This window comes from Citrobacter sp. CK180 (assembly GCF_030333655.1).
GTDB lineage: Bacteria > Pseudomonadota > Gammaproteobacteria > Enterobacterales > Enterobacteriaceae > Citrobacter_B > Citrobacter_B koseri.
The window spans coordinates 1-115343 of the sequence record NZ_JAOWFM010000048.1; the positions used below are offsets into that span (position 1 = coordinate 1).

At 53.3% G+C, this 115343-nt stretch carries 101 protein-coding genes and 1 tRNA gene (1 of these 102 running past the window's edge); 62 read left to right on the forward strand and 40 right to left on the reverse strand.

Annotated features, from left to right (window positions below; genetic code table 11):
- Positions 1–34 precede the first annotated feature (34 nt).
- Together dmsB and OGV50_RS11070 are read left to right on the forward strand one after the other, a co-directional pair.
- Positions 35–652: a dimethylsulfoxide reductase iron-sulfur subunit DmsB gene (gene dmsB, locus OGV50_RS11065; RefSeq protein ID WP_012132456.1), complete on the forward strand. Its 618-nt coding sequence runs from the start codon at positions 35–37 to the stop codon at positions 650–652.
- 1 nt (position 653) lies between these two features.
- A complete protein-coding gene (locus OGV50_RS11070; RefSeq protein ID WP_047457784.1) occupies positions 654–1517 on the forward strand; it encodes a dimethyl sulfoxide reductase anchor subunit family protein in 864 nt (287 codons plus the stop codon).
- A gap of 97 nt (positions 1518–1614) precedes the next feature.
- Here the strand turns inward: OGV50_RS11070 and ycaC are convergent, their stop codons facing one another.
- On the reverse strand, positions 1615–2241 hold the full coding sequence (gene ycaC, locus OGV50_RS11075) for an isochorismate family cysteine hydrolase YcaC (protein WP_071258295.1): 627 nt from the start codon (positions 2239–2241) through the stop codon (positions 1615–1617).
- Positions 2242–2554: 313 nt separating this feature from the next.
- Between ycaC and OGV50_RS11080 the strand changes: the two genes are divergently transcribed.
- Positions 2555–3703, forward strand: a complete 1149-nt coding sequence (locus tag OGV50_RS11080; RefSeq protein ID WP_012133025.1) for an MFS transporter — start codon at positions 2555–2557, stop codon at positions 3701–3703.
- A gap of 40 nt (positions 3704–3743) precedes the next feature.
- On the opposite strand, the gene OGV50_RS11085 is transcribed toward OGV50_RS11080, so the two are convergent.
- Genes OGV50_RS11085 through OGV50_RS11105 form a run of 5 tightly spaced genes read right to left on the reverse strand, consistent with a single transcriptional unit; the run spans position 3744 to position 7508 of the window.
- Positions 3744–4178: a PTS sugar transporter subunit IIA gene (locus tag OGV50_RS11085; protein ID WP_058668958.1), complete on the reverse strand. Its 435-nt coding sequence runs from the start codon at positions 4176–4178 to the stop codon at positions 3744–3746.
- A 50-nt stretch (positions 4179–4228) separates the two neighbouring features.
- Positions 4229–5140, reverse strand: coding sequence for a transketolase family protein (locus OGV50_RS11090; protein ID WP_058668959.1), 912 nt, complete (start codon positions 5138–5140; stop codon positions 4229–4231).
- Complete coding sequence (locus OGV50_RS11095) at positions 5140–5937, reverse strand: transketolase (RefSeq protein ID WP_058668960.1); 798 nt, start codon at positions 5935–5937, stop codon at positions 5140–5142. The genes OGV50_RS11090 and OGV50_RS11095 overlap by 1 nt, the downstream gene beginning before the upstream one ends.
- Positions 5938–5949: 12 nt before the next feature.
- On the reverse strand, positions 5950–7215 hold the full coding sequence (ulaA, locus tag OGV50_RS11100) for a PTS ascorbate transporter subunit IIC (RefSeq protein ID WP_058668961.1): 1266 nt from the start codon (positions 7213–7215) through the stop codon (positions 5950–5952).
- Between the two features lie 17 nt (positions 7216–7232).
- Positions 7233–7508, reverse strand: coding sequence for a PTS sugar transporter subunit IIB (locus OGV50_RS11105; RefSeq protein WP_058668962.1), 276 nt, complete (start codon positions 7506–7508; stop codon positions 7233–7235).
- A 121-nt stretch (positions 7509–7629) separates the two neighbouring features.
- On the opposite strand from OGV50_RS11105, the gene OGV50_RS11110 reads away from it, so the two are divergent.
- Positions 7630–8478, forward strand: a complete 849-nt coding sequence (locus OGV50_RS11110) for a MurR/RpiR family transcriptional regulator (protein WP_058668963.1) — start codon at positions 7630–7632, stop codon at positions 8476–8478.
- 94 nt (positions 8479–8572) lie between these two features.
- Here OGV50_RS11110 and pflA read toward each other — a convergent pair whose 3' ends face one another.
- The 4 genes from pflA to ycaO all read right to left on the reverse strand — a co-directional run bounded on the left by pflA (position 8573) and on the right by ycaO (position 14865).
- The gene (gene pflA / locus OGV50_RS11115) at positions 8573–9313 is read right to left on the reverse strand and encodes a pyruvate formate lyase 1-activating protein (RefSeq protein ID WP_024130479.1); all 741 of its coding nucleotides are present in this window, start codon (positions 9311–9313) and stop codon (positions 8573–8575) included.
- Between the two features lie 191 nt (positions 9314–9504).
- Complete coding sequence (pflB, locus tag OGV50_RS11120) at positions 9505–11787, reverse strand: formate C-acetyltransferase (protein ID WP_012133023.1); 2283 nt, start codon at positions 11785–11787, stop codon at positions 9505–9507.
- 51 nt (positions 11788–11838) lie between these two features.
- Positions 11839–12699, reverse strand: a complete 861-nt coding sequence (gene focA, locus OGV50_RS11125) for a formate transporter FocA (protein ID WP_024130478.1) — start codon at positions 12697–12699, stop codon at positions 11839–11841.
- A 405-nt stretch (positions 12700–13104) separates the two neighbouring features.
- Complete coding sequence (gene ycaO / locus OGV50_RS11130) at positions 13105–14865, reverse strand: 30S ribosomal protein S12 methylthiotransferase accessory factor YcaO (protein WP_024130477.1); 1761 nt, start codon at positions 14863–14865, stop codon at positions 13105–13107.
- A gap of 409 nt (positions 14866–15274) precedes the next feature.
- Between ycaO and serC the strand changes: the two genes are divergently transcribed.
- The 12 genes from serC to OGV50_RS11190 all read left to right on the forward strand — a co-directional run bounded on the left by serC (position 15275) and on the right by OGV50_RS11190 (position 29818).
- Complete coding sequence (gene serC, locus OGV50_RS11135; RefSeq protein ID WP_012133020.1) at positions 15275–16363, forward strand: 3-phosphoserine/phosphohydroxythreonine transaminase; 1089 nt, start codon at positions 15275–15277, stop codon at positions 16361–16363.
- Between the two features lie 70 nt (positions 16364–16433).
- Positions 16434–17717 (forward strand): 3-phosphoshikimate 1-carboxyvinyltransferase, encoded by a 1284-nt coding sequence (gene aroA / locus OGV50_RS11140; RefSeq protein WP_110494422.1) that lies wholly within the window; start codon positions 16434–16436, stop codon positions 17715–17717.
- A gap of 181 nt (positions 17718–17898) precedes the next feature.
- Complete coding sequence (gene cmk / locus OGV50_RS11145) at positions 17899–18582, forward strand: (d)CMP kinase (RefSeq protein WP_012133018.1); 684 nt, start codon at positions 17899–17901, stop codon at positions 18580–18582.
- A gap of 113 nt (positions 18583–18695) precedes the next feature.
- Positions 18696–20369, forward strand: coding sequence for a 30S ribosomal protein S1 (rpsA, locus tag OGV50_RS11150; RefSeq protein WP_012133016.1), 1674 nt, complete (start codon positions 18696–18698; stop codon positions 20367–20369).
- A 157-nt stretch (positions 20370–20526) separates the two neighbouring features.
- Positions 20527–20811, forward strand: a complete 285-nt coding sequence (gene ihfB / locus OGV50_RS11155) for an integration host factor subunit beta (protein WP_000167332.1) — start codon at positions 20527–20529, stop codon at positions 20809–20811.
- 682 nt (positions 20812–21493) lie between these two features.
- Positions 21494–23758, forward strand: coding sequence for a ComEC family protein (locus OGV50_RS11160; RefSeq protein WP_200092362.1), 2265 nt, complete (start codon positions 21494–21496; stop codon positions 23756–23758).
- Between the two features lie 36 nt (positions 23759–23794).
- Positions 23795–25543 (forward strand): lipid A ABC transporter ATP-binding protein/permease MsbA, encoded by a 1749-nt coding sequence (gene msbA / locus OGV50_RS11165; protein ID WP_200075422.1) that lies wholly within the window; start codon positions 23795–23797, stop codon positions 25541–25543.
- Positions 25540–26517: a tetraacyldisaccharide 4'-kinase gene (gene lpxK / locus OGV50_RS11170; RefSeq protein ID WP_200092374.1), complete on the forward strand. Its 978-nt coding sequence runs from the start codon at positions 25540–25542 to the stop codon at positions 26515–26517. The genes msbA and lpxK overlap by 4 nt, the downstream gene beginning before the upstream one ends.
- A gap of 43 nt (positions 26518–26560) precedes the next feature.
- Positions 26561–27793, forward strand: a complete 1233-nt coding sequence (locus OGV50_RS11175; RefSeq protein WP_200028589.1) for a winged helix-turn-helix domain-containing protein — start codon at positions 26561–26563, stop codon at positions 27791–27793.
- A gap of 51 nt (positions 27794–27844) precedes the next feature.
- Entirely contained in the window at positions 27845–28027 is a 183-nt protein-coding gene (gene ycaR, locus OGV50_RS11180) for a protein YcaR (protein WP_012133009.1), read from the forward strand.
- Positions 28024–28770: a 3-deoxy-manno-octulosonate cytidylyltransferase gene (kdsB, locus tag OGV50_RS11185; protein ID WP_012133008.1), complete on the forward strand. Its 747-nt coding sequence runs from the start codon at positions 28024–28026 to the stop codon at positions 28768–28770. The genes ycaR and kdsB overlap by 4 nt, the downstream gene beginning before the upstream one ends.
- A gap of 154 nt (positions 28771–28924) precedes the next feature.
- Positions 28925–29818, forward strand: a complete 894-nt coding sequence (locus OGV50_RS11190; protein ID WP_012133006.1) for a YcbJ family phosphotransferase — start codon at positions 28925–28927, stop codon at positions 29816–29818.
- On the opposite strand, the gene elyC is transcribed toward OGV50_RS11190, so the two are convergent.
- Entirely contained in the window at positions 29795–30574 is a 780-nt protein-coding gene (gene elyC / locus OGV50_RS11195; RefSeq protein ID WP_286488540.1) for an envelope biogenesis factor ElyC, read from the reverse strand. The genes OGV50_RS11190 and elyC overlap by 24 nt on opposite strands.
- A 135-nt stretch (positions 30575–30709) precedes the next feature.
- On the opposite strand from elyC, the gene cmoM reads away from it, so the two are divergent.
- From cmoM to OGV50_RS11230, 7 genes are all read left to right on the forward strand, one after another.
- Positions 30710–31489, forward strand: coding sequence for a tRNA uridine 5-oxyacetic acid(34) methyltransferase CmoM (gene cmoM / locus OGV50_RS11200; RefSeq protein WP_200092387.1), 780 nt, complete (start codon positions 30710–30712; stop codon positions 31487–31489).
- A gap of 3 nt (positions 31490–31492) precedes the next feature.
- On the forward strand, positions 31493–32815 hold the full coding sequence (gene mukF, locus OGV50_RS11205) for a chromosome partition protein MukF (RefSeq protein ID WP_058668967.1): 1323 nt from the start codon (positions 31493–31495) through the stop codon (positions 32813–32815).
- On the forward strand, positions 32796–33500 hold the full coding sequence (mukE, locus tag OGV50_RS11210; RefSeq protein ID WP_024130476.1) for a chromosome partition protein MukE: 705 nt from the start codon (positions 32796–32798) through the stop codon (positions 33498–33500). The genes mukF and mukE overlap by 20 nt, the downstream gene beginning before the upstream one ends.
- Positions 33500–37969: a chromosome partition protein MukB gene (gene mukB / locus OGV50_RS11215; protein ID WP_286488541.1), complete on the forward strand. Its 4470-nt coding sequence runs from the start codon at positions 33500–33502 to the stop codon at positions 37967–37969. The genes mukE and mukB overlap by 1 nt, the downstream gene beginning before the upstream one ends.
- A gap of 272 nt (positions 37970–38241) precedes the next feature.
- Complete coding sequence (ldtD, locus tag OGV50_RS11220; RefSeq protein WP_200092390.1) at positions 38242–40104, forward strand: L,D-transpeptidase; 1863 nt, start codon at positions 38242–38244, stop codon at positions 40102–40104.
- Positions 40105–40284: 180 nt separating this feature from the next.
- The gene (gene mepK, locus OGV50_RS11225; protein WP_012132998.1) at positions 40285–40833 is read left to right on the forward strand and encodes a peptidoglycan L,D-endopeptidase MepK; all 549 of its coding nucleotides are present in this window, start codon (positions 40285–40287) and stop codon (positions 40831–40833) included.
- Positions 40834–40861: 28 nt separating this feature from the next.
- Entirely contained in the window at positions 40862–41509 is a 648-nt protein-coding gene (locus tag OGV50_RS11230; protein WP_012132997.1) for an MBL fold metallo-hydrolase, read from the forward strand.
- 72 nt (positions 41510–41581) lie between these two features.
- On the opposite strand, the gene aspC is transcribed toward OGV50_RS11230, so the two are convergent.
- The 4 genes from aspC to pncB form a co-directional block, all read right to left on the reverse strand.
- Positions 41582–42772 (reverse strand): aspartate transaminase, encoded by a 1191-nt coding sequence (gene aspC / locus OGV50_RS11235; RefSeq protein ID WP_104868835.1) that lies wholly within the window; start codon positions 42770–42772, stop codon positions 41582–41584.
- A gap of 184 nt (positions 42773–42956) precedes the next feature.
- On the reverse strand, positions 42957–44075 hold the full coding sequence (ompF, locus tag OGV50_RS11240) for a porin OmpF (RefSeq protein ID WP_047457749.1): 1119 nt from the start codon (positions 44073–44075) through the stop codon (positions 42957–42959).
- Positions 44076–44670: 595 nt separating this feature from the next.
- Positions 44671–46071: an asparagine--tRNA ligase gene (gene asnS, locus OGV50_RS11245; protein WP_200092393.1), complete on the reverse strand. Its 1401-nt coding sequence runs from the start codon at positions 46069–46071 to the stop codon at positions 44671–44673.
- A gap of 214 nt (positions 46072–46285) precedes the next feature.
- Positions 46286–47488 (reverse strand): nicotinate phosphoribosyltransferase, encoded by a 1203-nt coding sequence (gene pncB / locus OGV50_RS11250; protein ID WP_071258278.1) that lies wholly within the window; start codon positions 47486–47488, stop codon positions 46286–46288.
- Positions 47489–48173: 685 nt separating this feature from the next.
- On the opposite strand from pncB, the gene OGV50_RS11255 reads away from it, so the two are divergent.
- Positions 48174–49181 carry a stealth family protein gene (locus OGV50_RS11255; protein WP_012132987.1) on the forward strand — a complete coding sequence of 336 codons (1008 nt, stop codon included), beginning with the start codon at positions 48174–48176 and terminating at the stop codon, positions 49179–49181.
- A gap of 214 nt (positions 49182–49395) precedes the next feature.
- Positions 49396–52008: an aminopeptidase N gene (gene pepN / locus OGV50_RS11260; protein WP_058668969.1), complete on the forward strand. Its 2613-nt coding sequence runs from the start codon at positions 49396–49398 to the stop codon at positions 52006–52008.
- 72 nt (positions 52009–52080) lie between these two features.
- Here pepN and ssuB read toward each other — a convergent pair whose 3' ends face one another.
- Genes ssuB through ssuE form a run of 5 tightly spaced genes read right to left on the reverse strand, consistent with a single transcriptional unit; the run spans position 52081 to position 56332 of the window.
- Positions 52081–52848: an aliphatic sulfonates ABC transporter ATP-binding protein gene (ssuB, locus tag OGV50_RS11265; protein WP_200092396.1), complete on the reverse strand. Its 768-nt coding sequence runs from the start codon at positions 52846–52848 to the stop codon at positions 52081–52083.
- Entirely contained in the window at positions 52845–53636 is a 792-nt protein-coding gene (gene ssuC, locus OGV50_RS11270; RefSeq protein WP_012132983.1) for an aliphatic sulfonate ABC transporter permease SsuC, read from the reverse strand. Before ssuC ends, ssuB begins: the two co-directional genes overlap by 4 nt.
- Before the next feature lie 11 nt (positions 53637–53647).
- The gene (gene ssuD, locus OGV50_RS11275) at positions 53648–54793 is read right to left on the reverse strand and encodes an FMNH2-dependent alkanesulfonate monooxygenase (protein WP_286488542.1); all 1146 of its coding nucleotides are present in this window, start codon (positions 54791–54793) and stop codon (positions 53648–53650) included.
- Complete coding sequence (locus OGV50_RS11280; RefSeq protein WP_286488543.1) at positions 54790–55764, reverse strand: sulfonate ABC transporter substrate-binding protein; 975 nt, start codon at positions 55762–55764, stop codon at positions 54790–54792. The genes ssuD and OGV50_RS11280 overlap by 4 nt, the downstream gene beginning before the upstream one ends.
- A complete protein-coding gene (gene ssuE / locus OGV50_RS11285) occupies positions 55757–56332 on the reverse strand; it encodes an NADPH-dependent FMN reductase (protein ID WP_012132980.1) in 576 nt (191 codons plus the stop codon). Before ssuE ends, OGV50_RS11280 begins: the two co-directional genes overlap by 8 nt.
- A gap of 243 nt (positions 56333–56575) precedes the next feature.
- Here ssuE and pyrD point away from each other — a divergent pair, with 243 nt between their 5' ends.
- Positions 56576–57586 (forward strand): quinone-dependent dihydroorotate dehydrogenase, encoded by a 1011-nt coding sequence (gene pyrD / locus OGV50_RS11290; RefSeq protein ID WP_049009865.1) that lies wholly within the window; start codon positions 56576–56578, stop codon positions 57584–57586.
- Between the two features lie 170 nt (positions 57587–57756).
- Positions 57757–58299, forward strand: a complete 543-nt coding sequence (gene zapC, locus OGV50_RS11295; protein WP_024130474.1) for a cell division protein ZapC — start codon at positions 57757–57759, stop codon at positions 58297–58299.
- On the opposite strand, the gene OGV50_RS11300 is transcribed toward zapC, so the two are convergent.
- Complete coding sequence (locus OGV50_RS11300) at positions 58296–59405, reverse strand: YcbX family protein (protein WP_200092410.1); 1110 nt, start codon at positions 59403–59405, stop codon at positions 58296–58298. The two genes, zapC and OGV50_RS11300, sit on opposite strands and share 4 nt — an antisense overlap.
- Before the next feature lie 153 nt (positions 59406–59558).
- Between OGV50_RS11300 and rlmKL the strand changes: the two genes are divergently transcribed.
- The 6 genes from rlmKL (at position 59559) to rmf (ending at position 67484) form a co-directional block, all read left to right on the forward strand.
- Positions 59559–61667: a bifunctional 23S rRNA (guanine(2069)-N(7))-methyltransferase RlmK/23S rRNA (guanine(2445)-N(2))-methyltransferase RlmL gene (gene rlmKL / locus OGV50_RS11305; protein ID WP_200092425.1), complete on the forward strand. Its 2109-nt coding sequence runs from the start codon at positions 59559–59561 to the stop codon at positions 61665–61667.
- A gap of 12 nt (positions 61668–61679) precedes the next feature.
- Positions 61680–63587, forward strand: coding sequence for an ABC transporter ATP-binding protein (locus OGV50_RS11310; RefSeq protein ID WP_024130472.1), 1908 nt, complete (start codon positions 61680–61682; stop codon positions 63585–63587).
- A gap of 14 nt (positions 63588–63601) precedes the next feature.
- A complete protein-coding gene (pqiA, locus tag OGV50_RS11315) occupies positions 63602–64855 on the forward strand; it encodes a membrane integrity-associated transporter subunit PqiA (RefSeq protein WP_024130471.1) in 1254 nt (417 codons plus the stop codon).
- Positions 64856–64859: 4 nt separating this feature from the next.
- Positions 64860–66500 (forward strand): intermembrane transport protein PqiB, encoded by a 1641-nt coding sequence (gene pqiB, locus OGV50_RS11320; RefSeq protein WP_286488544.1) that lies wholly within the window; start codon positions 64860–64862, stop codon positions 66498–66500.
- Positions 66497–67060 (forward strand): membrane integrity-associated transporter subunit PqiC, encoded by a 564-nt coding sequence (gene pqiC / locus OGV50_RS11325; RefSeq protein ID WP_115609413.1) that lies wholly within the window; start codon positions 66497–66499, stop codon positions 67058–67060. Before pqiB ends, pqiC begins: the two co-directional genes overlap by 4 nt.
- A gap of 256 nt (positions 67061–67316) precedes the next feature.
- Positions 67317–67484, forward strand: coding sequence for a ribosome modulation factor (rmf, locus tag OGV50_RS11330; RefSeq protein WP_012905338.1), 168 nt, complete (start codon positions 67317–67319; stop codon positions 67482–67484).
- Positions 67485–67626: 142 nt separating this feature from the next.
- On the opposite strand, the gene fabA is transcribed toward rmf, so the two are convergent.
- Together fabA and OGV50_RS11340 are read right to left on the reverse strand one after the other, a co-directional pair.
- A complete protein-coding gene (fabA, locus tag OGV50_RS11335; protein ID WP_012132970.1) occupies positions 67627–68145 on the reverse strand; it encodes a bifunctional 3-hydroxydecanoyl-ACP dehydratase/trans-2-decenoyl-ACP isomerase in 519 nt (172 codons plus the stop codon).
- A gap of 68 nt (positions 68146–68213) precedes the next feature.
- A complete protein-coding gene (locus OGV50_RS11340) occupies positions 68214–69974 on the reverse strand; it encodes an AAA family ATPase (protein ID WP_104868827.1) in 1761 nt (586 codons plus the stop codon).
- 185 nt (positions 69975–70159) lie between these two features.
- On the opposite strand from OGV50_RS11340, the gene matP reads away from it, so the two are divergent.
- Positions 70160–70612: a macrodomain Ter protein MatP gene (matP, locus tag OGV50_RS11345; protein ID WP_012132968.1), complete on the forward strand. Its 453-nt coding sequence runs from the start codon at positions 70160–70162 to the stop codon at positions 70610–70612.
- A 74-nt stretch (positions 70613–70686) separates the two neighbouring features.
- Here the strand turns inward: matP and ompA are convergent, their stop codons facing one another.
- Together ompA and sulA are read right to left on the reverse strand one after the other, a co-directional pair.
- On the reverse strand, positions 70687–71733 hold the full coding sequence (gene ompA, locus OGV50_RS11350) for a porin OmpA (RefSeq protein ID WP_047463714.1): 1047 nt from the start codon (positions 71731–71733) through the stop codon (positions 70687–70689).
- Between the two features lie 355 nt (positions 71734–72088).
- A complete protein-coding gene (sulA, locus tag OGV50_RS11355) occupies positions 72089–72598 on the reverse strand; it encodes an SOS-induced cell division inhibitor SulA (RefSeq protein WP_012132966.1) in 510 nt (169 codons plus the stop codon).
- A gap of 216 nt (positions 72599–72814) precedes the next feature.
- On the opposite strand from sulA, the gene OGV50_RS11360 reads away from it, so the two are divergent.
- Entirely contained in the window at positions 72815–73438 is a 624-nt protein-coding gene (locus tag OGV50_RS11360; RefSeq protein WP_200092428.1) for a TfoX/Sxy family DNA transformation protein, read from the forward strand.
- On the opposite strand, the gene yccS is transcribed toward OGV50_RS11360, so the two are convergent.
- Positions 73407–75554, reverse strand: a complete 2148-nt coding sequence (gene yccS, locus OGV50_RS11365; RefSeq protein ID WP_024130467.1) for a YccS family putative transporter — start codon at positions 75552–75554, stop codon at positions 73407–73409. The two genes, OGV50_RS11360 and yccS, sit on opposite strands and share 32 nt — an antisense overlap.
- An 18-nt stretch (positions 75555–75572) precedes the next feature.
- Positions 75573–76019, reverse strand: coding sequence for a YccF domain-containing protein (locus OGV50_RS11370; protein WP_012132963.1), 447 nt, complete (start codon positions 76017–76019; stop codon positions 75573–75575).
- A gap of 123 nt (positions 76020–76142) precedes the next feature.
- Between OGV50_RS11370 and helD the strand changes: the two genes are divergently transcribed.
- Positions 76143–78197, forward strand: a complete 2055-nt coding sequence (gene helD / locus OGV50_RS11375; protein ID WP_200092430.1) for a DNA helicase IV — start codon at positions 76143–76145, stop codon at positions 78195–78197.
- 31 nt (positions 78198–78228) lie between these two features.
- On the opposite strand, the gene mgsA is transcribed toward helD, so the two are convergent.
- Positions 78229–78687: a methylglyoxal synthase gene (gene mgsA, locus OGV50_RS11380; RefSeq protein ID WP_012132960.1), complete on the reverse strand. Its 459-nt coding sequence runs from the start codon at positions 78685–78687 to the stop codon at positions 78229–78231.
- 115 nt (positions 78688–78802) lie between these two features.
- On the reverse strand, positions 78803–79465 hold the full coding sequence (gene csgI, locus OGV50_RS11385; protein ID WP_153258381.1) for a curli synthesis inhibitor: 663 nt from the start codon (positions 79463–79465) through the stop codon (positions 78803–78805).
- Between the two features lie 194 nt (positions 79466–79659).
- Between csgI and OGV50_RS11390 the strand changes: the two genes are divergently transcribed.
- On the forward strand, positions 79660–80073 hold the full coding sequence (locus OGV50_RS11390) for a CoA-binding protein (protein WP_047457710.1): 414 nt from the start codon (positions 79660–79662) through the stop codon (positions 80071–80073).
- A 60-nt stretch (positions 80074–80133) separates the two neighbouring features.
- On the opposite strand, the gene hspQ is transcribed toward OGV50_RS11390, so the two are convergent.
- Together hspQ and rlmI are read right to left on the reverse strand one after the other, a co-directional pair.
- Positions 80134–80451: a heat shock protein HspQ gene (gene hspQ / locus OGV50_RS11395; protein WP_012132956.1), complete on the reverse strand. Its 318-nt coding sequence runs from the start codon at positions 80449–80451 to the stop codon at positions 80134–80136.
- Between the two features lie 57 nt (positions 80452–80508).
- Entirely contained in the window at positions 80509–81699 is a 1191-nt protein-coding gene (rlmI, locus tag OGV50_RS11400) for a 23S rRNA (cytosine(1962)-C(5))-methyltransferase RlmI (protein ID WP_286488545.1), read from the reverse strand.
- A gap of 94 nt (positions 81700–81793) precedes the next feature.
- Between rlmI and yccX the strand changes: the two genes are divergently transcribed.
- Positions 81794–82075, forward strand: a complete 282-nt coding sequence (gene yccX / locus OGV50_RS11405) for an acylphosphatase (protein WP_012132954.1) — start codon at positions 81794–81796, stop codon at positions 82073–82075.
- Here yccX and tusE read toward each other — a convergent pair.
- Both tusE and yccA read right to left on the reverse strand, forming a co-directional pair.
- Positions 82072–82401, reverse strand: coding sequence for a sulfurtransferase TusE (gene tusE / locus OGV50_RS11410; RefSeq protein WP_012132953.1), 330 nt, complete (start codon positions 82399–82401; stop codon positions 82072–82074). The two genes, yccX and tusE, sit on opposite strands and share 4 nt — an antisense overlap.
- 90 nt (positions 82402–82491) lie before the next feature.
- The gene (gene yccA, locus OGV50_RS11415; protein ID WP_012132952.1) at positions 82492–83151 is read right to left on the reverse strand and encodes an FtsH protease modulator YccA; all 660 of its coding nucleotides are present in this window, start codon (positions 83149–83151) and stop codon (positions 82492–82494) included.
- Positions 83152–83521: 370 nt separating this feature from the next.
- On the opposite strand from yccA, the gene OGV50_RS11420 reads away from it, so the two are divergent.
- A tRNA-Ser gene (locus OGV50_RS11420) sits at positions 83522–83609 on the forward strand.
- Positions 83610–83744: 135 nt separating this feature from the next.
- Here the strand turns inward: OGV50_RS11420 and pgtP are convergent.
- Positions 83745–85136, reverse strand: coding sequence for a phosphoglycerate transporter PgtP (gene pgtP / locus OGV50_RS11425; RefSeq protein WP_024130464.1), 1392 nt, complete (start codon positions 85134–85136; stop codon positions 83745–83747).
- A gap of 394 nt (positions 85137–85530) precedes the next feature.
- On the opposite strand from pgtP, the gene pgtC reads away from it, so the two are divergent.
- The 7 genes from pgtC to OGV50_RS11460 all read left to right on the forward strand — a co-directional run bounded on the left by pgtC (position 85531) and on the right by OGV50_RS11460 (position 94654).
- Positions 85531–86763, forward strand: coding sequence for a phosphoglycerate transport regulator PgtC (pgtC, locus tag OGV50_RS11430; protein WP_286488561.1), 1233 nt, complete (start codon positions 85531–85533; stop codon positions 86761–86763).
- 11 nt (positions 86764–86774) lie between these two features.
- Entirely contained in the window at positions 86775–88769 is a 1995-nt protein-coding gene (gene pgtB / locus OGV50_RS11435; protein WP_370906227.1) for a two-component system sensor histidine kinase PgtB, read from the forward strand.
- Entirely contained in the window at positions 88759–90006 is a 1248-nt protein-coding gene (gene pgtA / locus OGV50_RS11440; RefSeq protein WP_049008883.1) for a two-component system response regulator PgtA, read from the forward strand. Before pgtB ends, pgtA begins: the two co-directional genes overlap by 11 nt.
- Positions 90007–90131: 125 nt before the next feature.
- Positions 90132–90572: a DUF2946 domain-containing protein gene (locus OGV50_RS11445; RefSeq protein WP_075203725.1), complete on the forward strand. Its 441-nt coding sequence runs from the start codon at positions 90132–90134 to the stop codon at positions 90570–90572.
- Between the two features lie 84 nt (positions 90573–90656).
- The gene (locus OGV50_RS11450) at positions 90657–92711 is read left to right on the forward strand and encodes a TonB-dependent copper receptor (protein WP_200092436.1); all 2055 of its coding nucleotides are present in this window, start codon (positions 90657–90659) and stop codon (positions 92709–92711) included.
- A gap of 164 nt (positions 92712–92875) precedes the next feature.
- Positions 92876–93454 (forward strand): PhoP regulatory network YrbL family protein, encoded by a 579-nt coding sequence (locus tag OGV50_RS11455; protein WP_012132942.1) that lies wholly within the window; start codon positions 92876–92878, stop codon positions 93452–93454.
- 93 nt (positions 93455–93547) lie between these two features.
- Entirely contained in the window at positions 93548–94654 is a 1107-nt protein-coding gene (locus OGV50_RS11460; RefSeq protein ID WP_012132941.1) for an acyltransferase family protein, read from the forward strand.
- Between the two features lie 55 nt (positions 94655–94709).
- On the opposite strand, the gene OGV50_RS11465 is transcribed toward OGV50_RS11460, so the two are convergent.
- The 3 genes from OGV50_RS11465 to OGV50_RS11475 are packed head-to-tail and all read right to left on the reverse strand — an operon-like array spanning position 94710 to position 97419.
- Positions 94710–95576: an ABC transporter permease gene (locus OGV50_RS11465; RefSeq protein ID WP_012132940.1), complete on the reverse strand. Its 867-nt coding sequence runs from the start codon at positions 95574–95576 to the stop codon at positions 94710–94712.
- The gene (locus OGV50_RS11470) at positions 95548–96390 is read right to left on the reverse strand and encodes an ABC transporter ATP-binding protein (protein ID WP_012132939.1); all 843 of its coding nucleotides are present in this window, start codon (positions 96388–96390) and stop codon (positions 95548–95550) included. The genes OGV50_RS11465 and OGV50_RS11470 overlap by 29 nt, the downstream gene beginning before the upstream one ends.
- A gap of 21 nt (positions 96391–96411) precedes the next feature.
- Complete coding sequence (locus OGV50_RS11475; protein ID WP_012132938.1) at positions 96412–97419, reverse strand: ABC transporter substrate-binding protein; 1008 nt, start codon at positions 97417–97419, stop codon at positions 96412–96414.
- 242 nt (positions 97420–97661) lie between these two features.
- On the opposite strand from OGV50_RS11475, the gene OGV50_RS11480 reads away from it, so the two are divergent.
- The 6 genes from OGV50_RS11480 to OGV50_RS11505 all read left to right on the forward strand — a co-directional run bounded on the left by OGV50_RS11480 (position 97662) and on the right by OGV50_RS11505 (position 103246).
- A complete protein-coding gene (locus tag OGV50_RS11480) occupies positions 97662–98684 on the forward strand; it encodes a malate/lactate/ureidoglycolate dehydrogenase (RefSeq protein ID WP_286488546.1) in 1023 nt (340 codons plus the stop codon).
- A gap of 253 nt (positions 98685–98937) precedes the next feature.
- On the forward strand, positions 98938–99951 hold the full coding sequence (gene cuyA, locus OGV50_RS11485; RefSeq protein ID WP_199977566.1) for a D-cysteate sulfo-lyase: 1014 nt from the start codon (positions 98938–98940) through the stop codon (positions 99949–99951).
- Positions 99948–100667 (forward strand): cysteate racemase, encoded by a 720-nt coding sequence (gene cuyB, locus OGV50_RS11490; protein WP_110494362.1) that lies wholly within the window; start codon positions 99948–99950, stop codon positions 100665–100667. Before cuyA ends, cuyB begins: the two co-directional genes overlap by 4 nt.
- Before the next feature lie 28 nt (positions 100668–100695).
- Positions 100696–101703 carry a taurine ABC transporter substrate-binding protein gene (locus OGV50_RS11495; protein WP_200030980.1) on the forward strand — a complete coding sequence of 336 codons (1008 nt, stop codon included), beginning with the start codon at positions 100696–100698 and terminating at the stop codon, positions 101701–101703.
- The gene (locus OGV50_RS11500) at positions 101700–102470 is read left to right on the forward strand and encodes an ABC transporter permease (protein WP_058668982.1); all 771 of its coding nucleotides are present in this window, start codon (positions 101700–101702) and stop codon (positions 102468–102470) included. Before OGV50_RS11495 ends, OGV50_RS11500 begins: the two co-directional genes overlap by 4 nt.
- Entirely contained in the window at positions 102470–103246 is a 777-nt protein-coding gene (locus OGV50_RS11505) for an ABC transporter ATP-binding protein (protein ID WP_012132930.1), read from the forward strand. The genes OGV50_RS11500 and OGV50_RS11505 overlap by 1 nt, the downstream gene beginning before the upstream one ends.
- Before the next feature lie 33 nt (positions 103247–103279).
- Here OGV50_RS11505 and OGV50_RS11510 read toward each other — a convergent pair whose 3' ends face one another.
- Positions 103280–104386, reverse strand: a complete 1107-nt coding sequence (locus tag OGV50_RS11510) for a 4Fe-4S binding protein (RefSeq protein ID WP_112002286.1) — start codon at positions 104384–104386, stop codon at positions 103280–103282.
- A 228-nt stretch (positions 104387–104614) separates the two neighbouring features.
- Between OGV50_RS11510 and OGV50_RS11515 the strand changes: the two genes are divergently transcribed.
- Together OGV50_RS11515 and OGV50_RS11520 are read left to right on the forward strand one after the other, a co-directional pair.
- Positions 104615–104920, forward strand: coding sequence for a type II toxin-antitoxin system RelE/ParE family toxin (locus tag OGV50_RS11515; protein WP_012132927.1), 306 nt, complete (start codon positions 104615–104617; stop codon positions 104918–104920).
- 87 nt (positions 104921–105007) lie between these two features.
- The gene (locus OGV50_RS11520) at positions 105008–105349 is read left to right on the forward strand and encodes a HigA family addiction module antitoxin (RefSeq protein WP_012132926.1); all 342 of its coding nucleotides are present in this window, start codon (positions 105008–105010) and stop codon (positions 105347–105349) included.
- A gap of 139 nt (positions 105350–105488) precedes the next feature.
- On the opposite strand, the gene cbpM is transcribed toward OGV50_RS11520, so the two are convergent.
- Together cbpM and cbpA are read right to left on the reverse strand one after the other, a co-directional pair.
- A complete protein-coding gene (gene cbpM / locus OGV50_RS11525) occupies positions 105489–105794 on the reverse strand; it encodes a chaperone modulator CbpM (RefSeq protein ID WP_047457663.1) in 306 nt (101 codons plus the stop codon).
- On the reverse strand, positions 105794–106714 hold the full coding sequence (gene cbpA / locus OGV50_RS11530; protein WP_047457661.1) for a curved DNA-binding protein: 921 nt from the start codon (positions 106712–106714) through the stop codon (positions 105794–105796). Before cbpA ends, cbpM begins: the two co-directional genes overlap by 1 nt.
- 229 nt (positions 106715–106943) lie before the next feature.
- On the opposite strand from cbpA, the gene OGV50_RS11535 reads away from it, so the two are divergent.
- The 8 genes from OGV50_RS11535 to OGV50_RS11570 all read left to right on the forward strand — a co-directional run.
- The gene (locus tag OGV50_RS11535; protein ID WP_047457658.1) at positions 106944–107309 is read left to right on the forward strand and encodes a hypothetical protein; all 366 of its coding nucleotides are present in this window, start codon (positions 106944–106946) and stop codon (positions 107307–107309) included.
- Positions 107310–107357: 48 nt separating this feature from the next.
- Positions 107358–109244 (forward strand): cytochrome c biogenesis protein CcdA, encoded by a 1887-nt coding sequence (locus OGV50_RS11540; RefSeq protein ID WP_286488547.1) that lies wholly within the window; start codon positions 107358–107360, stop codon positions 109242–109244.
- Positions 109241–109864 carry a DsbA family protein gene (locus OGV50_RS11545; protein WP_200092439.1) on the forward strand — a complete coding sequence of 208 codons (624 nt, stop codon included), beginning with the start codon at positions 109241–109243 and terminating at the stop codon, positions 109862–109864. Before OGV50_RS11540 ends, OGV50_RS11545 begins: the two co-directional genes overlap by 4 nt.
- Positions 109854–110360 (forward strand): protein disulfide oxidoreductase, encoded by a 507-nt coding sequence (locus tag OGV50_RS11550; RefSeq protein ID WP_200092443.1) that lies wholly within the window; start codon positions 109854–109856, stop codon positions 110358–110360. The genes OGV50_RS11545 and OGV50_RS11550 overlap by 11 nt, the downstream gene beginning before the upstream one ends.
- 181 nt (positions 110361–110541) lie before the next feature.
- Positions 110542–111357, forward strand: coding sequence for a Na(+)-translocating NADH-quinone reductase subunit C (locus tag OGV50_RS11555; RefSeq protein ID WP_200092446.1), 816 nt, complete (start codon positions 110542–110544; stop codon positions 111355–111357).
- A 349-nt stretch (positions 111358–111706) separates the two neighbouring features.
- Positions 111707–113593, forward strand: a complete 1887-nt coding sequence (locus tag OGV50_RS11560) for an FTR1 family iron permease (RefSeq protein ID WP_286488549.1) — start codon at positions 111707–111709, stop codon at positions 113591–113593.
- A gap of 40 nt (positions 113594–113633) precedes the next feature.
- On the forward strand, positions 113634–114161 hold the full coding sequence (locus tag OGV50_RS11565) for an iron transporter (RefSeq protein WP_012132914.1): 528 nt from the start codon (positions 113634–113636) through the stop codon (positions 114159–114161).
- 103 nt (positions 114162–114264) lie between these two features.
- On the forward strand, positions 114265–115343 hold the 5' portion of the coding sequence (locus OGV50_RS11570; RefSeq protein ID WP_000119836.1) for a Fe-S-containing protein. The gene runs 301 nt beyond the window's last position; only the first 1079 of its 1380 coding nucleotides appear in the window; its start codon is at positions 114265–114267; its stop codon lies off the right edge, out of view.

A 115343-nucleotide genomic window follows, 5' to 3' on the forward strand; every position in this document is an offset into this window, starting at 1 on the left:
CTCGTTCAGGTTGAGAAGGTATAAGGAGTAACCGATGACAACCCAATATGGATTTTTTATTGACTCCAGTCGTTGCACCGGTTGCAAAACCTGCGAACTGGCCTGCAAAGACTACAAAGATTTAACCCCGGACGTCAGCTTCCGTCGCATCTATGAATATGCGGGCGGCGACTGGCAGGAGGATAACGGTGTCTGGCACCAGAACGTCTTTGCCTACTATCTCTCCATCTCCTGCAACCACTGCGAAGACCCGGCCTGCACGAAAGTGTGCCCGAGCGGCGCAATGCACAAACGCGAGGACGGTTTTGTGGTAGTGGATGAGGACGTCTGCATCGGCTGTCGCTACTGCCATATGGCCTGCCCGTACGGTGCGCCACAGTACAACGCCGCCAAAGGCCACATGACCAAATGCGACGGCTGTCATGACCGCGTTGCCGACGGCAAAAAACCGATCTGCGTCGAGTCCTGCCCGCTGCGCGCGCTGGACTTTGGCCCGATAGAAGAGCTGCGGAAGAAACATGGCACGCTGGCGGCCGTTGCACCGCTGCCGGGCGCGCACTTCACCAGACCGAACATTGTGATTAAACCCAACGCCAACAGCCGCCCGACCGGGGATACCACGGGTTATCTGGCAAATCCGAAGGAGGTGTAAGATGGGAAGTGGATGGCATGAATGGCCGCTGATGATCTTCACGGTTTTTGGTCAGTGCGTGGTCGGCGGTTTTATCGTTCTGGCTCTGGCGCTGATGAAAGGCGAGTTGCGTACCGAATCTCAACAGCGTGTACTGACCTGCATGTTTGCTCTGTGGGTGCTAATGGGAATTGGCTTCATCGCGTCTATGCTGCATCTGGGGTCGCCAATGCGCGCCTTCAATTCGCTGAACCGCGTAGGCTCGTCGGCATTGAGTAATGAAATTGCCAGCGGCTCGCTCTTTTTTGCCGTCGGCGGGATCGGCTGGTTACTGGCGGTGCTGAAAAAGCTCTCTCCGGCGCTGCGTAATCTCTGGCTGGTTGTGACGATCGTGCTGGGTGTTATCTTTGTCTGGATGATGGTGCGCGTGTATAACAGCATTGATACCATACCGACCTGGTACAGCATCTGGACGCCGCTGGGCTTCTTCCTGACGCTGTTTATGGGGGGGCCGTTGCTGGGTTATCTGCTGCTGCGTATTGCGGGCGTCGATGGCTGGGCAATGCGTCTGCTGCCCGTAATTTCTGTTCTCGCACTGGTGGTCAGCGCCATTATGTCAGTGATGCAGGGAGCGGAGCTGGCGACGATTCATAGCTCCATCCAGCAGGCTTCTGCGCTCGTACCGGATTATGGTTCGCTGATGGCCTGGCGTATTGTGGTGCTGGTCGTGGCACTGTGCTGCTGGATTGTGCCGCAGTTGAAAGGTTATCAACCTGCGGTTCCGCTGCTGTCGGTGGCGTTTATCCTGCTGCTGGTAGGGGAACTGATTGGTCGCGGCGTATTCTACGGGCTCCATATGACCGTGGGAATGGCGGTGGCGAGTTAATCCATAATATGCCGGATGGCGGCTCGCGCCTTATCAGGCCTACGGATCGTGTAGGCCTGATAAGCGAAGCGCCATCAGGCAATATGTCCCTGGTTTTTTACTCCTGCTTAGTTAACGTGTCGTAGCTGGTCATCAGATTGCGATAATCAGGAATGTGATTAGAGAACAGCGTCGCCAGACCTTCGATATCATTACGCCAGTCGCGGTGTAACTCACACGCCACGCCAAACCATGTCATTAATTGCGCGCCAGCCTGCGACATGCGATCCCAGGCGGAGTGACGGGTAATTTCATTAAAGGTGCCTGACGCATCGGTCACGACAAACACATCGAACCCTTCTTCAATCGCAGAGAGGGCGGGGAAGGCCACGCACACTTCCGTGACAACCCCCGCAATGATGAGCTGCTTCTTACCTGTCGCCTTAACGGCTTTCACGAAATCTTCATTGTCCCACGCGTTGATGTTTCCGGGGCGTGCAATGTAGGGGGCATCGGGGAACTGTGCTTTCAATTCCGGCACCAACGGCCCGTTTGGCCCCGTTTCGAAACTGGTGGTAAGGATGGTGGGGAGGTTGAAGTATTTGGCTAAATCGCCAAGTGCGAGAACGTTATTTTTGAATTTGTCAGGATCGATGTCTCGTACAAGAGACAGCAGCCCCGCCTGGTGATCAACTAAAAGAACCGCGGCATCATTTTTATCGAGACGAACGTAAGGCTTAGTCATTATCTTCTCCTGATGAGAGTTAGCGTTACATCAAAAGCCATTCCGGTATGTTGTCTTCCCCAAAAGCATAGACCGGAAAAATGATGTTGCAGGAACCATGAAATTTTTCGACTGAACGAAACGCGGCAGTTTTGTTTTAGGTCAATTAAAACAATAACATGATGTTTATCGGACGCTGCTCTTTCATGCCATGAATCAGTATTTCAAATCGAAGGGCGGGAAAGCGCGTAATGCCGCGATTCGGGTAGATTGACAATGTTTTTGTTGGTGGCATGATGCGCATGAAATTTGAACTTCCTCACGGTTTTTATCCATGTCCATCTATACCCGGCCCGTCATGCTTTTGCTGTGCGGCCTGCTTTTGTTGACCCTGGCGATCGCAGTATTAAACACGCTCGTCCCCTTGTGGCTTGCCCAGGAAAGCCTGGCAACCTGGCAGGTCGGTATGGTCAGTTCGTCCTACTTTACCGGGAATCTGGTTGGGACGTTGCTTACCGGGTATTTAATCAAGCGCCTGGGCTTTAACCGCAGTTACTATATTGCCTCGCTCATTTTTGCGGCGGGTTGCGTAGGGCTGGGCATGATGATTGGTTTCTGGAGCTGGCTGGCCTGGCGCTTTGTTGCCGGCGTGGGCTGCGCCATGATTTGGGTCGTGGTGGAAAGCGCTTTGATGTGCAGCGGAACATCCCGTAATCGTGGGCGGTTACTGGCTGCGTACATGATGGTCTATTACGTGGGAACGTTTTTGGGGCAACTGCTGGTCAGTAAAGTTCCGACAGAATTAATGAGCGTTCTGCCGTGGGTAACCGGCATGATTCTGGCGGGCATTTTGCCGCTGCTCTTTACCCGTATCCTGAACCAGCAGTCGGAAGAACACGATACGACGCCGATTACGTCAATGCTGAGACTGCGTCAGGCGCGGTTAGGTGTAAACGGATGCATTATTTCCGGGATTGTACTGGGATCGCTGTATGGCCTGATGCCGCTGTACCTTAATCATCAGGGGATTAGCAATGCGAGCATCGGTTTCTGGATGGCCGTGCTGGTGAGCGCCGGTATTTTAGGCCAATGGCCGATTGGTCGTCTGGCCGATAAGTTTGGTCGTCTTCTGGTGCTGCGTGTACAGGTCTTCGTGGTGATCCTCGGCAGTATTGCCATGCTGACTCAGGCTGCGATGGCGCCCGCCTTATTCATTCTGGGGGCGGCAGGCTTTACGCTCTATCCCGTCGCGATGGCCTGGGCTTGTGAAAAGGTAGAACGTCATCAGCTTGTGGCGATGAACCAGGCGTTGCTGCTCAGCTATACCGTAGGCAGCCTGCTGGGGCCGTCATTTACCGCGATGCTGATGCAGAATTACTCTGATAATCTGTTGTTTATTATGATTGCCAGCGTCTCGTTTGTTTATTTGCTTATGCTGCTGCGCAACGCAGGACATACGCCGACTCCTGTGGCGCACGTTTAATTTATGTGACTCGTCTGGCTAAGCTGGCTGGTCGAAACGCTCAGGTATGAAGAGCGGAATGAAGCTGCGCCAGACGGGTAATACTGGTCAACCGTTGTAAACGCTCCGCTTCATCCAGCCAGCACATCAGTTGTTGAATCCTTTCTATATGTTGCGTGCTGTCGGCGGCGGCAAGGACGATCACCAGCCGTACATTCGGGTGATCCTGGAAGTGTACCGCGTCTTTCAGAGACAAAAGCGACAGATGTGTTCTGGTACTGGCAACGCCTTCTTCCGGGCGGGCATGCGGTAATGCAAACTCAGGGCTTAATATATACCATGGGCCATGTTGTTCTGTTTCGCGGATTATCGCCTGCGCATATTCAGTTGTTATCACCCCTTGTTCTTCCAGTGGTAAGCAGGCCAGTTTTACGGCCTCTTGCCATGTGTCGCATCGTTCATGAAACTGGCTGGCAGAAAATAGTGCATGTACCATTGTTTTCTCCTTTCTCAGAAGGCAGACCGCATCGCGGTCTGCCAGACTGACTATCTGAGTGCGTCGCAGAGTGCCGACGCTGAAATTCCATATTTCTCTTTTAGCTGGCGGCTGTTACCCGATTCTGTAAATGTGTCATGCGTCCCGAGACGAGTCAGGCGTATACCTGACGCTTCCTCTGCCAGCACTTCCGCAACTTGCCCGCCCAGCCCGCCGTTTATCGTATGATTTTCAATTGTTGCGATATGGGGACAATCCGCGATTAACGCCAGGAATCGCTGGCGGTTAAATGGCTTCAGCGTGGCGACATGAATCAGTTTTCCCCGCTTACCCTCGGAACATAACTGCTCATAACCCGCGCTCGCCTGTTCCAGTACGGTGCCTTCGTAGAGAATAGCGAAATCATTACCGGAATCGGCAACGGCTGCGATGTCTGTTACTCGCGGAACGACCGATTTATCGCGAACGGGCATTGGTTCCCGTGCAACGCGGATATAGACGGGGCCATGAATGTTTACTGCCTGTTCAAATGCGGCTTCAACTTCTTCTGCATCGGCAGGCGTCAGAATCGTGATCCCCGGTAGCACGCGCGTTAAGGCCAGATCTTCCAGCGCATGGTGTGATGCGCCGTCCGGACCGTCATCCATGCCAGGATGACTGCCTACTAATTTAATATTCGCTTTTGCATAGCATGCCTGGCGAAGCTGTGTCCATGCGGTGCCGGTAACGAACATCGCGAAGTTAACATAGAACGGAATATTGCCCTCCAGTGCTTGGCCTGTGGCAAAACTCATGGCGGAACCTTCGGCAATGCCCATTTCAAAGAATGCATCAGGCCAGACCTTCTGAAATTGATCCGTGCGGGTGGAACTGGCCAGATCGCTGTCGATCACGACAATCGGATAACCTTTCGCTTTTAGGGTAAGCAGCGCATTACCAATTTCATCGCGTGGTGCTTTCATTACTGTAATTCCTCCATTGCCTGCTGGTATTGCTCTGTATCTGGGGTTTTTGAATGCCAGTCTCCGTTATTTTCCATATAGCTGACGCCACTGCCTTTGGTTGTGTGGGCAATAATCGCCACCGGCTTGCCTTTCAGATGGCGTGATAGCATCAGCGTGTCGGCAACCTGATGCATATCGTTGCCATTTTGCAACTCAAGGACATGCCAGCCAAAATTGCGGATTTTATCGGCCAGCGGTTCAAGGTTGATTACCTCGTTAACAGGATCGTGCGAGGAGAAACCGTTGTAGTCGACGATCGCGACCAGGTTATCCATTCGCATGTGTCCCGCTTGCTGCAATGACTCCCAAATCTGACCTTCGTGCATTTCTCCGTCGCCAATGATGGCGAAGACGCGGTGGGGATCCTGAGCGTGCTTTTTCGCGGCGGCCATACCTAATGCGACCGAGAGCCCCTGGCCTAACAGCCCGGTGGTTGCGTCAACTTCAGGTAGTGATTTCACACTGGGATGACCCTGCAGACGTGAGTTGATCTGACGGAACGAGTTGAATTCGCTGCGGTCAATTTTTCCTTTCTGGAACAACAGAGCGTACTGTGCGGCGACGGCATGGCCTTTGCTCATTACCACCCGAGCGCGAGGAGACTCATCAAGATCAATTTCCTGATGATAAATCCAGGTCAGGATATCAATAATCGAGAGCGCTCCACCCGGGTGCCCAATGCCGGATTCATAAATCATGGTCACAATATCGCGGCGAGCTGCCAGCGCGTGAGACTTCAGTTTATCAATGTTCATGTTCACTCCTTATCAGGGCAGCATTTTGCCGATGTAATACACCACCAGCCCAAGAGCAACGAAATCGGTTTCCGGGAAGCTGGTGCCAGAAAGGCCTACGGATTCCATAATGGGGTAGATCAGCGCGGGGCCGATGCCGATGAGAATGCCGGTAATAAAGCTGCCCGCCACGGCACCTTTCCATCCCCCGGAGGCGTTACCAAAAACGGCTGCCGTTGCCCCAATAAAGAAATAAGGAATGGCGACGGGGATGATGACCGTCTGACCAATCAACGCGAGTATGCCCATTACCACCAACCCACCAACAAATGAGGAGATAAAGCCGAGGACGGTAGCGGTTGGTGCATAGGGGAATACCACCGGACAGTCGAGTGCTGGTTTGGCGTTTGGAATGAACTTCTCTGAGATCCCCAGAAACGCCGGGACGATCTCAGACAGTAACAGTCGCACCCCGGTAATGATGATGTAGAGTGAAGCGGTAAAAGTCAGGGATTGAAATAACGGATAGACCAGCCAATGCATTCCGCCTGCTACGGCCGTCACGGCGGTTTTCCCGGCAGCCAGCGCGGCGATGTAGTAGAAAATGCTGACCGAAATGGATACGGAGACAATGTAGTCTTTAAAGATCCCCAGCCATCCGGGCAGATTCAACTTTTCCGTTGACTCTTTAGGGTCGCCGACTTTCGAGCCAATCCATCCCGAAGCGGCGTAGGCCAGCGTGACGTAGTGGCCCATAGCGATTTCATCATTGCCGGTGATCTTGCGCATCCACGGTTGGGCGATGGCCGGATAGATGCAGGCAGCCAGCCCTAACAGTACAGAACCCACAATAATCGTCGTACCATCACTGTAACCCAGAGCTTTTAGCGTTACAGTAAGCAGAGCGGAGAGGTACAGATTATGCTGACCGGTTAAAAAGATATATTTAAATGGTGTAAAACGGGCAAAAAACAGATTCCAGCCAAAACCGATAACCATAATCAGTGAAACACACATGGCGAATTTTGTTTGTGCTAATCCGGTTAGTGCTTCAGCCAGCGGCATCACACCCTTAAGCCCAAATCCGTCGCTGAACAGCGTCTGGAAATTTCCCAGAGAGGTGACGGCCAGTCCGGCACCACCGGCAAAGACCAGAAAGCCGACAATGGTTTTGAACGTGCCGGATAATACTTTCTCAATCGGCTTACGTTGAATTAACAGGCCGATTAATGCAATAAATCCAACTAAAAGTGGGGTTACACCCAGAATGTCGAATACAATAAACCTGAGGAGATCCATATTGCCTCCGGAAGAGGTTAGTTGTCCTGAATTACGCTGGTGAGCGCGGTTTCCATTTCTTCGCTATTCATCAAGTCGGTTATACCGATAGCTCTGAATCCGGCAGCTTCAATTTCATCGGTGAGGTCGCGCATGGTGATAACAAAGTCAATTCCTTGCCAGGTGGCAAGCCCGGACAAGACGTCGTGTTCGAGCTCAATATCCCAGCCATGCTTATCGATGATTTTTTGCGCTTTGATTTTGAGCATCAAGGAACTGCCCATGCCGGTACGACAGACAATAAGACCTTTCATTTGCTTTCTCCTGTTTTGTAAAAATAATTATTTTCCATTGCGTGTAATGTGAAAAAAATTATTATCTTAAGCTAAGCAGAAAGATGTGATTGTGTTTGCATTTTGAGCAAAAAGGCGAAAAATGAGCCAAATTAATACTAATTTACTGATAAATATTAGAAATGAAGCTGCCGGGCTCAGTCCGATCCTGGAGAAAGTGGGCCGTTTTGTGACGGAAAATCCTGACTTTGTGATGCGGCACACTATTACTGAGTTGGCCGATTCTATTGAAACCAGTGAAGGAAGTATTACGCGCTTTTGTCGCGCGTTTGGCTTTAAAGGCTTTTCTGATTTCAGAACTGCACTGGCGCTGGAGCAGGGGGCCGCGCGCCCTGAAGAACAAGGTAATGAGGAGATATCCTCTGTGATGGCGAGTATCCGCGACAGTCATGCCATTATTAATACTCAGGAGCTACAGGCTGCGGCTGCGTGGCTTAACCAGGTCAATAATGTGGCGATTTACGCTGTCGGTACGGCGGTACCTGTCGCGCTGTTTTTGCAGATGAACCTGATCAAAATGGGCAAAGCTGCGAGTTTTGTCGATCGTTTTTATCTCACAACCTCATCCATGATGGTTGAACCGCAGAGCCAGGGAATTATTGTGGTGCACACCGAGCAGACGTCGGCAGATATGATGCAGGCTCTGGCATTGGCAAAACAACATAGCGCGCGGATTCTTTCGCTGACGCGGGGCACTTTTGCGCCGCTTAGCCGTCTTTCTGACTGGAACTTACAAGCCGCCGTGGCGCTGAAAGGGGAAGGTGAGTATGGTTTTGCCGAGATTGCCGGTGCGATGATGGTCGCAGATAAATTGCTTAATGCGCTGGAAGAACAGGATGAACGCTATGCGGAATGTCGCAAAGCGCATCAGAAGAGTATTTTCTCGATTGAGAGCGTAGCGAACAAGCTATCGGAATATTTTATGTCGTAGTTCGCTTCTTGAATAATGACGGAGATCTGGCCTGTCGTCTGTAGGCCGGATAAGACGTTTTCGCGTCACCATCCGGCGATACCGACAAAATAACTCAGTACATCACTTTATGACCGTACTGCTCAAGAATACCTTTTACGCGCTCCATGGTTTCTTTCTTCGGCGGTTTAACGCCATCAAGCTTGTATTCTTCGCCCATTGCGACCCATTTGTGTTTGCCTAACTCGTGATAGGGCAGCAGTTCGATTTTTTCAACGTTGCCCATATCGCGGGTGAATTCGCCCAGACGGTGTGCTGAGTCGTCATCGTCAGACCAGCCCGGCACCACAACGTAGCGAATCCAGGTCTTAATGCCTTTTGCGGAGATGTATTTGGCGAACTCCAGCGTGCGATGGTTGGATACGCCAACCAGATTCTGATGAATCTCGTCATTCATCTGCTTCAGGTCAAGCATCACCAGGTCGGTGACTTCCAGCAGTTCATCGATGACCGGATCGTAGCGGCGAACAAAGCCGTTGGTATCAAGACAGGTATGGATGCTTTCTTTCTTACAGGCACGGAACCAGTCGCGAACAAACTCAGCCTGTAAGATCGCTTCGCCGCCGGAAGCCGTTACGCCGCCACCGGATGCGTTCATAAAGTGGCGGTAGGTGACGACCTCTTTCATCAGATCTTCAACGGTAACTTCTTTGCCGCCATGCGTATCCCAGGTGTCGCGGTTATGGCAATACAGGCAGCGCATCAGACAGCCCTGGAAGAACGTAATAAAGCGGATGCCCGGGCCGTCAACGGTGCCACAGGATTCAAAGGAGTGAATGCGACCAATAACTGACATTGCGGTGTTTCTCCAGATGTGGCCCATCCGGGGCCGTGTTAGTGCACAGTTATTAACTGTGTCGAGTCTGTTTTGGCAGTCATCCATTGAGTATAGATAGCTGGCGAAAGAGACTTAGTTGTTAAAAAGGCCCCACTTACGTGGAGCCTTTATTGTACGCTTTTTACAGTACGATTTCAGTCAAAACCCAATTACATGGTCTGAGTGAAGGTACGAGTAATAACGTCCTGCTGTTGTTCTTTAGTCAGGGAGTTAAAACGTACTGCGTAACCTGATACACGGATGGTCAGCTGCGGATATTTTTCCGGGTGTTCCATCGCGTCCAGCAGCATTTCACGGTTCATCACGTTCACGTTCAGGTGCTGACCACCTTCGATGGACGCTTCGTGGTGGAAGTAACCATCCATCAGACCCGCCAGGTTGGTTTTACGTACTTCGTCGTCTTTACCCAGTGCGTTCGGAACGATAGAGAAGGTGTAAGAGATGCCATCTTTAGCGTAAGCAAACGGCAGTTTTGCAACGGAGGTCAGAGAGGCAACAGCACCTTTCTGGTCACGACCGTGCATTGGGTTAGCACCCGGTCCGAACGGCGCGCCAGCACGACGACCGTCTGGGGTGTTACCGGTTTTCTTACCATACACAACGTTAGAAGTGATGGTCAGAACAGACTGAGTCGGGATAGCGCCACGGTAAGTGGTCAGTTTCTGAATTTTCTTCATGAAACGTTCTACCAGGTCAACCGCCATGTCATCAACGCGAGAGTCGTTGTTACCAAACTGCGGGTATTCGCCTTCGATTTCGAAGTCTACAGCCAGGCCGTCTTCGTCACGAATCGGTTTAACTTTCGCATATTTGATTGCAGACAGGGAGTCAGCAGCAACGGACAGACCTGCGATACCACACGCCATGGTGCGGATAACGTCACGGTCGTGCAGTGCCATCAGAGAGGCTTCGTAGCTGTACTTGTCGTGCATGTAGTGGATCACGTTCAGCGCGGTGACATACTGTTTAGCCAGCCAGTCCATGAAGTGATCCATGCGGTCCATCACTTCGTCGAAGTTCAGAACGTCGCCTTTGATCGGTTCAGATTTAGGACCAACCTGCATTTTCAGTTTTTCATCAACGCCGCCGTTGATTGCGTACAGCATGGTTTTCGCCAGGTTTGCACGCGCACCGAAGAACTGCATTTGTTTACCAACAACCATCGGGCTTACGCAGCAAGCGATAGCGTAGTCATCGTTGTTGAAGTCTGGGCGCATCAGGTCATCGTTCTCGTATTGCAGAGAAGAGGTGTCGATGGACACTTTAGCGGCGAATTTCTTGAAGTTCAGCGGCAGTTTTTCAGACCACAGAACGGTGATGTTCGGCTCAGGAGACGGACCCATGGTGTACAGGGTGTTCAGGAAGCGGAAGCTGTTTTTGGTAACCAGAGTACGGCCGTCAACGCCCATACCGCCGATAGATTCAGTTGCCCAAATCGGGTCGCCAGAGAACAGTTCATCGTATTCCGGCGTACGCAGGAAGCGAACCATACGCAGTTTCATGACCAGGTGGTCAATCATTTCCTGTGCGTCTTGTTCGGTGATTTTGCCTGCTTTGATATCACGTTCGATGTACGCATCCAGGAAGGTGGATACGCGACCGAAGGACATTGCTGCGCCGTTCTGAGACTTAACAGCGGCCAGGTAGCCGAAGTAGGTCCACTGGATAGCTTCCTGAGCGTTGGTAGCCGGACCAGAGATATCGCAGCCGTATTTAGCCGCCATCTCTTTGATCTGACCCAGCGCGCGGTGCTGTTCAGCAATTTCTTCACGCAGACGGATAGTCGCTTCCAGGTTTACGCCGTTTTCCAGGTCAGACTGCAAAGAGACGAACTGGGCGTATTTGTCTTTCATCAGGAAGTCGATACCGTACAGCGCAACGCGACGGTAGTCACCGATGATACGGCCACGGCCATACGCATCCGGCAGACCAGTCAGAACACCGGATTTACGGCAGTTCAGAATGTCTTTGGTATAAACATCGAATACGCCCTGGTTGTGGGTTTTGCGGTATTCGGTGAAGATTTTTTTCAGCATCGGGTCCAGCTCGCGATTGTACGCTTTGCAGGAACCTTCAACCATTTTGATACCACCGAACGGGATGATCGCACGTTTCAGCGGAGCTTCAGTTTGCAGACCAACGATTTTCTCAAGCGCTTTATTGATGTAGCCAGCGTCGTGAGAAGTGATGGTAGAAGCAACGGAGGTGTCAAAGTCAACAGGCGCGTGAGTGCGGTTTTCCTGTTTAACGCCTTCCATTACGCTGTCCCACAGTGCAGTGGTCGCATTCGTCGCGCCAGCCAGGAAGGACTCATCACCCTCGTACGGAGTGTAGTTTTTCTGAATGAAGTCACGGACGTTTACTTCATTCTGCCAGTCACCTTTGGTAAAACCTTCCCAGGCTGTGGCTAACTTTTCATTAAGCTCGGACATGTAACACCTACCTTCTTAAGTGGATTTTTTATTTACTGCGTATAACGCTCATCAGCAATGATGATCGTCGCCACGCAGGTAAATGACCCAGTATGTCAACCCGACCAATAAACCGCCGCCGATAATGTTACCGATTGTGACCGGAATCAGGTTATCGGTGATGAAATTCATCACGGTCAGGTGAGAAAAACTTTCCGGACTGGAGCCCACTGCGGCCCAGAATTCCGGTGTGGCGAAGTCACGGATTACAATCCCCATCGGAATCATAAACATGTTTGCGATGCTGTGCTCAAAACCGCTGGCAACAAACATGGCGACGGGCAATACCATGATAAACGCTTTGTCCATCAGGCTACGACCCGAGTAGCTCATCCACACGGCCAGGCAAACCATCAGGTTAGCCAGGATACCCAGGCAGACAGCTTCAATAAAAGTATGATGCATCTTGTGGTCGGCGGTTTGCAGGACGTTAAGCCCCCATCCGCCGTTGGCGGTCATATACTCGCCGGAAAGCCACATCAACAACACAAAGAGCAGACAACCGATCAGGTTACCAAAATAAACGTTGAGCCAGTTTTTTGCCAGTTGGCCCCATGTGATTCGGCCGCTCGCTTTCGCGACAACAATCAGCACTGTTGATGTGAAAAGATCTGCGCCGCAGATAACACAGAGAATCAGCCCCAGCGAGAAGCAGATGCCTCCAACCAGTTTCGCCATACCAAAAGGCATTGTGCCTGTACCGGTTGTGGCGGTGATATAGAAAACAAAGGCAATGGAAATGAACACACCCGCGGTAATCGCCAGATAGAAAGTCTTCAGCGGATGTTTCGTTGCTTTATAGACACCTGCCTCTTCGGCCACTTTGGCCATTGCAGCAGGGAGTAATAGATCAAAAGGGTTGTCAGCTTTCACACTAACTCTCTCTTTATTAAGTCGGCGACGAGATACTAACAAAGCATTATAGATGAGAATTTGATATAGATCATATCTCGCCTGGCTTATAGGCCCGCAAGATGCGTGGTTTTTACGCGATTGCGGTGTAAATATTTGATTATCCAAATAAAAATAAATTTTAAAAATTATAAAGTGAGTTGAATTTTTTCGCTGAGCCTCCCCGATGGCAGTTAATTAAAATGGAGTAATTGGCAAATAAAGTAACACCAGCACATTAATATCTGTAATATCAACTACCAATATTTAACCTTGTTATTACATTTATTTTCGTTTGCCAAAAAAATAAAAAAACAGGGCGCATAAAGCGCCCCGTAATATAGCTCAGTCGATTGTTTAAACCTACCTACAGTAGGTTATTCGCTTCTATTTTGACCAGTGAGCGGCCTTGGCGCGCTGCAATTTCTCATAGGCTTTCAGCAGAGACTGATGTGAGGCGAAAGCATGCAGATCGCTATCAACCGCTTGCAGCCCATAAAATGCCGCTTCGCCACTCAGTGCCGCGCTGGCCGCTTCAACAGCTTCGGCGCCATACATCCGAACGAAAGCATTCAGGTATTGCAGCGGTTCGCGGTCTTCTTCCTGCGCCAGAAGCAGCAGCGTTTGCAGACAGCGGTAGTAGTTCGCACGTTCAGCGCTAAAGATGGAGGCGTTGAATTCCATCGTCCACTCTGTCCAGATCAGCGCCTGCTCCAGATCGCCGCCAGCCAGCGCCAGCATTGCTTTAAGCTCACCGATGCGCAGGGTATACCAGCCATTATCCGGGCCTGTCGCCAGACCAAGTAACTCGCGCACGCGGGTAAAGTCATCAAAGCCTTCTTCATCTAATTGTTCAATCAGATTGAGGTAAGCCTCTTTCTCCCATGCGCTGCCCGGCAGGGCAAGGAGGGTTTCGCGCAGATGGCTGCCCATGCTGTTGTTGGCGAGCCACAGATCTTCTGCCGGATAAATATCAGACATGCCCGGCACAATAATGCGGCAGGCATAAACGCCGAGGTGCTCATAGTCGGCAATATAGACCTCTTTATCTTCCGCATTGAAGATTGCCATCAGCGTGGCGAACTCTTCTTCCGTGGTGCCGGAGAAACTCCAGTCAGCAAACGGATAGTCGGCATCCTGCTTGAACAGATCCCAGGAGATCAAACCGCTGGAGTCAATGAAGTGCGTCTCAAGGTTAGTATGTTCAGCCACTTCTTCGTCGTCGAACGTTGGCGGGGTAAAGACATCAAGATCTTTCAGCCCACGGCCCTGCAACAGCTCGGTGACGGTACGCTCCAGCGCAACGCCGAAATCAGGATGCGCGCCGAAGGAGGCGAAGCAGGTGCCGTTGGCCGGGTTGAACAGGACGACGCAGATAACCGGATACTGACCGCCCAGCGAGCCGTCATAAGCGAAGATTGGGAAACCTTCCGCCTCCAGCTTAGCGATGGCCTCTACCACTGCCGGGTAGCGTGCCAGCACATCGGCTGGAATTTCCGGCAGGCTAATGCTTTCGGCGATGATGCGGTTTTTAACATGACGTTCGAACACTTCAGACAAACCCTGCACACGCGCTTCGTTGCGGGTGTTACCGGCCGACATTCCGTTGGAAACGTACAGGTTGCCGATAATGTTCATCGGAATATACACGGTGTGATTATCAGACTGGCGGGTAAACGGCAGGCCGCAGATACCGCGATCTTCGTTACCGGATTGCAGATCGATAAGCATGCTTCCGGCCAGCTCGTTTTCCGGGTCGTAGAACGCGCGCAGACGGTCATCCAGTAACCCTTCCGGCAGGGCGTCGTCATCGGTTAGCGGGAACCATTTTTCATTCGGATAATGCACGAACGGGCCATTGGCGATGGTTTCACCCAGCCAGAAATCGGCGAAGAAATAGTTGGTGGACAGACGCTCAAAATATTCACCCAGCGCGGAAGCCAGCGCGGCTTTTTTGGTTGCGCCTTTGCCGTTGGTAAAGCACAACGCGCACTCTTTGTCGCGAATATGCACCGACCAGACGTTAGGCACCGGATTCAGCCAGGAGGCCTCTTCAATATGAAAACCGAGGTCGAGCAGTTTTTGCTGGAAGCGAGCGATGGAATCTTCCAGGGCGGCGTCTTTGCCGGGGATAAATGTTTGCGTCATGAAAATCACTTTTGTCGTACGGAAAGCGCGCAATGATACGGGTTTTATGTTGACGGCGCTATCGCCGCCGCCCCGGCAGCGTAAATAAAAGTGCGTAGTAGCGTCGTTCCTGTGAATGCCGGGGATCGTCAATGACGCCCGCGAGGCGCAAATCCAGAATGGTCGAAGGCCAGCCGGGTAAAACGGGCTACCTGACAGCGAATCTATCGGTTTTATGTCGTCAATCCGATAGATTCTGTTGTGTGACGTAGCGCGCATTTTTGGCCTGATGAGTTTTACCCATTGCGGCGCGTGTCACTGAATGATAAAACCGATATCCACAGGAATAACTTATACCCAATATCCGTCGTCCTGCCTTGCGCAGACGTTCGGGTGTTGAGGCGATAATAACGCAACGTGGTGAGGGGAAATGGCTCAGGTCTTCAATTTTAGTTCAGGTCCGGCAATGCTACCGGCGGAAGTGCTTAAACTGGCTCAACAGGATCTGCGTGACTGGCACGGTCTTGGCACGTCAGTAATGGAAATTAGCCACCGCGGCAAAGAATTTATCCAGGTCGCAGAGGAAGCGGAACAGGATTTTCGCGATCTCCTCAGCATCCCCTCCAACTACAAAGTATTGTTCTGCCACGGCGGCGGCCGTGGGCAGTTTGCGGCAATTCCGTTAAATATTCTGGGCGATAAAACGTCGGCGGATTACGTTGATGCCGGTTACTGGGCGGCCAGCGCCATCAAAGAAGCGAAAAAATACTGTTCGCCAAACGTGATTGACGCCAAAGTCACGGTTGACGGTCTGCGTGCGGTCAAACCGATGAGCGAGTGGCAGCTTTCTGATAACGCCGCTTACGTTCATTATTGCCCGAACGAGACTATCGACGGCATCGCAATTGATGAAACGCCGAATTTTGGTTCGGATGTCGTTGTGGCTGCGGATTTCTCATCCACAATTCTTTCCGCGCCGCTGGATGTGTCGCGTTATGGCGTGATCTACGCCGGGGCGCAGAAAAACATCGGCCCGGCGGGGCTGACAATTGTGATCGTGCGTGAAGATCTGTTAGGTAAAGCGAACATCGCTTGCCCGTCTATCCTTGATTACACCGTGCTGAACGACAACGACTCGATGTTCAATACCCCGCCGACCTTTGCCTGGTATCTTTCTGGCCTGGTGTTCAAATGGCTGAAAGCGCAGGGCGGCGTTGCGGCGATGAACAAAATCAATCAGCAAAAAGCGGAACTGCTGTATGGCGTGATTGATAACAGTGATTTCTACCGTAACGATGTGGCGAAATCGAATCGTTCACGTATGAACGTGCCTTTCCAGCTAGCGGACAGCGCGCTTGATAAAGTCTTCCTGGAGGAATCTTTCGCTGCGGGTTTGCATGCGCTGAAAGGTCATCGCGTGGTGGGCGGAATGCGCGCCTCTATCTATAACGCAATGCCGCTTGAAGGCGTGAAGGCGTTGACGGATTTCATGGTCGATTTCGAGCGTCGCCACGGCTAATTCGTTTTCTTTTTTCATCCCCACAGCCAGCCTGTGGGGTTTTTATTTCTGTTTTTGAGAGTTGAGTTTCATGGAATCCCTGACGTTACAACCCATCGCGCGGGTCGATGGCACCATCAATCTGCCTGGCTCCAAGAGTGTTTCGAATCGCGCTTTGTTACTGGCGGCATTAGCAAGCGGCACCACTGTTCTGACAAACCTGCTGGACAGCGATGATGTTCGCCATATGCTGAACGCGCTGAGTGCGTTGGGGGTCAGTTATACCCTTTCCGCCGACCGTACCCGCTGTGAAATTACCGGGCAGGGCGGCGTATTACATGCCGAAGGCGCGCTGGAACTGTTCCTGGGCAATGCGGGAACGGCGATGCGTCCGCTTGCCGCCGCGCTGTGCCTGGGGGCAAATGATATCGTGCTGACCGGTGAGCCTCGCATGAAAGAGCGCCCGATCGGTCATCTGGTCGATGCGCTGCGTCAGGGCGGTGCGAAGATTGATTATCTGGAGCAGGAAAACTATCCGCCTCTGCGTCTGCGCGGCGGTTTTAGCGGCGGTCACGTTGAGGTTGATGGCAGCGTCTCCAGTCAGTTCCTCACCGCGCTGCTGATGACCGCGCCGCTTGCGCCGCAGGATACGACGATCGCAATTAAAGGCGATCTGGTGTCCAAACCGTATATCGACATCACGCTGAACCTGATGAAAACATTCGGCGTTGAGGTTGAGAACCAGAATTACCAGCGTTTTGTGGTGAAAGGGGAGCAGCAGTATCATTCACCGGGTCAATATCTGGTGGAAGGCGACGCGTCATCCGCTTCTTATTTCCTTGCCGCTGGCGCCATTAAAGGCGGAACGGTAAAAGTGACGGGGATTGGCCGCAACAGTATGCAGGGCGATATCCGCTTTGCCGATGTACTGGAGAAGATGGGCGCCACCATCACCTGGGGCGATGACTTCATTGCCTGTACGCGCGGTGAACTGAACGCTGTGGATATGGACATGAACCATATCCCGGATGCGGCGATGACCATCGCCACGGCGGCGTTGTTTGCTAAAGGCACCACCACGCTGCGTAATATCTATAACTGGCGTGTAAAAGAGACTGACCGCCTGTTTGCGATGGCGACGGAACTGCGTAAAGTCGGCGCTGAAGTAGAAGAGGGGCATGATTTCATTCGTATCACGCCACCGGCTCAGTTGCAGTTTGCCGAAATCGGCACCTATAACGATCACCGTATGGCGATGTGTTTCTCGCTGGTTGCGTTGTCGGATACGCCGGTGACGATTCTCGATCCGAAATGTACCGCTAAAACCTTCCCGGATTACTTCGAACAACTGGCGCGTATTAGTACGCCTGCCTGATAAAAGTAAAACATTGTCATCTTTTGGGCTGGCTCTTCGCCAGCCCGCTATAATTGCGCAAATCTTCCTCATCTGATGACAGACAAAATGGGTTTTTGCATACAAAGATAACGATTGTGAGCGTTGGCGCGTATAATGCGCGGCGTTCACGTTAACGGTATGCCTGTTTAAGGAGAAAAAGATGACGGCAATTGCCCCGGTAATTACCATTGATGGCCCAAGCGGTGCAGGTAAAGGCACCTTGTGCAAGGCAATGGCGGAAGCATTGCAATGGCATCTGCTGGACTCGGGCGCGATTTATCGTGTACTGGCGCTGGCGGCCTTACATCATCATGTTGATGTCACCTCTGAAGACGCTCTTGTACCGCTTGCGTCTCATCTGGATGTTCGTTTTGTCTCAACCAATGGCAATCTGGAAGTCATTCTGGAAGGGGAAGATGTGAGCGGGGAAATCCGCACGCAAGAAGTCGCGAACGCGGCATCTCAGGTCGCTGCATTCCCGCGCGTGCGCGAAGCGCTTTTGCGCCGCCAGCGTGCGTTTCGCGATGCGCCAGGGTTGATTGCCGATGGCCGCGACATGGGAACGGTGGTATTCCCTGATGCGCCAGTAAAAATTTTCCTGGATGCGTCTTCTGAAGAACGCGCTCACCGCCGTATGCTACAGTTGCAGGAGAAGGGCTTTAGTGTTAACTTTGAACGCCTTTTGGCCGAGATAAAGGAACGTGACGACCGCGATCGTAATCGCGCTGTCGCGCCATTGGTTCCTGCTGCCGATGCTTTAGTTCTGGATTCTACCCGATTAAGCATTGAGCAAGTGATTGAAAAAGCGTTACAATACGCGCGCCAAAAACTGGCACTCGCTTAAGTGCGACCGAATTTGTAGTACCCCCGCTGCAATGGATTGACAGTGGGTATGTGAAACAACCCCATCCGGCATGGAGCCAGGTGGACGTTAAATATGAAACCTGAAGATTAAACATGACTGAATCTTTTGCTCAACTCTTTGAAGAGTCCTTAAAAGAAATCGAAACCCGCCCGGGTTCCATCGTTCGCGGCGTTGTTGTTGCTATTGATAAAGATATCGTACTGGTTGACGCTGGTCTGAAATCTGAATCCGCCATTCCGGCTGAGCAGTTCAAAAACGCCCAGGGCGAACTGGAAATCCAGGTTGGCGACGAAGTTGACGTTGCTCTGGATGCAGTAGAAGACGGCTTCGGCGAAACCCTGCTGTCCCGTGAAAAAGCGAAACGTCACGAAGCCTGGATCACGCTGGAAAAAGCTTACGAAGATGCTGAAACTGTTACCGGTGTTATCAACGGCAAAGTTAAGGGCGGCTTCACTGTTGAGCTGAACGGTATTCGTGCGTTCCTGCCAGGTTCCCTGGTAGACGTTCGTCCGGTGCGCGACACGCTGCACCTGGAAGGCAAAGAGCTTGAATTCAAAGTCATCAAGCTGGATCAGAAGCGCAACAACGTTGTGGTTTCCCGTCGTGCCGTTATCGAATCCGAAAACAGCGCAGAACGCGATCAGCTGCTGGAAAACCTGCAAGAAGGCATGGAAGTTAAAGGTATCGTTAAGAACCTCACTGACTACGGTGCATTCGTTGATCTGGGTGGCGTTGACGGCCTGCTGCACATCACCGACATGGCATGGAAACGCGTTAAGCATCCGAGCGAAATCGTAAACGTTGGCGACGAAATCACTGTTAAAGTGCTGAAGTTCGACCGCGAGCGTACTCGTGTATCTCTGGGCCTGAAACAGCTGGGCGAAGATCCGTGGGTAGCTATCGCTAAGCGTTATCCAGAAGGTACCAAACTGACTGGTCGCGTGACCAACCTGACCGACTACGGCTGCTTCGTTGAAATCGAAGAAGGCGTTGAAGGCCTGGTTCACGTTTCCGAAATGGATTGGACCAACAAAAACATCCACCCGTCCAAAGTTGTTAACGTTGGCGATGTAGTGGAAGTTATGGTTCTGGATATCGACGAAGAACGTCGTCGTATCTCCCTGGGTCTGAAACAGTGCAAATCCAACCCGTGGCAGCAGTTTGCGGAAACCCACAACAAGGGCGACCGTGTTGAAGGTAAAATCAAGTCTATCACTGACTTCGGTATCTTCATCGGCCTGGACGGCGGCATCGACGGCCTGGTTCACCTGTCTGACATCTCCTGGAACGTTGCAGGCGAAGAAGCAGTTCGTGAATACAAAAAAGGCGACGAAATCGCAGCAGTTGTTCTGCAAGTTGACGCAGAGCGTGAGCGTATCTCCCTGGGCGTTAAACAGCTCGCAGAAGATCCGTTCAACAACTGGGTTGCTCTGAACAAGAAAGGCGCTATCGTAACCGGTAAAGTTACTGCTGTTGACGCTAAAGGCGCAACCGTAGAACTGGCTGACGGCGTTGAAGGTTACCTGCGTGCTTCTGAAGCATCCCGTGACCGCGTTGAAGATGCGACTCTGGTTCTGAGCGTTGGCGACGAAGTTGAAGCTAAATTCACCGGCGTTGATCGTAAAAACCGCGCAATCAGCCTGTCTGTTCGTGCGAAAGACGAAGCTGACGAGAAAGATGCAATCGCAACTGTTAACAAACAGGAAGATGCAAACTTCTCCAACAACGCAATGGCTGAAGCTTTCAAAGCAGCTAAAGGCGAGTAATTCTCTGAAACTTCGGGTGTTTTATCCCGAAGTTTGATGAGTTTACTTGACAGATTACAAGATTCGTCCTGTAATCAAGCACTAAGGGCGGCTACGGCCGCCCTTAATCAATGCAATAACAGCAGCAGCCAATTTGCTTACAGGAACCGGAGGAATCATGACCAAGTCAGAATTGATTGAAAGACTTGCAACCCAGCAATCTCACATTCCCGCGAAAGCGGTTGAAGATGCAGTAAAAGAGATGCTGGAACATATGGCCTCGACTCTTGCGCAGGGCGAGCGTATTGAAATCCGCGGTTTCGGCAGCTTTTCTTTGCACTACCGCGCACCTCGTACCGGACGTAACCCGAAGACTGGCGATAAAGTAGAACTGGAAGGAAAGTATGTTCCGCACTTTAAGCCGGGTAAAGAACTGCGCGATCGCGCCAATATTTACGGTTAAGTTTTAACGAAAAACTTGATCCAGAAAAAAGCACCTGAACGGTGCTTTTTTCATTTCTGCATTCCGACCGGAAAAGAGACTTCAACGCCATCATCCGGCATAAAGCAGTGCCTGATGGCGCTACGCTTATCAGGCCTACAGATATGTACCTGTGACTCCCGTAGGCCGGATAAGACGCTTTGCGTCGCCATCCGGCACAAAGCAGCGCCTGAAGACGCTACGCTTATCAGGCCTACAGATATGTACCTGTGACTCCGTAGCCGGATAAGACGCTTCGCGTCGCCATCCGGCATAAAGCAGCGCCTGATGGCGCTACGCTTATCAGGCCTACAGATATGCTCCCGTGACTCAGTAGGCCGGATAAGACGCTTCGCGTCGCCATCCGGCATAAAGCAGCGCCTGATGGCGCTACGCTTATCAGGACTACAGGTATGCTCCCGTGACTCAGTAGGCCGGATAAGACGCTTTGCGTCGCCATCCGGCATAAAGCAGCGCCTGATGGCGCTACGCTTATCAGATCTACAGATGCGTTCTCGTAGGCGTAACTGGAAAGCCCCTCTCATTTTTATGTGCATCTTGCATTCCTAACGTGAAAACCACGGAATTTGCGCCGAATAACCACAAATTGTCGCCAGACAAACGTTAGCTAAATCTGCACACTTCTTGTAACAGGGAGGTGTCTATGAAAATAACAACGGTCAGCGTGTGTGCATTATGCGGAATTCTTCCGCTAATATTCTTACCTGTACTTCCCGGTTCGTTGTGTCTCATTGGCATATTTTGTTTTGCCTGCGCGCTGTCCTTTGTTCCATATAAATATACGCAGTACGCCAGCTTGACCCTGCTGTTTTTTCTCTGGGGAATACTTGCTGCAAAGCAAGCTGTCTGGCCGGGTAATACCTTGCCTGGCGCAACACAAGAAGCCGTGGTGCAAATTACGGCGACCGATCATGCCACCACACATTACGGGCAAATTACCCATGTACAGGGGAAACGCCTGTTTCCCTCGGTGGGCGTTGTTCTTTATGGGCAATATTTGCCCGGCGAAGTGTGTGCAGGTCAACGTTGGGCGATGAAACTAAAAGTCCGTGCCGTGCATGGTCAGCTTAATGAGGGGGGATTTGATAGCCAGCGTTATGCGCTCACGCAACATCAGCCTCTGAGCGGCCGGTTTCTGCATGCGACGGTCATCGAATCGTCATGTAGTTTACGCGCACGTTATCTTGCTTCCCTCAATACCACGCTGGCGTGCTACCCCTGGCAGCAGGTTATCCTGGCATTAGGCATGGGCGAGCGTTTATCAGTATCGCAAGAGGTCAAAAATATTATGCGCGATACTGGTACGGCGCACCTGATGGCCATTTCAGGGTTGCATATCGCCTTTGCCGCACTACTGGCCGGAGGATTGATTCGTGGCGCGCAATTTTTACTTCCCACCCGGTGGATTCACTGGCAAACGCCGTTAGTGGGAGGGATTGTGTGCGCGACGTTTTATGCCTGGCTCACGGGGTTACAACCCCCCGCGTTACGTACGGTTGTGGCGCTGGCAGCGTGGGGATTACTGAAGCTGAGCGGTCGGCAATGGAGCGGTTGGGAGGTCTGGTTCTGCTGTCTGGCGGCAATAGTGATTGCCGATCCGATTGCCGTTCTGTCGCAAAGTCTGTGGCTTTCGGCCTTTGCCGTCGCTGCGCTTATTTTCTGGTATCAGTGGTTTCCTGTACCGGCCTGGGCGTTGCCTCGGGCAGGGAAAGTCGTGTTGGACCTCGTTCACTTACAGTTGGGCATTACGCTTCTGCTCTTACCTGTGCAAATAGCGCTTTTTCATGGCGTAAGTGTGACCTCTTTTCTGGCGAATCTGTTTGCTGTTCCTTTGGTTACATTTATCTCTGTACCACTGATACTGGCGGGAATGATCGGCCATTTGACCGGGCCGCTGATGGCTGAAGAAGGCCTCTGGGCGCTGGCTGACGCCTCTCTGGACGTGTTGTTCCGGGCGCTGAAAAGTCTGCCGGAAGGGTGGATTAATATTGATTATCGCTGGCAATACTTGTCTTTGGCTCCCTGGTTAACGCTTATGGCGTGGCGATTGAATGCCTGGCGAACTTACCCGGTGATCTGTTTGTCTGGCGTGTTGCTGTTGAGCTGGCCGTTATGGCGTACGCCGCGCACGGAGGCGTGGCAGGTTCATATGCTGGATGTCGGACAGGGGCTGGCGATGGTTATCGCGCATAATGGGAAAGCGATACTTTATGATACGGGACGCGCCTGGCCGGATGGCGATAGCGCACAGCAGCTCATCATTCCCTGGCTACGCTGGCACAATCTGGAACCTGAGGGGATTATCCTGAGCCATGAACATCTGGATCATCGGGGTGGCCTGTCATCATTACAGAAGACGTGGCCTTCGCTCTGGATACGAAGCCCATTAGGCTGGAAGGGCCATCTGCCGTGCTTTCGTGCGGAGCAGTGGACGTGGCAGGGGCTATCCTTCAGCGCACACTGGCCGATTAAAGGAAACAGGGAAAAGGGCAACAACCATTCCTGCGTGGTTAAAGTGGATGACGGAAAGCAGAGTATTTTGCTGACGGGCGATATTGAATCTCCGGCTGAACAAAAAATGCTAAGTCGTTATTGGCGGCATTTGCAGGCGACAATCATTCAGGTTCCGCATCATGGCAGTAATACATCGTCGTCATTAGCGTTAATTCAACGGGTTGAGGGCCTGGCCGCGCTGGCGTCAGCATCGCGCTACAACGCCTGGCGTCTGCCTTCCTGGAAGGTAAAACAGCGCTATCAACAACAAGGTTATCAGTGGCTGGATACCCCGCATCAGGGGCAAATTTCGGTGGATTTTTCCCCGCAAGGTTGGCGCATACGAGGTTTACGGGAGCAAATTTTACCTCGTTGGTATCATCAGTGGTTTGGCGTGTCAGAGGATAACGGGTAGAATATGCGGCTATTTCAACAAATGCTGGTTTTTTGAATGCATAACGATAAAGATCTCTCTACGTGGCAGACGTTCCGCCGACTGTGGCCTACCATTGCGCCTTTCAAAACTGGGCTGATCGTGGCGGGTGTCGCGTTGATCCTCAATGCGGCCAGCGATGCTTTTATGTTATCGCTCCTCAAACCATTGCTGGACGATGGTTTTGGTAAAACAGATCGATCGGTGCTGCTTTGGATGCCGCTGGTGGTTATTGGCCTGATGATATTACGTGGTATCACCAGCTATATTTCCAGCTACTGTATTTCATGGGTATCGGGCAAAGTGGTGATGACCATGCGCCGTCGTCTGTTTGGTCATATGATGGGGATGCCTGTTGCATTCTTTGATAAACAATCAACGGGGACACTGCTTTCTCGTATTACCTATGACTCAGAACAGGTTGCATCATCGTCTTCCGGGGCGTTGATTACGGTCGTGCGTGAAGGTGCATCGATCATCGCTTTGTTTATCATGATGTTCTATAACAGCTGGCAACTGTCGATCATTCTGGTCATTTTGGCGCCTGTTGTGTCTATTGCGATTCGCGTGGTATCGAAGCGTTTTCGTAGCATCAGTAAAAACATGCAGAACACGATGGGGCAGGTGACCACCAGTGCAGAGCAGATGCTGAAAGGCCACAAAGAAGTGCTTATCTTTGGCGGTCAGGAAGTTGAAACGAAGCGTTTTGACAAAGTCAGCAATAAAATGCGTCTGCAAGGGATGAAAATGGTGTCTGCATCATCCATCTCTGATCCGATCATTCAGCTGATCGCGTCTCTGGCGCTGGCCTTTGTTCTCTATGCGGCTAGCTTCCCGAGCGTAATGGACAGCCTGACTGCGGGTACGATTACCGTCGTATTCTCATCAATGATTGCCCTGATGCGTCCTCTGAAATCGCTGACCAACGTCAATGCGCAGTTCCAGCGTGGTATGGCGGCATGCCAGACGCTGTTTGCTATTCTGGATAGCGAGCAAGAGAAAGATGAAGGCAAACGCGTAATTGAACGCTCGACGGGCGATCTGGAATTCCGCAATGTGACCTTTACCTATCCGGGGCGTGAAACGCCTGCGCTGCGCAATATCAATCTGCACATTCCGGCGGGTAAGACGGTTGCGCTGGTTGGGCGTTCCGGTTCAGGTAAATCAACCATTGCCAGTCTGATCACGCGCTTCTACGACATCAATGAAGGGAATATCCTGATGGATGGACACGATCTGCGTGAATATACCCTGTCTTCATTGCGTAATCAGGTCGCGCTGGTTTCGCAGAATGTGCACCTGTTTAACGATACGGTTGCGAACAACATCGCCTATGCGCGTACTGAAGAGTACAGCCGCGAGCAAATTGAAGAAGCGGCGCGTATGGCGTATGCCATGGACTTTATCAGCAAGATGGATGACGGTCTGGATACGGTTATCGGCGAGAACGGCGTACTGCTTTCCGGTGGTCAGCGTCAGCGTATCGCGATTGCCCGTGCGTTGCTGCGTGACAGCCCAATCCTGATTCTGGATGAAGCCACCTCTGCGCTGGACACCGAATCCGAACGCGCGATTCAGTCCGCGCTGGATGAGTTGCAGAAAAACCGTACTTCGCTGGTTATCGCGCACCGTCTTTCAACGATTGAACAAGCTGATGAAATTGTCGTGGTGGAAGACGGGATTATTGTTGAGCGTGGAACCCATAGCGAATTGCTGGAGCAGCGCGGTGTGTATTCGCAACTGCATAAAATGCAATTTGGCCAATGATCGCCCGCATCTGGTCTGGTGAATCGCCCCTGTGGCGTCTGTTGCTCCCACTCTCCTGGCTGTATGGCCTGGTGAGTGGGGGGATTCGCCTGTGCTACCGGCTGGGAATTAAACGCGCCTGGCATGCGCCGGTGCCGGTCGTTGTCGTCGGGAACCTTACGGCGGGGGGCAACGGAAAAACGCCGGTCGTTATCTGGCTGGTCGAGCAACTGCAACAGCGCGGCATTCGCGTGGGGGTTGTTTCGCGGGGGTATGGCGGTAAAGCGGCGTCTTATCCGCTGTTGCTTACTCCACAAACGTCCTCTGCGGAAGCGGGCGATGAGCCAGTACTGATCTATCAACGAACCGGCGCGCCTGTCGCTGTCTCGCCGGTTCGCTCAGACGCAGTAAAAGCGATTCTCGCGCGTCACGATGTACAAATTATCGTGACGGATGACGGGCTACAGCATTATCGTTTGGCGCGCGATATTGAAATCGTTGTCATCGACGGCGTGCGTCGGTTTGGCAATGGCTGGTGGTTGCCCGCAGGGCCGATGCGTGAGCGCGCCAGTCGGCTTAAATCGGTAGATGCGGTGATCGTCAACGGCGGCGTTGCCAGACCAGGAGAAATTCCGATGCAGCTGGCGCCAGGGCTGGCGGTCAATTTATGCACCGGTGAGCGCCGTCATGTCGCGGAGTTAAGCAACATTGTCGCGATGGCGGGGATTGGCCATCCTCCACGTTTCTTTGCTACGCTCGAAGCGTGTGGGGCATCGCTACAGAAATGCGTTCCGTTGGCCGATCATCAGTCTCTCGCCTTTAACGATGTGAAGGCGTTAGTAACCGACGGGCAAACGCTGGTCATGACGGAAAAAGATGCCGTTAAATGCCGGGGATTTGCCGAGGACAACTGGTGGTATTTACCTGTAGACGCGCGTTTGTCGGGTGAACAACCTGATGCACTGCTTGAACAACTCATCTCGCTGGCTCGCTAGCACAAATTGATGTGGCGGCAGCGAACGATTCCCGGAGTTATACATGTCGTTGCCGCATCTCTCTCTTACGGATGTTCGTCATCTCCATCTTGCTGCGCAAGGTTTGCTGAAAAAGCCCCGCCGTCAGGCATTGCCTGCGGATATTCTCGCGACGATTTCGCGCATGTCTTTATTGCAAATCGATACGATCAACGTTGTGGCGCGCAGCCCCTATCTGGTGCTGTTTAGCCGTCTGGGCCACTACCCGCAACAGTGGCTGGACGACTCGTTGTCGCGTGGCGAACTCATGGAATACTGGGCGCATGAGGCCTGTTTCTTACCGCGTAGCGACTTTACGCTAATTCGTCACCGTATGCTGGCGCCTGAGAAGATGGGCTGGAAGTACAAAGCATCGTGGATGCAGGAACATGCCGATGAGATCGCGCAGTTGATCCAGCATATTCACCATAACGGCCCTGTGCGCTCAGCGGATTTTGCGCATCCACGCAAAGGCGCCAGTGGATGGTGGGAATGGAAGCCGCATAAGCGCCATCTTGAAGGATTGTTCACTGCCGGGAAAGTCATGGTTGTAGAACGGCGCAACTTTCAGCGCGTGTATGACCTGACGCAACGCGTGATGCCGCACTGGGACGATAAACGCGATTTACTGTCGCAGGCAGAAGCAGAAATCGCCATGCTGGATAATAGCGCGCGCAGTCTGGGGATTTTTCGCGAGCAGTGGCTGGCGGATTACTATCGCCTGCGGCGACCTGAAGTGAAAACGTGGCGTGATATCCGCGTTGAACAAGGGCAACTGGTTCCCGTTCAGGCCGACAGGCTGGGGGCAATGTGGCTACACGCCGATCTGTTGCCGCTACTGGAGCAGGCGCTGAACAATAAGCTCACCGCTACGCATAGCGCGGTTTTATCCCCTTTTGATCCCGTCGTCTGGGACCGGAAACGGGCAGAGCAGTTGTTCGATTTTAGCTACCGCCTGGAGTGCTATACCCCGGCGCCTAAACGCCAGTACGGCTATTTTGTTTTGCCGCTGCTGCATCGGGGGCAGTTGGTTGGGCGTATGGATGCCAAAATGCATCGCAAAACGGGCGTGCTGGAAGTCATCTCGCTCTGGTTGCAGGAGGGGGTTAAACCGGGCCCGACGCTGCAAAAAGGGTTGTTACAGGCGATTAATGCGTTCGCTCGCTGGCAACAGGCCAGCCGCGTCACGCTAGGGAACTGTCCATCCGCCTTGTTTGCAGAAAATCGTCATGGCTGGGAAATAGACGCGGTCTCATAAACGATTATGTTAATATTGATGGATTCACAATCCGGTCCATCTGGAGGAACTATGGATCATCGTCTACTTGAAATCATTGCCTGCCCGGTATGCAACGGCAAACTCTGGTATAACCAGGAAAAACAAGAACTGATTTGCAAACTGGATAACCTGGCTTTCCCATTGCGCGATGGCATTCCGGTATTGCTGGAAACGGAAGCGCGTTCCATTACTGCTGATGAGAGTAAATCATGAGTTTTGTGGTCATTATTCCCGCTCGTTTTTCGTCCACGCGTCTGCCCGGTAAGCCTTTACTGGATATCAACGGCAAACCGATGATCGTGCATGTTCTGGAACGCGCGCGCGAATCTGGCGCTGAACGCATTATTGTCGCGACGGACCATGAAGATGTCGCTCGCGCGGTAGAAGCGGCGGGTGGGGAAGTCTGCATGACGCGCGCTGACCATCAGTCCGGGACGGAGCGTCTGGCGGAAGTCGTTGAAAAATGCGGTTTTAGCGACGATACCGTTATTGTGAACGTGCAGGGTGATGAGCCGATGATCCCGGCGGTGATTATTCGTCAGGTGGCGGAAAACCTGGCGCAGCGCCAGGTTGGTATGGCGACGCTGGCGGCGCCGATTCACGGTGCTGAAGAAGCCTTTAATCCTAATGCAGTGAAAGTTGTGCTGGACGCTGAAGGCTATGCGCTTTATTTCTCGCGTGCGACGATCCCCTGGGATCGCGATCGTTTTGCGAAAAGCCTTGAGACCGTGGGCGACACGTTCCTGCGCCATCTGGGAATTTACGGCTATCGCGCCGGGTTTATTCGCCGCTACGTGAACTGGCAGCCCAGCCCGCTTGAGCATATTGAGATGCTGGAGCAGCTTCGTGTGCTGTGGTATGGCGAAAAAATCCATGTTGCCGTCGCCAAAGAAGTCCCGGGAACGGGCGTTGATACAGCCGAAGATCTTGAGCGCGTTCGCGCCGAAATGCGCTGATATCCGCTATCGCACTCCTCTCACAAATGGGAGGAGTGTCGTATCGTTACGATTTTCCCTTCATTTTTCTTTTCATCAATTGATCTCATCCGGGTGACATCTGTCCATACGGCGCTCATTATAAAAGCAGTGGCGTTTATGAGGGCAATCTGAAATGGAACAGCTGCGAGCCGAACTGAGTCATCTGCTGGGCGAAAAACTCAGCCGTATAGAGTGCGTGAGTGAAAAGGCGGATACGGCCTTGTGGTCGCTGTACGACAGTCAGGGAAACCCGATGCCGCTAATGGCGAGAAGTTTTACGACCCCTGGCGTGGCGCAGCAACTGGCATGGAAAACGACCATGCTGGCGCGTAGCGGCACGGTACGCATGCCGGTTGTCTATGGCGTGATGACGCATGAGGAACACCCCGGGCCTGATGTCCTGCTGCTGGAGCGTCTGCGTGGCGTCTCTGTGGAAGCGCCCGCCCGCACGCCTGAGCGCTGGGAGCAATTGAAGGATCAGATTGTAGAAGGTTTGTTAGCCTGGCATCGACAGGACAGCCGGGGTTGCGTGGGCGCGGTGGATCATACGCAGGAAAATATCTGGCCGTCCTGGTATCGCCAGCGTGTTGAAGTGCTATGGACGACGTTAAACCAGTTCAACAACACCGGGTTAACCATGCAGGATAAACGCATTCTGTTTCGTACCCGGGAGTGCCTGCCTGCGCTGTTTGAAGGATTTAATGATAATTGCGTGCTCATCCACGGCAATTTTAGCCTGCGCAGTATGTTGAAAGATGCCCGCAGCGATCAGCTTCTGGCGATGGTGGGGCCTGGCGTTATGCTGTGGGCGCCACGAGAGTATGAACTGTTCCGGCTGATGGACAATGCGCTGGCGGAAGGGTTGCTCTGGCATTATCTGCAACACGCGCCAGTGGCGGAATCGTTTATCTGGCGGCGTTGGCTTTATGTGTTATGGGACGAAGTCGCGCAGCTGGTCAATACCGGGCGTTTTAGCCGCTCCAACTTTGACCTCGCGACAAAATCACTGCTGCCCTGGCTCGCCTGACGCGCCTTTCAGCCACTGCCAGATGCGCCCCAGCGTTTCATAACCGGCGCGATCGCTATGCATCAACCATACCGGGGAGGGAATTGCTCGCTCCCACGGATTTAACGGTGAATCTATCGCCAGTTGATTGGCTGGCGCAGGCAGCGGATGTAACCCAACATTCTGGAAGAAGATCATGGCGCGCGGTAAGTGGGAGGCGGAAGTGACCAGCAGGAAAGGGGAATCGCCGATGGCCTGTTTCACCGCTTCCGCCTCTTCTTCGGTATCTTTTGGCTGATCCAGCGTGATGATGTCGCTGCGCGGCACACCCAGCGATTGTGCCACTCTTGCGCCCGCTTCTGCCGTACTCACGCGATTAGTTTTTGCCGCCGTGCCCGTAAAGATCAGTTTCGATCCCGGATTGGCCAGCCAGAGGCGTACGCCTTCGTTCAGACGTGGGAGGCTGTTATTGATCAGATTTGAACTGGGCGCCCACTGGGGGTTCCAGGTGTAGCCGCCGCCCAGCACCACGATATAGTCTACTTTTTGCGTTCCCTGCCAGGTGGGGTAACTGTCTTCAATCGGTTTGAGTAAACGGTCAGCAACAGGTTGCAGGCTTAACAGAAATATTGCCAGCCATCCCAGGCTGATAAACGCCTTCCCGGTTTTCTGAAAGCGGCTAAACCATACCAGCGCCAGCCCCACGCCCATGATGAGCAGCATAAAGGGAAGCGGCAGCAACAGACCGCCAGTCACTTTCTTCAGAGTAAAAAGCATCCTTTTTGGTTCCTTTTTTGACCATACAGCAGGGGATCAGCAGGGATATTACACCAGACAGGTTAAATATCGCCGCGACTATGACAAAATAGCTTCTTTTTAAAAGCACACCTGAGCCAGCCTGTGGAGAGTCCGATGCGGGACCGCAATTTTGATGACATTGCTGAAAAGTTTTCCCGTAACATCTACGGAACCACCAAAGGACAGCTGCGACAGGCGATTCTGTGGCAGGATCTTGATCGGTTGCTGGCGGAATTCGGCGAGCGAAAACTGCACATCCTGGATGCTGGCGGCGGAGAGGGGCAAACGGCCATCAAAATGGCGGAGCGTGGGCATCAGGTTACATTGTGCGATCTGTCCGGCGAGATGATCGCGCGTGCGCAGCAGGCGGCAGAAGCAAAAGGTGTGAGCGGAAACATGCATTTTATACAATGCGCCGTTCAGGATGTCGCTTCGCATTTGGAAACCTCCGCTGATCTGATATTGTTTCATGCTGTGCTGGAGTGGGTGGCGGAACCGGTCGGCGTGTTAGAGACGCTTTGGTCAGTTTTGCGCCCCGGCGGAGCACTGTCGTTAATGTTCTACAATGCTAACGGCCTGTTGATGCATAACATGGTGGCAGGGAACTTTGACTATGTGCAGGTGGGGATGCCAAAACGCAAAAAGCGTACGCTTTCGCCAGACTATCCACGTAAACCCGAGCAGGTTTATCAGTGGCTGGAAGATATTGGCTGGCAGATTACCGGTAAGACCGGCGTACGCGTATTTCATGATTATCTGCGTGAGAAGCATCAACAGCGTGACAGCTATGAGATGTTAGTTGAATTAGAAACGCGTTATTGCCGCCAGGAGCCGTATATTAGCCTTGGCCGCTACATTCATGTCACCGCGCGCAAACCGCAGATGCAAGGATAACTTATGAGTGAATTTTCCCAGACAGTCCCCGAACTGGTTGCCTGGGCCAGAAAAAATGACTTTTCCATCTCTCTGCCGGTAGACCGACTTTCGTTCCTGCTAGCGGTAGCCACGCTGAACGGCGAGCGCCTGGACGGGGAGATGAGTGAAGGCGAACTGGTGGATGCGTTCCGCCATGTCAGTGATGCGTTTGAGCAAACCAGCGAAACCATCGGCGTGCGCGCCAACAACGCGATCAACGATATGGTACGTCAACGTCTGCTGAACCGCTTTACCAGCGAGCAAGCGGAAGGCAACGCTATTTATCGCCTGACGCCGCTCGGGATTGGCATTACCGATTACTACATCCGCCAGCGTGAGTTTTCCACGTTGCGCCTCTCCATGCAGCTATCCATTGTCGCGGGTGAACTGAAGCGGGCGGCGGATGCGGCAGATGAGGGCGGCGACGAGTTTCACTGGCATCGTAACGTTTATGCGCCGCTGAAATATTCGGTCGCGGAAATTTTCGACAGCATCGACCTGACCCAGCGCATTATGGATGAGCAGCAGCAGCAGGTAAAAGACGACATTGCGCAGTTGCTGAACAAAGACTGGCGCGCGGCAATTTCGAGTTGCGAACTGCTGCTTTCTGAAACATCCGGCACGCTGCGTGAGTTGCAGGATACGCTTGAAGCAGCTGGCGATAAATTGCAGGCCAATCTGTTACGCATCCAGGACGCCACGATGGCGCATGACGACCTGCATTTTGTGGATCGTCTGGTGTTCGATCTGCAAAGCAAACTCGACCGCATTATTAGCTGGGGTCAGCAATCCATCGACCTGTGGATTGGCTATGACCGACACGTACACAAATTTATCCGTACCGCGATTGATATGGATAAAAACCGCGTCTTTGCCCAGCGACTGCGCCAGTCCATCCAGAGCTATTTTGATGAGCCGTGGGCGCTGACCTATGCCAACGCCGATCGTCTGCTGGATATGCGCGATGAAGAGATGGCGCTGCGCGATGAAGAGGTGACCGGCGAACTGCCGCCGGACCTGGAATATGAAGAATTTAACGAGATCCGCGAACAACTGGCGGCGATCATCGAAGAACAGCTGGCTATCTATAAATCCAGACAAGCCCCACTGGATCTCGGCCTGGTAGTGCGCGAATATCTGGCGCAATACCCACGAGCGCGTCACTTCGACGTGGCGCGTATTGTTATCGATCAGGCGGTACGTCTTGGCGTAGCGCAAGCAGACTTCACCGGACTGCCAGCCAAATGGCAGCCGATTAATGATTACGGAGCCAAGGTACAGGCGCATGTCATTGACAAATATTGAACAAGTGATGCCGGTTAAGCTGGCGCAGGCGCTGGCAAACCCGTTATTTCCGGCGCTGGATAGCGCATTACGCTCCGGCAGACATATCGGTCTGGATGAGCTGGATAATCATGCCTTCCTGATGGATTTCCAGGAGTATCTGGAAGAGTTTTACAGTCGCTATAACGTCGAACTGATTCGCGCGCCGGAGGGTTTTTTCTACCTGCGCCCGCGTTCCACGACGATTATCCCGCGCTCCGTCTTGTCTGAACTGGACATGATGGTGGGTAAAATCCTCTGCTATCTCTATCTCAGCCCGGAGCGGTTGGCGAATGAGGGGATTTTTACCCAGCAGGAACTGTACGATGAGCTGCTCGCCCTGACAGACGAAGCCAAATTGCTGAAACTGGTCAACAACCGCTCAACGGGGTCTGACGTGGATCGTCAGAAACTACAGGAGAAGGTGCGCTCGTCGTTAAACCGTCTGCGTCGCTTAGGGATGGTGTGGTTTATGGGCCATGACAGCAGCAAATTCCGCATCACGGAATCGGTGTTCCGCTTTGGCGCGGATGTGCGTACCGGTGACGATCCGCGTGAAGCGCAGCGTCGCTTAATCCGCGATGGGGAAGCCATGCCGGTTGAAAATCACCTGCAACTCAACGATGAGACCGAAGAGAATCAGCCGGACAGTGGAGAGGAAGAATAATGATTGAACGCGGTAAATTTCGCTCACTAACGCTGATTAACTGGAACGGCTTTTTTGCCCGCACCTTTGACCTCGATGAGCTGGTCACCACGCTGTCCGGCGGGAACGGCGCCGGTAAATCCACCACGATGGCGGCGTTCGTCACGGCGCTGATCCCGGACTTAACCTTACTGCATTTCCGTAACACCACGGAAGCCGGGGCCACCAGCGGATCGCGCGATAAAGGCCTGCACGGTAAGCTGAAAGCGGGCGTCTGTTATTCCATGCTCGACGTCCTCAATTCTCGCCATCAGCGTGTTGTGGTGGGCGTACGTTTGCAGCAGGTCGCCGGACGCGATCGCAAAGTTGATATCAAACCGTTTGCCATTCAGGGCTTGCCGATGTCGGTGCAGCCGACGCAACTGGTGACGGAAACGCTGAACGAGCGCCAGGCGCGCGTGTTGACCCTCGCGGAGCTGAAAGAGAAGCTCGATGCGATGGAAGGCGTGCAGTTTAAGCAGTTTAACTCGATCACCGATTATCACTCACTGATGTTCGATCTGGGCATCATTGCCCGCCGTCTGCGTTCTGCGTCCGATCGCAGCAAGTTCTATCGTCTGATTGAAGCCTCGCTGTACGGCGGGATCTCCAGCGCGATTACCCGTTCCCTGCGTGACTACCTGCTGCCGGAAAATAGCGGCGTGCGTAAAGCGTTCCAGGATATGGAAGCCGCGCTGCGTGAAAACCGTATGACGCTGGAAGCGATCCGCGTAACCCAGTCGGATCGTGACCTGTTCAAGCATTTGATTAGCGAAGCCACTAACTACGTGGCGGCGGACTACATGCGCCATGCCAACGAACGCCGGGTTCATCTGGATAAAGCGCTGGAGTTTCGTCGCGAGCTGTACACATCGCGTAAGCAACTGGCGGCGGAACAGTACAAACACGTCGACATGGCGCGTGAACTGGGCGAGCACAACGGTGCGGAAGGGGATCTGGAAGCGGATTACCAGGCCGCCAGCGACCACCTGAACCTGGTGCAGACCGCGCTGCGTCAGCAGGAGAAGATCGAGCGCTATGAAGCGGATCTCGATGAGCTGCAAATTCGTCTCGAAGAGCAAAATGAAGTGGTGGCCGAAGCCGCCGACATGCAGGAAGAGAACGAAGCCCGTGCGGAAGCCGCCGAGCTGGAAGTGGATGAACTGAAAAGCCAACTGGCGGACTATCAGCAGGCGCTGGATGTGCAGCAGACGCGCGCGATTCAGTACAACCAGGCGATCCAGGCGCTCGACCGCGCCAAAGCGCTTTGTCATCTGCCTGACCTGACGGCGGACAGCGCCGCAGAATGGCTGGAAACGTTCCAGGCGAAAGAGCAGGAAGCAACGGAAAAACTGCTTTCGCTGGAACAGAAAATGAGCGTGGCGCAAACCGCGCACAGTCAGTTTGAACAGGCATATCAGCTGGTGGCCGCCATTAATGGCCCGCTGGCGCGTAATGAAGCCTGGAGCGTGGCGCGCGACCTGCTGCGCGAAGGCGTGGAACAGCGTCACCTGGCGGAGCAGGTTCAGCCACTGCGTATGCGTCTGAGTGAACTGGAACAGCGCTTGCGCGAACAGCAGGAAGCTGAACGCCTGCTGGCGGAATTCTGTAAACGTCAGGGCAAACATTTCGACATTGACGAGCTGGAAGCGCTGCACCAGGAGCTGGAAGCCCGCATCGCCGCCCTGTCGGATAGCGTTTCTAACGCCCATGAACAGCGTATGACGCTGCGTCAGGAGCAGGAGCAACTCCAGTCCCGCATTCAGCACTTAATGCAGCGCGCCCCGATCTGGCTGGCGGCGCAAAACAGTCTGAATCAGCTGTGCGAACAGAGCGGCGAAGAGTTTACCTCCAGCCAGGAGGTAACCGAGTATCTGCAACAGTTGCTGGAGCGCGAGCGTGAAGCGATTGTAGAGCGTGACGAAGTTGGCGCGCGTAAGAACGCGGTTGACGAAGAGATTGAACGCTTAAGCCAGCCGGGCGGCTCGGAAGACTCGCGTCTGAACGCGCTGGCGGAGCGTTTTGGCGGCGTGTTGCTGTCGGAAATCTATGATGACGTCAGCTTCGAAGACGCGCCGTACTTCTCCGCGCTGTACGGCCCGTCCCGTCATGCTATCGTGGTGCCGGATCTGTCGCTGATCGCCGAACAGCTTGAAGGGCTGACGGATTGCCCGGAAGATCTCTATTTCATCGAAGGGGACCCGCAGTCGTTCGATGACAGCGTCTTCAGCGTTGATGAGCTGGAAAACGCGGTGGTGGTGAAAACCGCCGAGCGTCAGTGGCGTTATTCCCGTTTCCCGACGGTGCCGATCTTTGGTCGCGCCGCGCGTGAAAACCGTATTGAAAGTCTGCATGCTGAGCGCGAAGGGCTGTCTGAACGCTTTGCGACGTTGTCCTTCGACGTGCAGAAAACTCAGCGTCTGCATCAGGCGTTCAGTCGTTTTATCGGCAGCCATCTGGCGGTCGCGTTTGAGGCCGACCCGGAAGCGGAAATTCGCCAATTGAATGGCCGTCGCGTTGAACTGGAACGCGTGCTGGCTACGCATGAAAACGACAACCAGCAGCAGCGTATTCAGTTTGAACAGGCGAAAGAGGGCGTCTCCGCTCTGAACCGCTTACTGCCGCGCCTGAACCTGCTGGCGGACGACACGCTGGCTGACCGCGTGGATGAAATTCAGGAACGTCTGGATGATGCGCAGGAAGCGGCGCGTTTTATACAGCAACACGGTAATCAGTTAGCCAAACTGGAGCCGATCGTCTCGGTTCTGCAAAACGATCCCGAACAGTTTGAGCAACTGAAAGAAGATTACGCATACTCCCAGCAAACGCAGCGGGATGCGCGTCAGCAGGCTTTTGCGCTGACGGAGGTCGTACAGCGTCGGGCGCACTTCAGCTATTCCGACTCGGCTGAAATGCTGAGCGGCAACAGCGATCTGAACGAAAAACTGCGCCAGCGTCTGGAACAGGCGGAAGCCGAGCGTACCCGTGCCCGTGAAGCGTTACGCGGTCATGCCGCGCAACTCAGCCAGTACAATCAGGTTCTGGCCTCACTGAAAAGCTCGTATGACACCAAGAAAGAGCTGCTGGGCGACCTGCAACGTGAATTACAGGATATTGGCGTGCGCGCCGACAGCGGTTCGGAAGAGCGCGCGCGTATCCGCCGTGACGAACTGCATACGCAACTGAGCAATAACCGCTCACGTCGTAACCAGCTGGAAAAAGCGCTGACCTTCTGTGAAGCGGAGATGGATAACCTGACCCGCAGACTGCGCAAACTGGAACGCGATTATCATGAAATGCGCGAGCAGGTAGTCACCGCGAAAGCCGGGTGGTGCGCGGTGATGCGGATGGTGAAAGATAACGGGGTAGAGCGCCGTCTGCATCGTCGCGAGTTGGCTTATCTGTCGGCAGATGAACTTCGCTCCATGTCGGATAAGGCGTTGGGCGCGTTGCGTCTGGCGGTGGCGGATAACGAACACCTGCGTGATGTATTACGTATGTCGGAAGATCCAAAACGACCGGAACGTAAGATCCAGTTCTTCGTGGCGGTTTACCAGCATCTGCGGGAGCGTATTCGCCAGGATATCATCCGTACCGATGACCCGGTTGAGGCCATCGAGCAGATGGAAATTGAGTTGAGTCGCCTGACGGAAGAGCTGACCTCCCGCGAACAGAAGCTGGCGATCAGCTCGCGCAGCGTGGCGAACATTATTCGTAAGACGATTCAGCGCGAACAAAACCGTATTCGTATGCTGAACCAGGGACTGCAAAACGTCTCGTTCGGTCAGGTGAACAGCGTGCGTCTCAACGTTAACGTGCGGGAAACACATGCGACCTTGCTGGATGTTCTTTCCGAACAGCATGAGCAGCATCAGGATCTGTTTAACAGCAACCGCCTGACCTTCTCTGAAGCGCTGGCGAAGCTGTATCAGCGCCTGAATCCGCAGATTGATATGGGGCAGCGTACGCCGCAGACCATTGGCGAGGAGCTGCTGGATTACCGTAACTATCTGGAGATGGAAGTCGAAGTCAACCGTGGTTCAGACGGCTGGCTGCGTGCGGAGTCCGGCGCGCTGTCTACCGGTGAAGCGATTGGTACCGGGATGTCCATTCTGGTGATGGTAGTACAAAGCTGGGAAGACGAAGGCCGCCGCTTGCGCGGAAAAGATATCTCCCCATGCCGCCTGCTGTTCCTTGATGAGGCTGCGCGTCTGGATGCGCGTTCCATCGCGACGCTGTTCGAACTGTGCGAACGTCTGCAAATGCAGCTTATCATCGCGGCGCCGGAAAACATCAGCCCTGAGAAAGGCACTACCTATAAGCTGGTGCGTAAGGTTTTCCACAATACCGAACACGTTCATGTGGTCGGACTGCGTGGCTTCGCCCCACAACTGCCGGAGACCCTACCTGGCACTGGCACCGAAGATGCCTCGTCGCAGGCCGCCGGGTAAGTAAGATGAAGACGGCCTTCGCGCCGTCTTTTTTCATCATAAAATCGATCAATAGAAGTCTGAAAAGCACCTTACACCAGGTGCTTTTTCTTTAAACTTCTTTACATTAGGTTAGGCAAAACCTTTTTGATGTTTATATACTGAAGGTAAGCCTGACGAGTAAGCAGGCTTGCTCGTCATACTTAAGAAGGTATTGGCGTTTTCAGGTTTTTACCCAATGTGAGCGGGCAACCTGGCTATTCAAAGTATGATAAAGAAACAGGGGGCAAGGGATGTTGCTTAACAAAATTTGTAGTCGTCGGCTGTCGGCAATCAGTTTATGCCTGGCCGTAACATTTGCTCCACTGTTCAGTGTGCAGGCCGATGAGCCTGAAATGATTCCTGGCGACAGCTCAGCGACCGTCAGCGAACAGCCTACCGCGTTGTCACAGCCGCAAGCGCAATCGCCTACGACAGCGGTAATGGCGGGGATTCAGCCGCTGCCGGAGGGGATCTCTGCGGAGAAAGCCCGGGCTGAATTACAATCGCAACTTCCTTCTGGTTATACGCCGGTTTATCTGAATCAACTGGAACTGCTGTATGCCGCCCGCGATATGCAACCAATGTGGGAAAATCGCGATGCGGTGAAAGCGTTTCAGCAGCAGCTGGCGGAAGTGGCCATCGCCGGGTTCCAGCCGCAATTTACCACCTGGGTCGCGCTGCTGACCGACCCGTCAGTCACCGGTCTGGCGCGAGATGCTGTTTTATCCGACGCCATGATGGGCTATCTCCATTTCATCGCCAATATTCCCGTAAAAGGGACGCGCTGGCTGTACAGCGACAAACCTTATGCGCTGGCAACACCGCCGCTTTCGGTGATCAACCAGTGGCAGGTTGCGCTGGACAACGGTCAGCTGACGACGTTTGTCGCCAGCCTCGCGCCACAGCATCCGCAATACGCCGCGCTGCATGATTCACTGAAAAAGCTGGTTAGCGACGCTCGCCCCTGGCCACAGTTGACCAGTACCGCGACGTTGCGTCCTGGTCAGTGGAGCAATGATGTGCCTGCGCTGCGTGAGATTTTACAGCGCACCGGTATGCTGGAAGGCGGGCCTAAGATAGCGCTCCCGGGGGATGACGTGGCGGCTGATGTGGTTGTCAGCCCTTCCGCCGTCGCGGTGGAGCCTGCCGCCGTGAAACCTGTCGCCCGGCAATCCACTCAGCGTAGCCAACCCGCTCCGGCAGTCCGTGCGGCTTATGATCGTGAGCTTGTTGATGCGGTGAAACGTTTTCAGACCTGGCAAGGGCTGGGGGCGGATGGCGCTGTCGGCCCGGCGACGCGCGAATGGCTGAATGTGACGCCTGCGCAACGTGCAGGGGTACTGGCGCTGAATATTCAGCGTTTGCGTTTACTGCCAGGAGAATTATCAACGGGCATTATGGTCAATATTCCGGCCTATTCGCTGGTTTATTACCAGAACGGCAACCAGGTGTTGGCTTCCCGGGTGATTGTTGGCCGCCCCGATCGGAAAACGCCAATGATGAGCAGCGCGCTTAATAACGTGGTGGTGAATCCGCCCTGGAATGTGCCGCCAACACTGGCCCGAAAAGATATTCTGCCCAAAGTCTGGAATGATCCAGGGTATCTGGAACGCCACGGTTATACCGTTATGCGCGGCTGGAACAGCAAAGAGACGATTAACCCGTGGCAGGTGGACTGGTCGACCATTACGCCATCGAATCTGCCGTTCCGCTTCCAGCAGGCGCCGGGCGCGCACAACTCGCTGGGGCGTTACAAATTTAATATGCCAAGTTCAGACGCGATTTATCTGCACGATACGCCGAATCACAATCTGTTCCAGAAAGATACGCGAGCGCTCAGCTCCGGCTGCGTGCGTGTGAATAAGGCCTCTGAGCTGGCAAATATGCTGCTTCAGGATGCAGGCTGGAACGATACGCGGATTTCGGATGCGCTGAAGCAAGGTGATACCCGGTACGTCAACATCCGCCAGAATATTCCGGTGAATCTGTATTACCTGACGGCGTTTGTGGGAGCAGACGGACGCACTCAGTATCGTACAGATATTTACAATTATGATCTGACTGCGCGATCCAGCGCACAAATTGTGTCAAAAGCAGAACAATTAATCAGGTAAATGAAGAAGTTCTGATAAATCTGTTGTCGTAATATTGGTCATCGGCAGGGCTGATTCGCTGCAAGCCCCGCCGTTGCTGGGGATGGGCCACCTTGACGTCGGCTTTTTTGCCAGTTAAGGTGCCCCTCGTGCGCCAGAAGTGCATATTAACGAAAACATTTACCTGTAGACCTGATTATCATGGACAAATTTGACGCTAATCGCCGCAAGTTGCTGGCGTTTGGTGGCGTTGCTCTCGGCGCCGCCATCTTGCCTACGCCAGCATTTGCCACACTCTCCACCCCACGTCCGCGTATTTTGACACTGAACAACCTCCATACTGGAGAGTCAATTAAAGCGGAGTTTTTCGACGGAAGAGCCTATATTCAGGATGAATTAGCAAAACTAAACCATTTTTTCCGTGATTTTCGCGCGAATAAAGTGAAAGCCATTGACCCAGGATTGTTCGACCAGCTCTTCCGCCTGCAAGGCCTTTTAGGCACCCGTAAGCCCGTACAGCTCATCTCGGGTTACCGCTCACTGGATACCAATAACGAACTGCGTGCGCACAGTCGTGGAGTGGCGAAAAAAAGCTACCACACGAAAGGGCAGGCGATGGATTTCCATATTGAAGGCGTTTCATTAAGTAATATTCGCAAAGCTGCGTTATCTATGCGCGCAGGTGGTGTAGGATACTACCCACGCAGTAACTTTGTGCATATTGACACCGGGCCGGCACGGCACTGGTGATCCGCAGACTTAACGAAACAGGAGCAGTATGAACTATCGTATTATTCCGGTCACCGCATTCTCCCAGAACTGTTCATTGATCTGGTGTGAGCAAACCCGTCTGGCCGCGCTGGTCGATCCCGGCGGCGACGCACAGACCATCAAACAGGAAGTGGACGCCAGCGGCGTGACGTTGATGCAGATCCTGCTTACGCACGGTCATCTCGATCATGTTGGCGCGGCGGCGGAACTGGCGAAGCATTATGGCGTACCAGTGATCGGCCCGGAAAAAGAAGATGAGTTCTGGCTACAGGGTTTACCGGCGCAAAGTCGCATGTTTGGTCTGGAAGAGTGTCAGCCGCTGACGCCTGACCGTTGGCTGAATGAGGGAGATCGTATTAGCGTAGGGAATGTGACTTTACAGGTGTTGCATTGTCCTGGGCATACGCCGGGCCATATCGTCTTCTTTGATGAGTCTTCACGGCTACTGATTTCCGGTGACGTGATCTTCAAAGGCGGCGTTGGGCGCAGCGATTTCCCGCGTGGCGATCACGCTCAGCTGATTGATTCGATCAAGCGTAAATTATTGCCGTTGGGCGATGATGTGACGTTTATTTCGGGTCATGGGCCGATGTCGACGCTTGGCCATGAGCGGCTGCATAACCCGTTCCTGCAAGATGAAATGCCGGTCTGGTAAATTCTGTCCGGCCTGCAATGGGAAACCACTGTAGGCCGGGTAAGCGCCAGGCACTACCTGGCGCTATGATACTTACAGTACGGCGACAATGGCTTCGCACAGCGGAGCCATGTTATCCGGCGTCATTCCAGCCACGTTGACGCGACCAGAAGCCACCGCATATACGCCAAACTCTTCACGCAGACGCAGTACCTGCTCTTTCGTCAGGCCGCTGAATGAGAACATGCCATTCTGTTTGGTGATAAAGCTGAAATCGCGATTTGCGCCTTTTTCCTGCAACGTATTGACGAACAACAGACGCATGCGCTGAATACGCTGGCGCATATCGGTCAGTTCCTGTTCCCAGATAGCACGCAGGGCATCGTTGCTCAGGATAGTCGCTACAACGGATGCGCCGTGTGCCGGAGGGTTAGAGTAGTTGGCGCGAATGGCGGATTTCATCTGGCTGAATGCGCGGTCAACGGTTTCTGCATCTGCGGCAACCAGCGTACAGGCACCGACACGCTCGTTATACAGGCCAAAGTTTTTAGAGTAGGAACTGGCGACGATCAGCTCTTTATGCAACGCTGCGAACGCACGCAGACCTTCCGCGTCCTCTTCCAGACCGCGAGCAAAACCCTGATAGGCGAAGTCAAACAGCGGCAGCCAGCCTTTTTCGACAGAAAGCTGAGCCAGCGTTTGCCACTGTTCCAGCGTCGGATCGATACCGGTTGGGTTATGGCAGCAGCCATGGAACAGAACGACGTCACCAGCCTGCGCGTTATTGAGGCTTGCTAGCAAGGCATCGAAATCAAGCGCGTGGTTTTCTGCATCGTAATAAGCGTATTCGCACACTTCCAGACCGGCGGAATTAAACACGCCCTTATGGTTTGGCCAGCTTGGATTACTTACCCACACGCGTTTTACCGCCGTATTTTTTGCCAGGAAGTCCGCGGCAACACGGAGCGCGCCAGTACCGCCTGGCGTTTGCGCGGTGCGAGCGCGTTTGTCATTGATCAGCGCGCTACCTTTGCCAAACAGTAATTCCTGCGTGCAACGGCCGAATTCTGGAATACCATCAATACCGAGATAGTTTTTGGTGGTTTCATTTTCCAGTAAATACTGCTCGGCTTTTTTAACGCTGGTTAACACCGGCGTTTTGCCTGTCTCATCTTTATAGACACCGATACCAAGGTTAATTTTTCCGGGACGGTCATCGACACGAAACAGATCGGCCAGGCCCAGAATAGGGTCGGCAGGGGCGGCGGTAATGTTCTCAAACATGACGAGGTTCCATTGTGGTTACAGAAGGGAAATCCGTAATCAGGTTAACGGCAGATTTACAAAATGCCAACTGTTAGTGACAAAAAGCCTGAGTGTTTTTTTAAGACGCCAGATTTTGCTGGCAGACATAAAAAAACAGGACCGAAGTCCTGTTTTTTAGGCATTTAACAAAGAGGTCTGCTGATTAGAACTGGTAAACGATACCTACAGCAACCGTGTCGTCAGAGCCTACGCCCAGTTTGTTGTCAGAATCAATCTGGTTGATGATGTAGTCAACATAGGTGGACATGTTTTTGTTGAAGTAGTAAGTCGCGCCAACTTCTACGTAGTTGACCAGATCTTCGCTACCCACGCCTTCAACGTTTTTGGCTTTGGACTTGGTGTAAGCGATGGACGGACGCAGACCGAAGTCGAACTGATACTGAGCAACTAACAGGATGTCCTGAGTTTTGTTGGCGAAGCCGCCGTCGATAGCCGTGGCGTTACGGGTTTCACCGTAGTTGGCTGCCAGGTAGATATTGTTGGCGTCGTATTTCAGACCAGTAGCCCACTGCTCAGCGGTTTTACCACGACCAGCAAGGCGAGAATCTTGCTGAGCGTTGGTGCGGTCAGCGGCACCGTAAGCACCAACGATACCAAAGCCTTCGAATTCATAGCTCAGAGATGCACCCCAGCCGTCGCCGTTAGAGCGCTGTACGTCGCTGAAGTTACTGGAATCGTCTGCGTTAACAACGTAGTTGCTTGCGCGCTCGTTTTTGCCCAGATACTGAACACCGAAGTTCAGGCCGTCAACCAGGCCGAAGAAGTTGGAGTTACGGTAGGTTGCCACACCGCCAACACGGCCAACGAAGAAGTTGTCGCTGTATGCGGTGTCACCACCAAATTCTGGCAGCATATCGGTGTAGCCCAGTGCATCGTAAACGATACCGTAGTTACGACCGTAGTCCAGAGAACCCGCATCGCCGAGTTTCAGACCTGCGAATGCCAGACGGGTTTTGTTGCCTTTCTGAGAGTCAGAACCACCTTCGGATCTGTTACCGCTGAACTGGTATTCCCACTGGCCGTAACCGGTCAGTTGATCGTTGATCTGGGTTTCACCTTTAAAACCCAGACGTGCATAGGTCTGGTCGCCATCACCGCCGTAGCTGTTTTTGCCGTTGTCTTTAGAGAAGTAGTGCAGACCTACCGCTTTACCGTAGAGGTCCAGTTTATTGCCATCTTTGTTGTACACTTCGGCTGCGTTTGCGGCGCCAGCTGCCAGCAGGGCAGGGATTACCACTGCCAGGATATTACGCTTCATCATTATTTATTACCCTCATTGGTTTTTATATGACACCTGCCACTGCCGCCAATAAATTCTGTCAATAAAAATTTACGGAACTATTGATGAGAGTTTGGTGTCTTTATGTGTCTGACAAGCATCTTTCCATTCAAACCACCGTTTCGCTACCGTGAAAGTGCTACAAAGATAAAGAATTGGTTTCAAAAAGAAAAAATGTGTAACTAAATGTTTTATTTTTGGCGCTTTGTGAACGACTTCAAATTTCGGGCCAATTTCAGCCACCATTTCCCATTTTTATTTCTATTTATATGATTTCCTTATGTTTAATTTTTCTAAACATAGCACTTACTGCAAATGTGATTGAACGAGGGTGTGATTGATAACTTTTTTCAGACGTCTGGAATGCCGTGCGATTGATTAAAAATTATGCTATCAGGTGAGGAAAAACTAATCCGCAATGATCGGAGGGATTATTTTTTGTACTGAGATGTTGCAATGAAATATCAGGTAACAGGAAGGGGGAGCTGAGGGGCTTGTTTTTAGATTTGTTTACTTCTTATCCATAAAACTTGACATTCTGAGAGAGAAAAAGGCCAGCAAAGCTGGCCTTCTAAAATCAGAAACTGGCGTTACGTGGAGTACGCGGGAACGGAATCACATCACGAACGTTTTGCACGCCGGTGACATAAGCGATCAGACGCTCGAAGCCGAGACCGAAACCTGAATGCGGAACAGTACCGTAGCGGCGCAGATCGCGATACCACCAGTAATCTTCTTTATTCAGGCTCATTTCCGCCATACGGGCATCCAGTACATCCAGACGCTCTTCACGCTGGGAACCCCCAATGATTTCACCAATGCCCGGCGCCAGAACATCCATTGCCGCCACGGTTTTACCGTCTTCGTTAAGGCGCATATAAAACGCTTTAATGTCTTTCGGGTAGTTTTTCACTACCACTGGCGCTTTAAAGTGCTCTTCTGCCAGATAGCGTTCGTGCTCAGAGGAGAGATCCACACCCCAGTAAACCGGGTTTTCGAATTTCCTACCGCAGTTTTCCAGAATTGTGACCGCATCGGTGTAATCAACCTGGGCGAAGTCTGCATCAATAAAACGTTCCAGACGAGAAATCGCATCTTTATCGACACGCTCGGCGAAGAATTTCATATCATCCGCGCGTTCATCCAGTACGGCTTTGAAGACGTATTTCAGCATCGCTTCGGCAAGGCCAGCTACGTCATTCAGGTTGGCAAAGGCGACTTCCGGCTCCAGCATCCAGAACTCAGCCAGGTGGCGGCTGGTGTTGGAGTTTTCTGCACGGAATGTAGGGCCAAAGGTATAGATTTTGGACAGGGCGCACGCATAGGTTTCACCGTTCAACTGGCCGGATACGGTCAGGAAGGATTCTTTACCAAAGAAGTCTTTATCAAAATCGACTTTGCCCTGGTCGTTACGCGGCAGGTTTTCCAGATCCAATGTTGATACACGGAACATTTCACCCGCGCCTTCGGTATCGGAGGCGGTAATCAACGGCGTCGAAACCCAGAAGAAACCCTGCTCGTCAAAGAAACGGTGCAGCGCTTGCGCCAGCGTATGGCGCACGCGCGCGACTGCGCCAATCATATTGGTGCGCGGACGCAGGTGCGCGACTTCACGCAGATATTCGATACTGTGGCGTTTTGCCGCCATCGGATAGGTATCAGGATCTTCAACCCAACCGGTTACTTCAACCGTGGTGGCCTGAATTTCAAAACTTTGCCCTTGTCCTGGAGACGCAACGACTTTACCCGTGACGATAACCGAGCAGCCGGTTGTCAGACGCAATACGTCTTCATTGTAATTGGGCAGAGAATTATTAATGACAGCCTGTACAGGATCAAAGCAGGAACCGTCATAAACGGCGAGGAAGGAGATGCCAGCTTTTGAATCTCGGCGGGTACGCACCCATCCGCGCACGGTGACTTCGCTGTCAACGGCTACGCGGCCCTGGAGTACGTCGGCTACAGGCACAACGCTCATAATATTCTCTCTGTTAATAGTCGGAAAAAATAAACACTTGTCCACCCTGCTTGGGGGGATACCTATGTTACCTGGCATCTGCAATCAGACAAGCAGAATTCGCAGCTGGAACGAAAGATTTCGGAAATAAACATGAAAAGGGAAGCAAAGTCGCGATAAGACGCGCTTTCTGTCGACCGGATAGCGGCTAAGCGCGTTATCCGGCCAACAATGATTAACTGGCTTTCTTTATATGAGGAAGGTCAAAAGCTTTACGTAATGCACGCACAAAAGCTTTGTCATGACAGATTGTTTTCCCCGGGCTGTCTGACAATTTGGCGACCGGTTTGCCGTTACATTCCACCAGCTTGATGACAATATTGAGCGGCTTCACCTGTGGGATATCGCAGGTCAGACGGGTGCCAATACCAAAGCTCAACTGCACGCGTGAAGAGAAGTGACGATAGAGATCGACCGCTTTCTTCAGATCGAGGTTATCTGAGAAGACCAGCGTCTTACTCAGCGGGTCAATGCCCAGCTTCTGGTAATGGGCGATGGCTTTTTCACCCCATTCAACCGGATCGCCAGAATCGTGGCGCAAGCCCTGATAACGCGTGGCAAATTCGGTGCCGAAGTCGCGTAAGAAAGCGTCCATCGTGATGCAGTCCGTCAGCGCGATACCGAGCTGGTTAGGGTATTCATTCAGCCAGGCGGCGAGAGCTGCGCGCTGACTGGTTGCCAGATCCGGGCTGATTTGCTGATGCGCCTGGAACCATTCATGCGCCTGTGTGCCCATAGGCGTAAGCGACAGCCGACGGGCGAGATCGTAGTTACTGGTGCCGACAAACCACGGTTCCTGCTGAAGGCGTTTGACGATGGCCTGCTGCACTTCGCGAGAGAAACGGCGACGGGTGCCGAAATCCATCAGATGGAAGCGGGACATATCGAGATCGGCGGTTAATGCAGAGAAATCGACGAGTTTACTCTCCAGCGCATCAAGCGCCTGCGCCACACCCATTTCCGGCGAGCGGTAACGGTGCACCAGTTCGCTGATCACCGCCAACAGCGGGACTTCCCACATGATGACTTCGCGCCACGGACCGGTTAAGCGGATGTTTAGCTTCCCGTTATCGTTAGTCACGCAGACCTGTTCCGGGTTATAGCGGAAGTCACGTAACCAGTTGAGATAATCAGCTTTAAAGAAGGGCAGGCCGGAGAGCCACTGGAACTCGTCCTCCTGAAGTTGCAGGTGTTGCATTGCATTCACCTGCTCGCGAATAGCGTCGGCGTAAATACCGAGCAGGTCGTCACCACGGCAACGAAATTCAGCCGCTACATGCACATCATAGTAGTGGTGAAAAACGGCTTGCTGCATATGCAACTTATAAGCGTCTGTATCCAGCAACGAGTGCAGAACAGGAGAAGCGAATTGTGTCATAGGTGCGCAGTAGCATCCTCTCACGGGAGCGTTTAGTACAATAAACAACTAAGAAAACCGCTGGAGTATACCTTGTTTAGCGATTTATTGAACCCCGATCACAACATAAGCTGTCTTTGCGGTCGAGTGCATTTCGTGCCGCGTGTTATGAAAATGTAGAACGTATGCTATTAACTCTTTGAATTTAATCACTGTTAGCCCCCGATGCCGCGCCCCGAGGGGCTGGTGGAGACAATGTTCATCCCGCCCCCAATAATCAAATTGATCAGATCGTGAAATATCGACGTGTAAGAATCATCTTATCGTTTATTTTTTCTTCAAAAATCATTCTGCATTACCGGATAACAGGGCGATTCTATGACTTCTGTCCTTGATTTCATCTGAATCCGTCATGTATCATTTTCGCGATAAAGTATCGCAGAGCCTGTTCGAACCCAGGAAAACCCTCTATTACCTGGGCTTATCAATATTGAATCTTTATTCTCAAAGGCTTAAAGGGTATGAAAACGTGCCCGGCTGATGCTTTTATTACCTGATTATTTATGCGCGACTCACCGCTCCGGCGGGTTCATCGTCAGGCAATTTAACCGTGCTCATCTTGTTTGCCTTTGCCTTGATGGGGTTAAAAATAGCCTTTCGGACTTGTTATATTTTATGAGCGCAATGATTATTTGAGATAAAAACGATGAGTGATATTGATTTTGTTGTTTTATGGGTTGATTCAACCGATGTAGCCTGGCAAGAAAAGTTTACTGAGTTCAAAGGAAAAGGTAGCCACGGTGAGAGAGCCGTCCACCCTGCGCGGTTCAGGGATATGGGTATCTTTAAATATTGGTTCAGATGTGTCGAAAAATATGCGCCATGGGTAAGAAAAGTACATTTGGTTACCTGTGGACAAATTCCGTCATGGATCAATGTAGAACATGAAAAATTAAATATTGTCTTTCATGATGAGTTTATTCCGTCTGAATATTTACCAACGTTCAACTCTAATACGATAGAGCTAAATCTTCATCGGATAAAAGATCTCAGTAATAAATTTGTTTTATTTAATGACGATACGTTCATTACCTCTCCTTTGCGGGAAGATTTTTATTTTGATAATGGCTATCCTAATGACTTCCTCATCATAAAAAAACAATCACCTAAAAATAAAGACGAGATCATAATGAGGTCGTCAGAATTTCTTAATGTCAGTGTTTTAAATACGCATATTAATAAAAAGACAATAATCAAAGAAAACAGACGTAAATACTATAGCTTACGTTATAAAAAAGGTCTGTTGAAAAATTTTATGAACCGTCGTGCAAGTTATTTTGAAGGCTTCTACGGTAAGCATCTTCCGCAGCCATTCCTGAAAAGTACATTCACTGAGATATGGCAGGCCGAAGAGGAGTTGTTGAAAAAATCATCAAGTAAAAGGTTCAGAGAGCCATTATGTTTAACGCAGTATTTATTCAGGTACTGGCAACTGGCCCACGGTAACTTTAATCCTAAGAACCCGGAAGGGCGTGGAGTATATTTCAATTTGTCGTCCAGTAACATAAACGAGGCCATCAAGACGCTGTCAAATGGCACCGCACAGGCCTGTTTTAATGACACTGAAAAGTTACACGATTTTGAAAAGGTAACGACTACGCTAAGAAATGCCTTTGAAATGAGGCTTGGTCATAAATCAAGTTTTGAGATTTAAGCCTGTGGTTCTCATTGTACTGGCGATGTGACGTTTTCATTTGGCTGGCGGGCGCCTGAACGGCCTCCGTGATTTTAAACGTGACGCCTTTATGTTATAAAAATGTAGCAAAAAGAGTGTTTGTGTCTGAAAAGATGAACATTCTGCATAGCGCGATTTCGACAACAGGAATAGACTGGAGTCGGGACTCTACAAAAGATGCTAAAGGTTTTTTATGACACAACAGCCACAAGCCAAATACCGTCACGACTACCGTGCCCCGGATTACCAGATTACTGACATTGATTTGACCTTTGACCTGGATGCTGAGAAAACCGTCGTTACAGCACTGAGTCAGGCTGTCCGTCATGGCGCATCTGATGCGCCCCTTCGCCTGAGCGGTGAAGATCTGCGACTGGTATCCCTCCATGTAAACGATGCGCCGTGGACCGACTACAAAGAAGAAGAGGGCGAGCTGGTGATCGGCAGCCTGCCCGAGCGCTTTACCCTGCGCATTGTGAATGAGATCAGCCCGGCGGCGAACACGGCGCTGGAAGGCCTGTACCAGTCAGGCGACGCGCTGTGTACGCAGTGTGAAGCGGAAGGTTTCCGCCACATAACCTGGTATCTCGACCGCCCGGATGTGCTGGCGCGGTTTACCACCAAAATCATCGCCGATAAATCCAGATATCCGTTCCTGCTTTCCAACGGCAACCGTATTGCGCAGGGTGAACTGGATAATGGCCGTCACTGGGTGCAGTGGCAGGACCCGTTCCCGAAACCCTGTTACCTGTTTGCGCTGGTGGCGGGTGATTTCGATGTACTGCGCGATACCTTCATCACGCGTTCTGGCCGGGAGGTGGCGCTGGAACTGTACGTTGATCGCGGCAATCTGGACCGTGCGCCGTGGGCGATGACTTCGCTGAAAAATTCCATGAAATGGGATGAAGAGCGTTTCGGCCTGGAGTATGACCTCGACATCTACATGATCGTGGCGGTGGACTTCTTCAATATGGGCGCGATGGAGAATAAAGGTTTGAACGTCTTTAACTCCAAATATGTGCTGGCCCGCACCGATACGGCGACCGACAAAGATTATCTCGACATTGAGCGCGTTATTGGTCACGAATATTTCCACAACTGGACGGGTAACCGCGTTACCTGTCGCGACTGGTTCCAGTTGAGTCTGAAAGAAGGCCTGACCGTTTTCCGCGACCAGGAATTCAGTTCCGATCTCGGCTCCCGCGCGGTGAACCGCATCAGCAACGTGCGCACCATGCGCGGTCTGCAATTTGCTGAGGACGCCAGCCCAATGGCGCATCCTATCCGCCCGGATAAGGTCATTGAGATGAACAACTTCTACACCCTGACCGTCTACGAGAAGGGCGCGGAAGTGATTCGCATGATCCACACGCTGCTGGGCGAAACGAATTTCCAGAAAGGGATGCAGCTTTATTTTGAGCGTCATGACGGCAGCGCCGCTACCTGTGATGACTTTGTGCAGGCGATGGAGGATGCGTCGAATGTCGATTTGTCTCACTTCCGCCGCTGGTACAGCCAGTCCGGTACGCCGGTTGTCAGCGTACGGGACGACTATAACCCGGAAACGGAACAGTACACGTTGACCATTAGTCAGCGTACGCCTGCGACGGCGGATCAGGCTGAAAAGCAAGCGCTGCATATTCCGTTCGCGATTGAGCTGTACGACAACGAAGGCAACGTTATTCCGTTGCAGAAGGGCGGTCATCCGGTCAATTCCGTGTTGAATGTAACCCAGGCGGAGCAAACCTTTGTCTTTGACAATGTGTATTTCCAGCCGGTGCCAGCACTACTGTGCGAATTCTCTGCGCCGGTGAAACTGGAGTACAAATGGAGCGATCAACAACTGACGTTCCTGATGCGTCATTCGCGCAATGACTTCTCACGTTGGGACGCGGCGCAAAGCCTGTTGGCGACGTATATTAAGCTGAACGTTGCGCGCCACCAGCAGGGGCAGCCGCTGTCTCTGCCGGTACATGTGGCGGATGCCTTCCGGGCGGTTCTGCTGGATGAGAAAATCGATCCGGCGCTGGCGGCGGAAATTCTGACGTTGCCTTCGGTGAATGAGATCGCGGAACTGTTCGAGATCATCGATCCGCTGGCGATTGCCGAAGTCCGCGAAGCGTTGACCCGCACTCTGGCGGCGGAACTGGCAGACGAGTTCCTGGCAATCTATAACGCGAATCATCTTGATGAGTACCGCGTTGAACACGCCGACATTGGCAAGCGTACGCTACGCAATGCCTGCCTGCGCTTCCTGGCCTTTGGTGAAACCCACCTGGCGGATACGCTGGTGAGCAAGCAGTACCATGAAGCCAATAATATGACCGATGCGCTGGCGGCGCTGTCGGCGGCGGTCGCGGCGCAATTGCCGTGCCGTGACGCGTTGATGCAGGAGTATGATGATAAGTGGCATCAGGACGGACTGGTCATGGATAAATGGTTTATCCTGCAATCCACCAGCCCGGCGGATAACGTGCTGGAAACGGTGCGTGGCCTCCTGAAGCATCGTTCTTTCAGTATGAGCAACCCGAACCGTATTCGTTCGTTGATTGGCGCATTTGCCGGGAGCAATCCGGCGGCGTTTCATGCTGAAGACGGCAGCGGCTATCAGTTCCTGGTCGAAATGCTGACGGACCTCAACAGCCGTAACCCACAGGTGGCATCACGCCTGATTGAACCGCTGATTCGTCTGAAACGTTACGATGCGAAGCGCCAGGAAAAAATGCGCGCCGCGCTGGAGCAACTGAAAGGGCTGGAAAACCTCTCTGGCGATCTGTTCGAGAAGATTACCAAAGCGTTAGCCTGATAATATTGCCGGATGCGTCCGGCCTACCATTTGCGTGTAGGCCGGATAAGCAACAGCGCCATCCGGCATTTTTTAACCGTGCTTGCGTAGCGGAGCCTCATTTTCGCCACGTTGCATCACCCGACCCAACACTTCCGCTTCCAGTTCCGCTAAACGTACCGTCCCCAGACGGCGTGGCCTCGCGATATCCACCGTCAAGTCCAGACCAATTTTCCCGTCCTCGATCAACAGAACCCGATCGGCCATCGCCACGGCCTCGCTGACGTCATGCGTGACCAGCAGCACTGTAAAACCGTGTTCTTGCCATAACGAGACGATCAAATCCTGCATTTCCAGCCGGGTCAGGGCATCCAGCGCGCCGAGAGGTTCATCCAGCAGCAGTAATCCCGGGCGGTGGATCAGCGCGCGGGCCAGCGCGACACGCTGTTTCTGCCCGCCGGACAGCGCCGCAGGCCACTCCGCCGCCCGGTTTTCGAGACCGACCGCCGCCAGCGCCTGACGCGCCGCATCCCGCCAGCCGCCTTTCAGACCCAATCCAACATTATCGATCACCGACTTCCACGGCAGCAGGCGCGCATCCTGGAACATCATACGCGTGTCGTCCTGGATCTCGGCCAGCGGCGTTGTTCCGGCAAGCAATTCGCCAGCCGTAGGGGATTCCAGACCGGCCAGCAGACGCAGCAGCGTACTTTTCCCGCCACCGCTGCGTCCAACCACCGCCACAAATTGCCCGGCGGGAATATGCAGATCCAACTGGTTCAGCACCGTGTTGTCAGCATATTGTTTGGTTACCGCGTTGAGCAGTAGCGGCGTTCCCTGATTAAGACGAGCGGTATTCATACGGTTGCCTCTTTCGTGTAATAAGCAGGATTCCAGCGCAGCCAGACGCGCTCTAACAGCTGCGCGCTGACGTCGGCGAGTTTACCGAGCAGGGCATACAAAATAATCGCGACCACGACGATGTCCGTTTGCAGGAATTCCCTGGCGTTCATCGCCAGATAGCCGATCCCGGCGTTCGCCGAAATGGTTTCCGCCACAATCAGCGTCAGCCACATCAACCCGAGCGCAAAACGGACGCCAACCATAATAGAGGGCAGGGCGCCGGGAAGGATCACATGCACAAACAGCGGGAAGCCGGATAAGCCATAGCTGCGAGCCATCTCCACCAGACCTCGATCGATATTACGAATCCCATGCCAGGTATTGATATAAATCGGAAACAGCGTTCCCAGCGCCACGAGAAAAATCTTCGCGCTTTCATCAATCCCGAACCATAAAATCACCAGCGGGATCAGCGCCAGGTGCGGCACGTTACGCAGCATTTGTACTGAAGTATCCAGCAGACGTTCTCCCCACCGCGACAAACCGCTGATCAGCCCCAGCGTCAGACCGATAGAACCGCCAATTGAAAAGCCGATGAAAGCGCGCCACGAACTAATGGCCAGATGCTGCCAGAGTTCGCCGCTGGCGGAGAGTGTCCAGAATGCCGCGATCACCCCTTCGGGAGAGGGGAGTATGCGGGTTGACAACCAGCCCATCGAAGAGGCTATTTGCCAGACCGCCACGATGCCCACCGGTAAAAACCAGGGGGCAACGCGCAATAACCATTTGTTTGTGGGCGTTGCCATTGGCGTACTCCTTAACTCTGCGCGGCTTTACGGGGGATAAATTCATTGGCAACCGCTTCGCCTTGCTGATGCAGAGGCTGCGGCTGTGGAATTTCCGGGATGGCGACGTCCAGATGCGGGAACAGCAGTTCGCCTACGTTGTAGGCTTCTTCCAGATGCGGATAACCGGAGAGCACAAAACTGTCGATACCCAGCGCCGCGTACTCATTAATACGTGCGGCGACGGTCGGGCCATCACCCACCAGGGCGGTTCCCGCGCCGCCGCGCACCAGCCCGACGCCTGCCCACAAGTTAGGGCTGATCTCCAGTTGATCACGTTTACCGTTATGCAGCGCGGCCATCCGGTGCTGACCGACAGAATCCGTTCTGGCGAATGCGGCTTGCGCTTTGGCGATCGTATCGTCATCCAGGTGAGCAATCAGGCGATCGGCCGCACGCCAGGCCTCTTCATTGGTTTCACGCACAATGACGTGCAGGCGGATGCCGAAACGGATTTTACGCCCGCGAGCCGCCGCTTTGGCGCGTACCTGTTCAATTTTCTCTTTTACCTGCGCAGGCGGTTCGCCCCAGGTAAGATAGAGATCGACCTGCTCAGCGGCGAGATCCTGCGCGACATCCGATGAACCGCCAAAATAGAGCGGTGGATACGGTTGCTGAATGGCAGGGAAGAACAGTTTTGCGCCACGAACATGAATATGTTTACCGTTGAAGTCCACCATCTCGCCTTGCAGCAGGCGTCGCCATACCTGCGTAAACTCGGATGAGGCTTCATAGCGTTCGGTGTGGTCAAGGAAGACGCCGTCACCGGCCAGCTCCTGCGGATCGCTACCGGTAACCAGATTAAACAGCGCGCGGCCATTGGAGAGTCTGTCCAGCGTTGCGGCCTGACGGGCGGCAACCGTTGGCGACGTGACGCTTGGGCGCAGGGCGACCAGGAATTTCAGTCGCTGTGTGACCGGAATCATTGAGGCGGCAACCAGCCAGGCGTCTTCGCAGGAACGCCCGGTTGGGATCAATACGCCCGTAAAGCCCAGGCGGTCCGCCGTTTGCGCGATTTGTTGCAGGTAACCGTGATCGACCGGGCGCGAGCCTGCTTCGGTTCCCAGATAATGCCCGTCACCGTGGGTAGGTAAAAACCAGAACATATTCAGGCTCATAATTTTGCTCCTTCTTGTTGAGTGGGCTGCCAGATACGCTGGCGAATATCGATTTTTTTCGGCACCAGACGGTTGTCGTAAAACAGATCGGCGGTTTGCTGCTGCAAGGTAGCGACAGAGGCGCTCACCGGCGTAATGGTGGTTAGCGGGCGATGATCCAGATAGGTGGCAATCACCGGTTCAGGCAATCCCATCGTTTTCGCCAGCAGGGTGATACTTTGTTCACGCTGGCTTATTGTTAACGCATCGGCCTGGCTGAAGGTGTCCAGAACGCCCTGAATGAAGCTGCCGTTCTTTTCGGCATAAGGGCGCGCCGCCAGATAGAACGAACCGGTTTGTTTCAGGTCGGTCCCGTCTTTCAGGACGCGAACGCCACCCTGTAACAGCGCAGCGGAATAGTAAGGGTCCCAGATTGCCCACGCATCGACATTCCCTTGCTGGAACGCGGCGCGGGCGTCTGCTGGCGTCAGGTATGTGGCCTGGATATCGGTAAATTTAAGTCCGGCCTGTTGCAGTGCGCGCAACAGCAGATTGTGCGAACTGGAACCTTTCTGGAAGGCGACTTTGTGTCCTTTCAGATCCGCGACGGTTTTTATCGGACTGTTTTCAGGGACGAGAATGACCTCGGCTTTTGGTTTGGGAGGCTCAACGCCAACATAAACCAGGTCCGCCCCGGCAGCCTGCGCAAAAATAGGGGGGATATCGCCGGTACTGCCGAGATCGATACTGCCGACATTCAATGCCTCCAGCATTTGCGGGCCCGCCGGGAACTCAACCCAGGAGATTTTGGTTTGCGGGTAACGCTTCTCCAGCAGTTGGTAGCTTTTCGCCAGCACCATACTGATGCTGCCTTTCTGATAGCCGATGCGCAGTGCGTCAGGCGCTGACTCTGCCGCGTGTGACCAGGCCGAAAGCGAGAGCAATCCGGCCAGCGCCAGCCATTGAGGACGATGTCTGAAAAATTTAAACATGGGCAACGCCTCGTGGTGAATGAATGACGGGAACCGGCACATCGCGGCGGTGCAACGCTTGCCAGAATGTTTCAAGCGCGCTGTCAAGGCGATGTTGTAAGTTAGGGGTGAACTGCGGTTTATGCTGGTAATCAATCACCTGGGAATCGTCGGCAAACACGCCGTGCAGGATCTCTTGTGCTTTCAGCGCGCTCAGCACCGGCTTGAGCGCGTAGTCAACGGCCAGTAAATGGGCGACAGTACCGCCGGTTGCCAGCGGTAATACGGCTTTGCCTTCCAGCGCTCGTTCAGGAAGCAGGTCGAGCAACGTTTTTAACGCCCCGGAATAGGCGGCTTTATAAACCGGCGTTGCGACGATCAGTCCGTCTGCATCCTGTAATTGTTCAATAAATGTTTTTAACGCCGGGCTGTCGAAACGCGCATATAGCAAGTCTTCGGGGTCAAAGTTATGCAAATTCCAGTGGCTGACTTCGACGTCCAGACTGTTCAGTTTTTCCCGGGAATATTCCAGTAACGCACTGGAACGAGAGGGAAAGCGTGGGCTTCCCGCCAGAGTGATGACGCGCATAATCTCAATCTCCCCTTATAACTAATTATTCGATTTTCATTAACATTGATAACAATTTGTGCAGTCTGACAGAGAGATTTTGTTTACCGAAATGATTTATGCGGGATAGAAAAGTTGGAAATTGAATAAAAAGAGGACAACAAGGAAAACGATTGCTATTTATTGCCGCAAGTCAATTCCCTTTTTGCTGGATATCGCACATAATACGCCCCCGGTCTGCACACCGGGAATCCAGGAGAGTTCATGTACTACCCCTTCGTTCGTAAAGCCCTTTTTCAGCTCGATCCAGAGCGCGCTCATGAATTTACGTTTCAGCAATTACGCCGTGTAACAGGCACGCCGCTGGAAGCGCTTGTCCGACAGAAAGTCCCTGCGAAGCCAGTAAGCTGCATGGGGCTGACATTTAAGAATCCGCTCGGCCTTGCTGCGGGTCTGGATAAGGACGGAGAGTGCATCGATGCTCTGGGCGCAATGGGATTCGGATCGATTGAGATCGGAACCGTGACGCCGCGCCCTCAGCCTGGTAACGATAAGCCGCGCCTTTTCCGCCTGGTTGATGCCGAAGGGTTGATCAACCGGATGGGCTTTAATAATTTGGGCGTTGATAACCTGGTAGAGAATGTCAAAAAAGCGCATTTCGACGGTATCCTCGGAATTAATATCGGCAAAAATAAAGATACGCCGGTAGAGAATGGCAAAGATGACTATCTGATTTGTATGGAAAAAATCTATGCATATGCCGGTTATATCGCCATTAATATCTCTTCGCCAAATACCCCAGGGTTACGTACGCTACAATATGGCGAGGCGCTGGATGATTTGCTGACGGCAATTAAAAATAAGCAAAATGATCTCCAGACGATCCACCATAAATATGTTCCGATCGCGGTAAAGATCGCCCCGGATCTTTCTGAGGACGAATTGATCCAGGTGGCCGACAGTTTAGTTCGCCATAATATTGATGGTGTGATTGCGACAAATACGACGCTCGATCGTTCTCTGGTTCAGGGAATGAAAAATTGCGATGAAACGGGTGGTTTAAGCGGTCGACCATTACAGTTAAAAAGTACAGAAATTATTCGCCGACTGTCCCAGGAATTGAAAGGACAGTTACCGATTATTGGCGTCGGCGGGATAGATTCTGTCATCGCGGCGCGTGAGAAGATGGCTGCTGGCGCTACGCTGGTACAAATTTATTCCGGCTTTATTTTTAAAGGCCCGCAACTGATTAAAGAAATCGTTACCCATATTTGATTCTTTTCTCTCATTATCAGACAACCAGGGCTTTATTTCCGGCCCTGGTTGTTTTATATTCCTTCATTGTTGCTTATTTAAACATTTTAGGCTTTGCTTATTAAGGTAATAAACGAAGCGGTGAAAAAGGACATTTTTGCAACAGGGTGATGGAAACGGGAGAGAGTACAATGCGAATTAAACCTGACGATAACTGGCGCTGGTATTATGATGAAGAGCATGACCGAATGATGCTCGATTTAGCCAATGGCATGTTATTTCGCTCGCGCTTTGCTCGCAAAATGCTCACGCCGGATGCATTTTCGCCGTCTGGTTTTTGTGTCGATGACGCCGCGCTCTATTTCTCTTTTGAAGAAAAATGTCGCGACCTCGAATTATCGAAAGAACAAAAAGCGGAACTGGTGCTCAATGCGCTGGTGGCGATCCGTTATCTGAAACCACAGATGCCAAAAAGCTGGCATTTTGTCGCACACGGCGAGATCTGGACGCCAACGGTGGGTGATGCCGCCTGCGTGTGGCTTAGCGACACCGAAGAACAGGTGAATTTACTGGTGGTTGAGCCGGGTGAAAACGCGGCGCTGTGCCTGCTGGCCCAGCCCGGTGTCGTCGTGGCTGGACGCACTATGCAGCTCGGCGATGCGATTAAGATCATGAACGACAGACTGAAGCCGCAACAGCGACTCGCCAGCTTCAGCCTTGAACAAGCGGTTTAATTTCCCAGCCTGAGCGCGGTTTTTGGCACGCAGCTACAGCTAAGAATCGTTCCGTCATCGTTAATCGCTGATTTTTTCAGCGGACTCACTTCGCCTTCCAGCAGCGTTATCCGGCAACTGCCGCAGATCCCGGCCCGACATGAATAAGGGATGCGGATACCCTGATTCTCCAGTTGTTCAAGCAGCACCTGTTGGTTATTCCCACGAAAGGTTTGCCCCTGCCAGTCGATAGTGACTGTCGTATCAGGCTGTTTTTCCGGCGCCACCGCATCATCAGAATTTGCGGCGCCATAAGGTTTGGCGGGGGCGGTTGCGAGAATGTCAACCTCATCGCCTACGCGAATGACGCCGCTGTTACGCGCAATCAGGTTCTGCCCGAAATCAACATCGCCGTTGTCCTGCGCCGTGCGAAAGGCTTGCAAGGTTGCCAGCGGCTCACCCGTTGGGTGCTTTTGCCCTTTCTCAGGGCTGACGGTGGTGAAAATACAACGGCTGCATGGTTTTGCGACATCAAAGACGACGTCGCCGATACGAATGACCTTCCAGGTGTCTTCTTCCCAGGGCGCCGCGCCGGAAACGACCAGATTGGGGCGAAACTGTTCTATTTTCACGCCAGCCGGGCAACGCTGCTGTAAGTCGCGCAGTGAGGCCTCGTTGGCCAGCAGAAAGGGATAACCATCGGCAAATGACAACGGCACATCGTCGCGGCGTTTGACTCTGCGCGTAAGTTGGGAGCCGACCCAGCGTAATTGCACGTCACGGGAAAAGAATCCGCTTAACCACTGATTTATCGCGTCCGGGGCGATACGGGCAGTAAAATGGTTTCCCCAGACTTCGGTTGGCGCATCCTGCGCGGCGAAATCAGCAAAGCGTACCACCACGCTGCTGCCATCCGGGGCGCTAAGATGTAATCCGTCGTGTAGCGGAGAAGGCGTAAAGCGCACCATTTGCGGAAACTGGCGGGCGGTAATAAAGGTGCCATCAGGTTCAGTAACCATAAAGATACGATCGAAAGCCAGGCCACTGATGTCTGCCAGCGCATGCGTCAGGCCGATGCCGCGCATCGATTTGACCGGATGAATAAAAAGCCGGGTTAACGTCACCACTGTACAGCCCTCGAACGAAAATAAGCTTTCAATCTTATGACATGAGCGCCAGATTAGCTATATAAGCCCCATCCTTCACGCTTGTCGCTGCGAGGCAACGCGAAAGATTTTGTGTATAATGCGCAGCAATTTTCTTAGAGTAAAAGTGACAATATGAATTCTCTGTTTGCCAGTACGGCCCGCGGGCTGGAAGAGCTGTTAAAAACTGAACTTGAAAACCTGGGCGCTGCGGATTGCCAGGTGGTTCAGGGTGGTGTCCATTTTCAGGGCGACACGCGGCTTGTGTACCAGAGTTTAATGTGGAGCCGCCTGGCCTCGCGCATTATGCTGCCGATGGGAGAGTGCAAGGTCTACAGCGATTTAGACCTGTACCTCGGCGTGCAGGCAATCAACTGGACAGAGATTTTTAATCCAGATGCCACCTTTGCCGTGCATTTTAGTGGGCTGAACGACACCATTCGCAACAGCCAGTATGGTGCGATGAAAGTAAAGGATGCGATTGTTGATGCGTTCACGCGTAAAAACCTGCCGCGTCCTAATGTCGATCGTGAATCTCCAGATATTCGCGTTAACGTCTGGCTGAACAAAGACACTGCCAGCATTGCCCTCGATCTGAGCGGCGATGGCCTGCACCTGCGCGGCTATCGCGATCGTACCGGTCTGGCGCCAATTAAAGAGACGCTGGCGGCGGCCATCGTGATGCGTTCCGGCTGGCAGCCGGGAACGCCGCTGCTCGACCCGATGTGTGGTTCCGGTACGCTGCTGATCGAGGCCGCAATGTGGGCGACCGATCGCGCGCCGGGTCTGCATCGTGGTCACTGGGGCTTTAGCGGCTGGGCGCAGCATGATGAGGCTATCTGGCAGGAAGTCAAAGCAGAAGCGCAAACCCGCGCCCGTAAAGGGCTTGCGGAATATAGCTCGCATTTTTATGGTTCTGACAGCGATGCCCGCGTGATTGAACGTGCGCGCAGCAACGCCCGTCGCGCAGGCATCGGTGAGTTGATTACCTTCGAGATAAAAGATGTCGCCCAACTGAGCAACCCGCTGCCGAAAGGGCCGTACGGTACGGTAATCAGCAACCCGCCGTATGGTGAGCGTCTGGACAGCGAACCGGCGCTGATTGCGCTGCACAGCCTGCTGGGGCGCACCATGAAAAATCAGTTCGGCGGCTGGAGCCTGTCGCTGTTCAGCGCCTCGCCGGATCTGCTGAACTGCCTGCAACTGCGCGCGGATAAGCAATTCAAGGCCAAAAACGGCCCGCTGGACTGCGTGCAGAAAAACTATCATCTGGCGAAAAAAACGCCAGACAGCAAGCCTGCGACGGTGGCGGAAGATTACGCCAACCGCCTGCGCAAAAATATTAAGAAGCTGGAGAAATGGGCGCGCCAGGAAGGGATCGAATGCTATCGCCTGTATGATGCCGATCTGCCGGAATACAATGTGGCGGTCGATCGCTACGGCGAGTGGGTGGTGATTCAGGAATATGCGCCGCCGAAAACGGTTGATGCGCAGAAAGCGCGTCAGCGTCTGTTCGACATCATCGCCGCCACGCTGTTGGTACTGGAGATGGCGCCGAATAAACTGGTGTTAAAAACCCGTGAGCGCCAGAAAGGCAAAAGCCAGTATCAAAAGATGAACGAGAAAGGTGAGTTCATTGAAGTCAGCGAATATAACGCGCGTTTATGGGTTAACCTGACCGACTATCTTGATACCGGTCTGTTCCTCGATCACCGTATTGCACGCCGGATGCTGGGTCAGATGAGCAAAGGCAAAGATTTCCTTAACCTGTTCTCCTATACCGGCAGCGCCAGCGTACATGCTGGGCTGGGCGGCGCACGCAGCACCACTACGGTGGACATGTCGCGTACCTATCTGGAGTGGGCTGAACGTAACCTGCGTCTGAACGGGCTGAGCGGCCGTGCGCATCGCCTGATTCAGGCCGATTGCCTGGGCTGGCTGCGTGAGGCGAATGAACAGTTCGATCTGATTTTTATCGATCCACCGACGTTCTCCAACTCAAAACGGATGGACGAGTCGTTTGATGTGCAGCGCGATCACCTGGTGTTAATGAAAGATCTGAAACGTCTGCTGCGCAAAGGGGGCACGATCATGTTCTCCAACAACAAACGCGGATTCCGTATGGATCTGGACGGCCTGGCGGCGCTGGGACTGAAAGCACAAGAAATTACGCAAAAAACGCTTTCTCAGGACTTTGCCCGTAATCGTCAGATCCACAACTGCTGGCTGATTACCGCAGCCTGAAAGGAAAAGTAAATGTCATTAATCAGTATGCATGGCGCATGGCTGTCGTTTAGCGACGCGCCGCTTCTCGATAACGCAGAGCTGCATATCGAGGATAACGAACGCGTGTGCCTGGTGGGCCGTAATGGCGCCGGGAAGTCAACGCTGATGAAGATCCTCAACCGCGAACAGGGACTGGATGACGGACGCATCATTTACGAGCAGGATCTGATCGTCGCGCGTCTGCAACAGGATCCGCCGCGTAATGTCGAAGGCAGCGTTTATGATTTCGTTGCGGAAGGGATCGAGGAGCAGGCTGAATACCTGAAACGTTACCACGATATTTCCCGCCTGGTGATGACCGACCCCAGCGATAAAAATCTCAATGAGATGGCGCGGGTGCAGGAACAGCTCGACCACCACAACCTGTGGCAACTGGAAAACCGTATTAATGAAGTGCTGGCGCAGCTTGGACTCGATCCTAACGCGGCGCTCTCTTCGCTTTCCGGCGGCTGGCTGCGTAAAGCGGCGCTGGGCAGGGCGTTGGTCAGCAACCCTCGCGTATTGCTGCTGGATGAGCCGACCAACCACCTGGATATTGAAACGATCGACTGGCTGGAAACGTTCCTGAAATCTTTCAACGGGACGATTATTTTCATTTCCCACGACCGTTCGTTTATCCGCAATATGGCTACCCGCATCGTCGATCTCGATCGCGGCAAACTGGTTTCTTATCCGGGAGATTACGATCAGTATCTGCTGGAGAAAGAAGAAGCCCTGCGCGTGGAAGAGTTACAGAATGCCGAGTTTGATCGCAAACTGGCGCAGGAAGAAGTCTGGATCCGCCAGGGTATTAAAGCGCGCCGTACCCGCAATGAAGGTCGCGTACGCGCCCTGAAAGCGATGCGCCGCGAGCGCAGCGAACGCCGTGAAGTGATGGGGACGGCGAAGATGCAGGTCGAAGAAGCGGCCCGCTCCGGCAAGATTGTTTTCGAAATGGAAAACGTCAGCTATCAGGTTGACGGCAAGCAGCTGGTAAACGATTTCTCCGCGCAGGTGCAGCGTGCCGACAAGATTGCTTTAATTGGCCCTAACGGCTGCGGGAAAACCACGTTGCTGAAACTGATGCTGGGCCAGCTTCAGGCGGACAGCGGACGTATTCATGTCGGCACGAAGCTGGAAGTGGCTTATTTCGATCAGCATCGCGCAGAACTGGATCCCGATAAAACCGTAATGGATAACCTTGCTGAAGGTAAGCAAGAGGTGCTGGTTAACGGTAAGCCGCGTCATGTGCTGGGCTATCTTCAGGACTTCCTGTTCCATCCTAAGCGCGCCATGACGCCGGTTCGCGCCCTGTCTGGCGGAGAACGTAACCGTCTCTTACTGGCTCGTTTGTTCCTGAAACCCAGCAATTTGCTGATTCTCGATGAACCGACTAACGATCTGGACGTTGAAACGCTGGAACTGCTGGAAGAGTTGATTGACGGCTATCAGGGAACTGTCCTGCTGGTGAGCCATGACCGTCAGTTTGTGGATAACACCGTGACCGAGTGCTGGATCTTCGAGGGCGGCGGTAAGATTGGTCGCTATGTCGGCGGATACCATGATGCGCGTGGTCAGCAGGAACAGCATCTGGCGTTTAAACAACCCGTCGTCAAGAAAACTGAGGAAGTGGTTGCCCCGAAAGCAGAAATTGTAAAGCGCGGCAGTAACAAACTAAGCTATAAACTGCAACGCGAACTGGAACAGCTCCCCCAGTTACTGGAAGAGCTGGAGGCCAAACTGGAAGCGTTGCAGGCGCAGGTGGCGGATGCCGCCTTTTTCAGCCAACCGCATGATCATACGCAAAAAGTTCTGGCCGATTTGAGTCACGCAGAGCAGGAACTTGAACAAGCCTTTGAGCGCTGGGAGTATCTTGAAGCCTTGAAGAATGGCGCATAATTAAAGGAGCGCATATGTGCGAACATCATCATGCTGCGAAGCACATTTTATGCTCGCAATGTGACATGCTGGTGGCGTTGCCCCACCTTGAGCATGGGCAGAAAGCGGCATGTCCAAGATGTGGCACAACGCTGACGACCGAGTGGGACGCGCCAAGGCAGCGTCCCACCGCCTATTCGTTAGTGGCGTTGTTTATGCTGTTGCTTTCCAATCTTTTCCCTTTCGTGAATATGAACGTCGCGGGTGTGAGGAGCGAAGTCACGCTGCTTGAAATCCCCGGCGTCATGTTTTCGGAAAATTACGCCAGCCTTGGCACCTTCTTTTTGCTGTTTGTCCAGTTGGTTCCGGCTTTTTGTCTGGTGACGATATTATTGCTTGTGAATCGCGTCGAATTGCCGCTACGTGTGAAAAAGGTTCTGGCGCGCGTGCTGTTCCAGCTAAAAACCTGGGGAATGGCGGAGATCTTCCTCGCAGGCGTGCTGGTCAGTTTTGTTAAGCTGATGGCTTACGGGGATATCGGGGTTGGAAGCAGTTTTATTCCGTGGTGTTTTTTCTGCATCCTGCAATTGCGCGCGTTTCAGTGCGTCGATCGCCGTTGGTTATGGGACGATATTACGCCGATGCCTGTGCTGGCGCAGCCGCTGAAACCTGGCGTTACCGGCATCCGCCAGGGACTGCGTTCCTGCTCCTGCTGTACGGCCATTCTCCCGGAGAATGAATTAGTGTGTCCGCGCTGTCATGCAAAGGGTCATGTGCGACGCAAAAACAGCCTGCAATGGACGCTGGCTCTGTTATTTACGTCGATCATGCTTTATCTGCCCGCGAATATCATGCCGATCATGATCACCGATTTATTGGGATCGAAGATGCCTTCTACGATCCTCGCCGGGGTCGTTTTGCTCTGGAGTGAAGGGTCTTATCCGGTGGCGGCGGTTATTTTTATTGCCAGTATTATGGTGCCAACGCTAAAAATGATTGCGATTGCCTGGCTGTGCTGGGATGCGAAAGGGCATGGCAAACGCGACAGTGAAAGAATGCACCTGATTTATGAGGTGGTGGAATTTGTTGGCCGCTGGTCAATGATTGATGTGTTTGTAATTGCCGTACTCTCTGCGCTGGTGCGCATGGGGGGGTTAATGAATATTTATCCAGCGATGGGTGCATTGATGTTTGCTTTAGTCGTCATTATGACAATGTTTTCTGCGATGACCTTTGATCCGCGTCTGTCGTGGGATCGTGAACCTGAACCAGGCCATGAGGAGTCCTGACAGTATGGAATCTAAAAATGGGGAAGCCAAAGTGCAGAAGGTAAAAAACTGGTCTCCCGTGTGGATATTCCCTATCGTCACTGCGCTGATTGGGGCATGGGTGCTGTTTTATCACTACAGCCATCAGGGGCCTGAAGTCACCTTGATCACCACGAATGCTGAAGGTATTGAAGGCGGTAAGACCACCATCAAGAGCCGTAGCGTGGATGTGGGGGTGGTGGAAAGCGCGACGCTGACCGACGATCTTACGCATGTAGAGATCAAGGCCAGACTGCATTCCGGCATGGAAAAACTGCTGCACAAAGATTCGGTCTTTTGGGTGGTGAAACCGCAGGTCGGGCGTGAAGGGATCAGCGGCTTAGGCACGTTGCTGTCCGGGGCTTATATTGAGTTGCAGCCGGGGACGAAAGGTAACAGGCTGGAGGATTACCAGTTGCTGGATTCCCCACCTCTGGCGCCGCCAGATGCGAAAGGCATCCGCGTTATTCTTGACAGCAAAAAAGCCGGGCAGCTCAGTCCGGGCGATCCGGTGCTTTTCCGTGGTTACCGCGTTGGCTCGGTTGAAACCAGCACCTTCGATCCGCAAAAACGCTCCATCAGCTATCAACTCTTCATTAATGCGCCAAACGATCGGCTGGTGACCAGCAACGTCCGTTTCTGGAAGGACAGCGGTATTGCGGTGGATCTGACTTCTGCCGGTATGCGGGTTGAAATGGGATCGCTAAGCACGCTGTTTGGCGGTGGCGTGAGCTTTGACGTGCCGGAAGGGCTTGAACTGGGGCAGCCGGTTGCGGAAAAAACTGCTTTCAGCCTGTATGACGATCAGCGAAGCATTCAGGATTCGCTGTATACCGACCACATCGACTATCTGATGTTCTTTAAAGATTCGATTCGCGGCCTGCAACCGGGCGCACCGCTGGAGTTTCGCGGGATTCGCCTGGGTACGGTCAGCAAAGTGCCTTTCTTTGCGCCGAATATGCGTCAGGTGTTTAACACTGACTACCGTATTCCGGTGCTGGTACGCATTGAGCCGGAACGCCTGAAAGCACAATTGGACGAAGAGACGGATGTCGGCGCGCATCTGGCCGAACTGCTCAAACGCGGCCTGCGCGGTTCACTGAAAACGGGCAATCTGGTGACCGGCGCGCTGTATGTTGATCTGGACTTCTATCCGAAAGAGCCGCCAATTACGGGCATTCATGAGTTTAACGGTTATCAGATCATCCCGACGGTAAGCGGCGGTCTGGCGCAAATCCAGCAGCGTCTGATGGAAGCGCTGGATAAAATTAATAACCTGCCGCTGAACCCGATGATTCAACAGGCGACCAATACGCTGTCGGAAAGCCAGCGGACGATGAAGCATCTGCAAACCACGCTGGATAATATGAACAAGATTACCTCCAGCCAGTCGATGCAGCAGCTTCCGGCGGATATGCAGAACACCTTGCGCGAACTGAACCGCAGCATGCAGGGCTTCCAGCCTGGCTCCGCGGCGTATAACAAGATGGTGGCGGATATGCAGCGTCTTGATCAGGTTCTCCGCGAACTGCAACCGGTATTGAAAACGCTGAACGAAAAGAGCAACGCGCTGGTATTTGAAGCGAATGACAAGAAAGATCCAGAGCCGAAGAGGGCGAAACAATGAAAAAGTGGCTAGTGGTGATGATGGCGTTCTGGTTAACGTCATGTAGCAGTAGCGGAGAAAACAAGAGCTACTACCAGCTACCCGTCGCGCAAGGGGGCGTACAGAGTACGGCAAGCCAGGGAAACCGCTTATTGTGGGTGGAACAGGTTTCAGTGCCGGACTACCTGGCGGGCAACGGCGTGGTGTATCAAACCAGTGATGTGCAGTACGTGATTGCGAGTAACAATCTTTGGGCCAGCCCGCTGGACCAGCAGTTGCGCAATACGCTGGTGGCGAATCTGAGCGCCCAGCTTCCGGGCTGGGTGGTTGCCTCACAGCCGCTGGGCAGCGTGCAGGATACGCTTAACGTGACGGTGATGGGATTTCATGGCCGTTATGATGGCAAAGTTATCGTAAGCGGGGAGTGGCTGCTGAACCATCAGGGGCAGTTGATTAAGCGCCCATTCCACATCGAAACCGCGCAGCAGCAGGACGGGTATGACGAAATGGTCAAGGTGCTGGCAGCCGCCTGGAATCAGGAAGCCGCCGCTATCGCTCAGGCGCTGAAGCAAATACCATAAGTTAAAAATATTGTAAATTTAACCGCTTTCGGCACGTCGCCGGGGGCGGTTTTTTTGTTTTTCTGCCCGGTGAAAATAGCTGTTCTGGCTCACAATTTTTGTACAAATGATTTATTGAGTAGCTCACAAATATGACAATGGCGTGAATTTTGCGCATTGACGGGACAACTTTTTCGCGGTATTCGTTTACTGTGATTGCACATTTCGTAATCACTGTTTTCTTTTCCACCAGACATGAAGATGAGGGAAACGAGGCATGAAGAGACAAAAACGAGATCGCCTGGAACGGGCACATCAACGTGGATATCAGGCCGGCATTGCCGGACGCTCAAAAGAAATGTGTCCCTATCAGACGCTGAATCAGAGGTCGCACTGGCTGGGAGGTTGGCGAGAAGCCATGGCGGACAGGGTAGTAATGGCCTGATTCTGTCTCTTTAGAAAAAAGAAACCTCCGCAGTGCGGAGGTTTCGCCTTTTTACAGGCAGGTCAGATAACGTGGTTATGCTGCCATCCGGCAATGACGCCGCGCTTATGGCAACGCTTATCAGACCTGGAAATATCCGCGATCAGAACGCTGACGTGTCCTGGAACAGACCTACTTTCAGGTCGTTGGCGGTGTAGATCAGACGGCCATCAACCAGAACTTCGCCATCCGCCAGACCCATGATCAGACGACGGTTAACGATACGTTTGAAGTGAATACGGTAGGTCACTTTCTTCGCGCTTGGCAGAACCTGACCGGTAAATTTCACTTCACCTACGCCCAGCGCACGGCCTTTACCTTCGCCGCCCAGCCAGCCGAGATAGAATCCAACCAACTGCCACATTGCGTCCAGACCCAGGCAGCCCGGCATAACCGGATCGCCGATAAAGTGGCATCCGAAGAACCAGAGATCTGGATTGATATCCAGCTCAGCTTCAACATAACCTTTGTCGAAGTTACCGCCAGTCTCTGTCATTTTGATGACACGGTCCATCATCAGCATGTTTGGTGCCGGCAGTTGTGGGCCTTTAGCGCCAAACAGTTCACCGCGACCAGAGGCAAGAAGGTCTTCTTTTGTATAGGATTCGCGTTTATCTACCATGTTCTCTGTAAGCCTTATTTTATTGAAGCACGCAGGATAGCTAACACGTGTACGCTGAACAAGTCCGATCAGTTCGGTATAAACCAGTTTAGCCAACGTAGCGGCCAGGGAAAACGATGACGTCCTTCCTGTTGTGTAGCCTGGGCAATACGTTCCTGGATGGTCTGCATCAATGTTGTCTGACCTTCGCCATCCCACACCAGATTAAGCAGAAGCGGCAGTGCGTCTGTTACGTCGTCTACCGCCCAGATGCTGAATTTCTCTTCTTCCACGGCCTGCAACAGCGCAGGCTGGAGGCTGAGGTGTCTCACGTTAGCCGCCGGAATAATAACGCCTTGTTTACCCGTCAGTTCACGCTGCTGACAAATTGTGAAAAAGCCTTCAATTTTTTCATTCAGGCCGCCAACAGGCTGGGCGCGTCCAAACTGATCGACGGAACCGGTAATCGCGATATTTTGATTAACCGGCACGTTGGACAGAGCGCTGATCAATGCGCACAGTTCTGCCATTGAGGCGCTGTCGCCATCCACTTCACTATAGGACTGTTCAAAGGTTAGCGAGGCGGAGAACGGGATTTGCTGTTCAAGCTGTAGTTCCGACATCAGGAAAGCCTGCATGATCATCATCCCCTTGGCATGAATGTTACCGCCAAGCTCGGCTTTTCGCTCGATGTCCGTGAATTCACCGTCGCCAATATGAACGACGCAGCTGATACGTGAAGGCTCGCCAAACGCGCGCGGATGGCCGGGAAATTCAATGACGGAAAGGGCGTTAATCTGACCAATGCGCTCGCCTTCCGTTTCAATCAGGATCTGCTCTTGCAGGATTTCGTCCTGCATGCGCTCCGCAAGATAGCCTTCACGCCATTCGCGTTGGGCAAGCATCAGAGCGAGCTGTTCGGCGCTGCATGTCCCGTCCTGGCACAACGGCGCGGCTTCTCTGAACTGGCGGGAAATCCATAGCGGACACAGTGGAAGCGTGTCCTGTTCTCCCGTGTAGCGAACGGCTTCGCGTACCAGCACTTGCCAGGCATCAGGCGTTGGCGCTGGCAGATTATTGCGTTTAAGCGTGTGCTGAACCCACTGACACCACTGGGTCATGGTTTCGGCATCCACTATTTGCAGATTATCTTCAAATTCGCTGTAAATCGCCTGTTCAGCCAGTTCCGGCTCCATTTCCTGGAAGTCGGCTAACGATTCACGTTCGCCGACCAACACGACTTTCAGCTTGAGCGGCATAGACGGCACAGAGACCGGCAACGGACGCGACTCGTCAAACGCGACCCAGTCGAATCGGTTATGGCTGACAATCGCCTTCAGACGCATCCACAGCAACGGCTGCGCCAGAAGGGTGCGTAAGGAGATCACCAGAACGCCGCCGTTAGCCTGATGCACCAGACCCGGTTGCAGCGTAATTTCGCCGTTAAACTGGCGCAGACAGCCAAACAGCTGTTCGGCTTCAACCCAGTCAGCGCTGACAACCTGCGCCGACGTGGCAAAATTGTCTTCTGCTTTTTCTGCTGCGCGATAACGGATGGTGTGGCCCGAAATTTCGTAATGGCCCCCGGTCAGCTGACCGGCATCGGCTTGCAACGTTCTGGCCGCATCAGAAAGGAGAGTGAGATACTCGGGCTCTTCCGGCGCTTTCGCCAGCATAAAAGAGGACGACGCCCAGGGCTGGAGAAGTTGTTCCAGCGCAAATTGCAGTCGCGGTTGAGTATCGCTGAGTAGGGTGGCGCTTTCGTCAGTAAAGTGTGGCTGTGCAAATATTTCCTGATAACTGTCGGTATCAGGAACCAGATCACGCCATGCAAGTTTCGTAATGGTCAAAGTTGAGGTTTTTTAGTCTGTTGTAAAAAACGCGATTATACCGTAACAGGCAACGCTGCACACGCGGAAAGCGAATGTAAACGTGCAGGATGACGCGTGAGAGTTCACAGGCTGGATATTCTTTTCTTCAGATGCCCAAAAAACTGATATTCTGATAGGAGTTACACGGTAACGTTGAGAGCGCAATGAAATATCAACAACTTGAAAACCTTGAAAGCGGCTGGAAATGGAAGTATCTGGTGAAGAAGCACCGCGAAGGGGAGTTGATTACCCGGTACGTGGAAGCCAGTGCTGCCAAAGAAGCCGTTGATTTGTTGCTAACCCTCGAAAATGAACCGGTTCGGGTAAATGCCTGGATTGAAGAGCATATGAATCCTGCGCTGTTAAACCGTATGAAGCAGACCATACGAGCACGGCGTAAACGACACTTTAATGCCGAGCATCAACATACGCGCAAGAAGTCTATCGATCTGGAGTTTATTGTCTGGCAGCGTCTGGCGGGACTCGCGCAGCGACGTGGCAAAACGCTTTCAGAAACGATTGTGCAGTTGATTGAAGATGCGGAACATAAAGAGAAATACGCCAGCAAGATGTCGACCCTGAAGCAGGATTTGCAGGCATTACTGGGGAAAGAGTAGCGGTTCGTTTCTTCTTTCTTCTGGTTTCAGACGAAAAAAACCCCGCAGTGCGGGGTTTTTTATTAGACGGAAACTTAAGCCTGCGGCTGAGTTACAACGTCTTTAACGCCTTTAACTTCGATCTCAACGCGACGATCCGGGGCCAGGCAGTCGATCAGTGCAGCGCGAGCTTTCACGTTGTCACAGGTGTTGCCAGTAACCGGGTTGGATTCGCCCATACCACGTGCGGAGATTTTGTCAGCCGGGATACCTTTGGAGATCAGGTAATCAACAACAGACTGAGCACGTTTTTCGGACAGACCCTGGTTGTAAGCGTCGGAACCGATACGGTCAGTGAAGCCCAGAACCACGACGGAACCGTCTTTCGGGTCCAGGTTGCTCAGCTGGCTGTACATCTGATCCAGAGCCTGCTGGCCTTCTGGTTTCAGCGTTGCTTTGTTGAAGTTGAACAGAACGTCAGACTTCAGAGTGAAGTGCTTGGTCTGTACTTCTGGAGCCGGTGCCGGAGCTGGAGCAACCGGAGCTGCTTCTTCCTGCTGGCCGAAACGGTAGGAAACACCAACGCTCAACAGGCCGTTATCTGGACGACCGCCAACGGTGTTTGCGTCGCCGATGTTGTTAGTCCACTGGTATTCCAGACGGGTAGCGATGTCACGCGTTACAGCGTACTCTACGCCACCAGCGAATACTGGGGAAACACCGGTATCGTGATCTTTGAAGCCAGTGTTGTTCTGAGCGTCTGCGCGCCAAACCATACCACCCAGACGGGTGTAGACATCCAGATCGTCAGTGATCGGATAACCCAGTTTAGCAGTCAGCTGAACGCCCTGAGCTTTGAATGCACCGTTTTGAGTGTTGCCTTTGTATGGCATACGACCTAACCAGTCGTAACCCATTTCAAAACCAACGTACGGGTTTACCTGATAACCACCGAACGCACCGGCACCCAGTTGGCTTTCATGGGTCGGGCCGTTGTTGTCGATCTGGTTGTTGCCAACATCATGGAACTGAGACCAGCCCAGTTTGGCACCAGTGTACCAGGTGTTATCTTTCGGAGCGGCCTGCGCTACGGTAGCGAAACCAGCCAGTGCCACTGCAATCGCGATAGCTGTCTTTTTCATTTTTTGCGCCTCGTTATCATCCAAAATACGCCATGAATATCTCCAACGAGATAACACGGTTAAATCCTTCACCGGGGGATCAGCTCAATAGTTACTCTACCGATATCTGCGGCTTATGCCGAGCACCCCTGGCGATGTAAAGTCTACAACGTAGTTGAAAACTTACAAGTGTGAACTCCGTCAGGCATATGAAAAAAAAAGGCTTGTATACATAATATTTAACATTTCCTGCTGAGAAATCGCTCAGCGAAAATCGCGGAAACCGCTTCTGACAAGCATTCACACACAAAAAGTATTAAGCTTCAGAGCAGATCAAAGAGCAGAAAAAAAATTCCAGGATAAATCCTAATTTCACTCAATGATATAAATTTGAGTGAATTTTTAGCCCGGAATGGTGTCTCGTGGCATGAGCGTGTGCGCTCACAGGACGCATGATAAATCCCATCGCATTTCCCTCATCTGCCGCTTGCGCAAGCCGGGTGTGTTCTTCTTCACTGAGCTCATCCGCCAGCCAACCGATAACGACGCTGTAGTTGCCCGTCCGCAATGCGCGAATCATCGACTCCAGCGTATGGCATGGAGAAAGTTGGCTAATCTGCATCACTTTTGTTAAAGGCAGCCCCGCAGATTGAACCCATTCCCGGCTCAGCTTTTGTTGCGGCGTCAGCCAGAGCTGCCAGCGTGATTGCTGACCTAGTTGTTGCAGCAGCGGTAAAAGCAGTAATTGCGTCATCATGGGCTGGTCCTCGCGATAGACCACTTCGCTAATAAGCCCGGCGGTGGTGTTCTCTGAAGAGACGCGCGCAATGCTGCCCGCAGTGGAAGAGAACAACGAAGAACGATTTGCATAGCCTGAAGTGTACATAATCAATCCAGCCCTGTGAGTTACTGTATGGATATACAGTAACCCTGCCGCCAATAAAGATCAACCCTATTTTCGGAAACAAACTCGCAATTTTTATCTGTTGTCACCGTAAAAATGAAATTCATCTTGCTCACTGAGAATAAGTTGCCTATTTTCGTCATTAACGGATCTGTTACTGCAAATCATTCTTTTACTTTATGATTTAAAAGGGATTTTATGAAATTACGTTCCTATGACAAGATCTATAAATCACAAGAATATTTAGCCTCTCTGGGCACGGTTCACTATCGTTCGCTGTTTGGTAGCTACAGCCTGACAATCGAGGATACGGTGTTTGCGATGGTGGCTGAGGGAGAGCTATACCTGCGCGCCTGTGAGCAAAGCGTCGCGTATTGCGTGAAGCATTCCCCCGTCTGGTTAACATTTATGAAACGTGGCCGTCCCGTTATGTTGAATTATTACCGGGTGGATGAAAGCTTATGGCGCGATCAACAACAGCTGGTGCTTTTATCGCAGTATTCGCTGGATGCAGCCATAAAAGAAAAACGTACCCGTTTTTCACAACGTCGATTGAAGAATCTGCCAAACGTGACGTTTCATCTGGAGAACCTTCTGCATGAGGCCGGAATTAATGATGAAAACACATTGCGGATACTCGGCGCAAAAATGTGTTGGCTGCGGCTAAGAGAGAGCAATAAGCTGCTGACGGTGAAAACTCTCTATGCGTTAGAAGGGGCAATCGCTGGCATACATGAAGCGGCGCTCCCGGCGGTACGCCGCCAGGAGCTTGCTGAGTGGGCGCAGTCGCTTACGCCGGAGCACCAGAAGGCGACGGCGTGATTTGCCGCTGTAAACGACCGATCTCAGGCAGTAATGCAATGAGCAGGCCGACTTGTTGCACCACCAGGGGTTCTTTACTGTCTGGTTTTGGCTCCAGGTGCTGAATCCGCTCTTTCAGGCTTGCCAGCTCCTGGTGAACGCGCTGTTCATCGGCGGGTTGATGGTGAAGCGCATCATCGACATAACACACAGCATCATCCAGCAGCGCCAGGACATCCGGGTTGGTGAGCTGTTCGCGATGCGCGCCCAGAGCAGAGATATAGCTGGTAAAGGTATGATTGAGGCAGAGTAACCGGAACGCCGCTTCACGAGTTTCGGCAGTGACGTCGGGTTCGCTGGACATATTCGACACCACCGAGGCCAGCTCGGCATCGCGGTTGTGGGCGTCACGGCGGGCAATGCGGTAGGCCAGCCGGTTATCCCGCCCCTGATGATACTGCTCAAGGATCGCGTCCAGGTAGCGGCAGTTTGCATCCGTGGCCCGTTGCAGGACACACGGCAGGTTACGAAAGCGCCAGTCGGGCCAGATAAAGCTGACGGCGGCCCACGCGATCGCACAGCCGATCAGCGTATCGATCACGCGCGGCAAGGCAACTTCGAAGCCTTCCCCCAGCAGGTTAAAACAGAGTAGCACCAGCAGGGTGATGAACATCGTCGCATGGGCATACTGTACGTTTCGAAAAGCAAAAAACAGTACGCCGGTGATAACCAGCAGTATCAACTGGCCTTCAAGCGAGGGGACAAACCACAAGATTGGTATACCAATGGCGACGCCGACCAGCGTCCCGATGACCCTCAGCGCCAGCCGGTGCCGCGTGGCGTTATAGTTAGGCTGGCAGACGAACAGGCTGGTGAGCAGGATCCAGTAACCGTGAGTCATGCCGGTAATCTGGATCAGCGCGTAACCGACGCAGAGCACCAGCGACATACGCACCGCGTGGCGAAATAGCGCTGAATCGGGAGTGAAGTTACGGCTCAGACGTAGCCAGATATCGCTGAACCCATGAGGACTGTCGTCGGCAAGCAGGTTTTCTGATTCGCTGCGCGGCATTGCCTGCGCCTGCTCGGATTCAATTGTCGCCAGTTGCGCATCAATCGCCCGCAGATTGGACAATAAAAAGCCCAGTGTTTTGAGTAAGTCAGCAGATGCTCCAGCGGCGCGCATACGTTCGAGCGCCGCATCAATATGGGTAAACGCGCGCTCGAAGTGTGGATCATGCTGATAAGGCGTACGCAGTAATATACAGCGTGAGAGCTGCATACAGGCTTGCCCCTGCATCGACATCAGGCGCTGGAAACGGAACATCACGTCGCTGTGGCGGAAATGATCGCGCAACGTCTGATACTGAATATGCGATGAGCTTGCACGCTCGTGAATATCCTGCGCGACAAAATAGTAGTGCAGCGTGCGACGGGTTCCCCGTTGCCCCCGGTCGCCGCGTAAGCGGGTAAGAAGAGAGACTTTCGTCTGATTCAGCGTCGCCATCAGTTGTCCGTTGGCCAGCGCTAAATCATACAGCGGCGCCTGGCTTTCATCCTCGATATCCGGGTCAAACAAGCGCGACTTCAACTCCAGGTAGCGTGCCAGCTGTTCGTAGCTGCGCGCCAGATTATCCTGCAAGGGGCGAATCGGGAAGAGCAGATGCCCGGTCAGCGTCAGCAGGTTGTACCATACGGCGCCAGCAAGGAGCAGAATGGGCTGTTGATACCACTGGTCGTAAAGCGAGGTGCCCAGCATCGTGTAAATAGCGATAAGCAGCGCCCCGAAAGCAATGGTGGCGTAACGCTGCCCTAAACCGCCGAGCAGAATGAATCCGCTGGTAGAGAGCGTTAATCCAATCGCGAACAGCCACGGCCAGGGAAAGAGCAGTTCCACGGAAGCGGAGGCGATAAAAAAACAGATTAATGTGATGATTAAATTGCGCAGACGCCCGGTGAGACGATCATCCAGATCGGTCAGGGCGGCGGCGACCATACCGAGCGTTAACGGTATGGTGAGTTTGACATCGCCCAGCCACCAGGGCAGGGCCGTTGTGCCGCACAGCGCGATAAAAATGCGAACGTAATACAGCCAGGTGCTATTCCAGGTATAGCGTTTGAGCAAGGGACTTAACATAAAGGCCATCAGTCCTGATTACTCAAAGCGGCGACGCGCACTGGCTTCACGCGCCGCGCGAGCTGTCTCTACGGAAACCACACGGCGTCCTACCGGCCAGAGCGCAATGGCGGCGATTTTAAAATTCGCGATGCCGACGGGAATGCCGATGATCGTAATGCATTGCGCAATGCCGGAGGCGATGTGCATCAGGCAGAGCCACCAGCCAAAGACGATCAGCCAGAAAACATTGAGTACCGTACCGCCGGTATTCAACAACGTGCTTTTCCCTGCCGGGTTCAGCTCGTCAACATGAACGGCCTCATTGCCGTAGGGAAGCAGCGAAAGTTTTGTAATCTCCCAGCATGAGCGGGTTAACGGTAATGTGAAAATGAGCACGATGCTGACGAGTGTGGCCAGCAGCCAGGCCAGAGTGGTGGCAAAACCACCCAATACAAAATTTAAAATATTCAGAACAGTACGCATAAACCCTCGGCTAACTCTGGTTTTCTGTGATTGCAGGCAATTGTAACGTTTTTTTGGGCTGGAGCACGTTTTCTCTGGCGGTTACACTGACAAGAAATACTCTTCGTCTGGATTCGCTGAGTCATGGAACTGAAAGCAACTTCTCTTGGAAAACGTCTGGCGCAACACCCGTACGATCGGGCCGTTATTCTCAATGCCGGTATTAAAGTCTCGGGCGATCGCCACGAGTATCTTATTCCATTCAATCAGTTACTGGCTATTCATTGTAAACGGGGGCTGGTGTGGGGGGAGCTTGAGTTTGTCCTCCCGGATGACAAAGTGGTGCGTCTGCACGGTACTGAATGGGCAGAGACGCAGCGTTTTCATCACTACCTGGATGCGCACTGGCAGCGCTGGAGCCAGGAGATGAGCGAGGTGGCGGCCCGGGTTTTACAGGAACAACGGGATCTTATTGCCGAGCGAACCGGAGAAAAACGGTGGTTAACGCGCGAGCAAACGTCAGGATTACAGCAACACATTCGCCGCGCTTTTGCTGCATTACCGCTGCCGGTTAATCGCCTGGAGGAGTTTGAGAACTGCCGCGATGCCTGGCGTAGCTGTCTGGCATGGTTGAACGATATCGAGGGATGCCGCCAGCAGCATAATCAGGCCTATACCGAGGTGATGCTGACGGAATATGCCGACTTCTTCCAGAACATTGAGTCCTCGCCGCTGAATCCGGCGCAGGCCAGAGCCGTGGTCAATGGTGAACATTCTTTGCTGGTGCTTGCGGGAGCCGGGAGCGGTAAGACGTCTGTGCTGGTCGCGCGCGCAGGCTGGCTGTTAGCCAGGGGAGAAGCGGCGGCTGAGCAAATTCTGCTGCTGGCCTTTGGCCGCAAGGCCGCAGAAGAGATGGACGAACGCATTCGTGAAAGATTGCATACGGACGCGATCGCCGCCCGTACGTTCCACGCCCTGGCGCTGCATATCATTCAGCAGGGGAGTAAGAAAGTCCCGACCATCAGCAAACTGGAAAACGACGCTGCCGCGAGACATAAACTGTTTATCAAAACCTGGCGTCAGCAGTGCAGCGAGAAAAAAGCGCAGGCGAAAGGGTGGCGGCAGTGGCTGGAAGAGGAAATGCAATGGCCGCTGCCTGAGGGCAATTTCTGGGATGATGAAAAGCTACAGCGCCGTCTGGCCTCCCGGCTGGACCGTTGGGTGAGCCTGATGCGAATGCATGGCGGCGCTCAGGCTGAGATGATCGCCAGCGCGCCTGAAGAGATTCGCGATCTGTTCGGTAAGCGCATCAAATTGATGGCGCCGTTGCTGAAAGCGTGGAAAGGCGCGCTGAAAGAGGAGAACGCCGTCGATTTCTCAGGGCTTATCCACCAGGCGATCGTTATCCTGGAAAAGGGGCGTTTTATCAGCCCCTGGAAACATATTCTGGTGGACGAATTTCAGGATATCTCCCCGCAGCGTGCGGCGTTGCTGGCGGCGCTGCGCAAACAAAATTCGCATAGCACGCTGTTTGCCGTTGGCGATGACTGGCAGGCGATTTACCGTTTCAGCGGGGCGCAGCTCTCTTTAACGACCGCGTTTCATCACACTTTTGGCGAGGGCGATCGCTGTGACCTCGACACAACCTACCGTTTTAACGGGCGCATTGGCGAAATCGCCAATCGTTTTATCCAACAAAATCCGCATCAGCTTAAAAAGCCGCTTAACAGTCTGACGGCGGGCGATAAGAAAGCGGTAACGTTACTGGATGAAAACCAGCTGGATGCCTTGCTGGATAAGCTTTCAGGATATGCGAAAGAGGATGAGCGCATTCTGGTGCTGGCGCGCTACCACCATCTGAAGCCAGCCAGTCTTGAAAAAGCGGCGACCCGTTGGCCTAAGCTGCAACTGGATTTTATGACCATCCATGCCAGTAAGGGCCAGCAGGCTGACTATGTGATTATTGTCGGGCTACAGGAAGGCAGTGATGGTTTCCCGGCGCCTGCGCGCGAGTCGATTATGGAAGAAGCATTACTGCCGCAGGTGGAGGATTTCCCGGATGCGGAAGAGCGGCGACTGCTGTATGTGGCGCTGACGCGCGCCCGGCATCGGGTCTGGTTGTTATTTAACAAAGAGAATCCGTCGCGCTTTGTGGACGATCTTAAGCATCTGGACGTGCCGGTGGCGAGGAAGCCTTAAGAGCAGGCGGCTTGTGCCGCCTGTGGGAGCGTTATTTCAGGCGTTCAGCCAGGTAACGTTGATAATCCGGGATCAGGATATCCACGGCATCGTTAAAATGGGGAGACTGGACAATAAAGTCAGCCGTAGACGCGTTGGTGGCGACCGGAATGTTCCACACCGTAGCCAGACGCAGGAGCGCCTTCACATCTGGATCGTGCGGAACGGCATTGAGCGGGTCCCAGAAGAAAATCAGCACATCAATCTTCCCTTCAGAGATCAGGGCGCCGACCTGCTGATCGCCGCCCATCGGGCCGCTCAGCATTGCGTTAACGTTCATACCCGTGGCGCGTTGAATTAAGTTTCCGGTTGTGCCTGTGGCATAAAGCTCGTGCTTTTCCAGCAGCGGCTGGTGGCGTTCCACCCAGCTCATTAACATCTGTTTGCAGTGGTCGTGCGCCACCAGAGCAATGTGTTTGCGCGCAGGCAAGGTGCGAGTCGTCAGTTCCATAGTTCAATTCCGTAGTTAACCTTGCTACAGAGTACTGGAAGCGCTTGACGCTGCAAGAGAAAGACGAAAAAAATGCGCGCCGACTCGTCATACTCGCCAGCGTCGACATAAAATGTCAGGAGGGCGGTTGTTTTTCCACCCATTGCAGGAAGTTATTACGCGTTTGCGGATCGGCTTGTTTGAACCAGTATTTGAGTCGTTGCTCCGTGAGTGCCTGAGACTGCGGCGGAACGGCGTCCAGCTCAGAGATCCCGGAAAGCAGCGTGCTGTCATCGGCCATCATCGTGGCGAACTGCGGCAAGGAGGCGCGTTTATCGGCTTTGTTGTAGCGCTCGGTTTCGGTTTCGTAATCAATGATTTTGGCGGTCGAGGTGATTGCCAGAATATCCAGTTTGACCGGAATCGGCATTGCGTCGCCGTCCAGCAGTTCCAGACGCGGCGTGGTGGAAAAATGCGCGGCTTCTCGTTCGGTTTCCAGATGCGGAAGATGAAAATTGACCTGGCTGATGAGTTGCGTGTTAAAGCTGATCACCAGCGGGGGAGAAATGTAGAGTCGTTCCTCGTGGCTGGACAGGCGAATGGTTTTCTCAACGCGAAACACAAGCTGATGAGGGCCATTGTCCAGTTCGATGCTGTCCGCGCCGCGCAGCAATGAACTGGAGACTTTTTTGCCGTCTAACACTAAAAGGTCAATGTCATTTGAAAGACGAAGGGTCGTGGCAAAGGCGGTTACCGGCAAATACAGAACGAATAACATGGTTATAATGCCGGTTTTCATAGGGTTCTCCTGTCCAAAAACCGCCCGGTTAATAATGTATCAAAATTTTTCGCTAATCATGTTTACTAACATGCTAATCATGTTTACTAACATATAGACATATTTTTAGCTTTTGCTCTCATACGTCCGTATGGGATGAATGGTTGCAATGTCAGGTTTGTCGTACACTTTGCAAAACAGCCTGGAGAAAGATGATGAAAGAGACCGATATCGCTGGCATTTTGACGTCCACGCGTACCATCGCGCTGGTGGGGGCAAGTGATAAGCCCGAGCGCCCAAGTTACCGTGTGATGAAATATTTACTCGACCAGGGCTACCACGTTATTCCTGTCTCGCCGAAGGTGGCCGGAACCACGTTGTTGGGGCAGAAAGGCTATGCGAAGCTGACGGACATACCGGAAAGGGTCGATATGGTTGATGTCTTCCGTAATTCAGAAGCCGCATGGGGCGTCGCGCAGGAAGCTATCGCCATTGGCGCGAGGACCTTATGGATGCAACTGGGCGTAATTAATGAGCAGGCCGCCGTGCTGGCGCGAAATGCGGGATTGAACGTCGTGATGGATCGCTGTCCGGCAATAGAGATTCCGCGTTTAGGGCTGGCGAAATAAGGGCTCAGACATAGCGTGTAAGCCCGATAAGCGTCGCGCTATCGGGCATTTTACGTTGAATCAGTTGCGCAGACGCGGCGCTTGCAGCTGTTTGCGTATAGTGCGCGCCAGTTCATCCATCGAGGGTTGCTCGGGATGCTCATCTTGCGTTTCACTGCTTAACTGGGCTTCAGCCAGATAGGTATGTACAGGCTGGCCTTCATCATCTTCCATCACCACGTGATACCAGGGAGCGGCGCGAAGTTCGTCGTTAACCGCCAGCTCATCAGGTGACGGTTCATCAAGCGAATATTCCGGGTCGATATCCACGACCACTCCGAGGTAACCTAACAGGGAATGGCGGACCTGCTGGCCGATACCGAATTTGCTGGCAATCATAGTCACCTCCCGGGAAATAGATACTCTCAATATGAGGGTAACATTCCACTTTTCAAGTTACATGACGCGACAGGCAAACCCTTTCAGATACAGCCCTTCCGGGTAGGTAGCGATCACCGGATGATCGGCAGCCTGACGGAACTGCTCTATAAATTGTACATCACGACCGGCATCTATTGCGGCATCTGCAATGATTTTCTGAAATAAATCTGTGGTCATCAGGCCGGAACAGGAGAACGTCAACAGCACGCCGCCCGGATTCAACAACTGGATAGCCAGCATGTTGATATCTTTATAGCCGCGACAGGCCCCCATCAGCTGGCTTTTATTTTCGACGAACTTCGGTGGGTCCATCACGATGACGTCGAATTTCTCTCTACGATCGCGGTAGGTGCGCAGCAGTTTGAACACATCGTCACGCACAAACTCGGCTTTGCTCAGATCCAGTTTGTTCAGTTCAACGTTTTGCTTCGCGATATCCAGCGCTTCCTGCGATGTATCAACGCTCACCACCTGACGGCAACCGCCCATCAGTGCCGACACGGCAAAACCGCCGGTATAGGAGAAGCAGTTCAGCACGCGCTGGTTTTCCACATAGCGACGCGTCGCCAGGCGGCTGTCACGCTGATCGAGGTAATAGCCTGTCTTATGACCCCCCTGAATATCCACCAGCAGCTTCATGCCATGCTCTTCAATGGGCAGCAGGGCCGGCGGCAGTTCGCCAGTGACAGGCCCCTGGGTGAGTTCCATCCCCTCTTTTTTACGCACGGCGACGTCGCTGCGGTCGTAGATCGCACATTCGGGATACTGCGTTTGCAACGCGCTGATCAGCGCGGCGCGTTGATATTCCGCACCTGCGCTCAATAGTTGCAGAACCAGGAAGTTACCGAAGCGGTCGATAGTGATGCCCGGCAAGCCATCGGATTCACCGGCTATCAGACGGTAGCTGTCCAGCCCGTCTTTTTTCGCCAGCCAGTCGCGCCACTGTTGCGCCTGGTGCAGACGACGAGTGAAGAACGCAATGTCGATGGATTCCGCCTGATCGAATGTCCAGACGCGTGCACGAATTTGCGAGGCGGGAGAATAGGCGCCGCGCGCTAACCATTTACCCTGATGGTCAACAATATCGATGGTTTCACCGAGGCTGGCTTTACCTTCTATTCGGGCTACGGCACCGGAAAAGACCCACGGATGGCGACGAAGTAAAGATTTTTCGCGCCCTTTGGCTAACACTAAACGTACACTCATAATTTGCTATTCTGTCGAATCAAAGAAATGGGCGCCATTGTCCTGAGTTTTGCGAGGATTTGCAACGCGCCCCGCGATGATAAGGAGCACAACAATGTCGAAAGTTTGCATAATCGCCTGGGTACACGGTCGGGTTCAGGGCGTTGGTTTTCGCTATACCACGCAGCATGAAGCGCAGCGCCTGGGGCTGACGGGCTATGCGCGCAATCTGGATGATGGAAGCGTGGAGGTGGTGGCCTGTGGCGAAAGTGAACAGGTGGACAAACTGATGAAGTGGCTGAAGGATGGTGGGCCACGTAGCGCCAGGGTAGACAGGGTTCTGAGTGAGCCACATCGCCCTGGCGAGGAGTTAACAGGTTTCCGTATCCGCTATTAAATACATTTCACCGGTTTAGGCAGGCCAGCAATCTTCGTTGCCTGCTTTGCCGGACCTTTCGGAAACAGGCGATACAGGTAGCGGCTGTTGCCTTTTTCTTCGCCAAACTTATTCGCCATTGCTTTCACCAGCATGCGGATGGCCGGAGACGTATTAAACTCCAGGTAGAAATCACGCACAAAACGCACCACTTCCCAGTGTTCAGGAGAGAGGGTAATACCTTCCTTTTCAGCAATCGCGACTGCCAGAGGCTCGCTCCATTCCGCCGTCTCTTTTAAATAGCCTTCGCTATCCGTACTGATTTCTTTGCCTTCAAAGATCAACATAAATTCTTCACAGCGTTAGTCAAACTGGCGCCAGTTTACCAAAAAACAAAGCCCCGCATAAGCGGGGCCTGGTTAATGCGTTCTTATATCTTAATCGCGGCTGGCGAAGCCCAGAATGCTCAGCAGGCTGACGAAGATATTGTACAGCGAGACATACAGGCTGACCGTTGCGCGAATGTAGTTCGTCTCACCGCCACGGATGATGTTGCTGGTCTCGAACAGGATTGCCCCGGAAGAGATCAGGATAAACACCGCGCTGATGGCCAGATGCAGCGCAGGCAGTTGCAGGAAGATATTCGCAACCATGCCAATCAACACCACAACGATACCCGCCATCAGCATACCGCCCAGGAAGGACATGTCTTTACGCGTTGTCAGGACATAAGCGGAGCAGCAGAAGAAGACCAGTGCCGTACCGCCCAGCGCCATGCCGATAACATCGCCCATACCCGCTGAGAGGTAGGCGTTGAGAATCGGGCCAAGAATGTAGCCCAGGAAGCCGGTAAAGGCGAACGCCGACAGGATACCGGTGGGTTTATTCGCCGTTTTATAGGTCAGGAACATCAGACCGTACATGCCTACCAGCGTCAGAATGAGACCCGGAGACGGCAGCATCAGTACCGTACTGGCGGTGGCGGTGATCGCAGAGAACGCCAGCGTCAGGCTCAGCAGGAAATAGGTATTGCGCAGCACTTTATGGGTGCTGAGTAGCGATGTGCGGTCGCGTGAAGAAGTAATAATACGATCCATGAGTCACTCTCTTATGACAGATGTAGTTAGCGAAAGAGGATAATAAAATCGCTGATAATCACACAGCGGTTTTACCCATCTTTACGCATTTGATCTCTAACAGGTTAAGCATGTTATTTCAGGCGTTGTCGCGAAACCCACCCGACATAAAACGTGACGGGGGAGAAGAGGCGGCAGTAAAGGTTGATGATGAGCGCATAACAAAAGAGGCGCAACGGAACATTTGCCGCCGGGCCTCTTTTTTATGCTGAATAAATGGTCAATTTGTTGTTATTTCAGGCTATTAACAGCTTTTTGCCTGTTTTTCAGGCAAACGAACACATTCGGGCTTTACACGGCGCATTGGGATGTTTATAGTGCGCCTCATTCCGGAAGTGTGGCCGAGCGGTTGAAGGCACCGGTCTTGAAAACCGGCGACCCGAAAGGGTTCCAGAGTTCGAATCTCTGCGCTTCCGCCAGATTAAACAAGGGGTTACCGAAAGGTAGCCCCTTTGTTTTTGTATCAAAGAATATCGTATCCCGCTTCTTTCAGATCATGCCGAACCCCGGATAACAAAAGCTATCCGGGGTTTTCTTTTCCCTGGTGTAGGTGATTATTGTGCGTCGGCCAGTGTTAAAGAGGCGTCTTCCTGCTGAGTGTTCTTACGCTGTTGCTCAAGTTCCAGCGCGCCGCGATGAGAGAGATAGCAGAACAGAATGCAGCAGACGATCCCGCCCATCAGCAGATAGAAACCGCCGTGCCAGCCCATTTTATCCACCATCACGCCAAACAGACTGGTGCCTAACGAGGCGCCAAAGATGTAGCTCATAAATCCGCGTAAGCCAACGGCTGAACCTACGGCAAAGCTGGGAACAATTTCCATCGTCTGGACGGAGGCCAGAAACTGCGGGACATAAATCAGGCAGCCAACAATCGCCGCGAAAACCGTCACCATCAGCAGAGATTCACTTTTCCAGTAACCGATCAGGCAGACGAAGATCAGCGCCATACAGATCATGGCTAACGGCATCCGACGACCTTTGAACAGTTTGTCGGAGAGCCAGCCGGCCAGCAGGGTAGAAGGAATGGCCGCCCATTCAAAAAACAGGAAGGCGACGCTCATCTGTTCCTTGGAAAAATGTTTCACCGTCAGCAGGTAGATAGGCAACCAGCTGATCATGCCGAAGCGCACCATATAGACGAACACGTCCACAAGGGAGACATACCAGGCGTTTTTGTTACGCAGCACGTACGTGCAGAAGATCTGGAATGCGCTCATGTTCTCCGGCGCTTTTACGGCGTGTCTGGTCTTCAGCACCACTTTCTCTTCCGGCATCATCTCTTCCAGCGCAGGCAGGCCCTCCTCACGCGGCGAGCCTTTACCAAGCAGCAGTACAATCAGGGCGAAAACCACCGCCACGCAGGCCGGAACAATGTAGCTGGCGCTCTGCCAGTGTTCACTGCCGAGGATTGCAAATGCGGCACCTACGATCGGGGCGACAATCCCGCCGCCAACGTTATGCGAAATGTTCCAGAACGCCCCCACACGTCCACGCTCCCGACGCGGGAACCAGTTAGCGATAGTGATAAAAGAGGGGCCGACGCCCATCCCCTGAAACAGGCCGTTCAGGACAACCAGCGCAGCGAAGATCCAGAATGCGGTACTGAACCCCAATCCGACGTTTACGATAGCGCACAGCACCAGGCCGCAGGCCATAAAGACTTTCGGGCTGGCTTTATCTGCGAGGCTGCTCATGACGCCTTTGCTGATTCCGTACGCAATGAGCATACAGCTGCTGAGCAAACCGATCTGCGTGGCGCTCAGGTCTAACTGTTCTTTCAGGTAAGGCGTGGATAATGTGAAGTTATTGCGCACAATATAGTACGCCAGATAGCCCAGAAATACGCTAAGCAGCGCCTGCATACGGTATCGACCATAAGTTGCCTGAATTTTCTCAGCAGGAACTTTATTCGCCGATGGCCCTGTTTTAAATATTGATAACATGTCGTCACCTGTATTTTATATTGGTATGAACATCAGGAGTATTCGGCATGAAGAGTGAAATAAGCGGCCATGAAACTCAAGTCGATGAAATGTGTCAAAATTGACTCAAAATGATGAATTGAAAGGTTATTTTTGACACGTTTTGAATGAGTGAAATGCGGCGTAATTAATCAGGCGCTGAATTTATGTCTGGCTTGTGCGGATATTAACAAATTCCACATTCATTATCTGGTAATCTTTGCTGGTATTTTCGGATGCCAGCACGAATATTTTTACGATAGTGGTTATTCATCCGCTAATCGTCACAAACGGGTAAGTTTTGTCTCAACGCTATTTTTTCGATATCTCAATATTTATGAACGGGATCACAAACATGTTTCTTCGTCGGGGCGGGATGGTTAGCAAAACGTTCGCGTTGCTGCTGCTGACCGCGTTGTTCAGACCCTGTGCGGCGCAAAGCAATGAACTGGTGATGGCGACAACATTTTCCCCCAGCGCCACCGCGTGGATTATCCAGCGCTGGCAGACGGAGCCGGGGTCGGTGATGATTCGCACGCTCAATCGCACCAGCGCCTCGCTGGAACAGTTGCTTGATACGGCAAATGCAGAAAACGTTGATCTGATTCTGACCTCGTCGCCGATGTTGCTTCAGCATCTTCAGGAACATCAAAAACTGGCGCCGTTCAACGGTGCGCCGTCAGTCAGTCAACATCTGGTGCCGGAATCGATCCGTTCAACCTCCGTTGCCGTGGCTATCTCGGGATTCGGTTTGCTGATTAATCGCTCGGCGCTGACTGCACGGCATCTGCCTTCGCCAACGGACTGGGACGACCTGACCGATCCCAGATATCAGGGGGCGCTGCTGATGAGCAGCCCATCGCGCTCGGATACCAACCACCTGATGGTGGAGGCGCTGTTGCAACAAAAAGGCTGGGCGCAGGGATGGGAAACGTTGTTAGCGAGTGCGGGAAACCTCGTGACGATTTCATCACGCAGCTTTGGCGTGGCGGATAAAATAAAAAGCGGGCTGGGCGTGGCCGGCCCGGTGATTGATAACTATGCCAATCTGCTGCTGAACGATCCTCATCTGGCCTTTACCTACTTTCCGCAGTCGGCCGTTTCGCCCACCTATGTCGCGGTACTCAAAAACAGCCAGCATGCCATCGAAGCGCGGCGTTTTATTCGCTATCTGCTAAGCCCGGAAGGGCAGCGGATCCTCGCTGACGCCAATACGGGGAAATATCCGGTTACGCCGCTGGCGGCAGGAAACCCACGGGCAGCGCAACAGGCGGTGCTGATGAATCAACCGCCGTTAAATTATCGGCTGATCCTGAAACGTCAGCGTCTGGTTCAGCGTATGTTTGATACGGCAATCAGCTTTCGTCTCGCCCAGTTGAAAGATGCCTGGCGAGCGCTGCACAGCGCGGAAGCCCGCCTTAAGCGCCCGTTGCCTGAAATACGCGCGCTGCTAACCCGTGTGCCGGTCGATCCGGTAAGCAGTGAAGATGAAGCCTGGCTGGCGCAGTTCGACAATAAGAGCTTTGCTGAGCAGCAAATGATGGAGTGGCAGATCTGGTTTCTCAACAATCAGCGTCAGGCTATCAATAAACTGGAAGAACTGAAATGAAGGGCGGGTCAATGCTGCAACGTCTGCGGCAAATCAGCATCAGCAGCAGTTTACGGGGCGCTTTCCTGATGGGGGCGCTGCTGACGCTGATAGTCAGCAGCGTCAGCCTCTATTCATGGCATGAGCAAAGCTCGCAAATACGCTATTCGCTGGATGAGTATTTTCCCCGCATCCATTCTGCTTTTCTGATTGAAGGGAATCTCAATCTGGTGGTGGATCAGTTGAATGAGTTTTTGCTGGCGCCGAACACCACGGTGCGCCTGCAACTGCGCAACCAGATTATTCAACATCTGGATAGAATCGAGCGGCTGAGCCAGGGGCTGTCACCCGCAGAACGCCAGCAGCTGGCGGTGATTTTGCAGGACAGCCGCGCGCTGCTGTCGGAACTGGATCGCGTGCTCTACAACATGTTTCTGGTACGTGAAAAGGTGGGTGAGCTGTCTGCGCGTATTGACTGGCTTCACGACGATTTCACCACCGAACTGAATTCTCTGGTGCAGGATTTCACCTGGCAACAGGGAACGCTGCTGGATCAGATTGAAGCCCGGCAAGGCGATGCGGCGCAGTACCTGAAACGCTCCCGTGAAGTACAGAACGAGCAGCAGCAGGTCTATACGCTGGCGCGCATCGAGAATCAAATTGTTGACGACCTGCGCGACAGGCTCAATGAACTGAAGTCTGGAAATGATGATGGCATGCTGGTTGAGACGCATATCCGCTATCTCGAAAACCTGAAAAAAACGGCGGATGAAAATATTCGTGCGCTGAATGACTGGCCGAGCACGATTACCCTGCGACAAACCATTGATGAGCTGCTGGAAATTGGCATGGTGAAAAATAAAATGCCGGACACCATGCGCGACTATGTCGCCGCGCAAAAAGCGTTAGTGGATGCCAGCCGCGCCAGAGAAGCGACGCTGGGGCGCTTCAGGACGCTGCTTGAGGCCCAGCTTGGCAGCAGTCACCAGCAAATGCAGATGTTTAATCAGCGTATGGAGCAGATTGTCCGCGTTAGCGGCGGGTTGATTCTGGTGGCGACGCTGCTGGCGCTGCTGCTGGCGTGGGTGTTGAACCATTATTTTATCCGTTCGCGGCTGGTGAAACGCTTTACCGCGCTGAATCAGGCGGTGGTGCAGATTGGTTTAGGGCGGACGGATGCCACGATTCCGGTGTATGGGCGGGATGAGCTGGGGCGGATTGCGGGTTTGCTTCGCCACACGCTGGGTCAGCTTAACGCGCAAAAACAGCAACTTGAGCAGGAGATCGCCGAGCGAAAAGCGATTGAGGCCGATCTGCGCGCCACCCAGGACGAGCTGATCCAGACGGCAAAACTGGCGGTGGTCGGGCAGACGATGACCACGCTGGCGCATGAGATCAACCAGCCGCTGAATGCGCTGTCGATGTATCTGTTTACGGCGGGGCGGGCGATTGAACAGGGGCAGACGGAACAGGCGCGAACGACGTTAAGCAAAGCGGAAGGGCTGATTAACCGCATTGACGCGATTATCCGCTCGCTGCGCCAGTTTACCCGTCGTGCTGAACTGGAAACGCCGCTGCATCCGGTTGATTTGCGTCAGACGTTTACGGCGGCGTGGGAACTGCTGGCGATGCGCCATAAGCCTCAGCAGGGGGCGCTCGCGATACCGGATGAAACCGTTTGGGTCAGCGGTGATGAAGTACGCATCCAGCAGGTGCTGGTGAACGTGCTGGCGAATGCGCTCGACGCCTGCCCGAACGCGGCGGCAATTACGGTGAGCTGGCAAATTCAGGGCGATACGCTGTGCGTGTTGATTGCCGACAATGGCCCCGGCTGGCCTGCGGCCTTGCTACCCTCATTACTGAAGCCGTTTACGACCAGTAAAGATGTGGGGCTGGGCATTGGGCTTTCGATTTGTGTTTCGCTGATGACGCAAATGGAAGGCGCGTTGCGCCTGGCGTCCACGTTGACGCGAAATGCCTGCGTGGTGCTGCAATTCAATGTGACGGATGTAAAAGATGTTGAGTAATGAATGTTCGATTCTGCTGATTGATGATGATGCCGATGTGCTTGATGCCTATACACAGTTGCTTGAGCAGGCGGGCTATCGCGTCTGTGTCTGCAATAATCCCTTTGATGCGCGGGAGTGGGTGCAGAAGGACTGGCCCGGTATCGTGTTGAGTGATGTCTGCATGCCTGGCTGCTCCGGCATCGATTTGATGACGTTGTTTCATCAGGATGACGAGCAACTGCCGATTCTGCTTATCACCGGACATGGCGACGTGCCTATGGCGGTGGATGCGGTGAAAAAAGGGGCCTGGGATTTCCTGCAAAAGCCGGTAGACCCGGGCAAGTTACTCTCGCTGGTTGAGGCGGCGTTACGCCATAGGCAATCGGTGATAGCGCGTCGCCAGTACTGCCAGCAGAAGTTGCAGGTTGAGCTAATTGGGCGCAGCCAATGGACGCATCAGTATCGTCAGCGCTTACAGCAACTGGCAGAAACGGATATTGCGGTCTGGCTTTACGGCGAACCGGGAACCGGCCGCATGACCGGCGCGCGCTATTTGCACCAGCTGGGGCGTAACGCCGGGGGCCCTTTTATTTACTGCGAACTGACCCCTGCCAGTGCCCAAAAACTTAATGAGCTTATCGCGCAGGTTCAGGGCGGGACGCTGGTATTAAGTCACCCGGAAAATCTGACCCGCGAACAGCAGCATCAACTGGTGCAGTTGCAGAGTCTGGAGCGGCGGCCTTTTCGCCTGATCGGTATCGGCAACGCTTCGCTGGTGGAGCTGGCGGCCAGCAACCAGATTGTGGCGGAGCTTTATTACTGTTTCGCCATGACGCAAATCGCCTGTCAGCCCCTGTCACAGCGACCTGATGATATCGGGCCGTTGTTCCATCACTATTTGCAGAAAGCCTGTCAACGGCTAAATCATCCGGTGCCGGAGGTGGATAACGACCTGCTGAAGGGGATGATGCGCCGGGTGTGGCCGAACAACGTCCGTGAACTGGCGAACGCCGCCGAACTGTTTGCCGTGGGGGTATTGCCGCTCGCGGAAACGGCGAATCCACAGATGCACGTCGGTGAGCCGACGCCGCTTGACCAGCGGGTTGAAGACGTTGAACGGCAGATCATCACCGAAGCGCTGAATATCCATCAGGGGCGCATTAACGAAGTGGCAGAGTACCTGCAAATTCCCCGTAAAAAGCTCTATCTCAGAATGAAGAAATATGGCCTGAGTAAAGAGCACTATAAGTTTTAGCGCAGGTCAGGGGAGCGAGATGTGATGTGTGGGGCTATGAATCACCTGTTCCCCTGTAATTAGTTGTGATATTGCGAATGTAAATCAGTTACAATCTGGCAAACACCTCAACTCCGGGTAACGTTTTGCACGGGCGAACGCGAATCAACCGAATAACAGCATGGCTGGCATTATTTGCCGTCGCCATGTTGTTTATTGCGCCCGTTATTTCAAAATCAATTGCCCGCCAGGCCGACTGTGAGCACTCGTCGCACTCAATGGTGATGATGTCGTCAGGCTCGCACCATGACATGGCGGCTTCTGTGCCGTGTGAGCCTTCTCTTTCGGTCGCTCACCAGATGATGTCCGGCAAAGCGATGTCGCCCGTGGAAGAGATCGTCTGCGGGTACTGCCAGTTGCTGGTACATCTGCCGTTTGTCCAGTTTGCGCTGGTGTTCTTGCTCTGGCTGTTGCTGCTGTTTGTTATCTGTTGTTCGGTACGGCCATTACACCTTTCCGTTATCTTCCGCCCGTGGGCGCCTCAGCGCGCTCGCGCGCCGCCTGCTGTATTTCCGTTTTCGTTTTAAACAATAAAAAAACAGACATTGCGTAGCGTTTTGCCCTTTTGACGGGCAATGCGTCGTTGCGCCTGAAAAACAGTAAGGAATGTTATGAAACGGCAATACTTCGGGCTTACTCCTCTGGCCTCTCTGGTTCTGATCGCGCTGACCGCAAAGGCGGCGTGGGCAAGCGAACAGCACGATCATGCAAAAATGGCGGATGATTCGGTAATGATTGTGACCGCGCCGGTCGCCTCTCCGCTGGAAATCGTCACGTCGCCAAAAACGCCTCGTCAGCCCGTTCCCGCCAGCGATGGCTCTGATTATCTGAAAACGATCCCTGGGTTCTCGCAAATTCGCAATGGCGGGACAAACGGCGATCCAGTCTTTCGCGGGATGTTTGGCTCTCGTCTGCGAATTTTGACCGATAACGGCGAAATGCCGGGAGCCTGCCCGGCACGTATGGATGCGCCGAGTTCTTATATCTCCCCGGAAAGTTTTGATGTGCTGACCCTGATAAAGGGGCCGGAAACCGTGCTCTGGGGGCCGGGCAACTCTGCGGGAACCCTCCGCTTTGACCGGGAACAGCCGCGTTTTGATAAACCCGGTATTCAGGGGACGGCCAGCGTCCTTGCCGCCTCGAATAACCGCTGGGATGAAAATGCGGACATCAGTCTGGGAAGTGAGGACGGCTATTTGCGGCTTATCGGCAACAAATCCCGGGCGGGTGACTACAAAGATGGCAATGGCGACCGCGTGCCGTCGAAATGGGATAAATGGAACGGCGATATGGCGCTGGGCTGGACGCCAGACAAAGACACGCTACTGGAAATGACGGCGGGTAAAGGCGACGGTGAAGCCCGCTATGCCGGGCGCAGTATGGACGGCTCCCGGTTCAGGCGTGAAAGCCTGGGGATGCGGTTTGAGAAATCCGGCATCGGCGAGGTATTTGATAAGTTAGAAGCGAATATCTACTACAACTATGCGAATCACGTTATGGATAACTACTCGCTGCGCGCTCCCGGCATGAATATGTCAGGAAGCATGGGTTCGGCGATGGGTTCGGCAATGGAACACGGTTCTGCCATGCATTCGATGAGTATGCCAATGGCAATGCAGCTGGATCGCCGTACTGTTGGCGGACGGATGATGGGAACGTGGTTGTGGTCAGACTATGAGTTACGTAGCGGCGTTGATACGCAACTGAGCACGCATCGCAGTAAAGATGATGATCGCTGGGACAAAGACGCCCGTTTTCACGACTATGGTTTATTCAGTGAATTGACCTGGCTTGCGACGGAGCAAAGCAAAGTGACAGGTGGCGCGCGTCTTGATCGCGTAGTGGTGGACAATTTCACTGACACCGGCTCCTCGCAGCGCACGGATCTACTACCGGCCGGGTTTGTGCGCGTTGAGCATAATCTGGCGGAGATGCCCGTGATGTTTTACGCGGGGATCGGCTATACCGAACGTTTCCCCGACTACTGGGAGCTTTTTTCTCCCACCTATGGCCCTGACGGGTCGGCAGATGTTTTCGATAACGTCAAAACGGAAAAGACGACTCAGCTTGATATTGGCGCGCAGTATACCGGTAAGCGTCTTAACGGCTGGGTTTCTGCCTATATTGGCCGGGTTAATGATTTTATTCTGTTCCGTTACGACCCTCATCATCCCCGTATAAGTCAGGTTGATAACGTCAATGCGACCATCATGGGGGGAGAAGCGGGCATCGGCTATCAATTGACCGAAACATGGAAAACCGATGCCAGCCTTGCTTATTCCTGGGGGCGAAATACCGACGACCATCAGCCATTGCCGCAGATTCCGCCGCTTGAAGCGCGCCTGGGTCTGACATGGGAACGCGGCGACTGGAGCAGTACCGGTCTGCTGCGTCTGGTCAGCAGCCAGCATCGTGTCGCAATTAACGAAGGGAACGTCGTGGGTAAAGATTTTGATAGCAGCGCGGGGTTCGCCATATTCTCCGCGAATGCGGCCTACCGGCTGAACAAGTCTGTGAAACTCAGCGCGGGCGTTGATAATCTGTTTGATAAAGCTTACAGCGAACATCTGAACCTTGCCGGTAACAGCAGCTTTGGTTACTCCGCGAATACGTCAGTGAATGAACCGGGAAGAACATTCTGGGGAAAAGTGAACGTGACGTTTTGATAGCCTTCCGGCGGACGTGAACCGTCCGCCGACTTCATGACTCATTGACCTGCCGTTTAGGTTATTAACATTAAACTGTCTCGGCTGTAACCAGGATATGACGTAACGCCATCTCTTCGTTTGCATGGGCCAGTCTGTTTTTTTCTTTTATGAGTCAACACTGTATGAAAAAGCTTACCTTGACCGAAAATGATTTACTGGCCAGAGGGAACGATCGTTACGTCTTTCAGCATCCGCACAATCATCAACTACTGATCAAAGTCGTCATCCCGAGCATTCCCAAATATAAAAGTAAGCTTCGTGAAGTCTATCGGGACGTCAAAGAGTGCAAGCCGCGCGACGAAACCGACTCGCTCTTCATCCAGAAAATTGAAGGGCTAGTGGAGACAGATAAAGGGATTGGGCAGGTTATCGTCAAAGAGCATGACCAACAGGGCAACATTGCCAGAACATTGTATGACCTTGCAAAGCACAACGAACTGGACGCGGAGAAATTCAGTAAGCTCAACGCTTTTTTAGCGTGGTTTATTCATACAGACGTCATTATCAACTCGCTGCATTGCAAAAATATTGTTTATGCCTGGGACGATGCTCGTCAGGAGTACCGCTTCAAAGTTATTGACGGCTTTGGGGATAAGACGCTCTTTCAGTTGAGCAAGTTCTGGAGCGTTATACGGGATAAAAACAAACTTAAGTGCCTCAGAAGGATGCTGAGGGATCTGCAAAGTATCACGCAAGCGTAATCTACACGTTATCCTTGAACAGGCCTGGTCATTTTCCCAGTATGCAACCGGACCTTTGTCATGTTGTCTGCTGGCTTGTTAACAAGAAAGAGTATGCAAACAACACGTAATTATTTTTTTGATATTCTCCGCATTCTGGCTGTACTGCTGGTTGTTACCTCGCATTACAGCTACATGTTCGATACCAGTACCGTGTTGACGTTCCCGCGCGAATACCTGACCGGAGGAATAGGGCGGCTGGGCGTCTCTTTCTTCTTCATGATATCCGGCGCGCTGGCTTACCTGTCGCTGCGTAAATACTCTGTGCAGGAGTATTACCTGAAACGCGTCTATTCGATCCTGCTTCCCTACAACATCGCTTATTTCTCAATGGCGATCCTGTTCCTCATCCTGAGCGTGTTTTTCCTCTATCCCGGCAATCCGCTGGCTGACGTGCTCGCCGGGAAGCGTGCATTTCACTCGCTGCTGCCTTCCGTTCTCGGGTTTGACCATTATCTGCACGGTGTCTACGACATCAATACCGCATACTTCACCGGAGAGTGGTTTATTGGCTGTATTATCCTGCTGTACGCCGTTTCTCCGGTGATCTACTGGGCCATTGTCCGTTTTCCGGTCTGTACGATGCTGGCGGCGGTCGTCGTTACGCTACTGGCATATGATAAAAGCATCGTGAACCCTTACTGGTCAGCACAGGTTCGGGTGAGTGATTTTACCTTCGGGATGCTGTTCATACACTTTCAGCCGTGGTTCACGCGCTACCGTCTTCAGGCGGCGTCAGTCAGCCTGCTGCTGGTGGTGACCGGGGTGATTGTGGCGCATATCGATCAGCTACCGGTTCGGGAAGTGCTGTTTCCTCTGAAACCCTCAAGCCTGCTGTTTGCTGCGGCCTTCCTCTTCATTCTGCTGGCGGGATACCCGCTGATTCATCCTCTGTTTAATCTGGATCGCTTCCGGCAGGGGTTATCCAGCCTGGCGTCGCGGGCCTACATTATTATGCTGTTGCAGCATGTGGTGGTGATATTTGTCAGCGCCAATATCGATATGTCGGTACTGAATGCGACCCAGGCGGTGATGCTGTATTTTGGGATTCTGATTTGCATCGAAAGGCTGTCGTCTTTCATGAAACCGCTATCGGTAAAGTGTGAGCAGGTCTTGATCGCCAGAACGCCGTGGCTACGTGAAAAGCAAAAAGGGAACTAAGACCATTTCGCGCTAAGCCGGACAACGTCCGGCTGCAAAGAACGCGGGGGAGGGGTTAACGCTGCATCCCCCAGCGTTTCACCGTGATCTTTTCCAGACTGGCGAATACCACGCCTTCCACCAGCAGGCCAATCGCGATTACCGTTAACAGTCCTGCAAATACCCGGTCGGTGAACAGCTCATTGCGATTCTGGAAGATATACCAGCCCAGGCCTCCTTCGCCGCTGGACGCGCCAAATACCAGTTCGGCGGCAATCAACGTGCGCCAGGCGAACGCCCAGCCGATCTTGAGCCCGGACAGGATAGCGGGCAACGATGCCGGAATAAGAATCGTGATCACATAGCGTGGCCCGCTGAGGCCGTAGTTGCGCCCCGCCATGCGTAGCGTTTCCGGTACGCTGCTAAAGCCGGACCAGGTATTCAGCGCGATTGGCCACATCACTGAATGTATCAGCACAAATATCAGGCTGGCATTCCCCAGACCAAACCACAGCAAAGCCAGCGGCAGCAGCGCAATTGCTGGCAGCGGATTTAGCATCGCGGTTAATGTGCTGAGCAGATCGCGGCCAAACTGGGTGGTCACGGCCAGCGCGCTGGCAATCAGCGCCAGCGCACTGCCTGCCAGATACCCTTTCAGCAGGGTACTGAGTGAGTTGACGATTTTTTCCGGCAGTTCGCCATTGCGCATGTCTTCGCTAAACGCCTGCAACGTCTGAAGTACCCCGGGCAACATCAGATCGTTTTGCTGGATGCGCGCGGCGATCTCCCATAGCGCCAGCACCAGGGCGACAATCAGACACTTGCGCAGCCACGTCTGATTCCACAGGCGCTGGTTTAAAGGCAGTGGCGTTTCCACCGGCAGATTGCGCAGCGGCGGTAATTCGCGTTCGAATTCAGGACGAATGTACGGTGGCTGGGACATACTCTGGCTCCTCGCCGGATGAGTGAGACGGACTGTTCCCGATTGTCGGGAATAACAGATGGTGAATATGGCGCGCAGCGTGCTGAAACGCCTCGCTGCCGAAATCATTAAGCGTGAACTGATGACAGTTAAGCTCCGCCCTGACGCGCCCTGGATGCGGCGAAAGCACCAGGATACGGCTGCCCACCACCAGCGCTTCTTCAATCGAATGGGTGACGAACAGCAGGGTAAAGCGCTCTTCTTCCCAGAGCGCAAGCAGTTCTTCCTGCATTGTGCGTCGGGTCAGCGCATCCAGCGCGGCAAAGGGCTCGTCCATCAGCAGGATGCGTGGTTTCATTGCCAGCGCCCGTGCAATGGCGACGCGCTGCTTCATCCCGCCGGAGAGCATATGGGGCATGGCGTCGGCAAATTCTGCCAGCCCGACTTTGTGGAGGAAATGCAGCGCCGTCTCTTTTGCTTGTGAACGACTGGCTTTCCGGCTGGCCAGCAGAGGAAACATGACGTTTTCCAGCACGGTTTTCCACGGCGGCAGTTGGTCGAACTCCTGGAATACCATCATGCGTTCCGGGCCGGGAGCGCTAACCGGCGTTCCCGAAAGTGAAATGTGGCCGCTGCGCGGGGCGAGAAAACCGCCTGTAGCTTTCAACAGGCTTGATTTCCCGCAGCCTGACGGCCCAAGCAAAATAAAGCGGTCGCCAGGCCAGACATCAAAACTGACATCATGCGTCGCGCGCACTTGCCGTTCACGGGTACGGTATTCAATATCAACATTGCTGACCTGTAGCAGCGGGCCGTCGATTTGCTGAGTGACCATCAGAGCCTCCGGTGTCGCGGTTTAACTGCCTGGGTTTTCCCATGCTTCGTTAAAGAAATAGTCTTTCCAGGAATCGGCCTTATTTTTCAGTACGCCAAGCTCATGGAGTTTTTCGGCATATACGCCAGTACGCTCAGGGAAAACCGTAAAGCTGATTTCTGGATCGTTAACAATTTTTTGTACCAGTGGTAAGGGCAGCCGTGATTTCTCGACGCGAATATACGTTTCGGCAGCCGCATTTTTGTCACGGTTAATGATATTTGCGGCTTCACTGAGGGCGCGATAAAACGCTTTATAGGTTTTTGGATTTTCATCATGGAATTTCTGGGTGGTATAGAGAACATTAAATGTCGCCTGCCCACCCAGCACATCATAGGAACTGAGCACTTTATGCACGTTGCTGTGCTCCAGCGCCTGATACTGAAACGGCGGGCTGGAAAAATGCGTGGTAATTTCCGAGCCACCAGCAATTAAGGCTGCGCTGGCGTCCGGGTGCGGTAAACTGACGCTAATCTTATCGAAGCGTTTGAAGTCCTGGTCGCCATATAATTTCGCCGTCTCGATTTGTAATGTACGAGACTGAAAACCGACCCCAGCCGCCGGAACGGCAATACGGTCTTTTTCGGTCAGGTCTTTAATGCTTTTTACCGCCGGGTTATTACTCAATAAATAATTGGGCATCGATCCCAGCGAGGCTATCGCTTTCACATTTTGCTTACCTTTGGTGCGATCCCATAGGGTGAGTACCGGGGGAACGCCTGCTGACGCAACGTCCAGAGCGCCAGAGAGCAACGCTTCATTCATCCCGGTTGCGCCTGAAATCGTGCGCCACTCTACCTTGATATCCAGCCCCTCTTTTTGCCCCTCTTTTTCGATAAGCTGCTGGTCTCGCACCACATCAAGAATTAAATAACCGATGCCAAATTGCTGCGCGATACTAATGTTCCCTTCCGCAAATGCCGACTGGCTGACTCCGCCAAGGGCGGAAAACGCCAGCGTCCAGGCAAATACCCTGTTTCTTTTATTCATATCTGTTCCCCAGAAAGGTGTTTCTCAGTAAAAAATCATGGGCAGAGGCGAGAGGGAAAGGAAATGATTTAAATGGCAATGAATATCAGGAAAATGAATAACGATATTCATGGCGTGTTAGTTAATAAGCGGAAAAGCTTAGTTATTATTCATGGTTATGTAACAAATACATCCTCGCTATAGTCGGACTCACCTCTTTAATAGCCCTTGCCATTGCAGGGGCAATGTCCGTGAGTAGAATCATGCCATTATTTTCACATCATCACTTACGTTCGCTTTTACAACGCCATCTGGTACGGGCGGGTACGGGATCTGATATCGCGCAAAAAGTAGCGGATAACCTGGTCGAATCCTCATTAAAAGGCCACGACTCGCATGGCGTGACCCTGTTGCCTCGCTATATACGGGCCATTCTGGTGGGAGATTTGAACCCTGGCGCCACGCTGACCACCTTGTCTGATGCCGGGCCGATTGTCTCTCTTGATGGGGGACATGGCTTCGGCCAGGCGTTGGGCGAACAGGCCATGAACGTGGGTATTGAGCGTGTGCGCCAGTTTGGGGTGGCAATAATTGGCTTGTCTAATACCCACCATCTCGGGCGGATCGGCGCATGGGCAGAGCAGGTGGCGAGCGCCGGGCTGGTCTCGATCCATTTTGCTAACGTGGCGGCGCCGTCGGCCGTGTTGCCGTTCGATGGGCTGCGCGCCAGGCTTGGTACAAACCCCTTTTGCGTGGGCGTACCGTTACAGAACCGCCCTCCGGTTATCCTTGATTTCGCGACCAGCGCCATTGCGGGCAATAAAGCGCGCATCGCCTGGAATGAAGGGCGCGCCATCCCGGCAGGATGTGCGGTAGATGCGAACGGGCAACCCACAACCGACCCTGCCGTATTAATGACTGAGCCGCTCGGCGCTTTGCTGCCTTTTGGCGGCCATAAAGGCGCGGGATTGTCGCTAATATGTAGCTTACTCGGCGCTGCGCTGACCGGCGGCGAGACCGAAAGCCAGCAGATTCCGCCGCGTGCCGGAATCATCAACAATATGTTGTCGATTCTATTTGACCCCGCGCGACTGGGCGCGGAGGAACATTACTCACAGGCGCTGTTAGCGCAGGTTGACTGGGTTCGTAGCGGGCAGGAAGGGCACGATGTGCAGATCCCCGGAGAACCGGAATTGCGCGCGTATGCCCGGCGCCAGGAAGAGGGCATCTGGATTGATGACGTCAGCTGGCAGGCGTTTGTCGCCCTGGAAGCATTAAATACCTGAGCGTGCCTGCGCACCAAAAGACATATTTGGTTATTTGTTTAAACGGATCGGCATGATGGTCAGTTAATGAATGCTGGCGAATAAATAAAGCGATCGTTTTTTGTTTTATCTTTTTTCCTCATATCCATAGCTGAAAAACTTGGTAAGCCGTGAGTGAGAAAATCAATATAGTCATTCTTATATTCCACGAACCTTTCTTACTCTCGCTGCCGAATTTTAATGTGCGGCGTCGTTATTCTTTACAGGAGTTATTATGCATCTGGCGCGTTTTCCCCGGCTTCATTTTGGCCATTTCCCGACTCCACTGGAGCCCCTCACTCAACTTTCACGCTTGCTGGGGGGGCCAAATATCTGGATAAAACGAGACGATTGCACCGGCCTTGCCACTGGCGGCAATAAAACCCGCAAACTTGAGTTTTTGCTCGGCGACGCCCAGGCGAAACAGGCGGATATTATCATTACCCAGGGCGCCACGCAGTCTAACCATGTGCGTCAGACCGTCGCGGCGGCGGCCAGACTGGGTCTGGAAGCGCATGTTTTTCTCGAACAACGCGTCACGACGCTGGGTGATGAGTATCAGCAATCCGGCAATGTGCTGCTGGACGGTTTGCTCGGCGGCAAAATTATTGCTCATTTGCCCGGCGGTACGGATATGCAGCAGGCAATGGAGCATCATGCGGAAAGCCTGCGTGCGCAGGGCCATACCCCTTATGTCATCCCCGGTGGCGGTTCGAACGCAATCGGGGCGCTGGGTTACGTATCCTGCGCGGAAGAGTTGCTTTGGCAGTCCAGCCAGTTACGGCTGCGTATCGATCATATCGTCCATGCCACCGGCAGCGCAGGCACGCAGGCTGGCCTGATTGCGGGTTTAACCGCCACGCACAGCGGCATTCCTCTCCTCGGGATTAGCGTACGCGCCCCGCGTGATAAACAGGAACACAACGTCTGGCGTCTGGCGCAGCAGACCCGGGAACTGCTCGGCGTGCCGGGTGAATTGCCGCGTGAGGCGGTGGTCGCCAACAGTGATTATGTGGGCGAAGGCTATGGTCTGCCCACCGAGGGGATGCTTGAAGCGCTGCAACTGCTGGCGCAGCACGAGGGGATTCTGCTCGACCCTGTCTATTCCGGTAAAGGTATGGCCGGATTGATTGATCTGATCCGTCAAGGCCATTTCCGCAAGGATGAGAATGTGGTGTTTATCCATACGGGAGGAAGCGCAGGTCTGTTTGGCTATCGTCAGGTCATCGCAGATTCTTTGTCATCATGAGCACACCTTTTCTGCTGGGGATTCTTGGCGGCATGGGGCCGCTGGCGACGCTTGATTTAATGCATAAATTGCTGCGCGCAACGCCCGCCAGCAGCGATCAACAGCAAATCCCCCATGTGGTGTGGAATGTGCCGCAAATTGCAGATCGCCAACAGGCGCTGGCGGGAACAGGGCCTTCGCCGTTGCCGCAGCTCTTGCACGGTGTGGAACAGCTGAACCGCGCGGGTGCCAGCCACATTGTGATCGCCTGTAATACGGCGCACCACTGGTATGAGGCGCTGGCGCAGCACAGCGACGCGCCGTTGCTGCATATTGTGGACGCCACGCTGGCGGTATTTGAAGGGAAAGAGAAGCCCCGCCGGGTCGGGCTTATCGCTACGCAGGGCACGCTGGATGCCGGTTGGTTCCAGCACGGTTTCGCCTCTATGGGGATTGAAAGCGTGCAGCCGACGCCAGAGGAGCTACGGCAGTGGTTTGTGCCGGGGTGCTATGCGGTAAAACGCGGCGAACTGCGTACCGGCGGTGAGCTGCTGAGTTTACAGGCTCAGGCATTGCGCGATCGCGGCGCAGAGAGGCTGGTGCTGGCCTGCACGGAAGTGCCGGTTGCGCTGGCGGAGGTGACATCCCCGCATTTAGCCGTGTCGATTGATCCCGCAGAAGCGCTGGCGCAACAGTGTGCCCGGTTATGGCTAACGCAGCGCGAAGCATGGCATTAATAACGTTATTATTTAAAGGATAAATTAAATGAAAAAAAGTTTCTGCGTATTACTTGCAGCGGGTGGCCTGTGGGTCAATACCAGCTTTGCCGAAACACCCGCAGAAGTCCGCGTGGCATACAGCGGCGGTTCTCAGGTGCTGATGCTGGCAAAAGCCGATGGTTCTCTGGATAACGCTTTACACAGCAAGGTCAAATGGGTGCAATTTGCGTCCGGTGCGGACGCGTTAAATTATTTTGCCAGCAACGCGATTGATATTGCCAATTTCGGCTCCAGCCCGGCAACGGCAGGCATTGTCAGAAAACTGCCGGTGGAGATTGTCGGCGTCTCCGGGGTGATTGCCAGCTACGAGCGTTTAATTGGTAAAGACGGCATTACCCGTATTAACGATATTGAAGGTAAACGCGTAGCCTATCCGCCAAACTCGACGGCGCAATATGCGCTTGAAGCCGCCATCAGCGTTAACCATCTCGATCGCAGCAAAATAACCTTATTGCCGCTGCGTCCGGCGGAAATGGTCGCGGCCTGGAAACGCGGCGATATCGACGCGGGCTATGTCTGGGCGCCGTTTGCTCAGGAACTTGAAGCCTCCGGCGGGCATCAGGTATTCGCGACCAAAGATCTGCAAAAGGACGGCTACCTGATTTACAACAACTACGTCGTGCGTAAAGCCTTTGCCGAGCAGTATCCGCAAACCGTCAGCGCGTTCCTGCGCGTTCATCAGGAAAAAGTTGATGAGTTTAAGAAAGACCCGGAACGCGCGGCGGCGATTGTGGCGAAAGAGGTGGGCGCGCCGGTGACGACTGCCGTGAATACGTTGGGTGGGCTGGAATACCCAACCCTGACGCAGCAGGGTACGGCGGACTGGCTTGGCAATGGAACCCAGACGACTGACAGCGGTATTGGTAAAGCGCTGACCAAGACCTCTGACTTCCTGGCGGGGATTGGCGAGATCCGCAAACGCGATATCCCGGCGAACTGGGACAGCGCCATTAACTCCCGCTACATCCGTGACGCGGCGGTAGCAGCGCAATGAGATTGAGTTATCACATCGCCATCAGCGTCGTTTCGGTGGCTATTTTCTTTATCGTCTGGCAAGTGGCGACGATGCGGCAATGGGTGGACCCGCTGCTGCTGCCGTCGCTACAGGATATCGGTCTGACAACCGAAGAGCTGTTGGCTGATGGTTATCGTCAGGTGCCGTTGTGGGAGCATGTCGCAGTCAGCCTGGCCCGGGCCCTAAGCGCTTTTTCTGTGGCAATTCTCATCGGCATCCCCCTGGGGTTGCTGATGGGGTTGTCGGAAGGTCTGGCGGCGGTACTGAATCCGTTCGTGCAGTTTTTGCGCCCGCTACCCAAGATTGCGCTTATTCCGCTGGCGGTCGTCTGGCTGGGGATCGGTGAGGCGTCGAAGTTCTTTCTGATCTTCATCGCCACCTTCCTGAGCGTGGTCGTGGGGGCATCTGCTGCGGTCGATCGTATTGGTCGCTCGCGTATTCGTGTGGCGCAAACGCTCGGCGCGTCGCGCAAACAGATTTTTCTGCGCGTGGTGTTGCCGGATGCGCTGCCGGAACTGTTTACCACCGTCAGGCTGTCGATAGGGATCGGCTGGACATCGCTCATCGCGGCGGAAATGGTGGCGGCCAGTTCGGGTCTCGGCTGGATGGTGATTAACGCCAGCTCGTATCTGCGAACCGATATCGTGATGCTGGGGATTCTGCTGCTCGGCGGTATCGGCTATTTACTGGATTTATTGCTGCTGGGGCTGCAACGCTTTTTTGTGCCCTGGGCGGGGAAAGAGTAATGAGTGCCATCACACTGGAAAACGTATCGCTCTCTTTTGCGGCAAAACCGCAGCCGTTCACGGTGCTGGACGATATCAGCCTGTCTCTGGAGAAAGGAGAATTTGTTGTACTGCTGGGGCCGTCCGGCTGCGGGAAGTCCACGATCCTGAATCTGGTCGCCGGATTCAACAAGCCGGATCGCGGGCGCGTAGCGGCAGGCGGAAAGACAGTGAAGCTGCCAGGGCCAGACCGGGGAATGATCTTCCAGCAGCCAAATTTGTTTCCCTGGCTGTCGGTTCTGGAAAACGTCACCTTTGGCCCACGGCTGGGGAAATACCACAAAGATGAGGTCAACGCCCAGGCGCTGGACTGGCTGACGCGGGTAGGGCTGAAAGGCTTTGAACATCATGCGCCCTGGCAACTCTCCGGCGGGATGAAACAACGCGTAGCGCTGGCCCGCGCCTGGCTGCCGGAGCCGGAGGTGTTGCTACTCGATGAACCGTTCGGCGCGCTGGATGCGCAAACGCGTCTGATGATGCAGGAACTCCTGCGCGATGCCTGGCTTGCCACCGGCACCACGCTGCTGTTTGTGACTCACGACGTAGAAGAGGCGCTGTTCCTGGCCGATCGTATTCTGATTATGTCGGCGAAGCCCGGAAAAATCGTTGAGGAGGTTATCCTGCCTTTTGGCCGCGAACGCGATATCGAAACCCTAGCTGAACACCCGGCTTACAGTGGGATCAAACATCACGTATTGCACCGGGTGCGCCAGGAGGCGAAGCGCCATTTAGGATGAAAACACCGCCAGCGTGGGCGCGTTATTTCTTAACTAATGCCCAATCATCCTCGCCTGGGGAATTAAGCGGAAATAAAGATGCTCCGGCACCGGGCTATCCCAGGCGCCGGCATACATCGCAATCGCGATAGCGGCAAAAAGTATCCCGAGTATCAATATTGTCATGGCGACGCCCGAGAGCGCGGCCTGTCGCCATAACGGTTTTATCGCCTCGCGTTTTCCTTCCGGCGCGCCAGAAGGCGTGCGTAGTGAAAAGTTGAGCGTCGAGGCAACCGGGCAGGACTCCACGCAGGTCATGCAGCCTGTGCATTCAACGGTTCTGACCTGAATCAGCTTGTCTACCGGGATACGGGAGGGACAATTTTGAGCGCACTTTCCACAATCAATACAGCTGTCGGCATTGCGGCGGATTTTAAAGGGAGAAAAAAACGAAAACAGACCAAGCAGAGCGCCGTAAGGGCACAGATAACGACACCAGAAATGACGAATAAATAAGCTGGCGACGGCGAAAAATATGACGCAGATAAGCGTGGTTGTTCCAATATTGCGGAAAAAATCGAGCATTTTAACGTCGATAATAATGCCATAAGCTGACATCAGGAACATCTGAATACCCTGTGCAGGCATGGATAACGCGATATAAAGAAAAAAGCTCAATAACAGATATTTCAGACCGCGCAGGGGAATATCCAGCCAGCGGGGCAGGGTTATCGACGGCCCAAAGAGCGTTTCTCCGAGTTTGCCGATCAGCTCTGACAACGCGCCAACAGGGCACAGCCATGAGCAAAAAGATTTTTTTAGCAGCAGGCTGATGACGATAAATGCAACCAGAAGCAGCATGGAGGCGGCGTGAACAGGAGGGAGCAGACCGGTTTCCCAGGTGTATCGGATGTTCATCAAACCGGCGACAGGAAGCCAGCCTTCAATACCACCGGGTCTGGGGACGTAAACGCTGGCGGCGGCAGTTTCGTAATACCGGACCCAAAAATAGAATGTGATGCCAATATAAATATTGATCAGCAGGAGCAGAAATTGTGTCGCCCTGCGCCAGGTTGATGCATTTCGCCAGTCATTCCACGGCAATTTACCGCCGATGGTGCCTGGTCGACGCTGCCAGCGCGTTCTTTTCATCCCACCCATGATCTTTATTTCCCTATGAACATGTATTCAGAATGCCACTATGCTACGGCGGTTCCCGGGGGCAGGATTTGATTTATATCGGATTAACGGCTTTTGCCACGGAATAATGACGATGGAGCAGTTTTGCGAGCGTCTGCTTTTGGAGTTGAGTTAAAATGGATGCACTTGTGCACAGTGCATATGTGCGTTACAATGTTCCTGTCCTGAGGAAACGGAAGGCAACCTGGAATGCCAAAGAAACTTGTCAGTATTGAAGACTTCCGTGACCAGTGGCTGGATGATTTTTTTATGTACTCTGCACCACATAAGAAAATTCCCCCGGATATACATTCAGCATTGGCCCGTAAGCTCGATATCATAAACGCGGCAGTTAGCTACAAGGATTTGAAGTCACCGCCGGGTAACAGATACGAAGAACTGGAAGGTAAATTGCAGGAATATTCTTCGATAAGAGTTAACAAGCAATATCGTTTGATATTCAAATGGGTGAACGGCAAGGCACAAGACCTCTACCTTGATCCACATGAGTATTAAACAAGCGTGAAACTATCGGCTTAGCCATTTGTACAAGGTTAAGCCGAGTCAGCGGCTTAATTGCCCTCAAAATGGATGGACTAACTCATGAACCAGGCAACCAGAAAACCCACGACAGTTGGTGATATCCTTCTGTATGAATACCTGGAACCGCTTGACCTCAAAATTAATGATCTCGCGGAAATGTTGCAGGTGCATCGTAATACCGCCAGCGCATTGGTTAACAACAATCGTAAACTCACGACTGACATGGCTTTTCGCCTGTCTAAAGTTTTCGATACCTCTGTAGAGTTCTGGATGAACCTGCAAACTGCTGTAGATGTATGGGAAACTGAAAACAATGCCCGCCTTCAGGTAGAGATGAGCAGGGTGATTACGGCGAGCGATTTTCTTGCGGAACGTCAGAAACAAGAAAAGAAAGTCGCGTGACCAGCCGAAAGAATGGAAAAGGCTGCAAGGTTTAACCGTTGAGGCCAGCAGCTTCCCTGTGACGTTAATGTGAGTTTTTTACCGTATCGCGGTGATAAAAATAAGGGGGCTGGCAGTGTGCCAACCCCCGTTTATTATTTTATGGGTGTTTGATAAAGCGGGAAAGACGCTGTATCAGCAAGCGGTTTTCCTGGCGTAGCCGGTCATTTTCTTCCAGCAAGGTCAGCGTCATCGCGATGCCTGGCCAGTCCAGCGCCAGCTCCTGGCGCAAGCGTAAAGCACGCTGCACGACGATCGCCGCATGATCGTCAAATAACCAGGATGCGGTTTCGTTCTCGCAGGGCTCGATCACCCCAAGCCCGACAATTTCGTTAAGCTCTTCCTCCGAAACCCCGGTATGCAGGCAAAATTCGGTAATTGTAAAGGTGACGGTTACGTTAGCCATTATGCTTTCCCCCACTCTTTGCGTGGATCAAAGGAGGACTGCGCGTCCGCCAGTTGCTGCCACAGGGCTGTGGCACTGTCGTCGGGTTTCGGCGGCATCACGATTTTGATCACAGCGTACAGGTCGCCCGTGTGTTTTTTGCTGACCAGGCCTTTGCCTCTGATGCGCAGGCGCTGCCCGGCCTGACTGCCTGGCGGGATGGTCAGCAGAATCTTCTCTTTTAGCGTTGGTACGGCGACCTTCGCGCCCAGCGCGGCCTCCCACGGGGCGAGAGGAACCACAATCTCCAGATCCTGATTGACGATATCAAACAGAGGATGCGGCGCGATATGAATCACTAACCACAGATCGCCATTCGGCCCGCCGTTTTCCCCCGGCGTTCCCTGGCCTTTCAGACGAATGCGCTGGCCGTTGCCAACGCCTGCGGGAATTTTCACATTCAGCGTTTTAGGGATCTCACGCTCCACAAGACCGAACGCGTTATACACCGGCAAGTTATAGCTGATCGTCCGGCTGTGTTCGGCAAGGGTTTCCTCCAGGAACACCGCCACTTCAATCTCAATATCGTGGCCGCGCGTCGCCTGACGCTGGCGGGATTGTCGGCCGTGTTGCCCAAAGATGGACGAGAAAATGTCGTCAAAATCTTCGGCGTTATAACTCTGGCCTTCGCCCTGCTGGAACTGTCGGTTGAACTGCGGATCGTTGCGGTGTTGCCACAATTGGTCGTATTCGGCGCGGCGCTGTTCATCACTCAGCACTTCCCATGCTTCCGCCACCTCTTTAAAGCGGGCTTCGGCATCAGGCTCTTTGCTGACATCAGGATGGTATTTGCGGGCCAGTCGGCGGTAGGCGGTCTTGATAGTCTTGAGATCGTCCGTCGGTTTCACGCCCATAATGGCGTAATAATCCTTTAATTCCATAGCGTTATCTCGCGTAAATCAATACATACGGCAGGGAATCCCCGGAAAAGTCATCGTTGTTAAGTGTAGGGTAAACCCGAAAGATGCGTATGAAAACAGCAAAATCATTATTAAAACTAATGCGTTTCGCCTGTAATAAGCGGGGCGACGCCGACATAACTTTACAGCGCAAAGGTTGCTAAAACCTTGTCAGTGGCTAAGATAACTCGCGTCAATCAGTGAGGATGTCATGGCGAAACGTCAACAACTGGGATGGTGGTTCCTCTGCCTGGCATGTGTTGTGGTGATAGTTTGCACCGCGCAGCGCATGGCGGGTCTGCACGCCTTGCAGATGGCGCCAGCCGCGACGGCGGTCGTCACTCAGGCGGATAGCTCGTCTGCTGATGATGCCTCGCCCGTGACGCCATGCGAACTCAGCGCGAAATCATTGCTTGCCGCGCCGCCCGTGTTGTTTGAAGGGGCGATTCTCGCGCTGTGTCTGTTGTTGTCCCTGCTGGCGCCCGTACGCGCCGTACGCCTGCCATTCTTTCCACCGCGAGCAATCTCGCCTCCCACACTCAGAGTCCATCTACGCTTCTGCGTATTCCGTGAATGACAGTCTGGCCGTTGCTGACTGTTAATTACCTGTTCACGGAGAAAAAATATGATCACTGTTTTCAGGCAGACTTTGTGCTGTCTGTTATTGCTATGGCTGCCCGTCTCGTGGGCGGCAGAAAGCGGCTGGCTGCGCTCGCCGGATAACGACCATGCCAGCGTCCGCCTGCGCGCGGACACGTCCCCGGAAGGCGAAACCCGGCTACTGTTGGATGTAAAACTGGAAAACGGCTGGAAAACCTACTGGCGTTCGCCGGGGGAAGGGGGCGTGGCGCCCGCCATTGCCTGGAAAGAAAATATACCTGCGGTTGACTGGTTCTGGCCGACGCCGTCGCGCTTTGACGTCGCCGGTATGACCACTCAGGGTTATCACCACCGCGTGACCTTCCCGATGGCGGTTCGCGGTCCGTCACCCGCGATGCTCAGCGGCGTGCTGACCTTGTCTACTTGCAGCAATGTCTGCCTGTTGACCGATTACCCCTTTACCCTCAAACCTTCGGCGCATGACCCGGCGTTCGCGCATGACTATGCCCAGGCGATGGGGCAGATCCCGCTCTCCCGGGGGCTGACGCAGACGCTCAGCGTGGGCGCTCGTCCTGGTGCGCTGGTGGTTGAAGCCACGCGTGTCGGAGGCTGGTCATCGCCAGCATTGTTTCTCGACGCCGTTGATAACGCTGATTTTGGCAAGCCGCAACTGCGTGTTGAGGGCGAAAAACTGCTGGTGACGGTTCCTGTCAGCGATGGCTGGGGAGAAGGGGCGCCCGATTTGCGTGGTCAAACGGTCACGCTGGTACTGGCGAATGACGGCGTGGCTCAGGAAAGTACCCTGGCGATCGGCAGTACGACGGCAAAAATGGCCGATAGCGCCGAACTGCCGCTCTGGCAGGTGATGTTGATGGCGCTGGCGGGTGGGTTAATTCTCAACCTGATGCCCTGCGTGCTGCCCGTGCTGGGGATGAAGCTCGGCTCGATTCTGCTCGTCGAAGAGAAAAGTCGTCAGCGGATACGGCGGCAGTTTCTGGCGTCGGTTGCCGGGATTATTGCCTCTTTTATGGCGCTGGCGATGCTAATGACCGTTCTGCGGCTGACCCATCAGGCGCTCGGGTGGGGCATTCAGTTCCAGAGCCCGTGGTTTATCGGGTTTATGGTGCTGGTGATGTTGATCTTCAGCGCCAGCCTGTTCGGGCTGTTTGAATTCCGTCTGCCTTCCGCGATGACGACCCGACTTGCCACCCACGGCGGCAACGGGATGGCCGGTCATTTCTGGCAGGGCGCGTTTGCCACGCTGCTGGCGACGCCGTGCAGCGCGCCGTTTCTCGGGACGGCCGTTGCGGTGGCGTTGACGGCCTCCTTCCCGGTGTTATGGGGGCTGTTTCTGGCGCTCGGGGTGGGGATGAGCCTGCCGTGGCTGTTTGTCGCGCTACGCCCTGGTCTGGCGCTGCTCCTGCCGCGTCCCGGACGCTGGATGAACGGATTGCGGCGCGTACTGGGCGTTATGATGCTCGGTTCGGCAATCTGGCTGGCGACGCTCCTGCTGCCGCATCTGGGATACGCGACAAGCAGCCCGGCGAAAGAGCGCGTCGTCTGGCAGCCGTTGAGCGAACAGGCGATCCAGGACGCGCTTGCGCAGCACAAACGCGTATTCATTGACGTTACCGCTGAGTGGTGCATTACCTGCAAGGTCAATAAGTACAACGTGTTACAGCGAGAAGAGATACAGGATGCGCTGCAACAGCCGGATGTTGTCGCATTGCGCGGCGATTGGACGCTGCCTGCGGATGACATCACCAACTTTTTGAAAAAACGCGGCCAGGTGGCTGTGCCGTTTAACCAGATTTATGGCCCCGGTTTACCGCAGGGTCAGTCATTGCCCACGCTGCTGACGCGCGATGTGGTGCTGCAAACGTTGCGCGATGCGAAAGGAGTTACGCCATGAAATATCTGATGATTATGCTGTTAGCGCTGTTTACCGGTCTGAGCGCGGCGAAAGAACCCGCGCCGTTTACGCCGGAGCAGGAAAGGCAAATTGAAGCGCTGATCCAGGAAGCGCTGTTTAACGATCCTGCCAGCCCACGGATAGGCGCGGAGAAGGCGACGCTGACGCTCGTCAACTTTACGGACTACAACTGTCCGTACTGCAAGCAGCTTGATCCGTTGCTGGAGAAGATCGTGCAAAAGTATCCGCAGGTCGCGGTAGTGATTAAGCCGCTGCCGTTTAAGGGCGAAAGCTCGGTACTGTCGGCGCGTACCGCGTTAACCACCTGGCGTGAGCAGCCGCAGCAGTTTTTAGCGCTACATGAGAAACTGATGCAGAAAAAGGGCTACCACACCGCCGCCAGTATTAAACAGGCGCAGGAAAAGTCCGCCGCCACGCCGGTTACGCTGGATGAGAAAAGCATGGAGACGTTGAGCACCAATCTGCAACTCGCCCGGCTGGTTGGCGTTCAGGGGACGCCGGCAACCATCATTGGCGACGAGATGATCCCCGGCGCGGTATCGTGGGAGACCCTTGAGGCGGTGGTGAAAGAAAAACTGGCGGTGGCCCATGCTCAGTAAACTGCGCCGCTGGCTGCGTGAAGGCGCGATCTTACTGGTTCTGCTGGCTGGCGTGATAATCCTGCTGGATGTCTGGCGTTCTCCGCAGATGCCGGCCATGTTTGACAGCACGCCGCTGCATACGCTGGATGGGGAAACCGTAACGCTGGCGTCGATCAGTGAAGAACGCCCAGTGCTGCTCTACTTCTGGGCGAGCTGGTGCGGTATCTGCCGTTTCACCACGCCGGATGTCGTCCGTTTGCAGTCGGAAGGGGAGAACGTCATGACCATCGCGCTGCGTTCCGGTAATGACGGGGAGGTTTCCCGCTGGTTATCGCGTAAAGGGGTGACGTTCCCCGTCGTGAATGATAGCGGTGGTGAGATATCGCGAAACTGGGAAATCAGCGTCACGCCAACGCTGGTGGTGGTGTCGAAGGGGCAGGTGGTAACCACGACCAGCGGCTGGACCAGCTACTGGGGCATGAAGTTACGTCTGTGGCGGGCAGCCATATTTTGATAGCGTGCCGGGGAAACCCGGCATTTTTAACCCATTGTCAGGATGTGTAAAACGAGCGGAGAGCGTGTTTTCTGTTATTTTTGCTGCTTTTTTACCGACGCCAGTTATTATTTTTTACCGCTGCCTGACGTTGCAAACCTGAATTGATAATGGCATATCTGTTTTAATTGAATGAAAGTCTGTGATACGTTCAGGCGATTTTTTCGATTTCCATTTTGACAGGGATAACAATTCAATGCGCAAGGGTAAAATTATTGTTGCATCAATGATGGTGCTTTGTGTTCTTATTTTTGTTGCGGCGGCGGCATGGTTTATGCTGTTCCAGGGAGAAATGACGGAGCCGACAGGGGAGGAAAAACAGGCGGCGATTTTACACGCTGCGGGCCTGATGAAATCAGAGACCCAGGATAAAAAATCAGTCGAAACGCTCTATCATCGTTATATTATTCAACGCCGTGTTAATTTAGATTCCGGCGAGCTGGTGGCTGACAGCAGCGCGGACACCGCGCGCCAGAAGTGTGAAAAACTTGCCCCTGAACGCGACCCAGCGCAGGTTCGTCAGCGCTGTACGGTGGCGGATGTGTTCTTTGTGAAAGATAAAAATAATGAAATTCAGCAGGTTATCATTCCGGTTACCGGTAAGGGCGCGAAATCCATGATGCATGCGTTTCTTGCTCTGGGGCTGGACGGTCGTACGGTGAGAAATCTGTATTATTATCAGCAACGGGAAACGCCGTTTTTGGGGGCCCGGGTGGAAGACGCCAACTGGCGCAAACAGTGGCCAGGGAAACGATTATTAGATAACAGCGGACATCCTGCATTGAAAATAGTACAGGATAAACCTGAACATGCCGATGAATATACCGTTGACGGTATTTCCGGCGCGACGTTGACATCAACCGGCGTTGAGAAAAGTATTAACTACTGGATGGGGCCGCAGGGATATGGTCAATTCTTACAGCGTCTTGCCAGCGATCGAAATAACCTTAATCTTTGAATATTGCTGTACGCAATAACGCGTTTTATTTCTGTCTGCCGACAATGAATAACATCACTGTCGGCAGGGAAATTTATTCCTCTGTTACCGCGCCTGCCTTGCCGTTAATTCCATGAGAAAAACAGGGAGATAACGTCCCTTTTATCAACGCATAATGTGTGTGTTCATCACGATTTGATGAAATAAGTTTACATAACTTGTCGTCTGCTGACATTTTTATGATCCAGGTCATGTACAACGCGACAAAAAGATATAATGATAATAATTATCATTTGTATTCTTTGGCGGTGTGCACGTGCGTAACTTCCGTAACTCTTTGTTGGTTACTCTCTTTGGCTTGTTTATAAGCATGAGTGTCTGGGCGTCGACGAATTATGCGCCTTTGATTGAAGATATCGAACAACGTCTTGATAAAACAGCGGAACTTTATCAGCAACAGCATACCGACGAGGCGCGCCGCACGGTACAAATGGCCTATTTTGAGGTATTCGAGAACCTGGAAGGGCCGATCCGCATCAACATTTCCGCGCGCAAAAGTTACGAGATGGAGAGCGCATTCGGCGAGATCCGTCGAATGATTGGCGAGAAAAAACCGCTCGCTGACGTTCAGGCGCGCATTGACTGGCTGAAAGCCGCACTGCGCGAAGTGGAACCGGTGCTGGATGGCGGACATCGTCTGGTGGCCGAAGAGCAGCACAACGCGCTGTCCAGAGACGACATTGCCGTTCACTGGCAGGAGAGTTTCAGGACGATCGACGATCTGCTGGCGCAGGCGGTCACTGAATATCAGGCCGGGAACTACAGCGTTGCCAGTCAGCACGTTCAACAGGCGCACTATCAGGGCTTTAAAAACTCTGAGATGGAGATGTCCCTCAGACAAAACCGTTCTGCAAAAGATGCCGCCGCCATTAACCAACAATTCTCATCCCTGATTGCGCTGACCGCGCAACCTGACCATCTCAACGATGTCTCCTATCAGGTCACTACGCTGCTACAGGATATCGAGGATATCTTACCCGGCTTGCCAACCACCCGTGACGATCAGCAGGTTGCCGCAGCGCAAAGCGCAGACAACATTCCGGCGGCGGACGAGGGAAATAACCGCACCGACTGGGCTGAGGTGACGACGGGAATTAACCAGAGCATTCAGGACGCGATAGCGCGCTATCAGGGCGGCGATGCGAAGAATGCGATTCTGGATATCCAGGATACCTACTTCGACCGCTTCGAAGCCAGCGGCATGGAAAACAAAATCGGCTCTCGCGATTCGGCATTTAAAACCACGCTGGAGGCGTATTTTACCCGCCTGGTCAGTCTGATGAAGGCCGGTCAGCCGGTTGAGCGCCTGAATGCGGAGGCCAGCGTGCTGGCGCAGGATCTGCAAAAAGCCGTGACGATGCTGGGCGAAGGCGAAGAAACCCAGTGGAGTCTGCTGCTCTATAGTCTGATGATCATCGTGCGCGAGGGGCTGGAAGCGCTGCTGATTGTGGCGGCAATCGTGGCTTACATGGTGAAAAACAACCATCAGGATAAGCTGCCGCTTATTCGTCAGTCGGTAATTGTGGCGCTGATCGCCAGCGTCATCACCGCCGCTATCTTCCAGATGCTGTTTACTAACTCCGGCGCCAGCCGTGAACTGCTGGAAGGCATAACGATGCTGATTGCCGTCGTGATGCTGTTCTTTATGAGCTACTGGCTGCTGTCCAAAGTGGAAGCGCGCCACTGGAAAGCCTGGCTGGAAGGCAAACTGTCTCATTCCCTGTCACGAGGCTCCCTGGTCGGACTATGGCTGACCAGCTTCCTGGCGGTGTACCGCGAAGGGGCGGAAACGGTGCTGTTCTATTACGCTCTGATTGGCGATGCAAACACGGTATCCGGCCATATGGCGATTGGCGCCGGTTTTGTGATTGGCTGCGTGGTGCTGCTGCTCGCCTGGCTGGTAATGCGTTACTCAGTGGTGCGCCTGCCGCTGAAACCCTTCTTTATGTTTACCGGCAGTTTCATGTATCTGATGGCCTTCGTCTTTGCGGGCAAAGGCGTTCTGGAACTGGTGGAAGGCAAACTGTTCCAGCCTACGTTGATTAACGGCTTCCCTGAAATCAGCTGGCTGGGGATTTATCCCTACGTGGAAACGTTGTTACCGCAGGTCGTATTGCTGCTCGCGGCGCTGGTGGCGCTGTGGGTGATGCGGCGCAAAAGCGCGGTTCCCGGGGAGACGATAAAAAATAACCCATAATCGTTGTATAGCCGTTGTTTTAGACGAGAGGATACGTTTGATGACCATGAAGAAAACCCTGATTGCCAGCGCAGTGATGGCCAGCATTTTCACTGCGCCAGCCGCGTTTGCTTTTAAAGAGTACCCGGCAGGCGAGCCTGTCACCATGAATGAAATGGAGCTGGCGGCCGTTTACCTGCAACCGATTGATATGGAACCGCGCGGCATGGGCTTACCGGCAGCAAAAGCCGATGTTCACCTTGAAGCGGATATCCACGCTGTAGAAGGCAATAAAAACGGCTTTGGCGCAGGGGAATGGATCCCGTACCTGACCATCAGCTACACCCTGGTCAACAACGACACGGGCGAAAAACAGGAAGGCACCTTCATGCCGATGGTTGCCAGCGACGGCCCGCACTATGGCGCGAACATCAAAATGATGGGCGTGGGCAACTATAAAGTGACCTACCACATTGAACCGCCGTCAAAAGCCGGGATGCATCGCCATACTGACAGCGAAACAGGCGTAGGCCGCTGGTGGAAACCGTTTGATGTGAGCTACGAGTTTAAATATGTCGGTCTGAACTAAAACCGACTAACCAACGCGCCAGGAGGATTCCCCCTTCTGGCGCGTTGGTCAGACCGATCATATGCCCGTCGCCTAATTCAACCCGCCGTACAGAGTCGAAGTTATGAGTTACTTTTTCGTCACGACGCTACAGGTCTTTTTCTGCATTGCGCTTCTTTCCGGTGTTCTCTGGAGTCGAAACGATCCTCCCTCTTTACGTCCACTGACCTGGACGCTGCTGACCGGGCTGATTGCCGGCGTGCTGGCGGGACTGTTTATTCACGGCAGCCAACCGGTACAACTGCTGCTGGTTGGGGCGGAGGTCATGGTATCGCTGCTGTTTGTCCTCAGTTTCTGGTGGGCTTCAACGCGTATCCGCTATCTGTGGCAGGGGATTCTGATTTTCGGCGCTGCCCGCCATTGGGCGCTGGACCCTAATCTGGGCGGGTTGACCAGTACGCATGTGCTGAATACTGACCTGCTGTTAAACCTGACGGCCGTCGTTCTCGCTTTTGCGATCCTCTGTCTGGCGGGCGTACTCTGCGCGATGCTGCTGCGGCGTATTCGCGGCCTGTACTGGCCGTTAACGCTGATTCTGCTGGTGATGATCTGGCTGCCGCTGAGCGGCAACCTGCTGTTGTTGCTGATGAAATTACAGGTTGTTCCGCTGGGTAAATCACTGCTGAGCTTCGTGGCGAAAGTCACAAATAACACGGCGCTGTATAACTGGGCGGGAGCCGCGCTGCTGCTGGCCCTGGCGCTGTGCTGGCTTCCGGCGCTGTTGCGGGCTTTTCGACAGACGCGGGAAACCGAAGAACCGATCGCTCACCGTCTGGCGCTGGCGCAGCGTCGCAACGCTTTACGGCTGTGGCTGGTCACAATCGGCTGCGCGGTGGTCGTTATCGCAGGCCAGCTGTGGTGGGATAAAGTGGCCTCGCAGCCGCCGCAACTCTCTGAAGCCGTGCCCGTAACGCTGGGGAGCGATGGCATGGTGCGCCTGCCGGTCGAACAGCTTCGTGACGGTAAACTGCATCGTTTCGTCTGGGTGGCGGACGATGGCAAAGCGGTGCGCTTCTTCGTGATTAACCGCTATCCCGACAAGCTGCGTTTTGGCGTGGTGTTCGACGCCTGCCTGCTGTGCGGCGATCAGGGTTATGTCATGGAGGGCAATCAGGTTATCTGCGTCGCCTGCGGAGTGCATAT

Excerpts from the sequence above, each read along its gene's own strand:
- dmsB (WP_012132456.1), top strand. The coding sequence starts at position 35 with ATGACAACCCAATATGGATTTTTTATTGACTCCAGTCGTTGCACCGGT.
- OGV50_RS11070 (WP_047457784.1), top strand. The coding sequence starts at position 654 with ATGGGAAGTGGATGGCATGAATGGCCGCTGATGATCTTCACGGTTTTT.
- ycaC (WP_071258295.1), bottom strand. The coding sequence starts at position 2,241 with ATGACTAAGCCTTACGTTCGTCTCGATAAAAATGATGCCGCGGTTCTT.
- OGV50_RS11080 (WP_012133025.1), top strand. The coding sequence starts at position 2,555 with ATGTCCATCTATACCCGGCCCGTCATGCTTTTGCTGTGCGGCCTGCTT.
- OGV50_RS11085 (WP_058668958.1), bottom strand. The coding sequence starts at position 4,178 with ATGGTACATGCACTATTTTCTGCCAGCCAGTTTCATGAACGATGCGAC.
- OGV50_RS11090 (WP_058668959.1), bottom strand. The coding sequence starts at position 5,140 with ATGAAAGCACCACGCGATGAAATTGGTAATGCGCTGCTTACCCTAAAA.
- OGV50_RS11095 (WP_058668960.1), bottom strand. The coding sequence starts at position 5,937 with ATGAACATTGATAAACTGAAGTCTCACGCGCTGGCAGCTCGCCGCGAT.
- ulaA (WP_058668961.1), bottom strand. The coding sequence starts at position 7,215 with ATGGATCTCCTCAGGTTTATTGTATTCGACATTCTGGGTGTAACCCCA.
- OGV50_RS11105 (WP_058668962.1), bottom strand. The coding sequence starts at position 7,508 with ATGAAAGGTCTTATTGTCTGTCGTACCGGCATGGGCAGTTCCTTGATG.
- OGV50_RS11110 (WP_058668963.1), top strand. The coding sequence starts at position 7,630 with ATGAGCCAAATTAATACTAATTTACTGATAAATATTAGAAATGAAGCT.
- pflA (WP_024130479.1), bottom strand. The coding sequence starts at position 9,313 with ATGTCAGTTATTGGTCGCATTCACTCCTTTGAATCCTGTGGCACCGTT.
- pflB (WP_012133023.1), bottom strand. The coding sequence starts at position 11,787 with ATGTCCGAGCTTAATGAAAAGTTAGCCACAGCCTGGGAAGGTTTTACC.
- ycaO (WP_024130477.1), bottom strand. The coding sequence starts at position 14,865 with ATGACGCAAACATTTATCCCCGGCAAAGACGCCGCCCTGGAAGATTCC.
- serC (WP_012133020.1), top strand. The coding sequence starts at position 15,275 with ATGGCTCAGGTCTTCAATTTTAGTTCAGGTCCGGCAATGCTACCGGCG.
- aroA (WP_110494422.1), top strand. The coding sequence starts at position 16,434 with ATGGAATCCCTGACGTTACAACCCATCGCGCGGGTCGATGGCACCATC.
- cmk (WP_012133018.1), top strand. The coding sequence starts at position 17,899 with ATGACGGCAATTGCCCCGGTAATTACCATTGATGGCCCAAGCGGTGCA.
- rpsA (WP_012133016.1), top strand. The coding sequence starts at position 18,696 with ATGACTGAATCTTTTGCTCAACTCTTTGAAGAGTCCTTAAAAGAAATC.
- ihfB (WP_000167332.1), top strand. The coding sequence starts at position 20,527 with ATGACCAAGTCAGAATTGATTGAAAGACTTGCAACCCAGCAATCTCAC.
- OGV50_RS11160 (WP_200092362.1), top strand. The coding sequence starts at position 21,494 with ATGAAAATAACAACGGTCAGCGTGTGTGCATTATGCGGAATTCTTCCG.
- msbA (WP_200075422.1), top strand. The coding sequence starts at position 23,795 with ATGCATAACGATAAAGATCTCTCTACGTGGCAGACGTTCCGCCGACTG.
- lpxK (WP_200092374.1), top strand. The coding sequence starts at position 25,540 with ATGATCGCCCGCATCTGGTCTGGTGAATCGCCCCTGTGGCGTCTGTTG.
- OGV50_RS11175 (WP_200028589.1), top strand. The coding sequence starts at position 26,561 with ATGTCGTTGCCGCATCTCTCTCTTACGGATGTTCGTCATCTCCATCTT.
- ycaR (WP_012133009.1), top strand. The coding sequence starts at position 27,845 with ATGGATCATCGTCTACTTGAAATCATTGCCTGCCCGGTATGCAACGGC.
- kdsB (WP_012133008.1), top strand. The coding sequence starts at position 28,024 with ATGAGTTTTGTGGTCATTATTCCCGCTCGTTTTTCGTCCACGCGTCTG.
- OGV50_RS11190 (WP_012133006.1), top strand. The coding sequence starts at position 28,925 with ATGGAACAGCTGCGAGCCGAACTGAGTCATCTGCTGGGCGAAAAACTC.
- elyC (WP_286488540.1), bottom strand. The coding sequence starts at position 30,574 with ATGCTTTTTACTCTGAAGAAAGTGACTGGCGGTCTGTTGCTGCCGCTT.
- cmoM (WP_200092387.1), top strand. The coding sequence starts at position 30,710 with ATGCGGGACCGCAATTTTGATGACATTGCTGAAAAGTTTTCCCGTAAC.
- mukF (WP_058668967.1), top strand. The coding sequence starts at position 31,493 with ATGAGTGAATTTTCCCAGACAGTCCCCGAACTGGTTGCCTGGGCCAGA.
- mukE (WP_024130476.1), top strand. The coding sequence starts at position 32,796 with ATGTCATTGACAAATATTGAACAAGTGATGCCGGTTAAGCTGGCGCAG.
- mukB (WP_286488541.1), top strand. The coding sequence starts at position 33,500 with ATGATTGAACGCGGTAAATTTCGCTCACTAACGCTGATTAACTGGAAC.
- ldtD (WP_200092390.1), top strand. The coding sequence starts at position 38,242 with ATGTTGCTTAACAAAATTTGTAGTCGTCGGCTGTCGGCAATCAGTTTA.
- mepK (WP_012132998.1), top strand. The coding sequence starts at position 40,285 with ATGGACAAATTTGACGCTAATCGCCGCAAGTTGCTGGCGTTTGGTGGC.
- OGV50_RS11230 (WP_012132997.1), top strand. The coding sequence starts at position 40,862 with ATGAACTATCGTATTATTCCGGTCACCGCATTCTCCCAGAACTGTTCA.
- aspC (WP_104868835.1), bottom strand. The coding sequence starts at position 42,772 with ATGTTTGAGAACATTACCGCCGCCCCTGCCGACCCTATTCTGGGCCTG.
- ompF (WP_047457749.1), bottom strand. The coding sequence starts at position 44,075 with ATGATGAAGCGTAATATCCTGGCAGTGGTAATCCCTGCCCTGCTGGCA.
- asnS (WP_200092393.1), bottom strand. The coding sequence starts at position 46,071 with ATGAGCGTTGTGCCTGTAGCCGACGTACTCCAGGGCCGCGTAGCCGTT.
- pncB (WP_071258278.1), bottom strand. The coding sequence starts at position 47,488 with ATGACACAATTCGCTTCTCCTGTTCTGCACTCGTTGCTGGATACAGAC.
- OGV50_RS11255 (WP_012132987.1), top strand. The coding sequence starts at position 48,174 with ATGAGTGATATTGATTTTGTTGTTTTATGGGTTGATTCAACCGATGTA.
- pepN (WP_058668969.1), top strand. The coding sequence starts at position 49,396 with ATGACACAACAGCCACAAGCCAAATACCGTCACGACTACCGTGCCCCG.
- ssuB (WP_200092396.1), bottom strand. The coding sequence starts at position 52,848 with ATGAATACCGCTCGTCTTAATCAGGGAACGCCGCTACTGCTCAACGCG.
- ssuC (WP_012132983.1), bottom strand. The coding sequence starts at position 53,636 with ATGGCAACGCCCACAAACAAATGGTTATTGCGCGTTGCCCCCTGGTTT.
- ssuD (WP_286488542.1), bottom strand. The coding sequence starts at position 54,793 with ATGAGCCTGAATATGTTCTGGTTTTTACCTACCCACGGTGACGGGCAT.
- OGV50_RS11280 (WP_286488543.1), bottom strand. The coding sequence starts at position 55,764 with ATGTTTAAATTTTTCAGACATCGTCCTCAATGGCTGGCGCTGGCCGGA.
- ssuE (WP_012132980.1), bottom strand. The coding sequence starts at position 56,332 with ATGCGCGTCATCACTCTGGCGGGAAGCCCACGCTTTCCCTCTCGTTCC.
- pyrD (WP_049009865.1), top strand. The coding sequence starts at position 56,576 with ATGTACTACCCCTTCGTTCGTAAAGCCCTTTTTCAGCTCGATCCAGAG.
- zapC (WP_024130474.1), top strand. The coding sequence starts at position 57,757 with ATGCGAATTAAACCTGACGATAACTGGCGCTGGTATTATGATGAAGAG.
- rlmKL (WP_200092425.1), top strand. The coding sequence starts at position 59,559 with ATGAATTCTCTGTTTGCCAGTACGGCCCGCGGGCTGGAAGAGCTGTTA.
- OGV50_RS11310 (WP_024130472.1), top strand. The coding sequence starts at position 61,680 with ATGTCATTAATCAGTATGCATGGCGCATGGCTGTCGTTTAGCGACGCG.
- pqiA (WP_024130471.1), top strand. The coding sequence starts at position 63,602 with ATGTGCGAACATCATCATGCTGCGAAGCACATTTTATGCTCGCAATGT.
- pqiB (WP_286488544.1), top strand. The coding sequence starts at position 64,860 with ATGGAATCTAAAAATGGGGAAGCCAAAGTGCAGAAGGTAAAAAACTGG.
- pqiC (WP_115609413.1), top strand. The coding sequence starts at position 66,497 with ATGAAAAAGTGGCTAGTGGTGATGATGGCGTTCTGGTTAACGTCATGT.
- rmf (WP_012905338.1), top strand. The coding sequence starts at position 67,317 with ATGAAGAGACAAAAACGAGATCGCCTGGAACGGGCACATCAACGTGGA.
- fabA (WP_012132970.1), bottom strand. The coding sequence starts at position 68,145 with ATGGTAGATAAACGCGAATCCTATACAAAAGAAGACCTTCTTGCCTCT.
- matP (WP_012132968.1), top strand. The coding sequence starts at position 70,160 with ATGAAATATCAACAACTTGAAAACCTTGAAAGCGGCTGGAAATGGAAG.
- ompA (WP_047463714.1), bottom strand. The coding sequence starts at position 71,733 with ATGAAAAAGACAGCTATCGCGATTGCAGTGGCACTGGCTGGTTTCGCT.
- sulA (WP_012132966.1), bottom strand. The coding sequence starts at position 72,598 with ATGTACACTTCAGGCTATGCAAATCGTTCTTCGTTGTTCTCTTCCACT.
- OGV50_RS11360 (WP_200092428.1), top strand. The coding sequence starts at position 72,815 with ATGAAATTACGTTCCTATGACAAGATCTATAAATCACAAGAATATTTA.
- yccS (WP_024130467.1), bottom strand. The coding sequence starts at position 75,554 with ATGTTAAGTCCCTTGCTCAAACGCTATACCTGGAATAGCACCTGGCTG.
- OGV50_RS11370 (WP_012132963.1), bottom strand. The coding sequence starts at position 76,019 with ATGCGTACTGTTCTGAATATTTTAAATTTTGTATTGGGTGGTTTTGCC.
- helD (WP_200092430.1), top strand. The coding sequence starts at position 76,143 with ATGGAACTGAAAGCAACTTCTCTTGGAAAACGTCTGGCGCAACACCCG.
- mgsA (WP_012132960.1), bottom strand. The coding sequence starts at position 78,687 with ATGGAACTGACGACTCGCACCTTGCCTGCGCGCAAACACATTGCTCTG.
- csgI (WP_153258381.1), bottom strand. The coding sequence starts at position 79,465 with ATGAAAACCGGCATTATAACCATGTTATTCGTTCTGTATTTGCCGGTA.
- OGV50_RS11390 (WP_047457710.1), top strand. The coding sequence starts at position 79,660 with ATGAAAGAGACCGATATCGCTGGCATTTTGACGTCCACGCGTACCATC.
- hspQ (WP_012132956.1), bottom strand. The coding sequence starts at position 80,451 with ATGATTGCCAGCAAATTCGGTATCGGCCAGCAGGTCCGCCATTCCCTG.
- rlmI (WP_286488545.1), bottom strand. The coding sequence starts at position 81,699 with ATGAGTGTACGTTTAGTGTTAGCCAAAGGGCGCGAAAAATCTTTACTT.
- yccX (WP_012132954.1), top strand. The coding sequence starts at position 81,794 with ATGTCGAAAGTTTGCATAATCGCCTGGGTACACGGTCGGGTTCAGGGC.
- tusE (WP_012132953.1), bottom strand. The coding sequence starts at position 82,401 with ATGTTGATCTTTGAAGGCAAAGAAATCAGTACGGATAGCGAAGGCTAT.
- yccA (WP_012132952.1), bottom strand. The coding sequence starts at position 83,151 with ATGGATCGTATTATTACTTCTTCACGCGACCGCACATCGCTACTCAGC.
- pgtP (WP_024130464.1), bottom strand. The coding sequence starts at position 85,136 with ATGTTATCAATATTTAAAACAGGGCCATCGGCGAATAAAGTTCCTGCT.
- pgtC (WP_286488561.1), top strand. The coding sequence starts at position 85,531 with ATGGTTAGCAAAACGTTCGCGTTGCTGCTGCTGACCGCGTTGTTCAGA.
- pgtB (WP_370906227.1), top strand. The coding sequence starts at position 86,775 with ATGCTGCAACGTCTGCGGCAAATCAGCATCAGCAGCAGTTTACGGGGC.
- pgtA (WP_049008883.1), top strand. The coding sequence starts at position 88,759 with ATGTTGAGTAATGAATGTTCGATTCTGCTGATTGATGATGATGCCGAT.
- OGV50_RS11450 (WP_200092436.1), top strand. The coding sequence starts at position 90,657 with ATGAAACGGCAATACTTCGGGCTTACTCCTCTGGCCTCTCTGGTTCTG.
- OGV50_RS11455 (WP_012132942.1), top strand. The coding sequence starts at position 92,876 with ATGAAAAAGCTTACCTTGACCGAAAATGATTTACTGGCCAGAGGGAAC.
- OGV50_RS11460 (WP_012132941.1), top strand. The coding sequence starts at position 93,548 with ATGCAAACAACACGTAATTATTTTTTTGATATTCTCCGCATTCTGGCT.
- OGV50_RS11465 (WP_012132940.1), bottom strand. The coding sequence starts at position 95,576 with ATGTCCCAGCCACCGTACATTCGTCCTGAATTCGAACGCGAATTACCG.
- OGV50_RS11470 (WP_012132939.1), bottom strand. The coding sequence starts at position 96,390 with ATGGTCACTCAGCAAATCGACGGCCCGCTGCTACAGGTCAGCAATGTT.
- OGV50_RS11475 (WP_012132938.1), bottom strand. The coding sequence starts at position 97,419 with ATGAATAAAAGAAACAGGGTATTTGCCTGGACGCTGGCGTTTTCCGCC.
- OGV50_RS11480 (WP_286488546.1), top strand. The coding sequence starts at position 97,662 with ATGCCATTATTTTCACATCATCACTTACGTTCGCTTTTACAACGCCAT.
- cuyA (WP_199977566.1), top strand. The coding sequence starts at position 98,938 with ATGCATCTGGCGCGTTTTCCCCGGCTTCATTTTGGCCATTTCCCGACT.
- cuyB (WP_110494362.1), top strand. The coding sequence starts at position 99,948 with ATGAGCACACCTTTTCTGCTGGGGATTCTTGGCGGCATGGGGCCGCTG.
- OGV50_RS11495 (WP_200030980.1), top strand. The coding sequence starts at position 100,696 with ATGAAAAAAAGTTTCTGCGTATTACTTGCAGCGGGTGGCCTGTGGGTC.
- OGV50_RS11500 (WP_058668982.1), top strand. The coding sequence starts at position 101,700 with ATGAGATTGAGTTATCACATCGCCATCAGCGTCGTTTCGGTGGCTATT.
- OGV50_RS11505 (WP_012132930.1), top strand. The coding sequence starts at position 102,470 with ATGAGTGCCATCACACTGGAAAACGTATCGCTCTCTTTTGCGGCAAAA.
- OGV50_RS11510 (WP_112002286.1), bottom strand. The coding sequence starts at position 104,386 with ATGGGTGGGATGAAAAGAACGCGCTGGCAGCGTCGACCAGGCACCATC.
- OGV50_RS11515 (WP_012132927.1), top strand. The coding sequence starts at position 104,615 with ATGCCAAAGAAACTTGTCAGTATTGAAGACTTCCGTGACCAGTGGCTG.
- OGV50_RS11520 (WP_012132926.1), top strand. The coding sequence starts at position 105,008 with ATGAACCAGGCAACCAGAAAACCCACGACAGTTGGTGATATCCTTCTG.
- cbpM (WP_047457663.1), bottom strand. The coding sequence starts at position 105,794 with ATGGCTAACGTAACCGTCACCTTTACAATTACCGAATTTTGCCTGCAT.
- cbpA (WP_047457661.1), bottom strand. The coding sequence starts at position 106,714 with ATGGAATTAAAGGATTATTACGCCATTATGGGCGTGAAACCGACGGAC.
- OGV50_RS11535 (WP_047457658.1), top strand. The coding sequence starts at position 106,944 with ATGGCGAAACGTCAACAACTGGGATGGTGGTTCCTCTGCCTGGCATGT.
- OGV50_RS11540 (WP_286488547.1), top strand. The coding sequence starts at position 107,358 with ATGATCACTGTTTTCAGGCAGACTTTGTGCTGTCTGTTATTGCTATGG.
- OGV50_RS11545 (WP_200092439.1), top strand. The coding sequence starts at position 109,241 with ATGAAATATCTGATGATTATGCTGTTAGCGCTGTTTACCGGTCTGAGC.
- OGV50_RS11550 (WP_200092443.1), top strand. The coding sequence starts at position 109,854 with ATGCTCAGTAAACTGCGCCGCTGGCTGCGTGAAGGCGCGATCTTACTG.
- OGV50_RS11560 (WP_286488549.1), top strand. The coding sequence starts at position 111,707 with ATGAGTGTCTGGGCGTCGACGAATTATGCGCCTTTGATTGAAGATATC.
- OGV50_RS11565 (WP_012132914.1), top strand. The coding sequence starts at position 113,634 with ATGACCATGAAGAAAACCCTGATTGCCAGCGCAGTGATGGCCAGCATT.